General features: G+C 66.3%; 109 protein-coding genes, 3 tRNA genes and 1 pseudogene (1 of these 113 cut by a window edge). 62 read left to right on the top strand and 51 right to left on the bottom strand.

Features of this window, described 5'->3' with window-relative positions:
- Positions 1 to 596, top strand: partial view of a UDP-N-acetylmuramate dehydrogenase gene (murB, locus tag QTI04_RS25390; protein WP_286604441.1) — the 3' portion only. It extends 457 nt beyond the left edge of the window; the window shows 596 of its 1,053 coding nt (coding positions 458–1,053); its start codon lies off the left edge, out of view; its stop codon occupies positions 594 to 596.
- A gap of 113 nt (positions 597 to 709) precedes the next feature.
- On the opposite strand, the gene argG is transcribed toward murB, so the two are convergent.
- The 4 genes from argG to QTI04_RS25370 form a co-directional block, all read right to left on the bottom strand.
- Positions 710 to 2,047, bottom strand: coding sequence for an argininosuccinate synthase (argG, locus tag QTI04_RS25385; RefSeq protein WP_286604444.1), 1,338 nt, complete (start codon positions 2,045 to 2,047; stop codon positions 710 to 712).
- Between the two features lie 15 nt (positions 2,048 to 2,062).
- Complete coding sequence (locus QTI04_RS25380; protein WP_286604447.1) at positions 2,063 to 2,386, bottom strand: pyrimidine/purine nucleoside phosphorylase; 324 nt, start codon at positions 2,384 to 2,386, stop codon at positions 2,063 to 2,065.
- A gap of 133 nt (positions 2,387 to 2,519) precedes the next feature.
- Entirely contained in the window at positions 2,520 to 3,083 is a 564-nt protein-coding gene (locus tag QTI04_RS25375; protein ID WP_286617971.1) for a hypothetical protein, read from the bottom strand.
- A 76-nt stretch (positions 3,084 to 3,159) separates the two neighbouring features.
- Positions 3,160 to 3,522 (bottom strand): ArsC family reductase, encoded by a 363-nt coding sequence (locus QTI04_RS25370; RefSeq protein ID WP_286617970.1) that lies wholly within the window; start codon positions 3,520 to 3,522, stop codon positions 3,160 to 3,162.
- A 46-nt stretch (positions 3,523 to 3,568) separates the two neighbouring features.
- On the opposite strand from QTI04_RS25370, the gene folC reads away from it, so the two are divergent.
- The 9 genes from folC to QTI04_RS25325 all read left to right on the top strand — a co-directional run bounded on the left by folC (position 3,569) and on the right by QTI04_RS25325 (position 10,809).
- Positions 3,569 to 4,864 (top strand): bifunctional tetrahydrofolate synthase/dihydrofolate synthase, encoded by a 1,296-nt coding sequence (folC, locus tag QTI04_RS25365; RefSeq protein ID WP_369292803.1) that lies wholly within the window; start codon positions 3,569 to 3,571, stop codon positions 4,862 to 4,864.
- Positions 4,865 to 4,926: 62 nt separating this feature from the next.
- Positions 4,927 to 5,799: an SPOR domain-containing protein gene (locus tag QTI04_RS25360; RefSeq protein ID WP_286617969.1), complete on the top strand. Its 873-nt coding sequence runs from the start codon at positions 4,927 to 4,929 to the stop codon at positions 5,797 to 5,799.
- Positions 5,800 to 5,814: 15 nt separating this feature from the next.
- The gene (locus QTI04_RS25355; protein ID WP_286617968.1) at positions 5,815 to 6,300 is read left to right on the top strand and encodes a CvpA family protein; all 486 of its coding nucleotides are present in this window, start codon (positions 5,815 to 5,817) and stop codon (positions 6,298 to 6,300) included.
- Positions 6,301 to 6,312: 12 nt separating this feature from the next.
- A complete protein-coding gene (purF, locus tag QTI04_RS25350) occupies positions 6,313 to 7,812 on the top strand; it encodes an amidophosphoribosyltransferase (protein WP_286617967.1) in 1,500 nt (499 codons plus the stop codon).
- A gap of 8 nt (positions 7,813 to 7,820) precedes the next feature.
- Positions 7,821 to 9,035 carry an O-succinylhomoserine sulfhydrylase gene (locus tag QTI04_RS25345; protein ID WP_286617966.1) on the top strand — a complete coding sequence of 405 codons (1,215 nt, stop codon included), beginning with the start codon at positions 7,821 to 7,823 and terminating at the stop codon, positions 9,033 to 9,035.
- Positions 9,032 to 10,420 carry a glutamate--tRNA ligase gene (gene gltX, locus QTI04_RS25340; RefSeq protein WP_286617965.1) on the top strand — a complete coding sequence of 463 codons (1,389 nt, stop codon included), beginning with the start codon at positions 9,032 to 9,034 and terminating at the stop codon, positions 10,418 to 10,420. Before QTI04_RS25345 ends, gltX begins: the two co-directional genes overlap by 4 nt.
- Positions 10,421 to 10,455: 35 nt before the next feature.
- Positions 10,456 to 10,531, top strand: a tRNA-Ala gene (locus QTI04_RS25335).
- Between the two features lie 54 nt (positions 10,532 to 10,585).
- A tRNA-Glu gene (locus tag QTI04_RS25330) sits at positions 10,586 to 10,661 on the top strand.
- A gap of 71 nt (positions 10,662 to 10,732) precedes the next feature.
- Positions 10,733 to 10,809 (top strand) — tRNA-Asp (locus tag QTI04_RS25325).
- Positions 10,810 to 10,936: 127 nt separating this feature from the next.
- On the opposite strand, the gene QTI04_RS25320 is transcribed toward QTI04_RS25325, so the two are convergent.
- The gene (locus tag QTI04_RS25320) at positions 10,937 to 11,191 is read right to left on the bottom strand and encodes an Hpt domain-containing protein (protein ID WP_286617964.1); all 255 of its coding nucleotides are present in this window, start codon (positions 11,189 to 11,191) and stop codon (positions 10,937 to 10,939) included.
- On the opposite strand from QTI04_RS25320, the gene QTI04_RS34210 reads away from it, so the two are divergent.
- The 3 genes from QTI04_RS34210 (at position 11,100) to QTI04_RS25310 (ending at position 13,706) form a co-directional block, all read left to right on the top strand.
- A complete protein-coding gene (locus QTI04_RS34210; RefSeq protein ID WP_336621903.1) occupies positions 11,100 to 11,438 on the top strand; it encodes an ATP-binding protein in 339 nt (112 codons plus the stop codon). The two genes, QTI04_RS25320 and QTI04_RS34210, sit on opposite strands and share 92 nt — an antisense overlap.
- Positions 11,386 to 11,883 (top strand): flavodoxin family protein, encoded by a 498-nt coding sequence (locus QTI04_RS25315; RefSeq protein ID WP_286604188.1) that lies wholly within the window; start codon positions 11,386 to 11,388, stop codon positions 11,881 to 11,883. Before QTI04_RS34210 ends, QTI04_RS25315 begins: the two co-directional genes overlap by 53 nt.
- A gap of 218 nt (positions 11,884 to 12,101) precedes the next feature.
- Positions 12,102 to 13,706, top strand: coding sequence for a mechanosensitive ion channel family protein (locus QTI04_RS25310; protein ID WP_286617963.1), 1,605 nt, complete (start codon positions 12,102 to 12,104; stop codon positions 13,704 to 13,706).
- A 26-nt stretch (positions 13,707 to 13,732) separates the two neighbouring features.
- On the opposite strand, the gene QTI04_RS25305 is transcribed toward QTI04_RS25310, so the two are convergent.
- Positions 13,733 to 15,346: a GMC family oxidoreductase gene (locus QTI04_RS25305; RefSeq protein ID WP_286617962.1), complete on the bottom strand. Its 1,614-nt coding sequence runs from the start codon at positions 15,344 to 15,346 to the stop codon at positions 13,733 to 13,735.
- Positions 15,343 to 16,845 (bottom strand): coniferyl aldehyde dehydrogenase, encoded by a 1,503-nt coding sequence (locus tag QTI04_RS25300; RefSeq protein ID WP_286617961.1) that lies wholly within the window; start codon positions 16,843 to 16,845, stop codon positions 15,343 to 15,345. Before QTI04_RS25300 ends, QTI04_RS25305 begins: the two co-directional genes overlap by 4 nt.
- Before the next feature lie 152 nt (positions 16,846 to 16,997).
- Between QTI04_RS25300 and QTI04_RS25295 the strand changes: the two genes are divergently transcribed.
- Complete coding sequence (locus QTI04_RS25295; protein ID WP_286604193.1) at positions 16,998 to 18,068, top strand: AraC family transcriptional regulator; 1,071 nt, start codon at positions 16,998 to 17,000, stop codon at positions 18,066 to 18,068.
- Positions 18,069 to 18,092: 24 nt separating this feature from the next.
- Here the strand turns inward: QTI04_RS25295 and QTI04_RS25290 are convergent, their stop codons facing one another.
- Positions 18,093 to 18,905, bottom strand: coding sequence for a class I SAM-dependent methyltransferase (locus QTI04_RS25290; protein ID WP_286617960.1), 813 nt, complete (start codon positions 18,903 to 18,905; stop codon positions 18,093 to 18,095).
- Between the two features lie 207 nt (positions 18,906 to 19,112).
- Between QTI04_RS25290 and QTI04_RS25285 the strand changes: the two genes are divergently transcribed.
- A complete protein-coding gene (locus QTI04_RS25285; protein ID WP_286604195.1) occupies positions 19,113 to 19,646 on the top strand; it encodes an OsmC family protein in 534 nt (177 codons plus the stop codon).
- Positions 19,647 to 19,656: 10 nt separating this feature from the next.
- A complete protein-coding gene (locus tag QTI04_RS25280; protein ID WP_286604196.1) occupies positions 19,657 to 20,625 on the top strand; it encodes an AraC family transcriptional regulator in 969 nt (322 codons plus the stop codon).
- Between the two features lie 8 nt (positions 20,626 to 20,633).
- On the opposite strand, the gene QTI04_RS25275 is transcribed toward QTI04_RS25280, so the two are convergent.
- A complete protein-coding gene (locus tag QTI04_RS25275) occupies positions 20,634 to 21,065 on the bottom strand; it encodes a hypothetical protein (protein WP_286604197.1) in 432 nt (143 codons plus the stop codon).
- Between the two features lie 111 nt (positions 21,066 to 21,176).
- Here QTI04_RS25275 and QTI04_RS25270 point away from each other — a divergent pair, with 111 nt between their 5' ends.
- Both QTI04_RS25270 and QTI04_RS25265 read left to right on the top strand, forming a co-directional pair.
- The gene (locus tag QTI04_RS25270; RefSeq protein WP_286617959.1) at positions 21,177 to 21,755 is read left to right on the top strand and encodes a cysteine hydrolase family protein; all 579 of its coding nucleotides are present in this window, start codon (positions 21,177 to 21,179) and stop codon (positions 21,753 to 21,755) included.
- Positions 21,742 to 22,269, top strand: a complete 528-nt coding sequence (locus tag QTI04_RS25265) for a GNAT family N-acetyltransferase (RefSeq protein ID WP_286617958.1) — start codon at positions 21,742 to 21,744, stop codon at positions 22,267 to 22,269. Before QTI04_RS25270 ends, QTI04_RS25265 begins: the two co-directional genes overlap by 14 nt.
- A 21-nt stretch (positions 22,270 to 22,290) precedes the next feature.
- On the opposite strand, the gene trxC is transcribed toward QTI04_RS25265, so the two are convergent.
- The 12 genes from trxC to QTI04_RS25205 form a co-directional block, all read right to left on the bottom strand.
- Positions 22,291 to 22,734, bottom strand: a complete 444-nt coding sequence (gene trxC, locus QTI04_RS25260; RefSeq protein ID WP_286604199.1) for a thioredoxin TrxC — start codon at positions 22,732 to 22,734, stop codon at positions 22,291 to 22,293.
- Between the two features lie 74 nt (positions 22,735 to 22,808).
- Positions 22,809 to 23,645, bottom strand: a complete 837-nt coding sequence (locus QTI04_RS25255; protein ID WP_286617957.1) for an alpha/beta hydrolase — start codon at positions 23,643 to 23,645, stop codon at positions 22,809 to 22,811.
- 86 nt (positions 23,646 to 23,731) lie between these two features.
- The gene (locus tag QTI04_RS25250; RefSeq protein ID WP_286604325.1) at positions 23,732 to 24,667 is read right to left on the bottom strand and encodes a tripartite tricarboxylate transporter substrate binding protein; all 936 of its coding nucleotides are present in this window, start codon (positions 24,665 to 24,667) and stop codon (positions 23,732 to 23,734) included.
- Positions 24,668 to 24,769: 102 nt separating this feature from the next.
- The gene (locus tag QTI04_RS25245; RefSeq protein ID WP_286617956.1) at positions 24,770 to 25,759 is read right to left on the bottom strand and encodes a hydroxymethylglutaryl-CoA lyase; all 990 of its coding nucleotides are present in this window, start codon (positions 25,757 to 25,759) and stop codon (positions 24,770 to 24,772) included.
- Positions 25,756 to 26,976 (bottom strand): CaiB/BaiF CoA-transferase family protein, encoded by a 1,221-nt coding sequence (locus QTI04_RS25240; protein WP_286617955.1) that lies wholly within the window; start codon positions 26,974 to 26,976, stop codon positions 25,756 to 25,758. The genes QTI04_RS25245 and QTI04_RS25240 overlap by 4 nt, the downstream gene beginning before the upstream one ends.
- 130 nt (positions 26,977 to 27,106) lie before the next feature.
- The gene (locus tag QTI04_RS25235) at positions 27,107 to 28,009 is read right to left on the bottom strand and encodes a LysR family transcriptional regulator (RefSeq protein ID WP_286604203.1); all 903 of its coding nucleotides are present in this window, start codon (positions 28,007 to 28,009) and stop codon (positions 27,107 to 27,109) included.
- Positions 28,006 to 28,413 carry an SRPBCC family protein gene (locus QTI04_RS25230; protein ID WP_286617954.1) on the bottom strand — a complete coding sequence of 136 codons (408 nt, stop codon included), beginning with the start codon at positions 28,411 to 28,413 and terminating at the stop codon, positions 28,006 to 28,008. The genes QTI04_RS25235 and QTI04_RS25230 overlap by 4 nt, the downstream gene beginning before the upstream one ends.
- A gap of 393 nt (positions 28,414 to 28,806) precedes the next feature.
- On the bottom strand, positions 28,807 to 29,184 hold the full coding sequence (locus QTI04_RS25225) for a hypothetical protein (RefSeq protein WP_286617953.1): 378 nt from the start codon (positions 29,182 to 29,184) through the stop codon (positions 28,807 to 28,809).
- Between the two features lie 332 nt (positions 29,185 to 29,516).
- Positions 29,517 to 29,879, bottom strand: a complete 363-nt coding sequence (locus QTI04_RS25220) for a YciI family protein (protein ID WP_286604206.1) — start codon at positions 29,877 to 29,879, stop codon at positions 29,517 to 29,519.
- Between the two features lie 11 nt (positions 29,880 to 29,890).
- Positions 29,891 to 31,012, bottom strand: coding sequence for an adenylate/guanylate cyclase domain-containing response regulator (locus QTI04_RS25215; RefSeq protein WP_286617952.1), 1,122 nt, complete (start codon positions 31,010 to 31,012; stop codon positions 29,891 to 29,893).
- Positions 31,009 to 31,386 (bottom strand): response regulator, encoded by a 378-nt coding sequence (locus tag QTI04_RS25210; protein WP_286617951.1) that lies wholly within the window; start codon positions 31,384 to 31,386, stop codon positions 31,009 to 31,011. The genes QTI04_RS25215 and QTI04_RS25210 overlap by 4 nt, the downstream gene beginning before the upstream one ends.
- A 61-nt stretch (positions 31,387 to 31,447) precedes the next feature.
- The gene (locus tag QTI04_RS25205) at positions 31,448 to 33,910 is read right to left on the bottom strand and encodes an ATP-binding protein (RefSeq protein WP_286617950.1); all 2,463 of its coding nucleotides are present in this window, start codon (positions 33,908 to 33,910) and stop codon (positions 31,448 to 31,450) included.
- Between the two features lie 150 nt (positions 33,911 to 34,060).
- Between QTI04_RS25205 and QTI04_RS25200 the strand changes: the two genes are divergently transcribed.
- The 7 genes from QTI04_RS25200 (at position 34,061) to QTI04_RS25170 (ending at position 41,460) form a co-directional block, all read left to right on the top strand.
- A complete protein-coding gene (locus QTI04_RS25200; RefSeq protein WP_286617949.1) occupies positions 34,061 to 35,041 on the top strand; it encodes an ABC transporter substrate-binding protein in 981 nt (326 codons plus the stop codon).
- 31 nt (positions 35,042 to 35,072) lie between these two features.
- Positions 35,073 to 35,447: a hypothetical protein gene (locus tag QTI04_RS25195; RefSeq protein ID WP_286617948.1), complete on the top strand. Its 375-nt coding sequence runs from the start codon at positions 35,073 to 35,075 to the stop codon at positions 35,445 to 35,447.
- A 121-nt stretch (positions 35,448 to 35,568) separates the two neighbouring features.
- Positions 35,569 to 35,904, top strand: a complete 336-nt coding sequence (locus QTI04_RS25190) for a hypothetical protein (protein ID WP_286617947.1) — start codon at positions 35,569 to 35,571, stop codon at positions 35,902 to 35,904.
- The gene (locus tag QTI04_RS25185) at positions 35,901 to 37,265 is read left to right on the top strand and encodes a TolC family protein (RefSeq protein ID WP_286617946.1); all 1,365 of its coding nucleotides are present in this window, start codon (positions 35,901 to 35,903) and stop codon (positions 37,263 to 37,265) included. The genes QTI04_RS25190 and QTI04_RS25185 overlap by 4 nt, the downstream gene beginning before the upstream one ends.
- 4 nt (positions 37,266 to 37,269) lie before the next feature.
- Positions 37,270 to 38,682 (top strand): multicopper oxidase family protein, encoded by a 1,413-nt coding sequence (locus QTI04_RS25180; protein WP_286617945.1) that lies wholly within the window; start codon positions 37,270 to 37,272, stop codon positions 38,680 to 38,682.
- A gap of 23 nt (positions 38,683 to 38,705) precedes the next feature.
- The gene (locus tag QTI04_RS25175) at positions 38,706 to 39,005 is read left to right on the top strand and encodes a copper-binding protein (protein ID WP_286617944.1); all 300 of its coding nucleotides are present in this window, start codon (positions 38,706 to 38,708) and stop codon (positions 39,003 to 39,005) included.
- Positions 39,006 to 39,111: 106 nt separating this feature from the next.
- Positions 39,112 to 41,460 carry a fatty acid cis/trans isomerase gene (locus QTI04_RS25170; protein WP_286617943.1) on the top strand — a complete coding sequence of 783 codons (2,349 nt, stop codon included), beginning with the start codon at positions 39,112 to 39,114 and terminating at the stop codon, positions 41,458 to 41,460.
- Between the two features lie 110 nt (positions 41,461 to 41,570).
- Here the strand turns inward: QTI04_RS25170 and cueR are convergent, their stop codons facing one another.
- A complete protein-coding gene (gene cueR, locus QTI04_RS25165) occupies positions 41,571 to 41,966 on the bottom strand; it encodes a Cu(I)-responsive transcriptional regulator (protein WP_286604219.1) in 396 nt (131 codons plus the stop codon).
- Between the two features lie 17 nt (positions 41,967 to 41,983).
- Positions 41,984 to 44,221 carry a cation-translocating P-type ATPase gene (locus QTI04_RS25160; protein WP_286617942.1) on the bottom strand — a complete coding sequence of 746 codons (2,238 nt, stop codon included), beginning with the start codon at positions 44,219 to 44,221 and terminating at the stop codon, positions 41,984 to 41,986.
- 184 nt (positions 44,222 to 44,405) lie between these two features.
- On the opposite strand from QTI04_RS25160, the gene QTI04_RS25155 reads away from it, so the two are divergent.
- Entirely contained in the window at positions 44,406 to 45,377 is a 972-nt protein-coding gene (locus tag QTI04_RS25155) for a cupin domain-containing protein (protein ID WP_286617941.1), read from the top strand.
- 8 nt (positions 45,378 to 45,385) lie between these two features.
- On the opposite strand, the gene QTI04_RS25150 is transcribed toward QTI04_RS25155, so the two are convergent.
- Complete coding sequence (locus QTI04_RS25150) at positions 45,386 to 46,660, bottom strand: cytochrome c (protein ID WP_286617940.1); 1,275 nt, start codon at positions 46,658 to 46,660, stop codon at positions 45,386 to 45,388.
- A 7-nt stretch (positions 46,661 to 46,667) separates the two neighbouring features.
- Positions 46,668 to 47,405 carry a c-type cytochrome gene (locus QTI04_RS25145; RefSeq protein WP_286617939.1) on the bottom strand — a complete coding sequence of 246 codons (738 nt, stop codon included), beginning with the start codon at positions 47,403 to 47,405 and terminating at the stop codon, positions 46,668 to 46,670.
- A gap of 110 nt (positions 47,406 to 47,515) precedes the next feature.
- On the opposite strand from QTI04_RS25145, the gene QTI04_RS25140 reads away from it, so the two are divergent.
- Positions 47,516 to 48,247: a DUF1345 domain-containing protein gene (locus QTI04_RS25140; RefSeq protein ID WP_286604225.1), complete on the top strand. Its 732-nt coding sequence runs from the start codon at positions 47,516 to 47,518 to the stop codon at positions 48,245 to 48,247.
- Here QTI04_RS25140 and QTI04_RS25135 read toward each other — a convergent pair.
- The 3 genes from QTI04_RS25135 to QTI04_RS25125 are packed head-to-tail and all read right to left on the bottom strand — an operon-like array spanning position 48,206 to position 51,245.
- Positions 48,206 to 49,123, bottom strand: coding sequence for a DMT family transporter (locus QTI04_RS25135; protein ID WP_286604326.1), 918 nt, complete (start codon positions 49,121 to 49,123; stop codon positions 48,206 to 48,208). The genes QTI04_RS25140 and QTI04_RS25135 overlap by 42 nt on opposite strands.
- A gap of 50 nt (positions 49,124 to 49,173) precedes the next feature.
- Positions 49,174 to 49,671 carry a methylated-DNA--[protein]-cysteine S-methyltransferase gene (locus QTI04_RS25130; RefSeq protein WP_286617938.1) on the bottom strand — a complete coding sequence of 166 codons (498 nt, stop codon included), beginning with the start codon at positions 49,669 to 49,671 and terminating at the stop codon, positions 49,174 to 49,176.
- 5 nt (positions 49,672 to 49,676) lie between these two features.
- Positions 49,677 to 51,245, bottom strand: coding sequence for a DNA-3-methyladenine glycosylase 2 family protein (locus QTI04_RS25125; RefSeq protein WP_286617937.1), 1,569 nt, complete (start codon positions 51,243 to 51,245; stop codon positions 49,677 to 49,679).
- Positions 51,246 to 51,357: 112 nt separating this feature from the next.
- Between QTI04_RS25125 and QTI04_RS25120 the strand changes: the two genes are divergently transcribed.
- A complete protein-coding gene (locus QTI04_RS25120) occupies positions 51,358 to 52,740 on the top strand; it encodes a phosphomannomutase/phosphoglucomutase (protein ID WP_286617936.1) in 1,383 nt (460 codons plus the stop codon).
- A 10-nt stretch (positions 52,741 to 52,750) separates the two neighbouring features.
- A complete protein-coding gene (locus QTI04_RS25115; RefSeq protein WP_286617935.1) occupies positions 52,751 to 54,106 on the top strand; it encodes a 3-deoxy-D-manno-octulosonic acid transferase in 1,356 nt (451 codons plus the stop codon).
- Between the two features lie 138 nt (positions 54,107 to 54,244).
- Here QTI04_RS25115 and QTI04_RS25110 read toward each other — a convergent pair whose 3' ends face one another.
- From QTI04_RS25110 to QTI04_RS25100, 3 genes are all read right to left on the bottom strand, one after another.
- Positions 54,245 to 55,261, bottom strand: coding sequence for an autotransporter outer membrane beta-barrel domain-containing protein (locus tag QTI04_RS25110; RefSeq protein WP_286617934.1), 1,017 nt, complete (start codon positions 55,259 to 55,261; stop codon positions 54,245 to 54,247).
- A 219-nt stretch (positions 55,262 to 55,480) separates the two neighbouring features.
- The gene (locus QTI04_RS25105) at positions 55,481 to 57,349 is read right to left on the bottom strand and encodes an alkyl/aryl-sulfatase (RefSeq protein WP_286617933.1); all 1,869 of its coding nucleotides are present in this window, start codon (positions 57,347 to 57,349) and stop codon (positions 55,481 to 55,483) included.
- Between the two features lie 3 nt (positions 57,350 to 57,352).
- Positions 57,353 to 58,336 (bottom strand): tripartite tricarboxylate transporter substrate binding protein, encoded by a 984-nt coding sequence (locus QTI04_RS25100; RefSeq protein WP_286617932.1) that lies wholly within the window; start codon positions 58,334 to 58,336, stop codon positions 57,353 to 57,355.
- A 99-nt stretch (positions 58,337 to 58,435) separates the two neighbouring features.
- On the opposite strand from QTI04_RS25100, the pseudogene QTI04_RS25095 reads away from it, so the two are divergent.
- A pseudogene (locus QTI04_RS25095) lies at positions 58,436 to 58,561 on the top strand (LysR family transcriptional regulator); the annotation flags it as partial.
- 105 nt (positions 58,562 to 58,666) lie between these two features.
- Positions 58,667 to 59,395 (top strand): substrate-binding domain-containing protein, encoded by a 729-nt coding sequence (locus tag QTI04_RS25090; RefSeq protein ID WP_286604234.1) that lies wholly within the window; start codon positions 58,667 to 58,669, stop codon positions 59,393 to 59,395.
- Here the strand turns inward: QTI04_RS25090 and QTI04_RS25085 are convergent.
- From QTI04_RS25085 to QTI04_RS25060, 6 genes are all read right to left on the bottom strand, one after another.
- On the bottom strand, positions 59,325 to 60,857 hold the full coding sequence (locus tag QTI04_RS25085) for a TolC family outer membrane protein (protein WP_286617931.1): 1,533 nt from the start codon (positions 60,855 to 60,857) through the stop codon (positions 59,325 to 59,327). The two genes, QTI04_RS25090 and QTI04_RS25085, sit on opposite strands and share 71 nt — an antisense overlap.
- Positions 60,858 to 61,014: 157 nt before the next feature.
- Complete coding sequence (locus QTI04_RS25080; RefSeq protein WP_286604236.1) at positions 61,015 to 61,353, bottom strand: rhodanese-like domain-containing protein; 339 nt, start codon at positions 61,351 to 61,353, stop codon at positions 61,015 to 61,017.
- A gap of 13 nt (positions 61,354 to 61,366) precedes the next feature.
- Positions 61,367 to 62,053 (bottom strand): protein-L-isoaspartate O-methyltransferase, encoded by a 687-nt coding sequence (locus QTI04_RS25075; RefSeq protein WP_286604237.1) that lies wholly within the window; start codon positions 62,051 to 62,053, stop codon positions 61,367 to 61,369.
- Positions 62,054 to 62,073: 20 nt separating this feature from the next.
- On the bottom strand, positions 62,074 to 65,304 hold the full coding sequence (locus QTI04_RS25070) for an efflux RND transporter permease subunit (protein WP_286617930.1): 3,231 nt from the start codon (positions 65,302 to 65,304) through the stop codon (positions 62,074 to 62,076).
- Positions 65,305 to 65,317: 13 nt separating this feature from the next.
- Positions 65,318 to 66,490, bottom strand: coding sequence for an efflux RND transporter periplasmic adaptor subunit (locus tag QTI04_RS25065; protein ID WP_286604239.1), 1,173 nt, complete (start codon positions 66,488 to 66,490; stop codon positions 65,318 to 65,320).
- Positions 66,487 to 67,164, bottom strand: a complete 678-nt coding sequence (locus tag QTI04_RS25060) for a TetR/AcrR family transcriptional regulator (protein WP_286604240.1) — start codon at positions 67,162 to 67,164, stop codon at positions 66,487 to 66,489. Before QTI04_RS25060 ends, QTI04_RS25065 begins: the two co-directional genes overlap by 4 nt.
- A gap of 98 nt (positions 67,165 to 67,262) precedes the next feature.
- Here QTI04_RS25060 and msrA point away from each other — a divergent pair, with 98 nt between their 5' ends.
- The 5 genes from msrA (at position 67,263) to QTI04_RS25035 (ending at position 71,850) form a co-directional block, all read left to right on the top strand.
- Positions 67,263 to 67,814: a peptide-methionine (S)-S-oxide reductase MsrA gene (gene msrA / locus QTI04_RS25055; protein WP_286604241.1), complete on the top strand. Its 552-nt coding sequence runs from the start codon at positions 67,263 to 67,265 to the stop codon at positions 67,812 to 67,814.
- A 30-nt stretch (positions 67,815 to 67,844) separates the two neighbouring features.
- A complete protein-coding gene (locus tag QTI04_RS25050) occupies positions 67,845 to 68,237 on the top strand; it encodes a hypothetical protein (RefSeq protein ID WP_286617929.1) in 393 nt (130 codons plus the stop codon).
- Between the two features lie 78 nt (positions 68,238 to 68,315).
- On the top strand, positions 68,316 to 70,418 hold the full coding sequence (locus QTI04_RS25045) for a TonB-dependent receptor (RefSeq protein WP_286617928.1): 2,103 nt from the start codon (positions 68,316 to 68,318) through the stop codon (positions 70,416 to 70,418).
- 125 nt (positions 70,419 to 70,543) lie between these two features.
- Complete coding sequence (locus tag QTI04_RS25040) at positions 70,544 to 70,852, top strand: acylphosphatase (protein ID WP_286604245.1); 309 nt, start codon at positions 70,544 to 70,546, stop codon at positions 70,850 to 70,852.
- A 47-nt stretch (positions 70,853 to 70,899) separates the two neighbouring features.
- Positions 70,900 to 71,850 carry an AEC family transporter gene (locus QTI04_RS25035; RefSeq protein ID WP_286617927.1) on the top strand — a complete coding sequence of 317 codons (951 nt, stop codon included), beginning with the start codon at positions 70,900 to 70,902 and terminating at the stop codon, positions 71,848 to 71,850.
- Between the two features lie 10 nt (positions 71,851 to 71,860).
- Here QTI04_RS25035 and pdxH read toward each other — a convergent pair whose 3' ends face one another.
- Positions 71,861 to 72,529: a pyridoxamine 5'-phosphate oxidase gene (gene pdxH, locus QTI04_RS25030; RefSeq protein WP_286617926.1), complete on the bottom strand. Its 669-nt coding sequence runs from the start codon at positions 72,527 to 72,529 to the stop codon at positions 71,861 to 71,863.
- A 23-nt stretch (positions 72,530 to 72,552) separates the two neighbouring features.
- On the opposite strand from pdxH, the gene QTI04_RS25025 reads away from it, so the two are divergent.
- A complete protein-coding gene (locus QTI04_RS25025; RefSeq protein ID WP_286617925.1) occupies positions 72,553 to 73,128 on the top strand; it encodes an NTP transferase domain-containing protein in 576 nt (191 codons plus the stop codon).
- Here the strand turns inward: QTI04_RS25025 and QTI04_RS25020 are convergent.
- A complete protein-coding gene (locus QTI04_RS25020) occupies positions 73,115 to 73,651 on the bottom strand; it encodes a superoxide dismutase family protein (RefSeq protein ID WP_286617924.1) in 537 nt (178 codons plus the stop codon). The two genes, QTI04_RS25025 and QTI04_RS25020, sit on opposite strands and share 14 nt — an antisense overlap.
- Before the next feature lie 2 nt (positions 73,652 to 73,653).
- Positions 73,654 to 74,292, bottom strand: a complete 639-nt coding sequence (locus QTI04_RS25015; protein WP_286617923.1) for a gamma-glutamylcyclotransferase — start codon at positions 74,290 to 74,292, stop codon at positions 73,654 to 73,656.
- A gap of 147 nt (positions 74,293 to 74,439) precedes the next feature.
- Here QTI04_RS25015 and QTI04_RS25010 point away from each other — a divergent pair, with 147 nt between their 5' ends.
- From QTI04_RS25010 to QTI04_RS24995, 4 genes are all read left to right on the top strand, one after another.
- On the top strand, positions 74,440 to 74,982 hold the full coding sequence (locus QTI04_RS25010) for an OmpA family protein (RefSeq protein WP_286617922.1): 543 nt from the start codon (positions 74,440 to 74,442) through the stop codon (positions 74,980 to 74,982).
- Between the two features lie 219 nt (positions 74,983 to 75,201).
- Positions 75,202 to 77,040, top strand: coding sequence for a phosphogluconate dehydratase (edd, locus tag QTI04_RS25005; RefSeq protein ID WP_286617921.1), 1,839 nt, complete (start codon positions 75,202 to 75,204; stop codon positions 77,038 to 77,040).
- Entirely contained in the window at positions 77,031 to 77,672 is a 642-nt protein-coding gene (eda, locus tag QTI04_RS25000) for a bifunctional 4-hydroxy-2-oxoglutarate aldolase/2-dehydro-3-deoxy-phosphogluconate aldolase (RefSeq protein ID WP_286566891.1), read from the top strand. Before edd ends, eda begins: the two co-directional genes overlap by 10 nt.
- Complete coding sequence (locus QTI04_RS24995; protein WP_286617920.1) at positions 77,669 to 78,394, top strand: haloacid dehalogenase type II; 726 nt, start codon at positions 77,669 to 77,671, stop codon at positions 78,392 to 78,394. The genes eda and QTI04_RS24995 overlap by 4 nt, the downstream gene beginning before the upstream one ends.
- Before the next feature lie 12 nt (positions 78,395 to 78,406).
- On the opposite strand, the gene gloA is transcribed toward QTI04_RS24995, so the two are convergent.
- The 5 genes from gloA to QTI04_RS24970 all read right to left on the bottom strand — a co-directional run bounded on the left by gloA (position 78,407) and on the right by QTI04_RS24970 (position 82,916).
- Positions 78,407 to 78,817 carry a lactoylglutathione lyase gene (gene gloA, locus QTI04_RS24990; RefSeq protein WP_286617919.1) on the bottom strand — a complete coding sequence of 137 codons (411 nt, stop codon included), beginning with the start codon at positions 78,815 to 78,817 and terminating at the stop codon, positions 78,407 to 78,409.
- A gap of 25 nt (positions 78,818 to 78,842) precedes the next feature.
- Entirely contained in the window at positions 78,843 to 79,544 is a 702-nt protein-coding gene (locus QTI04_RS24985) for an ABC transporter ATP-binding protein (RefSeq protein ID WP_286617918.1), read from the bottom strand.
- Positions 79,541 to 81,151: an iron ABC transporter permease gene (locus QTI04_RS24980; RefSeq protein ID WP_286604328.1), complete on the bottom strand. Its 1,611-nt coding sequence runs from the start codon at positions 81,149 to 81,151 to the stop codon at positions 79,541 to 79,543. Before QTI04_RS24980 ends, QTI04_RS24985 begins: the two co-directional genes overlap by 4 nt.
- 32 nt (positions 81,152 to 81,183) lie before the next feature.
- Entirely contained in the window at positions 81,184 to 82,239 is a 1,056-nt protein-coding gene (locus QTI04_RS24975) for a Fe(3+) ABC transporter substrate-binding protein (RefSeq protein WP_286604259.1), read from the bottom strand.
- 134 nt (positions 82,240 to 82,373) lie between these two features.
- Entirely contained in the window at positions 82,374 to 82,916 is a 543-nt protein-coding gene (locus tag QTI04_RS24970; protein WP_286617917.1) for a PaaI family thioesterase, read from the bottom strand.
- A gap of 52 nt (positions 82,917 to 82,968) precedes the next feature.
- Here QTI04_RS24970 and QTI04_RS24965 point away from each other — a divergent pair, with 52 nt between their 5' ends.
- The 5 genes from QTI04_RS24965 (at position 82,969) to QTI04_RS24945 (ending at position 88,039) form a co-directional block, all read left to right on the top strand.
- Positions 82,969 to 83,436, top strand: coding sequence for a MarR family winged helix-turn-helix transcriptional regulator (locus QTI04_RS24965; protein WP_286617916.1), 468 nt, complete (start codon positions 82,969 to 82,971; stop codon positions 83,434 to 83,436).
- Complete coding sequence (locus QTI04_RS24960) at positions 83,429 to 84,682, top strand: MFS transporter (protein ID WP_286604263.1); 1,254 nt, start codon at positions 83,429 to 83,431, stop codon at positions 84,680 to 84,682. The genes QTI04_RS24965 and QTI04_RS24960 overlap by 8 nt, the downstream gene beginning before the upstream one ends.
- Positions 84,679 to 86,085, top strand: coding sequence for an MATE family efflux transporter (locus tag QTI04_RS24955; protein WP_286604264.1), 1,407 nt, complete (start codon positions 84,679 to 84,681; stop codon positions 86,083 to 86,085). Before QTI04_RS24960 ends, QTI04_RS24955 begins: the two co-directional genes overlap by 4 nt.
- A gap of 25 nt (positions 86,086 to 86,110) precedes the next feature.
- Positions 86,111 to 86,812, top strand: a complete 702-nt coding sequence (locus tag QTI04_RS24950; protein ID WP_286604265.1) for an SDR family oxidoreductase — start codon at positions 86,111 to 86,113, stop codon at positions 86,810 to 86,812.
- 117 nt (positions 86,813 to 86,929) lie between these two features.
- A complete protein-coding gene (locus QTI04_RS24945; RefSeq protein WP_286617915.1) occupies positions 86,930 to 88,039 on the top strand; it encodes an ABC transporter substrate-binding protein in 1,110 nt (369 codons plus the stop codon).
- 29 nt (positions 88,040 to 88,068) lie between these two features.
- Here the strand turns inward: QTI04_RS24945 and QTI04_RS24940 are convergent, their stop codons facing one another.
- Genes QTI04_RS24940 through QTI04_RS24925 form a run of 4 tightly spaced genes read right to left on the bottom strand, consistent with a single transcriptional unit; the run spans position 88,069 to position 90,781 of the window.
- Positions 88,069 to 88,809 carry an aldolase gene (locus QTI04_RS24940; protein ID WP_286617914.1) on the bottom strand — a complete coding sequence of 247 codons (741 nt, stop codon included), beginning with the start codon at positions 88,807 to 88,809 and terminating at the stop codon, positions 88,069 to 88,071.
- A 40-nt stretch (positions 88,810 to 88,849) separates the two neighbouring features.
- Positions 88,850 to 89,491 (bottom strand): 2-dehydro-3-deoxy-6-phosphogalactonate aldolase, encoded by a 642-nt coding sequence (locus QTI04_RS24935; protein WP_286617913.1) that lies wholly within the window; start codon positions 89,489 to 89,491, stop codon positions 88,850 to 88,852.
- Complete coding sequence (locus tag QTI04_RS24930; RefSeq protein WP_286617912.1) at positions 89,488 to 90,384, bottom strand: 2-dehydro-3-deoxygalactonokinase; 897 nt, start codon at positions 90,382 to 90,384, stop codon at positions 89,488 to 89,490. Before QTI04_RS24930 ends, QTI04_RS24935 begins: the two co-directional genes overlap by 4 nt.
- Position 90,385: 1 nt before the next feature.
- Positions 90,386 to 90,781 (bottom strand): RidA family protein, encoded by a 396-nt coding sequence (locus tag QTI04_RS24925; RefSeq protein ID WP_028253252.1) that lies wholly within the window; start codon positions 90,779 to 90,781, stop codon positions 90,386 to 90,388.
- A 112-nt stretch (positions 90,782 to 90,893) separates the two neighbouring features.
- Between QTI04_RS24925 and QTI04_RS24920 the strand changes: the two genes are divergently transcribed.
- The 15 genes from QTI04_RS24920 (at position 90,894) to QTI04_RS24850 (ending at position 107,220) form a co-directional block, all read left to right on the top strand.
- The gene (locus tag QTI04_RS24920; RefSeq protein ID WP_286617911.1) at positions 90,894 to 92,498 is read left to right on the top strand and encodes an ABC transporter substrate-binding protein; all 1,605 of its coding nucleotides are present in this window, start codon (positions 90,894 to 90,896) and stop codon (positions 92,496 to 92,498) included.
- 18 nt (positions 92,499 to 92,516) lie between these two features.
- Entirely contained in the window at positions 92,517 to 93,467 is a 951-nt protein-coding gene (locus QTI04_RS24915) for an ABC transporter permease (protein WP_286566874.1), read from the top strand.
- Entirely contained in the window at positions 93,464 to 94,330 is an 867-nt protein-coding gene (locus tag QTI04_RS24910) for an ABC transporter permease (RefSeq protein WP_286604274.1), read from the top strand. Before QTI04_RS24915 ends, QTI04_RS24910 begins: the two co-directional genes overlap by 4 nt.
- Positions 94,327 to 95,370, top strand: a complete 1,044-nt coding sequence (locus QTI04_RS24905) for an ABC transporter ATP-binding protein (protein ID WP_286617910.1) — start codon at positions 94,327 to 94,329, stop codon at positions 95,368 to 95,370. The genes QTI04_RS24910 and QTI04_RS24905 overlap by 4 nt, the downstream gene beginning before the upstream one ends.
- Positions 95,367 to 96,356 (top strand): ABC transporter ATP-binding protein, encoded by a 990-nt coding sequence (locus QTI04_RS24900; protein ID WP_286617909.1) that lies wholly within the window; start codon positions 95,367 to 95,369, stop codon positions 96,354 to 96,356. Before QTI04_RS24905 ends, QTI04_RS24900 begins: the two co-directional genes overlap by 4 nt.
- Positions 96,357 to 96,407: 51 nt before the next feature.
- Positions 96,408 to 97,679: an amino acid deaminase gene (locus QTI04_RS24895; protein WP_286604277.1), complete on the top strand. Its 1,272-nt coding sequence runs from the start codon at positions 96,408 to 96,410 to the stop codon at positions 97,677 to 97,679.
- A gap of 8 nt (positions 97,680 to 97,687) precedes the next feature.
- Positions 97,688 to 98,590 (top strand): MurR/RpiR family transcriptional regulator, encoded by a 903-nt coding sequence (locus tag QTI04_RS24890; RefSeq protein WP_286617908.1) that lies wholly within the window; start codon positions 97,688 to 97,690, stop codon positions 98,588 to 98,590.
- A 2-nt stretch (positions 98,591 to 98,592) separates the two neighbouring features.
- Entirely contained in the window at positions 98,593 to 100,083 is a 1,491-nt protein-coding gene (locus QTI04_RS24885; RefSeq protein WP_286618032.1) for an amidohydrolase family protein, read from the top strand.
- Between the two features lie 224 nt (positions 100,084 to 100,307).
- The gene (locus QTI04_RS24880; RefSeq protein ID WP_286618031.1) at positions 100,308 to 101,225 is read left to right on the top strand and encodes a tripartite tricarboxylate transporter substrate binding protein; all 918 of its coding nucleotides are present in this window, start codon (positions 100,308 to 100,310) and stop codon (positions 101,223 to 101,225) included.
- Positions 101,222 to 102,181 carry a 2-hydroxyacid dehydrogenase gene (locus tag QTI04_RS24875; protein ID WP_286617907.1) on the top strand — a complete coding sequence of 320 codons (960 nt, stop codon included), beginning with the start codon at positions 101,222 to 101,224 and terminating at the stop codon, positions 102,179 to 102,181. The genes QTI04_RS24880 and QTI04_RS24875 overlap by 4 nt, the downstream gene beginning before the upstream one ends.
- Before the next feature lie 9 nt (positions 102,182 to 102,190).
- Positions 102,191 to 102,937 (top strand): FadR/GntR family transcriptional regulator, encoded by a 747-nt coding sequence (locus QTI04_RS24870; RefSeq protein WP_286604280.1) that lies wholly within the window; start codon positions 102,191 to 102,193, stop codon positions 102,935 to 102,937.
- Between the two features lie 77 nt (positions 102,938 to 103,014).
- Positions 103,015 to 104,391 carry an ABC transporter substrate-binding protein gene (locus QTI04_RS24865; protein WP_286617906.1) on the top strand — a complete coding sequence of 459 codons (1,377 nt, stop codon included), beginning with the start codon at positions 103,015 to 103,017 and terminating at the stop codon, positions 104,389 to 104,391.
- A gap of 19 nt (positions 104,392 to 104,410) precedes the next feature.
- Entirely contained in the window at positions 104,411 to 105,286 is an 876-nt protein-coding gene (locus tag QTI04_RS24860; RefSeq protein WP_286604282.1) for a carbohydrate ABC transporter permease, read from the top strand.
- Positions 105,283 to 106,134 carry a carbohydrate ABC transporter permease gene (locus QTI04_RS24855; RefSeq protein ID WP_286604283.1) on the top strand — a complete coding sequence of 284 codons (852 nt, stop codon included), beginning with the start codon at positions 105,283 to 105,285 and terminating at the stop codon, positions 106,132 to 106,134. The genes QTI04_RS24860 and QTI04_RS24855 overlap by 4 nt, the downstream gene beginning before the upstream one ends.
- Positions 106,135 to 106,149: 15 nt before the next feature.
- Positions 106,150 to 107,220, top strand: a complete 1,071-nt coding sequence (locus tag QTI04_RS24850) for an ABC transporter ATP-binding protein (protein WP_286604284.1) — start codon at positions 106,150 to 106,152, stop codon at positions 107,218 to 107,220.
- A gap of 55 nt (positions 107,221 to 107,275) precedes the next feature.
- On the opposite strand, the gene QTI04_RS24845 is transcribed toward QTI04_RS24850, so the two are convergent.
- Positions 107,276 to 109,096 carry a DEAD/DEAH box helicase gene (locus QTI04_RS24845; RefSeq protein WP_286617905.1) on the bottom strand — a complete coding sequence of 607 codons (1,821 nt, stop codon included), beginning with the start codon at positions 109,094 to 109,096 and terminating at the stop codon, positions 107,276 to 107,278.
- Positions 109,097 to 109,378: 282 nt separating this feature from the next.
- Between QTI04_RS24845 and ettA the strand changes: the two genes are divergently transcribed.
- Complete coding sequence (gene ettA, locus QTI04_RS24840) at positions 109,379 to 111,040, top strand: energy-dependent translational throttle protein EttA (protein WP_286604286.1); 1,662 nt, start codon at positions 109,379 to 109,381, stop codon at positions 111,038 to 111,040.
- Between the two features lie 7 nt (positions 111,041 to 111,047).
- Here the strand turns inward: ettA and QTI04_RS24835 are convergent.
- Positions 111,048 to 111,301 (bottom strand): integrase core domain-containing protein (locus QTI04_RS24835; RefSeq protein WP_286617904.1); only part of this gene is annotated, 254 nt, incomplete at its 5' end.

Below are 111,301 nucleotides of genomic sequence, written 5' to 3'. Positions count from 1 at the left end.
CGCTGGACGCGGCCCAATGCGCCTTCGGCTACCGGGATTCGGTCTTCAAGCACGTGGCCAGCGGTGGCAACGATTTCGGACTGGCGGGGCGTGCGCTGATTACGCGCGTGCGTTTTCGCCTGCCCAAGCCATGGAAGCCGGTGCTCGGCTATCTCGACCTGGAACGCAAGATGGCCGAAACCGGCAACTTCACCCCGAGCGCCATGGACATCTTCGACTGGGTCTGCGCGATCCGGCGGGCCAAGCTGCCCGACTGGCGCGTGCTCGGCAACGCCGGCAGCTTCTTCAAGAACCCAACCGTGACGCCGGAACAGTGCGCCGACATCATCGCCCGCGACCCGAAGATCGTTCATTACCCGATGGCCGACGGCAGCATCAAGCTGGCGGCCGGCTGGCTGATCGATGCCTGCGGCTGGAAGGGCAAGTCCGTGGGCAATGCGGGCGTGTACGAGCGGCAGGCGCTGGTGCTGGTCAACCGGGGCGGCAAAGCCAACCCCGTGACCGGCGGCGAGGTGATGACGCTGGCCAAGGCGATCCAGACCAGCGTGTACGAGCGCTTCGGCATCCGGCTCGAGCCGGAACCGGTGGTAGTTTGACTCGCCCCCCAGTCTTCGCGCACTTCGTGTCGCTTCGCCCACCCCCTGCCGAGGGCAATACCGGCGGCCCGGCCAAGCCGGTTCCGCGGTATTCCTGGACTTGGGCGTCGGCGCTACTTGGGCTCGTCGTTCTTTAGTTGGGGCAGGGACGCGCCCTGCGTCGCCGACAACAAGCCCGCCTGCGTATAGATCGCCAGCTTGTCACGCGTATCGACGATGTCGAGGTTGCGCATCGTGAGCTGGCCGATGCGGTCGGCCGGCGAGAAGCTGGATTCGCCCTTTTCCATCGTCAGGCGCTCCGGCTTGTACGTGAGGTTGGGCGACACGGTGTTCAGGATCGAGTAGTCGTTGCCGCGGCGCAGCTCCACGGTGACTTCGCCGGTGATGGCGCGCGCGACCCAGCGTTGCGCCGTCTCGCGCAGCATGATCGCCTGCGGGTCGAACCAGCGGCCCTGGTACAGCAGACGGCCGAGGCGGCGGCCGTGGTCGCGGTATTGCTCGATCGTGTCCTCGTTGTGGATGCCCGTCACCAGGCGTTCGTAGGCGATGAACAGCAGCGCAAGGCCGGGTGCCTCGTAGATGCCGCGGCTCTTGGCCTCGATGATGCGGTTCTCGATCTGGTCGCTCATGCCCAGGCCGTGACGGCCGCCGATGCGGTTGGCTTCGAGGATCAGGTCGACGAGGCTCGCGTATTCGACGCCATTGATCGCGACCGGACGGCCTTCGACGAAGCGCACGGTGACTTCCTCACGCTTGACTTCGACTTCGTCCTTCCAGAAGGCGACGCCCATGATCGGCTGCACGATCTTCATGCCGCTGTCCAGGTGCTCGAGATCCTTGGCCTCGTGCGTCGCGCCCAGCATGTTGGAGTCGGTCGAGTAGGCCTTCTCGGCCGACATCTTGTAGGCAAAGCCGGCCTTCTGCATGAACTCCGACATCTCGGCGCGGCCGCCCAGCTCGTCGATGAAGGTCTGGTCCAGCCAGGGCTTGTAGATCTTCAGCGCCGGATTGGTGAGCAGGCCGTAGCGGTAGAAGCGCTCGATGTCGTTGCCCTTGTAGGTGCTCCCGTCGCCCCAGATGTGGACGTCGTCTTCCTTCATCGCCGAGACCAGCATGGTGCCGGTGACGGCGCGCCCCAGGGGGGTGGTGTTGAAATAGGTGACGCCGGCCGTGGTGACGTGGAAGGCGCCGGCCTGCAGTGCGGCGATGCCCTCTGCGGCGAGTTGCGTGCGGCAGTCGATCAGGCGCGCCTTTTCTGCACCGTAGAGCATCGCCTTGCGCGGGATCTCGTCGTAGTCGGGCTCGTCGGGCTGGCCGAGGTTGGCGGTGTAGGCGTAGGGGATCGCGCCCTTGTTGCGCATCCAGTGCAGCGCGGCGCTGGTGTCGAGGCCGCCCGAAAAGGCGATGCCGACCTTCTGGCCGGCGGGAACGTTCTGGAGGATGGTAGACATGCTCGGATTTCCGGTTCAGCCGAAGTGGCAGATGTAGCTGTAGGGCTCGCCGCTCACGCGGATCTGAAACGTGGAGTTGCCCGGCACGCTGAACTTTTCGCCCGCGCCCGAGACCACCCAGTCGTCGCTGCCGGACAGCTTGTATTCGCAACTGCCGGCCGTGCCTTCCATGATTTCCGGCGCGCCGGTATTGAAGGTGAGGGTGGACGGCAGGATCACGCCGACCGATTTCTTGGTGCCGTCAGCGAGCGTGAGGCCGTGGCTCACGCACTTGCCGTCGAAATACACGTTGGCCTTGGTCGATACCGCGGCGCTCTGGAGGAATTCGGTTGTGCTCATTGGATAGGAGGGCCTGGCGCTGGTTGCGGTCGGCAATCAGCCGCGCGTCGTTGCAGGACGCGCCCGTGCAGCAATGGTTGGAAAAGCCCGTGATTTTAGGCTTGCCGGCCGGGCCCCCGGCCCCCGTGGGCGATCAGCGCCAGCGGCCGCCCCAGCCGCGCGAATACCCGAAGCCCAGCGAAATGCCGATCGGCGGGTAGACATAGAACTGCGGATAGGCATAGACCGGTGCAGGGTAGTACGCAGGCGCCGGGTAGTACACCGGAGCGGCCGGATGCACGTAGACGGGAGCGGGTTGGGCATAAACGGGCGCGGGGGCGCCGCGGCCGGATACGACGATGCCCTGTTCGGGAACCACGTTGTCCCAGTTTTGCGGGCCGTTGCTGGAGTTGGGGCCCTGTACGAACTGCGACTGTGCGAATTGCGATTGCGGCGCCACCGGGGAGGTGGTCGCGACGCCGTAGTCTCCGACCTCGATCGAAATGCTCGAACCGGGCGGCGTGGGACTGCGGGTCGTGTACTGGCGACCGGCGTACTCGTAGGTGACGTCGTAGCTGGTGCTGCCGTTGGATTCGGTCACCGGCGAGGCCGAAATGACCCGGGCCAATACCTGTTCCGCCTGTGCGAGCGTGGCTCCTCCCGCCAACGTTGCCAGCACCGAAAGGGCGGCGATTCTGCGAACTATCTTTGTATTCATCTGAAACTCCTGGATCGGGGCGCCGAGCCCCACGCAACCGTGGTTGGATGCGCCCGGGCGAAATGGGTTCAACCGTTTACACAACATGGCTTTTCCGGCTTTTCCATTGGGCGGCATCGAACCCTGTTGTAACGCCGGCCTCGGAGCCCCAGTTGACCACGGGGCGCTTGATCAGGCTCGGGTTGGCGAGCAGCACCGAGCGCGCCGATGCGGCGTCGACGACGGCCGCGCGGGTCTCGTCGTCGAGCCGGCGCCAGGTGGTTCCGCGGCGGTTCACCAGCGCCTCCCAGCCCGGGGCCTTGAGCCACTGATCGAGTTCTTTTTCGGGCACGCCTTCCTTCTTGAAGTCGTGGAATCGGTAGGCGACGCCGTGTTCGTCGAGCCAGGCGCGGGCGCGTTTGACGGTGTCGCAGTTCGGAATGCCATAGAGCGTTTTCATCCGCCGATGATGCCCGCGGCGCGGGTCGGCGACAATTCCGGGCTCCATGAAAACCCTCGCAGACTGGCTCTCGCACGCCGAGCGCTTGCACCCCAAGAACATCGAACTCGGCCTCGACCGGGTCCGCGCGGTCGCCCAGCGGCTGGGCCTTTCCTTCGACTGTCCCGTGATCACGGTGGCGGGCACCAATGGCAAGGGCTCGACCTGCGCCATGCTCGAGTCGATCCTCACGCATGCGGGCTACCGCGCCGCCGTGTTCACCTCGCCTCACCTGGTGCGCTTCGAGGAGCGCCTGCGCCTGTCCGGCGAAGCTGTCGACGGGACGGAACTGGCCCGGCATTTCGAAACGGTGGAGCAAGGCCGCGGCGAGGTCGCGCTGACCTACTTCGAGTTCACCACGCTCGCCATCCTGCTTTGCATCGCGGCGAACAAGCCGGATGTCGCCATTCTCGAAGTCGGCCTCGGCGGTCGGCTGGATGCGGTCAACATCGTCGACGCCGACTGCGCCGTGATCACCAGCATCGACCTCGATCACATGGATTACCTCGGCCCGGATCGCGAGAGCATCGGATTCGAAAAGGCAGGCATCATGCGCGCCGGCCGGCCGGCAGTCGTCAGCGACCCAGTCCCGCCGCAGCGCGTGATCGACCACGCCAACGCGATCGGCGCCGATCTCTGGCTGGTGGGGCGCGACTTCAATGTGTCGGGTGACAAGCAGCAATGGGGCTGGAGCGGCCGCGGCCGGCGCTACAGCGGGCTGGCTTACCCGGCATTGCGCGGCGCGAATCAACTGGTCAACGCGGCGGGCGTGCTGGCGGCGCTGGAATCGCTGCGGCAGCGCTTGCCCATCACCGCGCAGGCGGTGCGCAACGGATTGGCGATGGTCGAGCTGCCGGGGCGCTTCCAGATCGTTCCGGGCGAGCCGACCCTGGTGCTCGACGTGGCGCACAACCCGCACGCGGTCGCGGCGCTGGCCGAGAACCTCGACGCGATGGGCTTCTACCCGACCACCCACGCCGTCTTCGGTGTGATGTCGGACAAGGACGTGGCGCCCATGTTCGCGCGCATCGGGCCGATGATCGACCGCTGGTACTTCACCGATCTGCCGACCGAACGCGCCGCGAAGGCCGACGATCTGCTCGCCCGCTGGCAGGCGCAGAACACGCGTTCAGACGTGGCTGGCAGCGTGCACCGCGCGCCCATGGAGGCGCTGCAGGCGGCCATCGATCGCGCCGACCCCACTGATAGAATCGTGGTCTTCGGATCGTTCTTCACCGTGGGTGGTGTGCTCGAGCACGGAACACCCCGTCTGCGAGCCAGGCACTTGTCTCCAGGCTCCTGAAAAAGCCCTGATTTCCGGCGCCCCTCCACCTCACGCTGCACTCCATCAGGAAAACGAATTTCATGGCGTTCTTCAAGTTCCGCGCACGCGGTCCTCAGGGCAACGAAGGGCGAAACAGCACGCTCGCCGCACCACCGGCGGAGAGCGTCGAAGCGATGCGCCGGCGCGCCCGTCATCGCCTCGTCGGCGCCGCCGTGCTCGTGCTGGTCGGCGTGATCGGCTTCCCACTGCTGTTTGACACCCAGCCGCGTCCCGTCTCGGTCGATATCCCGATCGAGATCCCGGACCGCACGAAGGCCAAGCCCCTTGCATTGCCTTCGACGCCCGCTCCGGCGGCTGCGAGCTCCGCCAACACCGGTGCAAGCAGCGCGCCTGCCTCAGGCGGCGGCATGATCACCGAGTCCGCGGACGGCACCGAGATCCCGTCGGGCAAGCTGCCGCCGTCCGCACCCAGCGTCGAAGCCAAATCCGAACCGGCGCCCGAAGTGAAGCCTCCGCCGAAGGCGGAGGTCAAGCCGGAACCCAAACCCAAGCCCGAAGCCAAGGCTGAAGCCAAGCCCGAGCCCAAGCCGAAGCCGGAGCCCAAGCCCGCAGCGCCCAAGCCGACGCCCGCCGACGACGGCGACGGCGACCGCGCCCGCGCGCTGCTCGAAGGCAAGGGCGCATCCGCCACCTCTGCCAAGCCGGCCGCCGCAGCTGACGAAAACGGCCGCTTCGTGGTGCAAGTCGGCGCTTTCGCCGATGCCGACAAGGCCAAGGAAGTGCGCCAGAAACTCGAAAAGGCCGGACTCAAGACCTACATGCACGTCGCCAAGACGACCGACGGCGAACGCACGCGTGTGCGTGTCGGACCCTTTGGCACGCGTGCCGAGGCTGACCGTGCTGCCAGCAAGGTCAAGGGCTTGTCCTTGCCGGCGGCCGTCCTCAGCTTGTAGCCAGCGCTGACCGACGTGGCCCTGCTCGACTGGATTGCTGTCGCGCTGCTGGTGGTTTCGATGCTGCTGGGGCTGGTGCGGGGCCTGGTGTTCGAAGTGATGCTGCTGGCGGGCTGGGTGGCCGCCTTCCTTTGCGCGCAATGGTTGGCGGAGGACGTGGGCCGGTGGCTGCCCGTCGGCGATCCGGCGGCGACGTGGCGCTATGCGGCCGGCTTCGTTTTGGTGTTCGTGGCCGTGGCGTTCTGCGTGGGGATCGTGGCGTCGCTGACGCGCAAGCTCGTCACCGCGATCGGATTGCGGCCGGTGGATCGTGTTCTCGGCGGCGCCTTCGGCGTGATTCGCGGCGCGGTCGCGCTGCTCGCCGCGGCGGTTGTTGTTCATTTGCTGGCGTTGAGCGACAGTGCCTGGTGGCACGAATCGCGAAGCGCCATTGTTCTCGATGCGGCATTGCAGGGCTTGAAACCCGCTTTGCCTGATAAGTTGGCAAGCTACCTGCCCTGAGAGGATCGCTTCATGTGTGGAATCGTCGGCGTTGTCAGTAACGCTCCCGTCAATCAACTTCTTTACGACGCCTTGCTGCTCCTGCAACATCGCGGGCAGGATGCGGCGGGCATCGTCACGCTGCTGGAGCGCAAGTTCTTCATGCACAAGGCCAAAGGCATGGTGCGCGACGTGTTCCGCACGCGCAACATGCGGGGCCTGCCCGGTGACGTCGGACTGGGCCAGGTGCGCTATCCCACCGCCGGCAATGCCTACAGCGAGGAAGAGGCGCAGCCTTTCTATGTGAACGCGCCCTTCGGCATCGTGCTGGTGCACAACGGCAATCTCACCAACGCGCATGCGCTGCGGGCGGAACTGTTCTCCACGGATCACCGCCACACGAACACCGAGAGTGACTCCGAAGTGCTGCTCAACGTGCTCGCGCATGAAATCGACCGCGCGACGCGCGGCGGTGCACTCAATTCCGCCAACCTGTTCGAAGCGGTGCGCAATGTGCACCGGCGCCTGCGCGGCTCCTACGCAGTCGTGGCGCTAATCGCCGGACACGGCCTGCTGGCGTTCCGCGACCCCTACGGCATCCGCCCACTCGCGATGGGACGCGGCGCCGACGGCACCGTGATGGTGGCGAGCGAATCCGTCGCGCTCGAAGGATCGGGCCATGTGTTCGAACGCAACATCGCGCCAGGCGAAGCAGTGTTCATCGACCTCCAGGGCCAGGTGCACGCCGAGCAGTGCGCCGATTCGCCCACGCTCAACCCCTGCATCTTCGAATTCGTCTATCTGGCGCGTCCCGATTCCGTGCTCGACGGCATCTCGGTCTACCAGGCGCGCCTGAATCTGGGCGAGACGCTGGCCAAGCGCGTGGTCTCGACCGTGCCGCCGAGCGAGATCGACGTCATCATCCCGATCCCCGAATCCAGCCGGCCGAGCGCGACCCAACTCGCGCATCTGGTGGGCGTTCCGTACCGCGAAGGTTTCGTGAAGAACCGCTACGTGGGTCGCACTTTCATCATGCCGGGGCAGGGCGTGCGCAAGAAGTCGGTGCGCCAGAAGCTCAATGTGATCGCCAGCGAATTCAAAGGCCGCAACGTGCTTCTGGTCGACGACTCGATCGTGCGCGGCACCACCAGCCGCGAGATCGTGCAGATGGCGCGCGACGCGGGTGCGCGCAAGGTCTACCTCGCCAGTGCAGCACCACCCGTGCGCTACCCCAACGTTTATGGCATCGACATGCCGACCAAGGATGAACTCGTGGCGCATGACCGCACGGTCGAAGAGATTCGCGAACTGATCGGCTGCGACGCGCTGATCTACCAGGACGTCGACGCCATGAAGCGCGCCATCGGCTCGCTCAATCCGAGGCTCGACGGGTTCGATGCTTCTTGCTTCGACGGCGTCTATGTCACCGGCGACATCGACACCGAAGCCATCACGCGCATGAACGGCAACCGTCCGCGCGTCGAGGAAACCGAGGAAGACTCGTCGCGCCTCGCGCTGCCCAATCTGAGTTGAAAGACAACGTGACCGAACGATCCCTCCCGCCGGGGCTGCACCGCGACACGCTCGCGGTGCGCACGGCGCTCGACCGCAGCCAGTACGGCGAAAACTCCGAGGCCCTGTTTCTGACGAGCAGCTTCGTGCAGCCCGACGCCGAGACTTCGGCTCGCCGTTTCGCCGGCACGGAAGAAGGCTTCACCTACACACGCACCTCGAACCCGACCGTGGCCAGCTTCGAGCGTCGTCTGGCCGCGCTCGAGGGCACCGAGGCCGCCATCGGCGCGTCGAGCGGCATGGGCGCGATCCTCATGATGTGCATGGGGCTGCTGAAGGCAGGCGACCACGTGGTGTGCTCGCGTTCAGTGTTCGGCTCGACGCTCAACCTGATCGGCCGCGAATTCGGCAAGTTCGGCGTCGAGACCACCTTCGTCTCGCAGACCGACGTCGCCGAATGGACTGCGGCGATTCGTCCGACCACCAAACTGCTCTTCGCCGAGACGCCGACCAATCCGCTGACCGACGTCTGCGACATCCGTGCGCTGGCCGATCTTGCGCACAACGCGGGCGCGCTGCTGGTGGTCGACAACTGCTTCTGCTCGCCGGCGCTTCAGCGGCCGACCGAATGGGGTGCCGACCTGGTCATCCACTCGGGCACCAAGTACCTCGAAGGACAAGGCCGCGTGCTTGCCGGCGCGATCTGCGGATCGTCGAAGCTGATCAACGAAGTCTTCGGCCCCGTGGTGCGCACCGCCGGCATGGCGCTGTCGCCGTTCAATGCCTGGGTCGTTCTCAAGGGGCTCGAAACACTCGGCATCCGCATGCAGGCGCATTGCGCCGGCGCCCTCGCGCTGGCGCAGTGGCTCGAAACGCAGCCGGGCATTGCGCGTGTCTACTACCCCGGGCTGGCTTCGCATCCGCAGCACGAGCTGGCGATGCGGCAGCAGGCGGGGCAGGGCGGCGCCGTCGTGTCCTTCGACGTGAAGGGCGATGGTCCGGAATTGGCCCGCGCCAATGCCTTCCAGGTGATTGACAGCACGCGTGTGCTCAGCATCACCGCCAACCTCGGCGACACCAAGACCACCATCACCCATCCAGCCACCACCTCGCACGGGCGTCTCACTGAAGCGCAGCGCCAGGCGGCCGGCATCGGCCAGGGCCTGATCCGCGTCGCGGTGGGCCTGGACCATATCGACGACATCAAGGCCGACCTCCTACGCGGCTTGAGCACCCTGGCATGACACAGAAGACCCGCACCCGTTTCGCTCCTTCGCCGACTGGCTTCATTCACCTCGGCAACATCCGCTCGGCACTCTATCCGTGGGCCTTTGCCCGCTCGACTGGCGGCGACTTCATCCTGCGCATCGAAGACACCGACCTCGAGCGCTCGACGCAAGCCTCGGTCGACGTCATCCTCGAAGGCATGCAGTGGCTGGGCCTCGACCATGACGAAGGCCCGTACTACCAGATGCAGCGCATGGACCGTTACAAGGCGGTGCTTGCCGAACTGCAGGCCGCTGGCCAGGTCTACCCTTGCTACATGAGCGTGGCCGAGCTCGATGCGCTGCGCGAGAAACAGATGGCGGCCAAGGAAAAGCCGCGCTACGACGGCACCTGGCGTCCCGAGCCCGGCAAGACATTGCCGCTGGTACCTGAAGGCGTCCAGCCCGTGTTGCGCTTTCGCAATCCGCAAGGCGGCGTGGTCGCGTGGGACGACAAGGTCAAGGGCCGCATCGAGATCGGCAACGACGAACTCGACGACCTCGTGATTGCGCGTCCAGATGGAACGCCGACGTACAACTTCTGCGTCGTGGTCGATGACATCGACATGGCGATCACGCACGTGATTCGTGGCGACGATCACGTGAACAACACGCCGCGCCAGATCAACATCTTCCGTGCACTCAGCAAGGAGCCGCCCGTGTATGCGCATCTGCCGACCGTGCTCAACGAGCAAGGCGAGAAGATGAGCAAGCGCAATGGCGCGAAGCCCGTCACGCAGTTCCGCGACGAAGGTTTCTTGCCCGATGCGATGGTCAACTATCTTGCACGCCTCGGCTGGAGCCATGGCGATGACGAAATCTTCTCGCGTGCGCAGTTCATCGAGTGGTTCAACCTCGATCATCTCGGTCGCAGTGCTGCGCAGTTCGACGAGGCCAAGCTGCGGTGGGTCAATGCGCAACACCTGAAGGCGATGGCTGACGATGCGTTGGCGCCGCTCGTCGCTGAGCAGTTGCAAAAGCGTGGCATCGTCGCCGATGAACGCCTTTCCGCCATCTGTGGCCTTTTCAAGGATCGCTGCGACACCACCGTCGCTCTCGCGAACTGGGCTGCAGCCTTCTATGCGGACGTGTCCGCGAGCGAAGCGGATCGTGCGCAACATATCACCGATGCGGTGCGGCCCGCCATCGCAACTCTGGCCGACAAGCTCTCGACAGTTGCATGGGAAAAAGTCGCGATTGCATCCGCCATCAAGGAAGTGCTGGCCGCACATGCGCTTAAAATGCCGGCTCTCGCGATGCCTGTACGCGTGCTGGTGATGGGAACATCACAGACACCGTCGCTCGATGCAGTGCTCGCGCTCTTTTCTCGCGAAACTATTTTGAAGAGATTGAAGGAGGCCTGATTTTCAGGCTATAATTTGAGGCTCGACACCCACACGGGGGTATAGCTCAGCTGGGAGAGCGCTTGCATGGCATGCAAGAGGTCAGCGGTTCGATCCCGCTTACCTCCACCAAGGTTGTCGAGTAGAAGAAACAAGCGCTGATCGCAGCGCGGTTCCTAAGTTTTTGACCCTATCGTCTAGAGGCCTAGGACACCACCCTTTCACGGTGGCTACCGGGGTTCGAATCCCCGTAGGGTCGCCAGTTTTCACCGCTTGGTGAAGCGGGCACAAGTCGCAGCACTTGGCTCCATATGGAGCGAACGTTGTCTACCAGGAGTGGTAGTTCAGTTGGTTAGAATACCGGCCTGTCACGCCGGGGGTCGCGGGTTCGAGTCCCGTCCACTCCGCCAAAACGCAGAAAAGCCGTTGCAAATCATTGATTTGCAACGGCTTTTTTCATTGTTGGCCCAATCTCCAGGCCCTGTCCCTCTCGCGCCTCATGCGGCCCACGTTGATCAGCGTCATGGCGAAAGGACCTTAGCTCTTCCGCAGGCTTCGCAGCTTGATGGAGATGGCCTCGTTCAGTTTTTCCAGATTCGTGCTCAGGACCTCGACGGACAAGACCATTCCGGCCTTGTCATCGGCCCTGAATGCCGCTTCGATGGCCTCGCATGCGTGCACGACTTCGGTGGCCTTCACGATGCGCGCCGCGCCTTTGATCTTGTGTGCACACGCCGCGGCCTCTTGCAATGCGTCGGATTGCTGCTTCGCAGAGGGCGCCTCGGTGAGCAAGACAGGCCCTCGCACGCAAGGCGGCACGGGGCTCGGGTTGCCCGTTGTTCAACGTATCTGCGCACGGATGAACGGCAAGATTTCCGTCGACAGCAAGCCGGGGCATGGCACTCGAGCGCTGAGTCGAACTGCGACCGGGCTCCTGCGGAGCCTGAACTCGCCGCAGACCCGGCAAGGCCGCTATGCTGGGCGGCATGACTCCCAAGACGCTGCTCGTGGTCTATCACACGATGACCGGCGGCACTGAGCAGATGGCACAGGCCGCCGTCGAAGGCGCGCGCGACGAACCCGGCGTGCGCGTGCGTCTGCTGCGCGCGCCGGAGACACAGCCCGACGATGTGTTGGGTGCCGACGGCTACATGTTCGCCACGCCCGAAAACCTCGCCGCGATGTCCGGACTGATGAAGGACTTCTTCGACCGCTGCTACTACGCTGCACTCGACCGCGTGAACGGCCGGCCCTACGCCACGCTGGTCTGCGCCGGCAGTGACGGCCAGAACGCCGTGCGGCAGATCGACCGCATCGCCACCGGCTGGCGACTGCGCAGCATCGCGCCGGCATTGATCGTGTGTACCCATGCGCAGACGCCCGAGGCCATCGCCCAGCCCAAGAAGATTGGAGCCGAAGACCTCGCGCAGTGCCGGGAGCTGGGCGCTGCGCTGGCGGCGGGGCTGGCGCTTGGCGTGTACTGACGCCTCCTGACGGGCGAGCGAAGGATGCTCGTGGCCGGCCGCTGCGGCTAGACGGTTCGCATGCCGCCTTGGCACGGCACTCTCGGTCGTCATCAACTAGCGGCTGCGGATCCGGCCGGAAGCCGCGTCCTCTTCAGGAGGGGCTTCACCATCACCAAAGTGCACTTGCGCGGCCGTGGCGGATGTGCATCATCGGGCGTTTCACGAAAGCAACACACGTGAGCGTTCCTCGACTGGCCGAAAGCCTGGGGCGGTTCCTCGTTCTGTGGACCGTTGCAGTCGTGCTGATGCTGATCGGCGATGCCGCGCATTCCGAGGAAGACCATGCGCCCGGCGCACCGCTGGCCGTGGCGAATCGGCCCGTGTTCGTGTTCCGCGCGCCGGCGTTCGGGTTGACGCCGCAGCAGCGGGCGGCCCGCGCGGCGGAACGAATCGGCGATCTGCCGGCAGCCCGGCTCAGGTCACCGGTGGACGTCTCGAGCTTCACCCACGAAGGCGCGCAGGGCTATGCAGTGATGCTCGAAGGCGAAGCCCTGTTCTCTTTGTTCCCCGGTGACCTGGAGCCCGGCGACCCGCCCCTCCAACAGGTCACGGCGAACGCGGCTCGGCGGCTGCACGAGGCGCTCCTGGCACGTTGGGAGCAGGGGAGCGCACGGCAGTTCGGCGTCTCCGTCGCGTGGACGGCCCTCGCGACCTTCATCCTCGTCCTGGTGATCGTCGCGCTACAGCGCCTTGCGCACGCGGTCGCCGCGCGTACGCTGGAGTTCCGCGAGCGTGTGGCGCATCGCCCCTTGCTCGACTGGCGGCGGATTCTCGTGTCGATGCTCGTCCACGTGATCCACTGGATCAAGGTCGCGTTCGCGCTGGTGGCGGTCTACATCTGGCTTGCCTTTGCGCTGGCCCGCTTCCCCTACACCCAGCCCTGGGGCGAGACGCTGGGCAGTTCCATGGTCCGGCTGGTGGGCCGGATGCTGGTCAACGTGCTGCATGCGCTTCCCGATCTCGCGACGGTCGGCCTCATTTTCCTGCTCGCTCACTGGAGCGTGCGAGGCCTGCATGCGATGTTCGAGGCGGCGAGGGTGCGGGGTGTCACGTCGGCTGCACTGCAGGCCGACACCATCGGCGCTACGCGCCGGGTGAGCGCGGTGTTCGTATGGGTCTTCGCGTTGGTGGTCGCGTACCCGTTCGTTCCCGGGTCTCATTCGGACGCGTTCAAGGGCATCAGCGTCTTCTTCGGCGTGCTGGTGACCTTGGGTTCCTCGGGCCTGGTTTCCCAGATCATGGCGGGCTTCGTGCTGATTTACTCGCGTGCCCTGCGCGCGGGCGACTGGGTGCAGATCGGCGATGCGGAGGGCTACGTCGTGGATCTGGGCGCGCTCTCGACCAAGCTCCGGACTCGTCTGGACCAGGAAATCACCCTGCCCAATTCGGTGGTCATCGCCACGCGCATCGTCAACCAGAGCGACACGCGGAAGGCGCCCGGCGTGTCGCTGTCGAGTTCGGTGACGATCGGCTACGACGCGCCATGGCGCCAGGTCCACGCCATGCTCGAGATGGCCGCGAAGCGCACGCCGGACCTGCTCGAAACGCCCGAGCCGACCGTGCGGCAGATACGGCTGCTCGACTTCTACGTGGAGTACGAGCTCAACGTCTTCATGCGCGTCGGGGCGTTCAAGTTCGACGTGCTCTCGGCCCTGCACACCAACATCCAGGACGTCTTCAATGAATACGGCGTGCAGATCATGTCGCCCAACTTCGTGACGCAGCCCGACGAGCCGGTCCTGGTGCCGAAAGACCGGTGGTACACGCCCCCCGCCGACTGATGGCCCGAAGGTCTCGGGGGGTGCAATCAGGCCCGCATGTCGGCGCGAATCATGTCCGCCGCCTTCTCGCCGATCATGATGGTCGGCGCGTTGGTGTTGCCGCCGCACAAGGTCGGCATGATGGATGCGTCGACCACGCGCAGACCCTCGACGCCGTGCACGCGAAGCCGCTCATCGACCACCGCGGCCGGATCGCTGGCCACGCCCATCTTGCAGGTGCCGACAGGGTGGTATTGCGTGTCGGCGCGATTGCGGATGTCCTCGGCAATGGCGGCGGAGTCGTTGCGATTGACCGGGTAGAGCATCTTGCCCCGGTAGGGATCGAAGGGGCTCGCCTCCAGGATGTCCATCTGAAGCTGCACGCCCTTCACCAGCAGGTCGAGATCGCGCTGGTCGTCGAGGAACTTCGGGTCGATGAGCGGCGCCGCGCGCGGATCGCGGCTGGCCAGTCTCACGTTGCCGCGGCTGTGGGGGCGCAGCACCTCGATGTGGCAGGAGTAGCCGTGGCCGAGATGCACCTTGCGGCTGTGGTCGTCGACCAACGCCACCACGAAGACCAATTGCAGGTCCGGCACGCTCACGCTCGGTGACGAGCGCACGAACGCACCCGATTCGGCGTAGTTGGTCGTGACGAGGCCCGTTCGATGCTTCTTCCACTCCGGGATGGCGCGCGCCACCTTCAGGCCGCCGCGCAGGGACAGCCCGACGGTCGGTGAATCGCTGCGCGCGCGATAGCTCTGCACGTGGTCGATGTGATCCTGCAGGTTCTCGCCGACGCCTTGCAGGTCGCCGATCACCGGAATGCCCATCCGCTGAAGCGCCGCGCCGGGGCCGATACCCGACAGCATCAGGAGCTGGGGCGAGCCGAAGGCGCCGGAGGAGAGGATCACTTCGCGACGCGCGCGAACCTGCTTCTCGGCCCCGGCAGCCGTGTAGGTGACGCCGCACGCGCGGCGTCCTTCGAAATCGATGCGCGAGCTCAGCGCATTGGTTTTCACGCACAGGTTCGGGCGCGCGAGATGGGGCGTGATGTAACCCTTGGCAGCGCTGCAGCGCTCGCCGTTTTTCTGCGTCACCTGGTACATGAAGGAGCCGAACTGCTCGGCGCCGTTGTAGTCGGCCACGTTGGGCACGCCCTTCATCGCCGCTGCTCCCAGAAAGGCCTTGTTCAGCGCGCTGGGGCTGCGAAGCTCCGCGACGTTGAGCGGACCGCTGCTGCCGTGGTAGCTGCAGTTTCCGTGGGTCTCGTTGGCCTCTGCGCGCTTGAAGTAGGGCAGGACGTCCTCATACGACCAGCCCCGATTGCCGAGCGAGGCCCAGTGGTCGTAGTCCCAGCGGTTTCCACGGACGTACAGCATCGCGTTGGTCGAACTCGATCCGCCCAGCACCTTGCCGCGCGGCTGGTAGCCCCGGCGGCCGTTGAGCCCTTTCTGCGGCACGGTCTTGAACGCCCAGTTCTTGTACGGAATCGGCAGCATGGCCACGACGCCGGCCGGTGCGTGGATGAAGACGCTGCTGTCCGCGCTGCCGGCTTCCAGCAGGCAGACCGTCACCCGGGGGTCCTCGCTCAGGCGTGACGCAACGACGCAGCCGGCCGAGCCGCCACCCACGACGACGTAGTCGAATTCCTCGATGCTCATGCTGTCTCTTTGGAGTTGGATGGGGTGGCGTGTGGTGCCGCAAGCTGGGGGTCGCCATGGCGGAGGAAGAACTTCAGTGCAAGTCGCTGGACGAACGTTCCGTAGGGCGGGTAGAAGAGGTCGATGGGGAAGAAGCGCTGGCGCTGGAACACGGTCTTCGCATGCGAGAGTTCACGGAAGCCTTCCTCGCCGTGATAGGTGCCCATGCCCGAGTTGCCGATGCCGCCGAAGGGCGCATCGTGGTTCACCACCTGCCAGCCCCAGTCGTTGACTGCGACGCCGCCCGAGTGCGTGCGGCGCAGCAAGTGGTCGCGCTCGCCGCCATCGTGGCTGAAACAGTACAGGGCCAGCGGGCGAGGGCGCTCGTTGATGAAGGCAATGGCTTCGTCCATGGTGTCGTACGGCACGATGGGCAGGATGGGGCCGAAGAGTTCCTCCTGCATCACGCGCATGTCGGGCGTCATGCCCGTCACGATGTGCAGGGGCATCTGACGACCTTCCCCGGCGGGCAGGGGGGCGCAGGGCTCGACCCTGGCGCCCTTGGCGCGTGCGTCGTCCAGCAGCGACTTCACGCGCTGGAATTGCCGGTCGTTGACGACGGCGGTGTAGTTCGCATTGCCGTCCGTGCGGTTGCCGTAGAAGCGATCAAAGGTGCGCCGCACGCCCGCGATGAAATCGTCGACGCGTTCGCGCGGCACCAGCGCGTAGTCGGGCGACACGCAGATCTGCCCGCAGTTGGCGGACTTGCCGTGCGTGATGCGCGTGGCCGCATCGCCGACGGGGTAGTTGCGCGTGACCACCGCCGGGGACTTGCCGCCGAGTTCGAGCGTGACCGGCGTCAGGTTGTCCGCAGCGGTGCGCATCACGATGCGCCCCACGGCCGGCGAACCGGTGAACACGATGTGATTGAAGGGCAGCGAGGTGAAGGCGTTGGGGTCTGCGAGTTCTTCGCCCACGACGGCCACCAGGTCCTCGGGGAAGACCTCCGCCAGCAGGGTCTTGAGCGCTGCGTTCGTCGCCGGCGTGACCTCGGGCATCTTGATCATCACGCGGTTGCCTGCGGTGAGCGCCGCCGTGAGCGGCCCCAGGGCCAGGTAGATCGGGAAGTTCCACGGCACGATGATGCCGACCACGCCCTTGGGTTGGTAGCGCACCTCGACGCGGTTGCTGAGGAACAGCAGTTCGGTCGAGCGGCGGCTTCGCTTCATCCAGCGACGCACGTGCGAGATGGCGTGGTTGAGTTCCAGCATCGAACCCAGCATGTCGAGCATCTTCGACTCGGCTTCCGAGCGGTATCCGAAGTCGCTGCTCATGGCCTCGGCCAGCACGTCCTGGTGGCGCTGGACCTGGCGCTTCAACGCCTTGAGGCGCGCTTGCCGCTCATCGACGCTGGGGTAGGGCTGCTCGCTGAAAGCCGCTTGCTGCACGGCAAAGATGCGCAGCACGCGTTCGTTCGCGGCGGCCGCGGCTGCATGCCGCATGTCTGTGGTGTCGTTCAAAACGTGTCTCCTTGTTTTTCGCGGAACGCCGAGGGGAGTGCCGCGCCTAGCCTTCGAATTTAGGGCTTCCCCTGAGCAACGCCTAGGTTCAAGTTCGACACATTGGGGTGAAAATCTGCCAAAACATCCGTCACTGACGGTTCCTTATCACCGTGTCCAAAGAAGCTCTCGCCAGCAAACCGGCTGCGCCGCGCATCGTGAGTCGCTACGGAAGCGACCTGGATGCGCCGACGCACAGCATGCTGGGGCTGGCGGCGCTGGTCGATGCGCTGGCGGCCCTCGGCGTTGGTGTGGACGCGATCTTCGAGGGAACTGGCATCGCCTCGGGCGCCATCGCCGATCCGGAGGCGCGCATCTCCCATCGGCAGAAGATCGCGCTGTTCGACAACGTGATGCGCCTGAGCCCGGAACCGGCGATCGGCCTGATCGCCGGGCGGCGCCAGCGCATCTCGGATTTCGGCGTCTTCGGCTATGCGGTCCTGACCAGCGCGACGCTGGCCGATGCCGTCACCTTCGGAATCCAGCACGTGCGGCTGGTCGGCCCCGTGCTCGAAAAGAGCTTTCGGGTCGAGGGCGAGGTGGCCATCTTCGAAGGGCACGACGTCATGGCGCTGGGCCCGCTGCTGCCCCTCGCATCGGAGTTCTGGTTCAGTTCGATCCACGCCTTGTTCTGCCGCGTTCTCGAGCGCCCCTACGAGAGTCGACGGCTCTTGCTGCCCTATCCGGCGCCGTCATACGCACGGCTTTACGAAGAGGTGTTGCTCTGCCCCGTGGAGTTCGACGCGGGCGTCATGCAATGGGAGTTCGACGCTGAGCTGCTGAACCTGCCGCTGCCCAATGCCAATCCCATCACGGCCGACGTGTGCGCGAGTTTCTGCGCCCGCATGCTGGAAGACATCGGCCAGGAGCATGCGCTGGTCAAGACCATCAAGGAGGCCTGCCTCAACCGGATGGACGACCTGCCGCGCGCAGAGCAGATGGCCGGGCAACTGCATCTGTCGACGCGCACGCTGCACCGCCGCCTCGTCGACGCCGGCACCAGCTACCAGGCCATCATCGATGGCATCCGCGAGCGGCTTGCCATCGAATTCCTCGAACGAACGGACCTGTCGGTCGACGAGATCGCCGAGCGCAGCGGGTTTTCCGACGTGTCGAATTTCCGCAAGGCGTTCAAGAAGTGGACCGGCCAGACGCCGGCCTACTTCCGCGATCGCGGACGTTGACGATTCCGACTCGCACCGGCTGGCTCAGCGCCGCGTGACCACCACTTCGAGATAGTCGCTGGGCACCACCAGCGATTCGGCGCCAGCGCGGTTCATGCGGTTCAGCAGGTCGGTCAGATCCTTCTCCAGCGCAGCTGCGCCGTCGGCGGGCAGCGCGGCGAAGGCCTTGTGGACCGGCCCGTACCAGTCGCGGAACACTTCGATGAAATGCGCCGCCGAGCGGTAGCGGAAGTTGAACTGGCGCGGTGTCACCGCGATGGCGGACGCATCGTCGCCGAAGAGTGAACGCAGGTGCGATTCCACGCCCCACAGCGAAGGCGGCTGAACCCCCGCCGGCGGCGGCAGGTGGCGCCCCAGGGTCTTGAACATCTGACCGACAAAGCCCTCGGGCGTCCAGTTCGCCAGGCCGATCCGGCCGCCGGAGCGGCACACCCGCGCCATTTCGGCGGCGGCCTTGGCCTGATCCGGCGAAAACATCACGCCGAATGTCGACAGCACGATGTCGAAGCTCGCCTCCTCGAAGGGCAGGGCTTCCGCATCGGCTTCCAGGAATGTCACCAGCAGGTGTTCCGCCTTCGCGCGCTCGGCGCCGCGTTCGAGCAGGCTGCCGACGTAGTCCGTCGAGGTCACGCGGGCGCCCCGGCGTGCCGCTGCCAGTGTGGCATTGCCGTTCCCGGCGGCGACATCGAGCACGCGCTCATCCCAGCGGATGTCGCAGGCTTCCGCCAACTGCTCGCCGACGAGTTGCAGCGTGGTGCCGATCACGGCGTAGTCTCCGCTGGCCCAGGCCGCCATCTGGCGGGTCTTCACGGCGCTGAAATCAATGGGTGCGTTCATCTCTCAAGGCTCCTTGTGGAATGAGGTTGCACTGTCGCGCGCAAGACGGCTCGGTGTCCTGACTGTGCGTCGGCTTTGCCTGTCCCATCGTCCGCGGGTGCTGCGCGAGCGTCTGCCCAGCCAACCGGCATAGGTCGTATCGCACGTTGGCGCGGAGGCCCGACGAGCCCAGAATGGCAGGCATCCACCCGGTATGGAGAGCAACCCATGGCAGCAGCAGACATCGCGGCGGCATGGCAGCGCGTGGAATCGGTGCTGCAGCGGCGTCCCGAAACCGGCCTTCACGACGACGCGCCGGCCACGGCGCGCTGGAGTGACGGCCTGCGGGTCGTCTCCAGCCATGCGAACGGCACGCAGGTCGAGACCGACATGCCCGCGGAACTCGGCGGCAGCGGCGACCGCGTCTCGCCGGGCTGGATGCTGCGCGCGGGCTGGGCGTCCTGCACGGCCACGTGCATCGCGATGGCCGCCGCTGCCCAAGAGATCGAGCTCACGTCGCTCGAGGTTCGCGCCAGCAGCCGCTCGGACCTGCGCGGCCTGCTCGGCATGGCCGGCCCCGATGACGCGCCGGTGTACGCCGGACCCTGCGACATGCAGATGCACGTACGGATCTCGGCCCGCGGCGTTTCGGCCGACCGGCTGCGAGCGCTGGTCGAGGAAAGCTACCGCAGCTCGCCGATGGCCTGCGCCGTGCAGGATGCCCTGCCGGTGGCCCTGCACATCGACGTCGACGCCGACTGAGGGCCGTGCCATGGATGCCTTGTCGGAAACCCTGCGCGTCGTGCGCCTGGTGGGCGCCATCTTCATCAACGCCCGGTTCACCGCGCCATGGTGTTACCAGTCCCCGCGTGCCGATACGGTCGCGCCCGTGCTGGAACCCGGCGCCGAAAGGGTGGTGATCTTTCACCTGATCACCGAGGGAGAGTGCTACGTCGAGATGGCCAACGAGCCGCCTGTGCGCCTCGTGGCGGGCGATGCCATCGTCTTTCCGCAGGGCGACGCGCATCGCATGACTTCGCAGCCGGGCCTTCCGCCCGCGACGGGCGGACGGCTGGACCGGGTGCTCGCTCGCCGCCCGCGCCAGTTGGACTACGGTGGCGGCGGCCCCGCCACGCGGCTGGTGTGCGGCTACCTGGCTTGCGATGCCCGGCTGGCGGGGATGCTGCTGACTGGGCTTCCTTCACTCGTCAGGGTCAACGTGCGCGGATCTAATGCGGGTGCCTGGCTCGAAGCCTCGGTTCGCTACGCGTTGGCCGAAGCGCGCTCACCCCGGCCGGGCGGCGCTGGCGTGCTGTCCAAGCTGGCCGAAGTGCTCTTCATCGAAGTCCTGCGCCTCTACATGAACGAGCAGAGCGAAGGCCGAACCGGCTGGCTCGCAGGCGTGGGCGATCGCGTCGTCGGCGCCGCCTTGAAAGCGATGCACAAGGATCCCGCGCACGCCTGGACGCTGGACGAACTCGCGCGCACGGCGAGCAGCTCGCGGTCGGTGCTTGCCGAACGGTTCCAGCAGCTGGTTGGCAGCTCGCCGATGCAGTACCTGACGCAATGGCGCATGCTGCTGGCCGCCAATCTCCTGAGCCGCAGCAACGCGCCGCTGGCGAGCATCGCAGAAGACGTCGGCTACCAGACCGACACGGCTTTCAGCCGGGCCTTCCGCCGTGAGTACGGGGCGCCGCCGGCCGCGTGGCGCAGGAGCCAGTCGATGCGCGTGCAGGCCTGAGGCGGAGGCTAGCGCAGGAGGATCAAGCGCTTGCCCTCGGCGGCCGTCGTCTTCAATTTGCCGGTGGAAACCATCGCGCAGGTGTTTCCGGGCTCCACGGACGCGAACCGGTCGACGATCATGTGCTCCCGGGCCGGACCTTCCATCGGCTCCCGGACTTCGAGCCGGCCATCGAAGTTCACGAGCAGGGGTGCGGTCGGTGCGCTGTGCCAGTGCAGGTAGGCCCGTTCGAGTGCGAGGTAGTCGCCTGTCATCGCCACGGGCCACCGCTTGCCGCTGGCGCAATCGGTGAAGTGCGCGGAATCGGCGAAGTAGACGAACTCGCCGCGCCAGTGCACGGGTTGCGCGTGAAGGATCGCCGTCAGAGCCGCCAGGAACACGCCGGCCATCCATTTCGCGGTCGGGGTGGGTCTACGGCTGCGGTGCGCGGTGATGTGCATTCATCGATCCTTCCGTGCGACGATGTTCATCGCCTGAGCGCGTCATCATGGCAGATGGTCTTGGGTTCAGCCAACGAATCGCGCTGGAGCATCTCGGTCAGAATCCGGGCCATGAAGAAGACAGCATTGCTCGTGATCGATGTCCAACAGGGCCTGTGCGAAGGCGAGCATGACGCCTTCGAGTCACAGCAGGTCATCGGCCGGATCAATCGCGTGTCCGACAAGGCGCGTGCGGCAGGTGCGCTGGTGGTGTTCATCCAGCACGAGTCGAAGTCGGGCTACCTAGAGTTCGAAACGGACGCGTGGCAGCTTGCCCGTGGTCTCCATGTCGAGCCGACGGACCTGCGCATCCGCAAGACGACGCCGGACTCGTTTCATCGCACGGAGCTGGAGCGCTTGCTCAACCACCACGCGATCACGGATCTCGTCATTTGCGGGATGCACACGGAATTCTGTGTGGACACCACCACGCGCAGGGCGCTAGCGCTGGGCTTCCCGGTCGTCCTCGTCGAGGACGCGCACACCACCGAAGGCAACCGGCACCTGTCTCCCATCCAGGTGATCCGGCATCACAACGAGACGCTCACGAACATCAGCAGCTTCGGCCCGAGGGTGCGCGCAATCCCGACCGATGATCTGCGATTCGGGGCCTGGCAACACTCATCCGGAGGCGACCATGCAGGTACGTGACGCGGAAGCGGGCGACATCGATGGCATCGTCGCCATCTACAACGACGCGGTGCTCCACACCACCGCGATCTGGAACGAAAAGACCGTCGACGCGGCCAACCGCGCGGCCTGGCTGGCGGACCGGCAGCGGGCGGGCTACCCGGTGCTCGTGGCGATCGACGACCGTGGCGCCGTCGCCGGCTATGCGTCATTCGGAGACTGGCGCGCTTTCGATGGCTACCGCCACACGGTGGAGCATTCCGTGTATGTCCGCCAGGACGCCCGCGGGGCGGGCATCGGCAAGACGCTGATGGTCGCCCTGATCGATCGCGCGCGCCGCATCGGCAAGCATGTGCTGGTCGCGGGCATCGACGCGAAGAATGCCGGCTCCATCGAGATGCACAAGAAGCTCGGCTTCGAAGAGGTCGGTCTTCTGAAGGAGGTCGGCACCAAGTTCGGCGCCTGGCTCGATCTGGCTTTTCTTCAGCTCAAGATCGACTCGCGCGCCGATCCTGACGCGCTGCCCACCCCGTAGTCGAACGCCCGGGCCGTCGATCTAGCGCGAGTGCGCCTGGACCCATCGGACGATGTCCGCGGCGCCCATCGCGCCGGCCTGACGCGCCACTTCCCGACCGCCCTTGAAAAGCGCCAGTGTCGGGATGCTCCGGATATTGAAGCGCGCGCCGAGGGCCGGGACCGCCTCGGTGTCGACCTTCGCGAGCCGCACATGGGGCTCCAGTTGCGCCGCCGCCTGCTCGAAGCCCGGCGCCATCTGACGGCACGGTCCGCACCAGGGCGCCCAGAAATCGACCAGCACCGGAAGCTCGTTGCGTGTGACGTGACGATCGAAGGAGGCTTCGTCCAGCGCGGTCGAACGACCGGTGAACAGAGGCTGATGACAGTTGCCGCAATCCGGCGCGCTACTGAGCTGCGCCTTGCGCACGCGGTTGGTGGTATGGCAGTGCGGGCACACGATGTGCAGCGATTCGGTCTCGGTCATGGGTACTCCGTCGGTGTTGCTCGCCAAGGACGGAATCTACGGGCGCATGCGGAAAATTCAAGGTGATCGGGCGGTCATGCGGCCTTCGGCTCAGGCAGGACCGATGTCAACGCGAAGTCGACGAGATGAAGCCAGGTCGGCTCGAGCCCCATGATGCTGTGATGGTTGGAGCCCGGGATCGTCTGCACGGCGATGGGCGTGGGCCACGCTGCAATGAGCTTCTCCGATCGCTCCGGCAGCACGACGTCGTCCGACTCGGCCAACAGGACCTGGGTCTTCGCGGCGACTTCCCGGCTATGAGCGAGGGAATTGAATTGGTGCCGCAGCAGGAGGGAGAGCGGAACCAGCGGAAATCGCCTCTTCGCCACTTCCAGCATCGAGTCGTACGGCGTGACCAGTTGGAGGCTCGAGAACTCCTGGCGTGCGACGAGCTGGATGGCCACGCCAGTTCCCAGGCTACGACCGACGACGTGCAGGCGCGCGTTGGGCAAGGCCTGGCGCAGGTGATTGGCAAACTGGCTGGCGTCCTTGACGGAGGCGATCTCGGAAGGGTGACCTTGGGAGTCGGCGACACCCCTGTAGTTGATCGCGGCGAATCCGAAGCCTTCCGGAAGCCAGTGCAGCGCCTGGGCCGTGGCGCGGACGTCCTCGCCCCGGCCCGCGAAATAGATGAACAGGTCCCGTAGCGCCTCCTCGCCGTGCGGGTGATAGACATACCCGCGGACCATTCCGCCCGGCACGGTGTGGGAGTAGGTGGAAAAGTCGTCGGACAGGTGAACGACGGGGTGCCGCTTGCGGGCGTCGAAGAGGATGTGTCCCTGGCGTAGGGCAAGCAGAGCCCAGTAGGTTGCGATGCTGCCAAGCGCGGCTGCTGAGGCCGACAGTGCGATGCGGGCGGCTTTGGATGACAAGGCTCGGCTCCTGGGAACTGGAAAGAAACACGGTGAAGAGTTTCGCCGTTTCCTTCCCATCGCGCCTGCGCTCCCTCAGGCCGCGCTCATTCCGCCTGGATTCGCGCCGCCTTGACCACATCCCCCCAGCGCGCCAATTCGGCCTTGCTGTAGTCGCCGAGCTTCTTCGGGTCCATGTAGTCGGCCGAGGCGCCCTGTTCAGCCGCCTTTTGCTGGAACGCCGGCGTCGCCGTGATCTTGGCGATCTCGCTGCTCAGGCGATCGACCACGGCCTGCGGCGTCTTGGCCGGCGCGAACACGGCGAACCATGAGGTGGCGTCGAGCTTGGGCATGCCGGCCTCGGCGGCGGTCGGCACGTTGGACAGCGAAGTGAGACGCGTCTTGCCGGTGACCGCCAACGCACGGAGCTTGCCTGCCTGGATGTGCTGCATGAAGGGCGGCGGCGTGCCGAAGGTCATGTCGACCTGGCCGCCGAGCAGGTCTTGCAGCGCCGGACCCGTGCCCTTGTACGGCACGTGCGTGAGTTGGATGCCGGCCTGCTGTTCGAGCATGGCACCCGTCACATGCTGGAGCGAGCCATTGCCCGACGACGCATAGGTCAACTTGCCCGGGTTGGCCTTGGCGTAGGCGATCAGCTCGGCGAGGTTCTTCACGGGCACGCCCTCGCGCACCACGATGACTTGCGGCGCGCTCAGCACGTTGGCGACGGGACGAAAGTCTTCCGCTGACCATTGCGGCTTCTGCTGGCTCACGTGCGGCGTGATCACGTGGTAGCCCGAGTACTGCATCAGGAGCGTGTAGCCGCCCGGGTCGGCACGCTTCACCGCGATCGCGGCAATCGCACCGTTGCCGCCGCCCTTGTTGTCGACGATCACCGACTGGCCAAGCGCCTTGCCCAGCGGATCGGCAAGCATGCGCGCCGAGATGTCCGTCGTGCCGCCGGGCGCGGTGGGGACGATCATCGTGATCGGGCGGCTTGGATACGGCCCGTCCTGGGCGATGGCCAGCCCGGCGCCGACCATGCCGGACGCCGCGATCAAGACGGCCAGTGTGCGGCGTGTGAATGGGGTTGCGGATGGGGATTGGTGAAATGTCATGGTTGTCTCTCTCGGTTGTTGGAAATCTCAGATGGCGCGCGCCAGCGCACGTTCACGGATGGCGGCGAAGTCGGCAGGCACCGGATGCAGGTCGAGCCGGCGTCCTGCCTTGACGATCTGGCTCGGAATGTCGTGGCCGATCAGCGCCGGCAGGCGTCGTGAAGCTTCGACCAGCAACGCGAGATCGACGCCGGTGCGATAGCCCATCAATTCGAGCGCATGAACGATCTCCTCGCTGCAGACGTTGCCGGTCGCGCCGGGGGCGTAAGGGCAGCCGCCGATGCCGCCGAGCGATGCGTCGAAGCGGTCGGCACCGGCATCGATGGCCGCCAGGACGTTCGCCAGGCCCATGCCACGCGTGTTGTGGAAGTGCAGCGTGAGCTCCGTGCCCGGCCAGCGATCACGGAAGGCCGCCGTGAGCGCGGCGACCTGCCCCGGATAGGCCATCCCCGTCGTGTCGCAGAGTGTGACGCCGCGCGCGCTCAGGCCTTCGATGAAGCGTGCGCACCAGTCGAGCACGGTGGCCACGGGCACATCTCCCTCCATCGGGCAACCGAACGAGCACGAGAGCGAAACGTTGACCGGCACCTTGACCTGCCGAGCCAGCGCGTTGACTTCCGACAGCGCTGCGAAGGACTGCTGGCGCGTCATGCGCAGGTTGGCGAGGTTGTGGGTTTCGCTGGCCGACATCACGAGGTTCAGCTCATCGGCGTTCGCGTCGATGGCGCGCTCGGCGCCGCGCACGTTGGGCACCAGCGCGCTATAGACCACGTCGGGCCGGCGCTCGATTTCGCGCAGCACGATCTCGGCATCGCGCAAGGCCGGGATGGCCTTGGGCGACACGAAGGCAGTCACCTCGATCTTCGCCATGCCGGCACGCGACAGGGTATTGACCAGTGCGATCTTGTCCTCGGTCGGAACAAAGGCCTCTTCGACCTGCAGGCCGTCGCGCGTGCCGACCTCCTGCATGTGAATGCGCCGCCCGGCGCCGTTCCAGAGCGTGTCATTGCGATTCATGCGACCACCTTCCTGCCGCGCAGGGCGGCGATGTCTTGAGTTGAAAAGCCGATTTCATCGAGCACCGCGTCGGTGTCGTCGCCCAGGCGCGGCGCCGAAGAGCGCACCGTGCCCGGCGTGCCGAGCAGCTTGGGCACCACGCCAGGCACGTCGACCACGTAGCCGTCGCGCGTGGTCTGCTGGAGGATCATGTCGCGCGCCCGGTAGTGCGGGTCTTCGTCGATGTCCTTGGCGGTGTAGACCTTGCCGGCCGGCACCCGGGCCTCGCCGAGGACGGCGAGCACCGCGGCGACCGGGCGTGTCTGCGTCCACGCCTCGATCGCCTCGTCGAGTTCTGCGACGCGGGCCACCCGGCCGGCGTTGTTGGCGAGTTCGGTGTCGGCGCCCAGGTCGTCGCGGCCGATCACCTGCATCAGTCGCTTGAAGATGCTGTCGCCGTTGCCCGCGATGAGCACATAGCCGTCGCTGCACCGGTAGGCGTTGGAGGGCGCGATGCCCGGCAGCGCACTGCCGGCCGCCTCGCGCACAGCACCGAAAGCGCTGTACTCGGGCAGCAGGCTCTCCATGACGTTGAACACTGCCTCGTGCAGCGCCACGTCGATCACCTGACCCTGGCCGCCGTTGACCTTGCGGTGATACAGCGCGGTGAGGATGCCGATGGTGCCGTGCAGCGCGGCCAGCGTGTCGCCGATCGAGATGCCGCAGCGCACCGGCACGCGGGCCGGTTCGCCGGTCAAGTGGCGAAGGCCGCCCATCGCCTCGCCGATGGCGCCGAAGCCCGGCAGGTCGCGGTAGGGGCCGGTCTGGCCGTAGCCCGAGATGCGCAGCATCACCAGGCCGGGGTTCTGCTTGGAGAGCACGTCGTAGCCCATGCCCCAGCCTTCGAGCGTGCCCGGGCGGAAGTTCTCGATCAGCACATCGGCCTCGGCGATCAGCTTGCGGGCGATCTCCTGTCCTTCGGCGCTGCGCAGGTCCAGCGCGATCGAGCGCTTGTTGCGCGACTGCACCTGCCACCACACCGATGTGCCTTCCTTGATGAGGCGCCAGTTGCGCAGCGGATCGCCCGTGCCCGGCGCCTCGATCTTGATCACGTCGGCGCCGAATTCGCCGAGCGTCTTGCCGGCGAAGGGGCCTGCGATCAGTTGGCCCATCTCGATGACGCGCAAGCCCTTCAGGGCGGCGGGCGTCAGGGGGCTGGATGCGGTTTCATCGTTCATGCTTGTCTCCAAGGGGTGCATGAATTCTGGAATCGCAGCCTCGCCAGGGGAACGACAAAGGCACTGAGCCAGCTTTCGTGGATCGCGAAAGCTGGCACGGGTTTCCCCGAAGGCGTGTCCCGTGGCGCGGCTAGTGCCCGGCGGGATCGCAGAGGTGGTCGATCAGCAGGCGCACGTGCCGGGGCACTGCGCTCGCGTCTCGCAGGCCGATCAGGAGTCGGCGCGCCGCCCACGAATCCTGCAACGCGATCTGCTTCAGGTTCATCGAGCGCAGGTGAGGCCGGACTGCATCTCGCGGCAGCACTGCAACGCCCAGGCCGGCTGCCACCATCTGGCACATCGCGTCGAAGCTGCGGACCTGCAGGCGCATCTTCAGGCTGCGGCCGAGCGCCTTGGTCTCGGCCTGCAGGCGCTTGGCCAGCGAGGTGCTCTTGGGCAGGCTGACGAAGTCGTAGTCGATGGCCTCCTCGAAGCGCACGGTACGGCGGCGCGCCAGTGGATGGCCCTGCGGCACCACGAGGACCAGGCGGTCTTCGCGGTAGTTCATCTGGTGCAGGCCCAGCGCGGGCGTGCGGTCGGCGAAGATGCCGATATCGGCGCGGCCGTCGAGCACTGCCAGCACCACTTCGCCGCTGTCCTCTTCCTCGAGTTCGATGCGTATGCCAGCGTTCGCACGGACGAAAGACGAAATGTCCGCCGGCAGGAACTGCGTCACCGCCGACGTATTGGCCCACAGCCGCACGACGCCCACCAGGCCGGTCGCATGGTCCGACAGGTCCGCGGCCAGTTGATCGACGTCACTGAGGATGCGTTGCGCATGCACCTGCAGCGCTTGGCCGGCCACGGTCAGGGTGATCCCGCGCGAATGGCGTTCCAGCAATGTGGCGCCCACGGCCGCCTCGAGATCGGTGATGCGCTTGCTGGCGGCGCCGACGGCCAGGTGCGCCAGTTCGGCGCCCTTGCTGATGCTGCCGCTGCGCGCGACCTGGCTGAACAGCGACAGCGAAAACAGATCGAGCCGATGAAGGTTCACGGCAATTCGAGCAGGCGCTTCAACGCCGCGAGGTCGCGGCGCACATGCGCCACGTCAGCGTCGAAGCTCTCCTGGCTGACGCCCGCCAATCGAAGGACGACGAAGGTCAGCAGGCTTCCATCGCCGCAGGGCGTGACCCGGAGCGCGTTGTGGACGCGGACTCCGTCCGGGAGCGTGACGTCGTGATCGAGCACACCGAACGGATTGACAGGCGCCATCTCCACCTTGACCTGCCCCATCGGCGAGTCCGCGAACCATGCCCCGTCCCGCTGCTGGATGCCCGCGGCCAGACCGGACGCCCACAGCGGCAGGTTCTCCATTTGCCGGCTGAAGTCATAGACGACCTTCGCCGGTACGCCGACTGTCTCGCTGACGACCAATGCCTCTTGAATTGCTGCGGTCACGCCTTGCCTTTCGCGTCTTGAATGGGCCGCATGCTGCCACAGCCCAGGGGCGGGAGTGCCCCTTGGTGCAATAGCCCCGCTCGAAGGCTGCGCAGCGATCGGATTCCGTTGGTGCGGGACGCGCCTGGGGCAAGAGCACGAGCTTCAGCGAGGCGGAGAACGTCATCAGCCGCGGAGTGGGCTTTCGCTACCAGATCGCGCGGCGCCTCGGCATGTGGGTCGGGCTCGACTATGCGAAGGGCCGGAGGGCGGAACCTGATACATCCAGGTGGGCAACGCCTGGCGCTAGCTGAAATCGTCGATCTCGAACAACGGCCGAATCTCGATCTCGGAGTGTCGGCCATTTCATCTGTCTCAAACTGACCACTGGGGGACCTTCCGGTGCCCGCCCCTCTACCGGCAGACGAACTGTTCCGAACTGACCTCACCGGACGTCATCGAGCCTGTAGCAAACGCCCGAAGAGAAGCGCCGTCGCGGCGCACAAACAGTTCCCCGCCCAGCACGGCGTCAAGCCCACTGGGCGGGCCAGCAGACTTGACCATGCGAACCGCACGAAACGCCCCGAGTGTCTTGCTCTCAGCAAGAACTCGATACGCCCACTCATCGTTCGACGCATTGGAGGCGCGAACCGTGATGCCGTCGCCGCTGCGCACAATTTCAATCTGCCGGGAGCCGAACAGCTTGCCGACCTCGCTGTTGCAAACGAGCGTTTGCGCAGAAGCCGAAGCGACCAGAGTGACGGCCAGAGAGGCGATGATCGGTTTCTTCATGTCGTCATTCTCGCCCGCGCAGCCAGACAACGACCACTGGCAGAATCCGCGCCAGTCGGCCACCTGAGGGCCGACACATCGAGGGTCACATGACGGATGCAGTTTGGAACGCCGGACGGGCCTGATGGCCGGGGCGCTAAAAAATGCATACCTCACCACGCCGGTCGTGGTCGATATTGGAAGCAGCCAGAACTCATACAAGGTGATCAATTCCCTCCGTAGGGATCAAGGTGCCGGGCGCACTTCTGACCAAGGGTCGGCCTGAGTTCGATTCAGGGCCGACCGCGAGTTCGACGGATGTTTGGTGGAAGTGTGGAACGGTCCCCACCGCATCAGCCCTCTCTCCCTGTGTAGTCCAGTAGTTGCCGAATCTCGATCTCGGAGTCGCCGTGCATGGGATTGGGACATCGCCTGACCCATTCGACGGCCTCATCCATGGACTTGACTTGCCACAGCCAGAACCCGGCGATGAGTTCCTTGGTCTCCGCGAAGGGGCCGTCGATCACGGCCCGCTCGTTGCCCGAGAAGCGCACCCGTTTGCCTCGCGCGCTCGGGTGCAGGCCTTCGCCAGCCAGCAGCACGCCCGCCCTGACGAGTTCCTCGTTGAACTTGCCCATGGCCGCCAGCAGGTCCGTGCCGGGCATTTCGCCGGCTTCCGATTCCCTGGTCGCCTTGACCATCACCATCACACGCATGGCATTTCTCCTCAGGACACGCAAACCACTCGCCAAGCCGGCACCTTGCGCTGGAACCCCTTGAGTTCCAGTTCACCGGCCTCCTGGATCGACCACGCGGCATCCGGCGTTCCATCCTGCAGTGCACCATGAACGCGCTGGGAGATCAGGATCTCGCCACCCGCCGCCTCCCCGCAAAGCCGGGCAGCCAGGTTGGTGACCGTGCCGATGGCGCCGTAGTCGATGCGCGCGTCGAAGCCGATGCCGCCTAGCGTCGCGAAGCCTTGCGCAATGCCGATGCCCATGTGCAGGTCGTAGCCGCGGCGGCGCCATTGTCCGCTGAGGGCGGCCATCTCCCCCTGCATCTGGACGGCCATGCGCAAGGCACGCGCCGGTGCGTCGGCCACGGGTTGCGGATCGTTGAAGAAGATCATCATGCCGTCGCCAGAGAAGCGCTCCAGCGTGCCCTCGTGGGCCAGCACCAGCCGCCCCATCGCAGCGTGGTATTGCGCCAGCACGGCCATCACTTCTTCAGGCTCCGCGGTCTCGGTGAAGGCGGTGAAGCCGCGCAGGTCGAGAAAGACGACGGTGATCTCGCGCCGATGGCTTCGCAGCGGATCGTCGGCGCCACCCGCAAGAATGGCCTCGGCCAGTTGGGGGGAGAAGAAGCGCTTGAGCTGGCCGATGCGTTCGAGCTGCTGCACGCTCTCCTGCACGCGTCGCTCCAGCGTGGCGTTCCACGCCTGCAGTTCGGCGCGCTGGCGCTGCACTTCGTCGTACAGCGTCTTCACCCGCAGCAATGAACGCACGCGCGCCATCAACTCGGCCTGGTTGATGGGCTTGCTCAGGAAGTCGTCGGCGCCTGCGTTCAGCCCCTTCACGCGCTCCTGCTCGGGGTCGAGCGCGGTCACCAGCACCACCGGAAGCACGGCGCAGGCCGGGTCGGCGCGGATGGCGCGGCACACGTCGTAGCCGTTCATGCCCGGCATCATCACGTCGAGCAGCACCAGGTCGGGCGGGTCGGCGGCGATGCTCGCCAGGGCCTCTTCGCCGGACGCGGCGGTGCTCGTCCGATAGCCGCGCGCACTCAGCAGGTCCGACAGCAGCCGGAGGTTTTGCGCAACGTCGTCGACGACCAGGATGTGCGCGCTCATTTCGAACGTCCCTCGCTCAGCAGGCGATCCACGACTTCGAGAAAGGGCTTGAGCGACACGGGCTTGGTCAGGAAGGCGTCGAAGCCCGAGCTGACGATGTTGTGCTGGGCGTCCGGCATGACCGAAGCCGAGATCGCGATGACCGGCGTGGCGTCCAGCTCGGGCTGCTCGCGAATCTGGCGCAGGGCGGCGATGCCGTCGATGCCTGGCAGCAGGATGTCCATCAGGATCAGGTCCGGCTGATGCAGCACCGCGAGCCGAACGCCCTGTTCCCCGGTCTTGGCCTCCAGCGTGACGTGGCCCTTGTGCTGGAGGATGTCGCGGGCGAGCTTCATGTTCTTCTCGTTGTCCTCGACGATCAGGATGGTGCTCATTGGGTAACCTCCGTGCTTCGCACTGCGGTGCGAGCTTGCTTGGAGCGGTCCGGCGCTGCGCTCATGCAAGGGTCTCCAGAGTCAGCAGCGGCAGAAGAAAAGTGAAGGTCGCGCCTTCGCCGAGGCGGCTTTCGACGCCCAGCGTTCCGCCATGCAACTCGACGAAGCGCTTGGCCAGTGACAGGCCGAGTCCGGTGCCCTCGGCCTTGCGCAGGTAGTCGCCGCCCGCCTGCCGGAATTCGTCGAACACCAGTGCCTGGTCTTCGGGCGCGATGCCCACGCCGGTGTCGGCCACGCTCACCTCGGCCATCGGCTTGCCGGCCTTCTCGACGCGCCGCGCGCTCAGTCGCACGCGGCCGCCGGCCGGCGTGAACTTCACCGCGTTGGACAGCAGGTTCACCACCACCTGCTTGACCTTGCGGGCATCCGCCACCCACTCGTTCAACCCTTCGCCCACCTCCAGCGACATCGACAAGCCGTTGCGCTGCGCCCGCTCGCGCACGAGGGTGAGCGCGTTGTCCAGCAACAGGCCGAGGTCGAAGCAACTCGAGTCCAGCTCCATCCGGCCCGCCTCGATCTTCGACAGGTCCAGCACGTCATTGATGAGCGTCAGCAGATGCTGGCCGGAGGAGTGGATGTCTTGCAGGTATTCCATCTGCTTGTCGTTGACCTCGCCGAACATCCGCTCGGTCAGCACCTCGGAGAAACCGATGATGGCGTTCAGGGGCGTGCGCAACTCGTGCGACATGTTCGCCAGGAACTCCGACTTGTGGTGGTTGGCGACTTCGAGCTGCCGGCTCTTGTCCTCGATCTCCTGGAAGAGCCGCGCGTTCTGGATCGCGATCACGGCCTGGTCCGCAAAGGTCTCGACGAGGCGGACTTCGGCGTTCGAGAAGGGTTGCACCTCCTTGCGAAGCACGGCGATGATGCCGACCGACGCGCCCTCGCGGACCATGGGCACGGCCAGCACGGTCCGGAATCCGAGGCGCGTCTGCGCCTCGCGCGAATCCGGGTACTTCGAATCGATCAGCTTCGCGATGTCCTCGACGTGGACCGTCCGGCGCTCGACGAAGGCGCGGCCGATCACCGTCGCGCTGCTCAGTGGCAGCTCGTCGCGGCCCAGTTCGGCGCCGGTCTCGATCTGGTAGCCGGTCATGGCCCGCAGGTGATCGCCTTCCGGCAGCCAGACACGGCTGCCATGCGCGCGGCACAGCCGCACCGAGCGTTCGGCCACCGCCTGCAGCACCGGTTGCAGATCGGTCGGCGAGCGGCTCAGCACGCGAAGGATCTCCGCCGTCGCGGTCTGGAATTCGAGCGCAGCGGTCAGCTCGGCGGTGCGCAGTTCCACCTTGCGTTCGAGCCCGCCGTACAACTCGCGAAGCTGCGCCGACATGCGGTTGAACTGGTGGGCCAGGCCTTCCAACTCGTCGCCCGTTTTGACGACGATCTCCTGCTTCAGATCGCCTTCGCCGATGCGCCGCGCACCCCGGGCGAGCGTGCGGATCGGCTGCACCATGCTGCGTGCCAACACCGACGCCGCCAGTGCCGAGATCAACAGGCCGGCCAGCAGCAGCACCGCGGCGCGCAGAAAGGATGCGTTGAGCTTTGCGTACACCTCGGCAATCGGCTGTTCGACGAAGACTTTCCAGCCCAGCGACTTGATCGGTGCCATCGAGGTCAGCACGGTGGCGCCATGCAGGTCGCGCGACACCATTGCCTGGTCCTCGACGGTGCCATCGGCTGCCGCGGCCTGCACATGCGGGAGCGATGCCACGCTGGTCTTGCGCAGGACCAGTCCGATGTCCGGGTCCGCCACCAGCAGCCCGTTGCTGTCGACGACGTAGGCCTTGCCCTTCTGGCCGATCTGGATGCGCGACACCACCTCCCAGATGAACTTGAGGTTGAGCTCGGCGATGGTGACGGGGCCCTTCTCGCCGCCCGAGCGGATCGCCACCGTCATATAGGGTTCGGTGTCGCGGTTGAAGTAGACCGGGCCGAACCACGCAGCATCGGGAACGGCGTTGCGGAAGGCTTCTTCAGCCGACCGATTCTTGCCGGACCCCATGACGTCCATGCCCAGCCGGGATACCGCGATCTGCTCTCGGCCCGTGCGGTCGAGCTGGGCGATGTCGGTCACCTCCGGGGCCTGGCGCAGCAGACGCCAGAATTCCGTCCGCCGCGATTCCAGGTCGGAGGCGTCCAACTGGGCGAGGGATGCATAGGTCAATTGCTGGGAGACCTGCTGGACGTACTGCTCGATGCGCAAGGCCGCACTGACCGCCTTCTCATGCTGGAAGCTGGCGAGCGACGTCTTGTTCTCCTGGTAGGAGAAGTAGAGCCCGATCGCGCTGGAGGCCAGCAGCACGCTCGTCACCAGCGAGAGGATGAGCAGCAGGTACTTGCGAAACAGGCGTCCACGGTGAACCTCCCGCGTCGCCTGCGACAGCACCGCGAAGCGTCGCCCACCGGCCGGCGGCGCGAGATCGCCCGAGAGCGAAGCGGGAGACGAATCCGGGGGCGTCATGAACCCTCCATTGGACATCGCCATTCGCATGATGGGAAGACCGGCCGCTTAGGCCTATTGGCCGACCCGATACCGCGCATGCACACCAGCGCTGGGCCGGAAGCAGCGCAAAATCGATCCCTGCGGCTGCCGGCAACAAGGAGGACTTCGATGCGCAGCAAGATCGTGGGGCTTCTCCTGGGCGCCGTGCTGATGGCCGGCTGCCCGGCGCTTGCCCAGCAGCCGAAGAAGATTCCGCACCTGGGCTACCTGGCGGCCGTCTCGGCCTCCGCAGACGCGCCGCGCCTGGAAGCGTTCAAGAAGGGCCTCCGCGATCTCGGCTATGTCGAAGGGCAGACCATCCGCATCGACTACCGTCACGAAAGCCAGGATCTGCAACGGCTCCCCATGCTGGCCGAGGAACTGGTGCGCATGGACATCGACGTGCTCGTCACGGTGACCACCAATGCCGCGCAGGCGGCCAAGAAGACAACTTCGACGGTGCCCATCGTCTTCATGGGAGTCACCGATCCGGTCACCACCGGGCTGGCCGAAAGCCTGGCGCGGCCCGGCGGGAACAGCACGGGCGTCACCAACGTGGCGGCCATCCTCACCGGGAAGCGGCTGGAACTCCTCAAGGAAACGGACCCCAAGGCCGTCCGCGTGGCGGTGCTGTGGGATCCGCATGCGCCTGGCTCCATCCCGCAGTGGGAGGCCAGCCAGGTGCCGGCGGAGAAGCTGGGGCTCCAGCTCTATTCGATGGAAGCCAGCAGCGCAGACAGGTATGCACAGGCGTTCAAGGATGCCGTCAAGGCGCGCGCCACGGCCGTGTGGGTGACGCTGAATCCGGTCGCGAATTCCAACCAGAAGCTGATTGCGGAACTGGCCATCGAAAACGGATTGCCGACCATCTGCGCCCGGGGCGACTACGCGGAAAACGGGTGCCTGATGGCCTATGGGCCCGGCTACGGCAACGAGGGCAAGGACGGCGCCCGCTATGTCGACCGGATCCTGAAAGGCGCCAAGCCCGCCGACCTTCCGATCGAACAGCCGACGAAGTTCGAGTTGCTGATCAACCTCAACACGGCCAAGCGACTCGGCTTCACGATTCCGCGTTCGGTGATGAACCGGGCGGACAAGGTGATTCAGTGATCGGGCTTTGAGCGGCCGATAGAATCACCGGATGTCCCGCGTTCGCGTGTTCCTGCTGTGGCTGGTGATGCTCGCCGTACCCTTCCAGGGGTATGCGGCGGCGTCGATGGCGCTCTGCGGAACACCGGAGCCCGCCATGAAGACGGCGATGGCGTCGCATGACCATGCGGCGCACCATCACGATGCCGCACCGCATGCCGATGACGACAGCCGCGCGAACACCTCCCACGCGCATGCCGACACCTCGCACAAGTGTTCCACCTGCGTCTCGTGCCATGCCGTCGCCTTGACGAGCGACACGCAGGTCGCGCCGGCCCACGTCTTGCCGCAAGCCGATCTGGCCGAGCCGGCCAGCGCGAAGGCGACGTTCGCGTCTCGCGTTCCCGACAAACCACCTCGCGCCTAGTCGCGTCACACCACCGGCCGCCCTGGCTGCCGGCGTGCCTTGACGCGCCATGTATCGCTCGCGCGTCCGCCCCCTGGAGGGTTGCTGACGTCGCTCCGTTCATGAACATCGCGAGGATTCCATGTCTTCTTCATTGCCAGCCCGCTGGCTGGGCGCATTGCCTGCATTGGCGGCGTGCGCCGCCGTGGCGCAGACGCCTTCGACGCCTGCTTCGACAGGAGCAGGCGCCGCGCCGCCTGCCTTGACATACCGCTCGGCGCTGGATGGCTATCGGCCGTTCGCCAACGACAAACCCATCCCCTGGAGAGAGGCGAACGACACCGTCCACGGCAGGGGCGGTTGGCGCGCCTATGCCAAGGAGGCGCAGGGTTCAGGAGACGTGGCAGCGCCGTCGAACGATGCCCATCCACAGGAGGGGCATGGGCATGCCATGCCGGCGCACAAGGAGCATCCGTGATGCGCGCCGTGACGCTGAGCGCAATGGCCGCCGCAGCGCTCCTGCTCACCGGCTGCGCCTCGGTCGGCATCGATGAGGTGCTCGAGGAGACGAACGCCAGCACATCGCAGTTCACCGATGGCAAGCTGGAACTCAGCCGCACCGACGAACAGCGCGAGGCCCGTGCGGCGCTGACAGACGATCTGCTGACGCGTCCGCTTTCCGAAAGCGATGCGGTCCGGGTCGCGCTCGCCAACAGTCCAGCCGTCCAGGCGCTGCTTGCGCAAAGCTGGGCCGACATGGCTGCAGCCAATCAGAGCGGAAGGCTCCCGAATCCGCTCTTCAAGTTCGAGCGTCTCCGGCTCGGCGATGAACTTGAACTGGGACGCCTGCTGTCCTTCGGCCTGGTGGATCTGATCCTGTTGCCTCAGCGCATGGCGCTCTCGAAGAGCCGGTCGGCGCAGGTCAAGGTGCAGCTTGCCTCCACGGTCGTCGACCAGGTGACGCAGGTGCGCCAGGCCTGGGTGCGCGCGGTCGCGGAGCAGCAATCGCTTCAGTACGCCGTGCAGGTGAACGAGGCCGCGCAAGCCAGCGCCGAACTGGCCCGGCGCATGCAGCAGGTCGGGAACTTCAGCAAGCTCCAGCGCGCGCGGCAACAGGTCTTTCACGCGGACGCGACGACGCGGCTGGCGTCCGCGCAGCACGCGACGGCGGCTGCGCGCGAGGATCTCGTTCGCATGCTCGGCCTGGACGACGCGCAGGCCGCGAAGCTGACGCTGCCGGACCGCTTGCCCGACCTGCCCAAGGCGCCGCGCGAAGCCGACGAAGTGGCAGGTGCGGCGAACGATCAGCGGCTCGATGTCCGACTCGCGCGCGCGCAACTCGACGTGGCTGGCAAGACCCAGGGACTGAACCTCCTGCCCACCTTCATCGACATCGAAGCCGGCGCGCGGCATGACACGGTCTTCGCGAGCGGAGGCAGAGTCAATCGCAACGGCTACGAGCTCGACGTCCGACTGCCGCTCTTCGACTGGGGCACTGCGCAGCGCGATGCGATGAATGCGCAGGCGCTCGCCGCCGCCTACCGCTACGACGCGACCGTGCGCGGCGCCAACTCGCAGCTGCGCGAAGGCTACTCCGCGTACCGCACCGCCTACGACATCGCGCGGCACTACCGGGACGAGATCGTGCCGCTGCGCCAGACCATGGCCGAGGAAAACATGCTTCGCTACAACGGCATGCTGATCGGCGTCTTCGAACTGCTCGCAGAGACGCGCGAGCAGATCACGAGCGTGATGGCCGCCATCGACGCTCAGCAACAGTTCTGGCTTGCCGATGCCGCGCTGGCCGCGTCGGTCATCGGAAAGCCCACTTCCCCTTGAAACCATGACGCACAGACGCAATTTCCTGAGCGCTGCCGGCGCCATCACCGGCGCGATCGCAGCCGCTTCGGTGTCCAGGGTGGCGATGGCCGCCTTGCCTGAGCCGGTGCTGCAGACCCGGCCCGATACCATGCCGCCGCTTTCGCCATCCAGCGGACGGCCCTACAACCCCGTCGTCACGCTCAACGGCTGGACGCTGCCCTGGCGAATGAACAGTGGCGTCAAGGAGTTCCATCTCGTCGCCGAGCCGGTGGTGCGCGAGATGGCGCCGGGGTTCAAGGCGCACTTGTGGGGCTACAACGGCCAGTCGCCCGGGCCGACCATCGAAGTGGTCGAAGGTGACCGCGTGCGCATCTTCGTCAGCAACAAGCTGCCCGAGCGCACCAGCATCCACTGGCACGGCCAACGCTTGCCCAACGGCATGGATGGTGTCTCGGGCTTCACGCAGCCGGCCATCGCGCCGGGGAAGACCTTCGTCTATGAATTCACGGCGCGCCGGCCGGGCACCTTCATGTACCACCCGCACGCGGATGAGATGGCGCAGATGGCCATGGGGATGATGGGTTTCTGGGTCACGCACCCGAAGGCGGCGCATCCGCTGATCGACGAGGTCGATCGCGATTTCGTCTTTCTGCTCAACGCCTACGACATCGAGCCCGGCAGCGCGACGCCGAAGATCATGACCATGCTGGACTTCAACCTGTGGTCCTGGAACAGCCGCATCTTCCCGGGCATCGAGTCGCTGAACGTGCGGCACAACGACAAGGTCCGCATCCGCTTCGGCAATCTCACGATGACGAACCATCCGATGCATCTGCACGGCCACGAGTTCGTTGTGACAGGCACCGACGGCGGCCCGAAGCCGAAGGGCGCGCGTTGGCCCGAGGTGACGACCGACGTCGGTGTCGGCCAGATGCGGCAGATCGAGTTCGTCGCGGACGAGGAGGGCGACTGGGCCTTCCATTGCCACAAGAGCCACCACACGATGAACGCGATGGGCCACGACGTGCCCACCATGATCGGCGTGGACCACAGCGATGTGGTCGGCAAGATCACCAAGCTCATCCCCGACTACATGGTGATGGGTGAACGCGGCATGGGCGACATGAGCGAGATGGCAATGCCCTTGCCCGACAACACGGCGCCGATGATGAGCGGCGAAGGCCCGTTCGGCTCGGTCGAGATGGGCGGCATGTTCAGCGTCGTCAAGGTCCGAAAGGGACAGAAGGCAGGCGACTATTCGAACCCCGGCTGGTTCAGGCAGCCGCCGGGCACGGTCGCTCGTGAGTTGACCGAACCGGTTGCCAAGGCGCCGCGTGCGCGCGGTGCGGGGCCATCGGTCATGCCGTCGCAGAACATGCCGGCCGCCAACGTCGAAGTGCAGGTCCGCAAGCCGCGCGGGCATGCAGGTCATTGACTCACCATACAAAGGAATCTCAGATGCTCGGTTTCAGAAATTCACTGCTGGCGGGCGTTGTCGTACTCGCCGGCCTGGCGCATGCGCAATCCGCCACCGACGAACTCAGCAACGGCGAGGTGCGCAAGGTCGACAAGGAGAACGCCAGGATCACGTTGAAGCACGGGCCCTTGAACAACCTCGAGATGCCCGGCATGACGATGGTGTTCAAGGTCAGCGACAACGCGCTGCTCGACACGGTGCAGACGGGCGACAAGGTCCGTTTCAGGGCCGAGATGGTGGACGGGAAGATCGTGGTGACCAAGCTGGAGGCAGCGCGGTGAGCGTGGGTTGTACGCCAATGAATTGAGCGTTCACGGCGGCAGGGTGGCCGATTTCTTTGGAGTCGGTACAGTGCGTGATCCACCCCCGCAATCGAAGGCCGTTTGCATGCGTCGTGTCGCGTCATTGATCACCATCGTCATCCTGATCGCTGCCTGTACCACGATCGCGACCCGCCGCTTCGACGACTTGTTCGGGCCAGCGGATCCCCAGCGCTTCGACCATCCCCTTGCGCCGCCGCCGGGGCAGTCGTATGCGCAGACCATCCAGCCCATCCTCGACCGTCGCTGCGTCGTATGCCACGCCTGTTACGACGGGCCTTGCCAACTCAAGACCACCAGTTGGGAAGGGCTGGCGCGAGGCGCGAACAAGACGCCCGTGTACGACGCGAGCCGGCTGCTGGCGGCGACGCCGTCGCGTCTGTTCGTCGACGCCGACAAGCCATCGGAGTGGCGCGAGCGCGACTTCTTTCCGGTGCTCAACGAGCATGCGCCCACGCCGGAGGCCAACCGGACCGCTGGCCTGATGCACCGCTTGCTCGTGCTTAAGCAGCAGCATCCGCATCCGACGGAAGGCGTCGTCGAGGGCGAACTGGATTTCTCCATCGACCGATCGGCGATGTGCCCTGCCGGCGCGGAGATCGACCGCTACGAACGCGCAACGCCCCAGGGCGGCATGCCCTTCGGCCTGCCGGGACTGAGTGCTGCGGAGCATGGCGTCCTCGCGCGATGGCTGGAGCAGGGTGCGCCTTACGAAGGCCCGGCCGCGCCGACGCCGCTGGCAACGCAGCGCATGGCCCAGTGGGAGCGCTTCTTCAATGGCGATTCCCTGAAGGAAAGGCTCTTCAGCCGCTACGCCTACGAGCACCTGTTCCTCGCGCACCTGTACTTCGACGACGATCCGCAGCGCCAGTACTTCAAGCTGGTGCGCTCGGCCACGCCGCCCGGCCAGCCGCTGCAGTTGATCGCGAGCCGCCGTCCGGTCGACGATCCCGGCGTGGAGCGCGTGTACTACCGGCTCGTGCCCGAGCGCGAGTCCATCGTCGCCAAGACACACATGCCCTATGCCCTGGGCGCACAACGGATGGCGCGCTGGCGGGCACTGTTCATCGATGCGCCCTATGCGGTGGAGCGTCTGCCCGGCTACAGCGCGGACACGGCCGCCAATCCTTTTTCGACCTTTGAAGCCTTGCCGGTCAGCGCGCGCTATCGCTTCATGCTCGACGAGGCCGAGTTCACGATCATGGGTTTCATCAAGGGGCCGGTGTGTCGCGGCCAGATGGCGCTCGATGTCATCGAGGACCACTTCTGGGTCGTGTTTCTCGCCCCGACCAACGATTTCGACGCGGCGCAATCGAAGCTGCTGGCGCGTGATGCCAACCTGCTGCGCCTGCCGACGGGCAGCAGTGACACCGAAGTCCTGATCCCCTGGCTCTACTACGCAAGGCTCGAGAACGAGTACCTGAAGGCCAAGTCGGATTTTCTCGCGCAGTCGCTGCAGAGTCGCGGCAGCCTGGACTTGCGCCTGATCTGGGATGGCGATGGGAGCAACCGCAATGCCGCCCTGACGGTCTTCCGGCACTTCGACAGCGCCAGCGTCGTGAAGGGCATGGTGGGCGAGTCGCCCAAGTCGGCGTGGGTCATCGGCTATCCGCTGCTGGAGCGCATTCACTACCTGCTGGTCGCGAACTACGACGTCTACGGCAACGTCGGACACCAGCTCAACTCGCGGCTCTACATGGACTTCCTGCGCATGGAGGGCGAGTTCAATTTCATTACGCTGCTTCCCAAGGCGCAGCGCGTGGCGACGCGGGACCAGTGGTATCGCGGCGATAGTCTTGCCACGCGCGAGCAGGTCTATGGCGGTCCGGCGACGACGCTGCCCGTGGAAAGCGGCATACGCTTCACGACGGCCGACCCGAAGCGGGAGCTGCTGGGCATGATGAAAACGAAGCTCGCGCCGGTGCTGGACACACGGTTCGACATCGATCGTCACGTGGCGCCGCCACTGAGAGCGCCACTGCATGACCTGGAAAGCGTGCGAGGCTCGGCCTTGCAATGGCTGCCTGAAAGCGCACTGCTGGTGGTCGACGCACCCAACGGCGACAAGCTCACCTTCAGCCTGCTGCGCAATACGGCGCACGCCAGTGTGTCGCACCTGCTTGGCGAACGTCGCGAACTGAGGCCTGATGAAGATTCGCTGACGGTTGTCCCTGGCGTGATCGGCAGCTATCCCAATGCCTTCTACCGAGCGACGGCAGCCGAGCTGCCCACGATGACCGCAGCCATCCGCCAGCTTTGCTCCGAAGCCGACTACGCGGCCTTCTCGAGGCGCTGGGCCGTGCGGCGCACCAATCCCGATTTCTGGGCCTTCAGCGACGCTCTGATCGACCGCTACCAAAAGGATCAATCCCTCGAAGCCGGCATCCTCGACTACAACCGCTTCGAAAACAAATAGAGGATCAGGCCCTGCGTGAGTTGCCGCGGAACCGGCTCCGCCGGGCCGCAGGCAGCGCCCCCTGCAAGGGGGTGGGCGGCTACGCGAAGCGAGCAAGCCTGGGGCTGAGCTTATTCCGCGAGTTCGTCCAGGATGGGGCAATCGGGGCGGTGGTCGCCGTGGCAGCACTGCGCCAGCCGCTCCAGTGTGCGCTTCATCGCGGTCATCTCTTCAATGCGTCGATGCAGGTCGTCGGCATGTGCGAGGGCGATGCGCTTCACGTCTGCGCTCGCTCGCCGCTTGTTCTGCCAGAGCTTCAGCAGTTCCGCGATCTCCGCCATGCTGAAGCCCAGGTCGCGCGCACGGCGGATGAAGCGCAGCGTGTGCACGTTGCTGTCGGTGTATTGGCGGTAGCCCGCATCGGTGCGGGCCACGTCCGGCAACAGGCCGAGGGATTCGTAGTGCCGCACCATCTTGGCGGAGACGCCCGACCGCGCCGCGGCCTCCCCGATGTTGAAAGGTTCCATGCCTGCTCCTGCCTCGCTCATTGCGCGTTTCCCTTCCAGCGCCGCAGCAGCAGCGCATTGCCGACCACGCTCACGCTGCTGAACGCCATCGCCGCACCGGCGATCACCGGGCTCAGCATGCCGAAGGCCGCAAGCGGGATGCCGACCACGTTGTAGGCAAAGGCCCAGAACAGGTTCTGACGGATCTTCGCGTAGGTGCGGCGCGAGATGTCGATGGCGTCGCTCACCAGCGCGGGGTCGCCGCGCATGAGCGTGATGCCGGCCGCGTGCATCGCGACGTCCGTGCCGGTGGACATCGCGATGCCGACGTCGGCCGCGGCCAATGCCGGTGCGTCGTTGATGCCGTCTCCCACCATCGCGACGCGTTCTCCGTCGGACTTCAGCTGCGCGATGATCGTCGCCTTGTCCTCGGGCAGCACCTCGGAGCGGACCGTATCGATCTTCAGGGCGCGTGCCACCGCCTCTGCGCTGCCGCGGTTGTCGCCGGACACGAGCGCCGTCCGGATGCCTTGCGCATGCAGCTGGCGGATGGCCGCCGCGGCGCTGGCCTTGGGCGTGTCGCCGAACGCCAGCAGGCCGATGAGGGTGGGGCGATCGGTCACGTCCGCCAGCCACGAGACGGTGCGGCCCTCCGACTGCAACTGCGTGGCGCGCGCATCGAGCTTGCCGAGCGGCACCGCGAGTTCGCGCATGAAGCGCGTGCTGCCCAGGCGCAGTTCGCGCCCATCGACGCTGGCCGACATGCCGCGCCCGGCCACGGCTCGCACGCCGCCCGCGCGCGGGATCTCGACGTTCGCCTTCTTCGCCGCCGCGAGGACGGCACGGGCCAGCGGATGCTCGCTGCCCGCCTGGATTGCCGCGCTGGCCCGCAGCAGCGCGGCGGTGTCGTCGTCCATCGCCTCGAACGCCACCAGCTCCGGGCGGCCTTCGGTCAGCGTGCCCGTCTTGTCGAAAGCGACGATCTTCACGCTGTGCGCGACCTCGAGTGCCTCCGCATCCTTGATCAGAACGCCATGGCGCGCGGCGACGCCGGTGCCGGCCATGATTGCGGTCGGCGTGGCGAGGCCCAGCGCGCAGGGGCACGCGATCACGAGCACGGCGACGGCATTCAGGATCGCCGTTTCCCAGTTGCCCGCGACGAGTCCCCAACCCAGGAAAGTCAGCAGTGCAATGCCGATGACCACCGGCACGAACACATTGCTCACGCGATCGACCAGGCGCTGGATCGGTGCCTTCTTTGCCTGCGCGGATTCAACCAGCCTCACGATGCGCGCCAGCGTCGATTCCGCGCCCACGGCAGTCGTGCGAACCACGAGCAGGCCCTGGCCGTTGACCGACCCGCCCGTTACCGCATCGGTTACCTGCTTGGCGACGGGGAGGCTCTCGCCGGTGATGAGCGATTCGTCGACTTCGCTGGCGCCCTCGACCACGGCGCCATCGACGGGCAGGCGTTCGCCGGGCCGGATGACGACGAGGTCGTCGATCCTGACCTGCGCCAGCGCCACGTCCTGGTCGATGCCGTTGCGGCGAACGCGCGCGCGCTCGGGCCGCAATGCATTCAATGCGCGGATGGCTTCGGTGGTCTGCCGCTTGGCCCGGGTTTCGAGCCACTTGCCCAGCAGCACCAGCGTGATGACCACCGCCGAGGCCTCGAAGTACAGGTGCGGCATGCCGCCGTGGCCGGCGTGCGTGAGGAGCAGGTAGACGCTGAGGCCGTAGGCGGCCGTCGTGCCGAGGGCCACGAGCAGGTCCATGTTGCCGGCACGGGCCTTCAGGGCCTTCCAGCCCGAGCGATAGAAGCGCGCGCCCAGCCAGAACTGCACGGGCGTGGCCAGTGCCAGTTGAAGCCAGCCGTCGATCATCCATTCCTTGCCGAAGAGAAGCCCGAGCATGGGCAGCACCAGCGGTGCCGAGAGAATCGCGGCCGCGATGACAGGCCATGCATCGTTCCGGCGGCGCGGTCGTGCGACCGGCGCTCCGGCCGATGACGCGGTCTGTTCTTCCGGAGCGTCTTCGCCCACGCTGTAGCCGGCCTTCTCGATGGCGGCGCGCAACGTGCCGAGCGAGACCGAGCCATCGGTCTGCACGCTGGCCGCCTCGGTGGCGAGGTTGACGCTGGCCTCCGTGACGCCGGGAATGCCGGCCAACGACCGTTCGACCCGCGCCACGCACGACGCGCAGGTCATGCCTTCGATCGGAAGCGACCATTCCTTCAGGTCGCGCGAACCGGGCGAGAGCGCCAGGCTGCTGTTCATTCGGTATCTCCTGTCCTTCAAGCCATATTTGCGGCGGATGCAGGAAGTATCAACCTTGACATCATGGGAGGGTCAAGCCGCTGCTTGATCTCTGCCTTTCGATCTATCTCGACGGAAACTAGTAATTTGGTGTTACCTCCGTTATGCTTTTCGCACAACTTCTCAAAGAACCATAGGAGGAACTATGGGCGCAAGCGAGATCGAGAGAATGGCGACCTTGACGCCGGACTGCCGCCTGTGGGTGGACGATCCGGCGGGCTTCACCACGCACAAGGTGGGCCGGCTTCACCACAACTATCACGAGCATCCGCTGTTCCAGCTGCCCGAACTCGAGGCCCTGGCCAAGGAACTCGCTCCGATGAAGCAGTGCCGCTTCGTCCGCCCCGGCATCACGCAGGCCTCGGGATTCGCGCACGATAGCCAGCACCCGGACGGGCGCAGCATTGAGGAGGTCTTCCGGCGCATCGAAGAACCCGGCTCCTGGCTTGCGCTCTACAACGTCGAGGCCATTCCGCGCTACCGGGAACTGCTCGAAAACATCCTGGACAACGTGCGCGGGACCATCGAGCGCGAGCAGCCGGACATCTTCATGGTGACGGGGTTCATCTTCATTTCCGCGCCGCCCTCGGTGACGCCGTTTCACATCGACCGCGAGAACAATTTCTGGCTGCAGTTGCGCGGACGCAAGGTGATGAATGTCTGGGACCACACCGACCGGGTGGTGGTGCCCGCCGACGCGGTAGAGGACTTCATCGTCACGCACTCGCTGCGCAAGGTGCGCCTGAAGGAAGCGTTCAAGGCGCGCAGCCATGAGTTCGAGACGCGTCCGGGCGACGGTGTGTACTTCCCGAGCACCTCGCCGCACATGACGCGGTCCGACCCCGACTGGACGGTGCCTGGGGATCGCGTGGCGATCTCGATCGGCGTGAACTTCTACACCTCCGTCACGCGCAGGGTGGCGCGCGTGTACCAACTCAACCGGGTGCTGCGCCGCTGCGGCCTGTCGCCGGCGGCTCCCGGTGAATCGCTCTCGGCGGACGCCTTCAAGGCGCCGGTCGGCGAGTTCATCGGCGCGGCGCGCTCTTCGCTGGCCCGGCTGATCGGGCCCTTGCGACGCATGCAGCGCGCAGGGACCGCACCTCCGGGTTCTTACTGAGTAAGGGGCTAGCGGCGCAGCATGTCGCGCGGCGTGACCGGCGGCGCATCGTTGCCCCAGGAGCCGCGGACATAGGTCAGCACGGCGGCGACATCGGTGTCGTCCAGCACGTAGCGGAAGGGCGGCATGCCATAGGGGCGGGGGTTGCCTCCGGTGGAAGGGAGGAAGCCGCCGTGCCGCACGATCTGGATCAGATTGACCGCCGAGTCCATGAGCACGGCGCGATTGCCCGCGAGCGGCGGGTAGGCACCCTCGGCCCCCTGGCCCTGGTCGCCGTGGCAATAGGCGCACCGCTGGTCGAAGATCTTCGCGCCGCGCTCCATCACGCGCACGTCACGGCGTGACGTCGTCGACGTGGCAGCCGGGGCTGCGGATGCAGTGTTGGGCAAGCTCTTCAGATAGACGCCCATCGCACGCAGGTCGGCCTCGTCCAGATGCTGCGTGCTGCCGAACACCACATCTGCCATCGGGCCCATGACCGCGCCGCGCGCCGAGCGGCCGTTCTTGAGCAGTTCCGCCACGTCCTTTGGATCCCAGTCGGCGACGCCGGCCTCGCGCTTGGAGGTCAACGAAGGCGCATACCAGTTCTCGACCGCAATGAGCCCGCCCGAAAGCCCCAGCTTTTCCTGCGTGGCACCGAGCACGTTGCGCGTACCGTGGCAGGCAATGCAGTGCCCGAGGCCGTCGATGAGGTAGGCGCCGCGGTTCCATTCGGCGGGCTTGGCCGGATCGGCGACGTAGGTGCCCGGCTTGAAAGAGAGCGCTCGCCAGACGGCCAGCGCCGGCTGGGTGTCGTAGGGGAAGCGCAGCTTGTGCGCGAGATTCGGCGTGGGCGCGGGCGGGATGCTCTGGAGGTAGGCAAAGATCGCGTCCGAATCCTCGCGCGTCACGCGCGTGAAGTTCGGGTACGGAAAGGCGGGGTAGAGCAGCCGCCCGTCCTTCGATCGCCCGTTGTGCATGGCGCGCCAGAAGTGCGCCGACGTCCAGCCGCCGATGCCGGCGTTCGGGTCGGGCGTGAGGTTGCTGGCGAAGATCGTGCCGAAGGGGGTCTCGATGCCCACACCGCCCGCATAGGGCGCACCACCGCGCGCCGTGTGGCAGCCCGCGCAATTGCCGGCGAGCGCGAGGTAGCGGCCGCGTTCGATCTGGGCCGGCGTGGGGTTGAACGCAACGGGCGGGTCCGGCAGTTTGTCTTCGCCGCGCATATTGAGCGCGACGATCGCCAGGCCCGCCAGCACCGCCAGGGAGGCAAGAAAAGTCAGCAGATAGAGCAGGCGTCGCATGGCGGGATCAGGGGGTGTTCAGCGCGCTGCACGCCATCGGCACCGGGCTGGGGGCGTGGGCCGCGGGCTTGGGATTCGCGGGCACGGGCTGCAGCACCAGCCAGCTCGTCACGGCATTGATGTCGGCCGTCGTGAGCTTGCGGCCCACCTGCGCCATGCAGTCGGGTTCGAGCGCATGGCGGTCATTGGTGACCCAGGCGCCGAGTTGCGACGACAGATAGAGGCGCGGCAGGCCGAGCAGCCCCGGAATGCCGGGCAACACGCCGGTCAGCGCCTGTCCGTGGCATTGTGCGCAGGACGGAATGCCGCGCGCCGGGTCGCCGTCGAACACCAGTGCCTTGCCACGCGCGAGCATCTGAGGCGTTGCATCGGTGGTGGTGGGCGGGCGCGGATAGGGCAGGTCGATGCCGCCGAAGTAGTCCGCGATTTCGCGCAGGTACGCGTCTGACAGGTGCTGCACCATGTGGGTCATGTCGGAGTTGAAGCGGCGGCCATCGCGATAGCTCAGCAACTGGTTGAAGAGATAGGCCGCAGGCTTGCCCGACAACCGCGGAAAGTAGGCCGCCTCCGTGCTCGAGCCTTCGCGGCCGTGACACGCGATGCAGGCGGCCACGCGCTGCTCGATGGTGTCTGGAACTCGCCCTGGTGGTGGCGCGGCATGGCTGGGCTGCCACATGCAGGCGGCGAGCGCGGTGGCGCCCAGGACGCTATGCAGAAGGGACTGCAACTGGCGTGGGATGTTCATGCGAGGCTCATTGGTTTTCGTGACTGTCTACCATTGCTCTGCAAAAGAACAGTCTCAGTGTCGCGCCAATCGACAGGATCAGTTGTAGGCGGCAGACGCTACAGTGCCGCATGCACAAGCAATTCGTCATGATGTCCGGATGGCAGCGGCTCCTTTGCGCTGCCATCGTCGGCATCCTGGCGGGCCTCGGCCTGAGTCTGACGGGCCTCGCTCCGGCGCCTTGCGGGCTTCTCGGTTGGTGCACCGGGGCAGCGGTGTACCTGGTACCCGCATGGTGGCTGGCCGAGACCTCGGACGCCGACCGCACTCGATCGCGAGCCCAGTCGATGGATCCGCCCAGGGCGTGGCTACTCGTCGTCATGCTGGTCGCGGTCTCCGTGAGCATGGCGGTGATCCTGACATTGCTGAGGAAGGTGCCGACCTTGCACGGAATGGAGCGCATCGGCCTCATCACGCTCGGACTGGCCGCGCTGGCGAGCTCGTGGCTGATGATTCACACGATCTACGCCTTTCACTATGCGCACCGCTACTACCAAGCGGAAATCGATCCGGGGGAGCACGGCCCCGGCCTGGACTTTCCGGGCAAGCTGGACCCGGACTACTTCGACTTCCTGTACTACTCCTTCGTGGTCGGCATGACCTCGCAGGTGTCGGACGTACAGGTCACCTCGCGCGACATGCGGCGCATCACGCTCGTGCACGGCGTGGTGTCTTTCGCCTTCAACATGCTGGTGTTGGCGCTGTCGATCAACGTGGTCGCCACGCTGATCCAGAATTCGGCGAACGAGGACTCCGTTTCCTCAACTGCCGCGGCGACCCAGCTTGACAAGCCCGGTCGATAGCGCGACACCGCAGACGATCACCACCGCGCAGATCAGCATCCATTGCGTGATCTCCTCGCCGAGAAACACGGCGCCGTAGAACAGCGCGAACACCGGCACCAGGAAGGTGACCGTCAGCGCGCGCGCCGGCCCCGCGGCCTCGATCAGCCGGAAGAACAGGATGTAGGCCAGCCCCGTGCAGGCCGTGCCCACGGCGATGAGCGCGAGCCACGCGTGCAGGCTCGGCATCTGCGCCGGCCAGAGCCAGAAGGCCGGCACGGCGAGGGCGAGGGTGGCGCCGATCTGGCTGCCCGTCGCGGTTGCCAATGCGGGAACGCCGACAAGATGCTTGCGCGTCAGGCTGGCCGAAAACGCATAGCAGATGCACGCGGCGAGACAGGAGGCGATGGCCCAGCGCGCCGCGCCTTCGTCCGCGCCCGAATGAAAGCCCGCGCTGCGCCCCGCGAGCATCGCCACGCCGGCAAAGCCGATCACCAGACCGAGGATGCGCGAGCGATCAGGACGGTCGCCGAACCACGCCCATGCGACCAGTGCGCCGAACATCGGCACCGTGGCATTGATCACCGCCGCAAGACCGCTGTTGATGGTCAGCAGTGCGAACGCGAAGAAAGCAAAGGGCAGGCCGGAGTTGAGCACGCCGATGCCGAGCGCAGGTTTCCAGTGCTGCTTGAAGCTGGACCATTGTCCGCGCACGAGAAGCAGGGGAAACAGGAACAGCATCGCGATCCCCACGCGCACGGCCGCTGTCGGGAGTGCGCCGAACTCCGCGGCGCCGATCCGCATGAACAGGAAGGACGCGCCCCATAGCGCGCCAAGCAGCACGAGGTCTACCAGCCATCGGCGGCTCGCGGGCTGGGCGGTCTTTGCCTTCGGCATCGGCCCCGCCGGCTTGGGCGCGCTGACGCTCACCGTGCATTCGCCTTCGCTCACAGTGCGCCTTCCAGTTCGAGCAGTGCGGTCTTGCGATCGAGCCCGCCCGCATAGCCGGTGAGCGAACCGTCGGAGCCCAGCACGCGGTGGCAAGGCACGATCACGCTGATCGGGTTGCGGCCCACGGCCGCACCCACGGCGCGCACGGCTGCCGGGTTGCCGACACCCGCGCTGAGTGCGCCATAGCTGGTCGTCCGGCCCGCCGGGATGGCGAGCAGCGCCTGCCATACCGATTGCTGGAAGGCCGTGCCGTGGGAGAGGTCCAGGGTCAGGTCGAAGTGCTTGCGGCGACCGGCGAAGTAGTCAACGAGCTGCGAGGCCGCTTCCAGAAGCACCGGATGGCTGGCATCCGCCTGCCAGCCGGTCATGTCGGGCCAGTGGCGTTGCTGGTCGAACCACGCGCCGGCCAAGCCCTTGTCGGTCGCGGCCAGAGTAATGCCGCCGAGCGAGGTCTCGATGTGGGTGCTGTAGATGATGGCGTTCTTGAATTTCATGGCAGTCAGGCTGTGACGCTGGAAGATGTCGTCGGTGAAGCGGTCGCTGCGTCGACCGTGTGGGTGTTCAGTGGTGCGGGGCTGTGCCAGGCGCGCAGCACGGCATAGCCGCGCCATGGCCGCCAGGCGAGCGAGGCCTCCGCCGCCGCCCGGGCCGTCGTGACGCCGAGTGCCTTTTGCAGCGCCACGTCGCCGGCCGGAAAGGCATCGGGCCATCGGAGGGCGCGCATTGCGATGTATTGCGCCGTCCAATCGCCGATCCCGGGCAGCGCCTGCAGCGCGGCGAGGGTGGCGGGCACATCCGCGCCGGCGTGCAGCGCCAGGCGGCCGTCGATCACTTCGCGTGCCACCGCGAGCAGGGCCGCCTGCCGCTGGCGCACGATGCCGAGCTGGCCGAGCGCATCGCCGCTCGCGCCGGCGATGGCGGCGGGCGTCGGGAACAAGCGGTCGAGTCCCTCGATTGGCGTGGCAATCGGCTCGCCGAAAGCCTGCACCAACCGGGTGCCCAGCGTGCGGGCTGCCGCGACGGTGATCTGCTGGCCGAGCACGGCACGCACCGCGAGTTCGAAGCCGTCGACCGTGCCCGGCACGCGCAAGCCATCGCCGAACGGAAAGCTCGCATGCAGTGCGCTGTTGATGGCCATCGGCTCGGCGTCGAGATCGAGCATGGCGCGCACCCGGCTGATCACGGTCGGCAGCACGGCGGCGAGCGAATCGCCGACGCGCAGCAGGACCTGCTCGCGCTGCGGATCGAAGCGCAGCTGCAGCCAGCCTTCGAGCGTGCGCCCGCCTTGCGTCACGCGAAGCGTGCGGGCGAACTGCCGTGCGCCGCCCGGACGGTCGCTGTCGCTCAGCGCCTCGACGCCGCGAAGCCCCCGCCGCGCAAAGAAGTCCAGCATGGCATCGCTGTCGTAGGGCGGGCGGAAACCCAGCCGCACGGTGACCGACGCATCTTCGCGCTCACCGGCCGTCGCGCCTGCACGGCGCAGTGCACTGGGGTTGAGGCCGTAGTGCGAGAGGAAGGCGGCGTTGAAACGCCGGACGCTCGCAAACCCGCTGGCCAGCGCCACCTGAGTCATCGGCAGCCGCGTGTCGGCGATCAGTTGCTTGGCCGCCAGCAGGCGGCGCGTCTGCAGGTATTGCAGGGGCGACACGCCGAACTGAGTCTCGAAGATGCGGCGCAGATGTCGGTCACTGACGCCCAGCCGGGCGGCGATGCGGGCCGCACCGGGACCGTCTTCCGCCCAGGCATCGGGTTCGTCGATCAGGCGCGCGGCTTGCAAGGCAAGAATGCGTGATGCGTCTTCGGTCGACCAACTGGCGGCGCGGGGCGCCAGTTCGGGGCGGCAGCGCAGGCAAGGGCGGAATCCGGCCGCCTCGGCCTGTGCAGCGTGGCGGAAAAAGCAGCAGTTCTCGCGCCGCGGCAGCTTGACGCGGCAGACCGGACGGCAGTAGACGCCCGTCGAGGTCACGCCGGTGAAGAACGAGCCGTCGAAACGTGCGTCATGGGCTTTCATGGCCAGGTAGCAGGCGTCGCTCTCGAGTCCGGCGGTAGAGGCTGGGGTGGGGGACATGAAAGGATGATACGGCTGGCTACGGGCAGGAGTAGCCATTTCCGGACATCTGGCCCAGGAGGGCCATGCCTACAATGGTCCTCATTTTCTTGAACTTTCAGGGGTAGATTTCATGCAACTCAGCGCATCGATCTTCAAGGCCTACGATATCCGCGGCGTGGTGCCCACCACGCTGGACGCGGAAGTCGCCGAGGCACTCGGCAAGGCCTTCGGCAGCGCCGCGCGCGCGGCCGGGGAGAAGTCGGTGGCAGTGGGGCGCGATGGGCGGCTTTCGGGCCCGGCGCTGGTCGAGGCGCTGATCAAGGGACTGGTCGCCACCGGGATCGACGTGATCGACGTCGGTGCGGTCACGACGCCGATGCTCTATTTCGCGGCCCACACGCTGGCCACGAGCGGCATCCAGGTCACCGGCAGCCACAACCCGAAGGACTACAACGGCTTCAAGATGGTGCTGGCCGGCCGCGCGATCTACGGCGAAGAGATCCAGGGCCTGCGCAAGGTGATTGAAGCCGACAGCGCCAAGCTGGCCCCCGGTGGCAGCGTTCGCAAGGTCGACGTGACTGAGGCCTACACGCAGCGCATCGTCGGCGACATCAAGCTCGCGCGCCCGCTCAGGATCGTGGTCGATTCGGGCAACGGCATTGCCGGCGCATCGGCTCCGGCCATCCTGCGCGCGATCGGCTGCGAAGTCACTGAACTCTTCAGCGAGGTGGATGGCAACTTTCCCAATCACCACCCCGATCCGAGCAAGCCCGAGAACCTCAAGGATCTGATCGCCGCATTGCAGGCGGGTGACGCCGAACTCGGTCTCGCCTTCGACGGCGACGGCGACCGGCTGGGCATCGTCACCAAGAATGGCAACAACATCTACCCGGACCGCCAGATGATGCTGTTCGCGCAGGACGTGCTGTCGCGCGTGCCGGGCGGCACCATCGTCTACGACGTGAAGTGCTCGCAACGTCTGGGCCCGGCCATCGAGGCGGCCGGCGGCAAGCCGCTGATCTTCAAGACGGGTCACTCGCTGATCAAGGCCAAGATGAAGGAGATCGATTCACCCCTCGGCGGCGAGATGAGCGGCCACATCTTCTTCAAGGAACGCTGGTTCGGGTTCGACGACGGCACTTATGCCGGGTGCCGCCTGCTCGAGATCCTGAGCAAGAGCCCGAATGCCAGCGATGTGCTCAATGCGTTGCCGACCAGCTTCTCGACCCCCGAACTCAACGTCAAGTGCGCCGAGGGCGAGCCGCACACGGTCGTCGACCAGCTCGTCAGCACCGCGAAGTTCGATGCGCCGGCCAAGGTGTCGACCATCGACGGCGTGCGGGTCGACTGGCCCGATGGCTTCGGGCTGATCCGTGCATCGAACACCACGCCGGTGCTGGTGCTGCGCTTCGAAGGCCAGACCGAGGCCGCGCTTCATCGCATCGAAGGCGAGATGCTTGCGCTGCTCAGGAGCGCCAAGCCGGACGCCACCCTCGCCGAAGCCGCCCACTGATTCCCTGAGCGTGCGTTCGTTGCTGCTGCGCCTCTACGGCGCTTTCACCACCCTGGCCCAGCCGCTGGTCCGCCGCAAGCTCAGGCGGCGCGCAGTGGCCGAACCCGGCTATGCGCATGCGGTCGAGGAGCGCTTCGGCCACTACGACGATGCGGTCAACGGTACCGGCTGGTGCTGGATCCACGCCGTTTCGCTCGGCGAGGCGCGTGCTGCCGGCATCCTGATCGAAGAGTTGCGCCGCCAGTACCCCGATATCCCGATCCTGCTCACCAACGGCACGGCCACGGGTCGCGAAGAGGGCGCCAAACTGCTCCAGCCCGGCGATCTGCAGGTGTGGCAGCCGTGGGACGCGCCCGAACCCGTGGCGCGCTTTCTCGATCGCTTTCGTCCCCGCATCGGCGTGTTGATGGAAACCGAGGTCTGGCCCGAGATGACGGCCGCCTGCGCCGAACGCGGCATTCCGCTGGTGCTGGCCAATGCTCGGCTGAACGAGAACTCGTTGGCCGGCGCCGAGCGCCTCGGCTGGCTCGCGCGACCTGCGTACTCGTCGCTCGCGGCCGTGTGGGCGCAGACCGAGGCCGATTCGCACCGGCTGGTCTCGCTCGGCGCCAAGGTCGCCGGTGTCTTCGGCAATCTCAAATTCGATGCCACGCCGGATGCGCGCCAGCTGGCGACAGCGGCCAGGCTCCGCGGCCAGCTGCCGCGCCCGGTCGTCGTCTTCGCAAGCTCGCGCGACGGCGAGGAGCAGCAATTGCTCGACGTGCTGAAGCGTTTCGGCGCGCTGGCTCCGGTGCCGCCCACGCAGGAGGCGATCCAGTCGATTGCGAAGCGCGTGCACGACGTGCAATGGATGATCGTCCCTCGCCATCCCCAGCGCTTCGACGAGGTCGCCGCGCTGGTCGAGGCCAACGGCTTCGCCGTCGCGCGCCGCAGCGCCGCCGGCGCACCGACCGAAGCCGAGATCTGGCTCGGCGATTCGCTCGGCGAGATGGCCCTCTACTACGGCCTGGCCGATGCCGCGCTTCTGGGCGGCAGCTTCGAACCCCTCGGTGGCCAGAACCTGATCGAGGCGGCTGCCTGCGGCTGCCCGGTGATCATGGGCCCTTCCACCTTCAACTTCGCCGAAGCCGCAGAACTCTCGCTGGCCGCCGGTGCCTCGCTGCGCGTCCCCGACATGGAGCACGCGGTTACCGCAGCCCTCAAGCTCGTCGAGAAAACCGAGCGCCGCGAAGCCATGGCCCAGGCCGCACTCGCTTTCGCATCCATGAACCGCGGCGCCGCCGAGCGCACTGCTGCGGCCCTGCTGGCGATCGCGGAACACGCCTCCCCAGCGGCCGAGGAACGCCCCGAACCCCACCTCGAATAGGGCGAAGTTCCAAGGCCGGCGCAGCCAGGCCCATGCCAGAAACACCGCGGATCCGGCTTTGCCGGTCCGCCGGTGTTGCCCCCGGCAGGGGGTAGGCGTAGCGACACGAAGTGCGCGAAGCCTGGGGGCGAGCACCGCTCACCAAGCGTATTTCATGCCCCCCCGAACTGTCCACGCCTGGTAGGACTGATTGCCCCATTGCCACCCCAGGTCGCCCCAGCCCGCCCAGCCCGGTCTGATGTCGACGCTGACGCCGGCCTTCAACTCATAGCGATTGCCCGGGTACAGGTCGCGCACCGAATACGGGTTGACCACGATTTCCGCGCCAGCGTTGTCGTACCACCAGTTGAATGCGGCATACGGGCGAACGCGCCAGCCCGAATCCTGGGTCCAGACACTGCGCAGCCTCACACCCAGCCTCGACGCGAACGCGCCGTGGGCACCTTCGACGCTGGTTCCGGCGGGATCGACGGCCGTGTACGGACTGGACGAACGGTTGCGGAAATAGATGATCTGGCCCTGCGGCTCGACCACCCAGTTGCTGGTCTCGCCCAGTCGCATGGCATAGCCGGTTTCGGCCGACAGCATGCCGACCTGCGAGTCGTAACTCGCGCCGTTCGGCAAGCCTGGCTGGATCTGGTTGTTGAACTTGGAGTACTGCCCCCACACGTCCGCATACCAGCCGAGCCGGGTGCGATCGTTCTGGTACCAGGTGCCGTACATGCCGACCCCGCTGCCCGACGTGTCGCCGCGAGCCAGGAACGGCGTGCCGAGGGCTTGGGCATCCGTGCGCGCGCCGGCATAGCCGGCCATGGCGCCCAGATGAAGACGGTCGGTGCCACCGAACAGCGAAAACTTCGCGACGTCCCCGCCGCCCTGCATCATCCATGCGTTGCTGCTCGTATCGAGGCCGCCGCCACGAAACCAGACAGTGCGCGGGTTGTCCGGCGAGGAATCTCCCAAACGATCCTGAAGGCTGTGCACGAACAGAAGGCTGGACAGGCGTTGATCGCCCAGGTACGCGCCGGCTTGCGGCCCGGAGATGGCGCCGAAGCTGGCGCCGGCGGGGCAGAGGCCCGTTGCGCCGACCGCCGCCGGCGTGCATTGCGCGTAAACGCCGAAATGGACCACGAAGAGGGCGGCAACGGCCGCCAATTGCGCGCCCGTTCGGACAAGACACCCGTGCGGCCTGTCGGCACGCCGGTGAAGCGAAGTGCCCGTGCCGGGCACTTGAGGAGACGCACATCGCATGGCCGAACCCTCCTTCGGACAAGCCCGGCGCTCAGGGAAGCCGGGCAACCCGAGGCCATTGTGCGCGGGTCTGCGGCAGTCGTCACTTACCGAAAGGCGGATTGCAGCGATTCGTGAATTGGTTCATGGTTCCACGATGTTGAACATGGGATCGAACTCGTCCAGCATCGAAAGCAAGGCGTGCACTTGTGACACGTCGCCGCCCACGGCCACGTCGCGCGCCTCGATGCCGCTCGCAATGGCCGCGGCAATGCCGTCCTCGTGCGCCAGCAGGCTCGCCAAGCGGTCGCGGCTCACTGCGATCGTCGCGTCGGCTGTGGCGTTCAGGCTCGATGGGCGATAGGTCAGGGCTGCATTGCCGAGCGTCAGGGTCCAGTGCTCGCCGGCGTCGACGATGTGCCAGGCGATGCTCAGGGCGTGCCCGCTGGCGCGCCCGGCCACCAGTCGGATCGCCAGGCAGTCGAGGAACATCTCCATCGGCACTGCCTTCAGCAGGTCGTAGCTCATGCTGCGGCGCTTGGCCGCGGGGACGCCCTGGCGCAACTCCCGCGCCGCCAACAGATACGCGTTGCGCCAGGTGGCTGATTCGGCGGCGAAGCCGAGTTGTTCCAGCGCCGCGGCGCACAGCACGCGCGCCGCCTGGTTGCGGGGCTGCGCGAACACGAGGTGGCTCGTGACTTCAGCCACCCAGCGATGCTCGCCGCGTTCGAAATCGGCCTGTGCCTTCTCAAGCATGGCCTCGGCACCGCCCATGTAGGCCACGTAGCGCGTGCCGGCCTCGACCGGTGGCAGCGTATGCAGCCGCGACGGGTTGCCGTCGTACCAGCCGAGGTAGTGCTGCACCACGGCCTTGACGTTGTGCACGAGCGTCCCGTAGTAGCCCTGGGCATGCGTGATGTCGACCAGCTCGGGCGGCAGGCGCAGTTCCTCCGCGATCTCCACGGCCGTCTGGCCCTTGTTCATGAGGCGCACGGTCTGGTCGTGCACGTACTTGTAGAGGTCGCGTTGCTGTGCGATGAAGCGCGTGAGCGTCTCCTGGCCCCAGGTGGGCCAGTTGTGCTGGGCGAACACGACGTCCGAATGTGGCGCGAATTCGTGCAGGGCCTCGTCGAGGTAGCGCGACCAGAGCCGCGCATCGCGCACTTGGGCGCCGCGCAGCGGACACAGGTTGTGCATGGTGTGCTGGCCCAGCTCCGCGAGATTCAGCGCGCGCAACTGCGGGAAGAAGAAGAACATCTCCGACGGCGCTTCGCTTTCCGGCGCCAGCGCGAAGACGATCTCGACACCGTCGATCACGTGGTTCTCGCGCTCCTTCTCGATGGTGCGCGTCGGCGGAATCAGGGTCACGGTGCCGTGCGGAAGGTTCTTGCCCAGGCCGCAATCGACCTGCGCACACACCCCGCGCTTGAGCGTCTGGCCGAACTGGAACTGCGAGCGGCGCGACATGGCATTGCCCGCGATCATGTTCTCGGCCACCGTGTGCCAGAGAAAACCCGCCGGCGCGATGATCGGCACGCCCTGGCGGATCGCCTCCTGCTCGTCGATCACGCCGCGCACGCCGCCGAAGTGGTCGACGTGGCTGTGGCTGTAGATCACGGCGGTGACCGGTCGGTCGCCGCGCTGCTCGCGATACAGCTTGAGCGCCGCCGCGGCGGTTTCCGCGCAGGTCAGCGGGTCGATGATGATCACGCCGCGCTCGCCCTCTACCAGCGTCATGTTCGCGAGGTCGAAGCCACGCACCTGGTAGATGCGCTCCGTTACCTCGAACAGGCCATGCGTCATGTTGCGCCGTGCCTGCGCCCACAGGCCGGGGTGGACGGTCGGCGCGGGTCGCTCGTCTTCCAGGAATTCGTAGCCCGCCATGGTCCAGACCACGCGGCCGGTCTCGTCACGGATCTCGGCGTTCGGCCACGTGGCGATGAAGCCGCGGGTCGTGGGATCGTCGTTCTCGACTTCGAAGTCGGATGTCATCAGTGTGTTGCGCATCGTCATGGGTCAGTCCAGCTTGGCTCCGGAAACTTTCACCAGCTTTTCCCAGACGGGCCAGTCGGCGTTGTAGTTCTGGCGGAATTGATCGGCGGTGGTCCCCATCGGCACCATGCCCAGCACCTCGAATCGCTTGACGAGTTCTGGCGATGCGACGGCTTGCTGCGTCGCTTGCTGAAGCCGTGCGACGACGGCCTTCGGCGTGCCCTGCGGCACCGCCAGCGCAAGCCAGCCGGACATCCTGTATTCGGGATCGGCAAAGCCGGCTTCGGCGAAGGTCGGCACGTTGGGCAGGAGCGGCATGCGCTGCTCGCCCGTGATGGCGATGGCGCGCAGCTTGCCGCCATCGAGGTAGGCCTTGGCGGACACGACGCTGCCGAAGGTGAAGCTCAGCTGCCCGCCGACGAGATCCTGCAGCATCGGTGCCTCTCCCTTGTACGCAACGTGCGTGATGCTGGCCTTCCACGACTGCGCCATGTGCGCGCAGGCAAGGTGCGGATACGAGCCCGCACCCCACGAGCCGCAGTTGCCGCCGGCGCCCGAGGCACGCATCTCGCGCTGCAGGTCGGCCACGTTCTGGACGCGCGACGTGGCGGGCACGAGCAGCATCAGCGGCGCGGTCGCGATCTGCGTGACCAGGCCCAGCTCCTTGCGCGGGTCGTAGGGGAGCTTTTCGTAGAGGAACTGGTTGGTCAGCAGCGACTGCGTGAGCCCGACCATCACCGTGTAGCCGTCCGGCGCGGCCTTGGCGACCGCGTTCGTGCCGAGGATGCCGCCGGCGCCGGGTCTGTTGTCGACGATCACAGGCTGGCCGAGCTGGCGCGTCATCTGCTCCGCCAGGGAGCGCGCGACCACGTCGGTGCCGCCGCCGGCCGCGTAGGGCACCACGAGCGTCACGGCCTTGCGCGGAAAGTCGTCCGCTTGTGCAGGTCCTTGCAAAGCCAGGCCCGCCAGCAGAGCGCCGGCCAGCTGCCACGTGATTGCCGTCTTCATCGGCTGTCTCCTTCGTTGGTTGAATGCCTTTGATTCTGGGTAACACTCAAACTAATAGCCAATGCAAAATACAGCGTTAATTTTTAACTCGGGTGCAAAATTCAACTCCGCCAGCTTCGCCATCTGATCGCGCTGTCCGAGCAGGGCAGCTTCGGCCGGGCCGCCGAAGCGGTACACCTCTCGCAACCAGCCCTGTCGCGCAGCATCGAGAACCTGGAAGGGGACCTGAAGGCGCGTCTCGTCGACCGGGCCTATGGCCAGGTTCGCTTCACCGCCGCGGGCGAACTGGTGCTGGCGCGGGCACGCGAACTCATCGCCGATGCGGAGCAGGTGCAACGCGATGTGTTGCTGCTCCAGGGTCTTTCCACCGGCAGCCTTCAGGTCGGGCTCGGACCTTTCGCTGCGGGCATGCTGGGTCGGCCGGCTCTGTCGTTGATGACGCAGCGCTACCCGCAACTGGCGGTTCGCATCGAGGTGGCGGACCCGAACACCTTGAGCGAAAAGCTGCATCGACGGCAGCTCGATCTGTTTGTTGCCGACACGCGAGACCTGAAGAAGCAGCCGGGGCTGCAATTCAAGCGCCTGCCCAACGTGTCGGTGTCCTTCTTCGTGTGCGCCGATCACCCTCTGCTGAACTTGGGGGAGGTGACGCTGGACCAGGCCATGGATTACCCGGTCGCCAGCCCGAACCTGCCGCTCGGCGTGGCCGCGCATTTCGAGAAGCAGGTGAAGCGGACGGACCGCCCCGTCTTCAACGTCGTGTGCGACGACCTGGGAACGCTGCGGCATCTGGCGCTGACCGCCAATGCGGTGATCCTCGCGCCCGATTCGGTGGGCCTGAACCACGGGACCGAATCGCTGCTGCGCCTGCCGATCAAGCGGCTGATGCGCATGCAGACGCACTACAGCATCGTGATGCTCGCGAACCGGACCATGTCGCCGGCCGCATTGGCCTTTTCAGGCCTGGTCCACGAGATGATGGATCCGGCTAGCGCGAAGGCGGCACGACGATCACCGGCGGCGGCGGCGGCACGGGCATCGTCGGCGGCTGCGGATTGAAGGGCGGTGTCGTCACGGGCGGAACCACGAAGACCGGATTGGCGGGCACCGGCACCGGGCTTTGCGTGGCCGCCGAAGGCTGAGTGGGCGAAGCCGCGCTGTCGACGCTCGCACGGCCGTTGGTGGCCAGCGTGTTGTTGATGTTGGTGAGGTCGTCCGCAGTCAGCGTGCCGTTGGCCTGGCGCAGCTTGAGGTTGCCCACCAGCACGTTGTAGCGTGCCACCGCGAGGTCGCGCTTGGTCTGGAAGAGCTGGCTCTGCGAGTTGAGCACGTCGATGTTGATGCGCACGCCGACCTGGTAGCCCAGCCGGTTGGCGTCCAATGCGCTCTGACTGGAGGCCTCGGCGGCTTCGAGCGCCTTGACCTGTCCTGCGCCCGAGATGAGCCCCAGGTAGGCCGTGCGCGTGGCCTGGGAGACGCTGCGGCGCGTCGATTCGAGGATCTGGCGCTGCTGCTCCTCGAGTGCCAGCGTTTCCTTGACGCGGTTCTCGGTCGCGAAGCCCGCGAACAGCGGCAGGTTGAACACCACGCCGATGCTTGCGGCCCGCACGTTCACACGGCCGGTGCTGGTGCTGGTGCTGGTGCCCTGGGGGTTGTTCGTGGCGTTGTAGCCGAGCTGCGCGTCGAGCGTGGGCTTGTGGCCGGCCTGGGCCTTGTCCACTTCGAGCTTGGCCACCTCGAGGCCGAGCTTCGCCTGCGTGAGGGCGGGGTGTACGTCTTCGGCCTGTTGCACCCAGGCGTTCATGTCGGCCGGCACCGTGGGCAGCACCACGGGCGCGGCCAAGGGCGTCGGATTCGCGCCGGGGCGGCCGACCAATTGGTCGAGCGCGATCTTCCGGACCTGCAGGTCGTTCTCGGCCGTGATCTCCTGGGCGATCACGAGGTCGTAGCGCGCCTGCGCTTCGCGCGAATCGGTGATGGTCGTCGTGCCGACCTCGAAATTGCGCTTGGCCGAGGCGAGCTGTTCGGCCACCGCGATCTTCTGCGCACGCACCAGCGCGAGGCTGTCCTGCGCCGAGAGCACGTCGAAGTAGGCCTGGCTCACGCGCACGACCAGGTCCTGCTCGGCGATGGTGAGCGTGGCCTGGGCAATATCGACCTGGCGCTTGCTCTGCTCGTAGACCGCCCAGTTCGCAGGCCTGTACAGGGGCTGCGTCGCATTGATGCCGGCGGACTGGTTCGGAAAGCCACGATTGACGGTCAGGTTGTCGGTCGACAGTTCCTGCTGGGTGGCTGCAGCGTTGGCCGACAGCCCCACCGACGGCAGGATGCCCGCCTTGGCCTGCGCCGCGCGAGCCAGGCTCGCGTCGTACTGCGCGCGTGCGCCCTGGTAGGTGGCGTCGTAGCCGCGCGCCGAGTCATACAGTTCGATCAGGCTCTGGCCGTGAGCCGGCAGTGCAATCGCCGCTGCGAACACGGTCGCGAGCGCTGCCGAAAGGGGAAGAGGCCTGGGAACGGGCATGAAACGTCCTTGAAGAAAGCAGTAGCTAGGTCAGAAGGCTTCGCCTACAAGACAGCGAAATCCAGAAACACCGCGGATCTGGCTCCGCCAGGCCGCCGGTGTTGCCCCCGGCAGGGGGTGGGCGGCCACGCGAAGTGGGCAAGCCTGGGGGCGAGCATCAGTATCTGGGGACGGAAGGGTCGTGCTGGGCGGACCAGGCATCGATGCCGCCCGCGATGTTCGCCACCTCGTCGAACCCGTTCTGGGCAAGGAAGGCGGCCACGCGCTGGCTGCGTGCACCGTGATGGCAGAGGCAGGCGATGCGCTGATGGGTGTCGAGTTCGGCGACACGGGCCGGAATCTCGTTCATCGGGATGGTCGCCAGCGTGAAGCCCTGGGGCACCACGCACGCGGTCTGCAGTTCCCAGGGCTCGCGCACATCGAGGACCACCGGCGTTGCGCCCGGGTTCCGGGAGAACCAGTCGGCCAACTCGGCCGGGCGGATTTGATCGATCATGAAATGGTACGGATCAGAAGTTGAAGCGCGAAGGCGCTGGGAAGTTGAGCAAGCGCGGTGCCACGATGTCCCAGGGCTGCACCGTGTCCCACTTGCCTTCGCTGCTGCGGGTGACGAAGTGGGCGCGCATCATCGGTTCGTCGCCGACGATGGCCGCCAGACGGCCGCCCAGCTTGAGCGAGCCCAGCAGACCCTGGGGAATGCGTGCGACCGAGCCGCTCAGAACGATGACGTCGAAGGTCGGCCCGCTGGGCAGCGGCTGGGATCCATCGGCGTTGCGCACTTCGACGTTCATCACGCCATTGCGGCGAAGGGTCTCGGCGGCGCTCGCGGCCAACGCCGGGTCGATTTCGAGCGTCAGCACCTGCGCTGCGCGGTGCGCGAGCAGTGCGGCCATGAAGCCGGAGCCGGTGCCGATCTCGAGCACCGATTCGTGCTTCTGGACGTGCAGGTCCTGCAGCATCCGCGCTTCCACCTTGGGCGAAAGCATGCATTGGCCGGGTTCCTTCGGGGTGGCCGCGCCTTCCAGCGGAATCTCCATGTCGAAGAAGGCCAGCGCGCGGTGGGCCGGGGGCACGTAGTCCTCACGGCGAATGTTGTTGAGGAGGTCGAGGATCTCGAGGTCGAGCACATCCCAGGGGCGGATCTGCTGTTCGATCATGTTGAAGCGCAGGCGCTCCAGGGTGGGAGTGGGGTTCATGTGATTCTTCCTAGTGGGACTCAGGACAAACCTTCAATTTTAGGCGCCGGTTCCGTGGGCTCTGCGGTGGCGGCCGATGCCGGCGCGCGGTTCCAGCGGCGTCGGGCCCAGTTCGCCAGGTCGTCCATGTAGCAATAAACGACCGGCACCACCACCAGCGTCAGCAGCGACGAGGTGATCACGCCGCCGATCACGGCTTGGCCCATGGGCGCGCGCTGCTCAGACCCTTCGGTGATCGCGAAGGCCAGCGGCACCATGCCGAAGATCATCGCCAGCGTCGTCATGAGGATGGGCCGCAGCCGCACGCGCGCTGCGAGCAGGAGCGCCTCGGCGCGCGGCAGGCCCGGCACCACGCTGCCGTCGGCCGCCACGCCCGGCTCGCGCGAACGGATCGCGAAATCCACCAGCAGGATGGCGTTCTTGGTGACAAGCCCCATCAGCATGACCACGCCGATGATCGAGAACATCGACAGCGTCGAGCCGAACACCAGCAGCGCCAGCACCACGCCGATCAACGTCAACGGCAGCGCCGTCATGAGCGCCAGCGGCTGCAGAAAGCTCTTGAACTGGCTGGCCAGAATCATGTAGATGAAGATGATCGCCAGCGCCAATGCGGACACCGCATAGCCGAAGGATTCCTGCATGTTCTTGGTCGAGCCGCTGAACTGCCAGCCATAGCCCGGCGGGAACGCGATGCCCGCCAGCGCCTTGCGGATGTCGGCCGAGACTTCGCCCGCCGAGCGGCCATCGACGTTGGCGTTGATGCTGACCTCGCGTGCAAGTGCACGGCGGTTGATCTGGTTGGGCCCGGTGGATTCGCGCACTTCGGCCACCTGCGACAGCCGCACGATGCGGCTCGATCCGTCCGCATTGGCACCTACCGCCGTGCTGACGAAGGGCAGGCGAGCCAGGTCGGCCGGCGAGTTGCGCACTTCGGGCGAGAGCCGCACGTTGACGTCGTAGGTCTGATCGTCGGGCGCGCGCCAGTTGCCGACCGTGGTGCCGGCCACCAGCGTGCGCAGGGCCGTCGCGATGGGCGTCACGCCCAGGCCGAGATCCGATGCCGCATCACGCCGAACGACGATGCTCACCGTGGGTTTGTTCGGCTTCTGGCTCGAATCGAGATCGACGAGACCGGGGATCGGGCGGATCGCCTCCATCACCTTCGCCGTGAGCCGCTCGAGCTCCTTCAGGTCGGGGCCTTGCAGAGAGAACTCGATGGGCTTGTTGCCGCCCACGGAGTCGCGCAGGCCGACGTGCGTGACGGTAATGCCCGGCACTGAACGCAGCCGCTCGCGCAGCACCGTCGACATCTGGTCGACGCTGCGGCTGCGCGCCTTGCGGTCGACCAGCCGCACGTAGATGCTCGCGTAGATCTTGCCCTGCGCATCGCCGGTGTTGATGGTGGTGAGCGTGTAGCGCACCTCCGGCATCTCGCGCAGCACGGTCTCGACCTGCCGGGCCTTGGCTTCGGTGACCTCGAGCGAGGAGCCCACCGGCGTGTAGAAGCTGATGGCCGTTTCGGAATAATCCGCCTTGGGCACGAACTCCGTACCGAGCAGCGGCACCATGAAGACGCTCGCGATGAAGATGCCCAGTGCCGCCGCCAGGGTTGCCAGCTTGTGCACCAGCGCCCAGCGCAGGATGGACTGGTAACCCTCGGCCAGACGCTCGGTCGCATCGTCGAACCAGCCGGTCACGCGCCCGATGGTCTTGTCGTAGAAGGTAACGGGCGCCTCGCGCTTGCCGTGCTTGTCGATGGCTGGGTCGTGCCAGATGCTGGAGAGCATCGGGTCGAGCGTGAAACTCACGAACATCGAGATCAGCACGGCGGCCACGATCGTGATGCCGAACTCGTGGAAGAACTTGCCGATGATGCCTTCCATGAAACCGATCGGCAGGAACACCGCGACGATCGACAGCGTGGTCGCGAGCACCGCGAGCCCGATCTCCTGCGTGCCGTCGAGCGACGCCTGGTAGGGGCCCTTGCCCATCTGCACGTGGCGGACGATGTTCTCGCGCACCACGATCGCGTCGTCGATCAACAGGCCCACGCACAGCGACAGCGCCATCAGCGTGATCATGTTGATCGTGAAGCCGAACATCGCCATGAACCAGAAGGTGCCGATCAGCGCGATCGGCAACGTGAGGCCGGTGATGACGGTGGAGCGCCACGAGTTCAGGAACAGGAAGACGATCAGCACCGTGAGCAGCGCGCCTTCGATCAGCGTGCGGCGCACGTTCTCGACCGCCACGCGGATCGGCCGCGAGGCGTCGGCGATGGGTTCGAGGCGCACGCCGGGCGGCAGTTGCGGCTTGATCTCGGCGATCGCCTTCGTGAGGCCGTCGACCACCTGGATGGTGTTCTCGTCCTGCGCCTTCTGCACCGACAGCAGCAGCGTGCGCTGGCCGTTGTAGAGGGCGAGGCTGTCGAGTTCCTGGGCACCGTCGCTCACCGTCGCGACCTGGTCGACGCGAATCGGCGCTCCGCCCTTGCGCGTGACGATGATCCGGCCGAAGTCCTCGGGCCGTTCCATGCGCGCGTCGATCTGCACCACGCGGTCCTGTTCGAGCGAGCGCACCGAGCCGACCGGCAGCGCCTGGTTTTCGCTGCGCACCGCCTCGACCACCTGGCTCGCGCTCACGCCGAAGGCCTCCATGGCCTGCGGGTTCAGGTAGATGTTGATCTCGCGCTTTGTGCCACCCACCAGCGTGACGGAGCCGACGCCGCGCACGTTTTCGAGCCGCTTCTTCAGCACTTGGTCGGCCCAGTTGGTGAGTTCGACGGCACTCGGCTGCCTGTCCTTGTCGCCCTCCGGCAGCACGGCAACCGACCAGACCGCACGCGAAGCCGGGTCGAAGCGCAGCACGCGCGGCTCCTTGACTTCGTCGCGAAACAGCGGCCGCACGGCAGCGACCTTCTCGCGCACGTCGTCGGCGGCCTTGCGGCCGTCCACGTAGAGCTGGAATTCGATGATGACGACCGACTGGCCCTCGTAGCTGCGCGAGGTGAGGGCGTTGATGCCGGCGATCGAGTTGACGCCTTCCTCGATCTTCTTGGTCACCTCGCTCTCGACGATCTCGGGCGAGGCGCCGGGGTATTCGGTGATGACCACCACGACCGGGAAGTCGATGTTCGGAAACTGGTCGACCTGCAGCCGCTGGTACGAGAACATGCCGAGCACGACCAGCGCGAGCATCAGCATCGTCGCGAAGACGGGATTCTTGAGACTGACGCGGGTGAACCACATGGCGATGCGTCGCTCAGGGCGCGGTGCGAGCGGCAGGCGCTGCGACCGGCGCCAGGCGCACGACCGTGCCGTCGCGCAGCGGACCGACGGTGCCGGTCACGGCGACCGCGCCTTCATCGAGGCCGCGGACCGCGATCATCGTCTGGCCGTCGACCTGGCCGCGCAGGCCGGTCTCGACCTGGCGGTGGGCGATGCGTCCCTCGATCACCAACTGGACGTAGGGCACGGGCTTGTCGGTGCGCACTGCCGACAAGGGCAGGGCGAGCGTCTCGGTACGGCCCACGTCGATGCTGCCCTGCGCGAACAGGCCTTGGCGGAAGCCCGTGCTGCGGTCCAGCTTCAGATAGACCAGCACGCTGCGGCTGCCCGCCTGGGCGCTCGGATTGACGCGAACCACGGTGGCGCCGACGCTGCGTTCGCCACTCTTCGGGTCGACCGCGTTGCTGCCTTCGATCTGCAAGGTCGCCCGCTGGCCCACGCGCACCGCCACCGAGTCGGCGGCGGCAACGGTGGCCTCGACCTCTATGCGGCTCAGATCCACGACTTCGATCACCTTGGTATCGATGCCGACGCGCTCGCCCGATTGCGCGAACCGCTGCGACACCTGCCCGGTGATGGGGCTCCTGAGCACCGTGTCGTCGAGCGACTTGCGCGCCATCTCGACCGCGGCCAGTGCGGCGCGGTGGGTCGACAGGGCCGAGTTGAGATTCGACTGCGAGGTCTCCAGCGCGGTCCTGGAGATGAAGCCCTGGTCGACCAGCGCTTTGTTGTTGTCGAATGTGCGTTGGGCCACCTCGGCCTGCGCGCGGGCGGAATCGGCCTGCTCCTGCGCCTGGCGCACGCGCGACTGGTATTCGATTGGATCGATGCGCGCGATGACCTGTCCGGCGGTGACGTTGTCGCCCTCGCGCACCGTGAGGCCGATCAGTTCGCCCGCGACACGGGCCTTGACCTGCGCCGAGTCCACCGCCTTGAGCGTGCCGGACACCGACAGCGTCTCGGCCAACTCGCGCCGCTTGACTCGCACCACGTCGGCGGATGAAAGCTCCACCACTGTCTCCGCGACCGTGCCGCCGGCCGCGACGGCGGCCTGATGCGCCTTGCGCGCACCCACGGCGCGGAGCACCCCGCCGATGACGAGGATCAGGACCAGGGCCGCGATGACCCACTTCAATGTTCTTTTCATTCAGACGCTCTCGGCGGCACGCAGAGTCCGTGAAGCACGGTCTCCGTCTGGATCGCCAGGTATTTCTCGGGGTCGATTTCCGTTTCGCCATCGACGCAGATGGCTGCCGCATGCTTGATGAGCATTAGGAAGATCATCGGCGCGATGACGGTGTAGATCGCGTGGTCGACGTCGATCGGCGCGAACTCGCCGCGATCGACACCGCGTTGCAGGATGCGCCGCAGCAGTTCATGCCCCGGCCGCACCACCTCGCGCCGATAGAACTCGGCCAGCTCGGGGAAGTTCCGCCCCTCGCTCATCATCAGCTTGGTCAAGCCGGATGCCTTGGTGGAACCGACTCTCTCCCACCACACGCGCATGCAATAGCGCAGCATGTCGGAGGTGCTGCCTTCGTACTCGTCGAATTCCTTGTTCCACTCGGTGAAGCGACCGGCGAGGTTCTCGTTGACCACGGCCTTGAACAGTTCTTCCTTGCTCGGGAAATAGAGGAAGAGGGTGCCCTTGGAGACACCGGCCCGGGCGGCCACTTCTTCGGAGCGGGTCGCGGCGAAGCCCTTTTCGACGAAGAGATCCAGCGCCGCTTCCAGCAACTCGCCCGGACGGGCTTCCTTGCGACGCTCCCGCTTGGTTCGCACGGAGCAAAGCTTGTCGCTGAGGAATCGGGGGGCGGGCATGGCGGTTAATGACTGGCGGGTTAGTAATGTAGTGAGCGGCCGGGATCGCGTCAAGCCGTGACAATGCAAGGTTCGCCCATTTCAATGACGGAGTTCACATGTCGACGCCATCACCGCAAACCGAAACCATCGTGCTGGGCGGCGGCTGCTTCTGGTGCACCGAGGCGGTGTTCGACCGGGTGCAGGGTGTGGTGGATGTCGAATCCGGCTACAGCAACGGACAGGTGATGAATCCGAGCTACGAGCAGGTCTGCACCGGGCGCACGGGGCATGCGGAAGTCGTCAAGGTGGAATTCGACCCGACACAGATCACGCTGCGCGAGATCCTGGAGATCTTCTTCGTCGTGCACGACCCGACCACGCTCAACCGCCAGGGCAACGACGTCGGCACGCAGTACCGCAGCGGCATCTACTACGGCAACGACGAGCAGAAGCGCGTGGTGGAAGAGGTCATCCGCGAGATCGGCGACAGCAAGACCTACCGGTCGCCGATCGTCACGGAGGTCAAGCCGCTCGACAACTACTCGACGGCAGAGGCCTACCACCAGGACTACTTCCTGAACAACCCCAACCAGGGCTATTGCGCCTTCGTGGTCGGGCCCAAGGTCGAGAAGTTCCAGAAGACTTTTGCGGCACGCGTCAAATCCTGAGGGGCCCGAGGCCCGGTATCCTTCCCGCCCATGCGTTTCGCCACAAGCCGTCACAGAACCCGCGCCATCGTGTGCGTGCTGGCGTTCGCCTTGTGGCTCGCGACGACACTCGGCTTCATGCACCGCACGGTGCATGGCCCCCTGACCCCGAGCGCACCTGCTGCGTCCGCGCACGCCGGCGATTCGGTGAAGCCTGCGGGCACGAGCCATTCGCAAAGCGGTCTCCTTGAGTTGTTCGGCGCTCACACCGACGCCGATTGCCGCCTGTACGACCAGCTTTCCCACGGCTCGGCCGCACTCTGCGTGCCGCCGGTCATCCTGCCGGGCATGCTGCCGGCGGTTACCTTCGCCTGGCGCGAGGGCGAGGCACTCGCCCGATGGGTCGCGCTCTTCGACGCGCGCGGCCCGCCTTCCACTCGCTGAATCCCCTTTGCCTGCCGGCTGCTGCATCCGCCTTGCGGATGGCGGCCGGTCGTCCATCGATTCAACGAGTGTTCCCAGATGCCATTCTTTTTCCGTCGCAGCGCCGTGGGCGTTGCCGTGCTTTCCCTTGTCTCCTGCGCCGCCTGGGCTCAATCCGACGCGGATGCTTCCGCTGCGACGCTGCGTGAGGTCACCGTCACCGGCAATCCGCTCGGCGCCACAGACACGATTTCGCCGACCACTTCGCTGTCCAGGGACGCGTTGCTCCTCAAGTCCCAGTCCACCCTCGGCGAAACGCTGAACGGCGTGCCGGGCGTGAGCAGCACCTACTTCGGTCCGAATGCCAGCCGGCCCACCATCCGCGGCCAGGACGGCGACCGCATTCGCATCCTGCAGAACGGCGGCTCCGCACCCGACGCTTCGGCGCTGAGCTACGACCATGCGGTGCCTGTGGACGTGCTCGTCACCGATCGTCTCGAAGTGCTGCGGGGGCCGTCGGCGCTCCAGTACGGCGGCAGCGCGGTCGGCGGCGTGGTCAACGTGATCGACAACCGCATTCCGACTGAGCCGATCGAAGGCTTCGGCGGCCGGGCCGACGTGGGCTTCGCGACCGGCAATCGCGAAAAGGCTGGCGGCGTGGTGCTCGAAGGCGGCAACAACCGCTATGCCCTGCACGTGGACGCATTCAGCCGCAACTCGGACGACGTCAGGGTGCCGCTCGCCATCCCCTGTGCCAATCCGCAGCGGCCCGGCATCGCCTACAAGCTGTGCAATTCGGCCAACCAGGCGGACGGGGGCGCGCTCGGCGGCACGATGTTCTTCGACAAGGGCTGGCTCGGTGCCTCGGTGAGCACCTACCGCAGCGACTACGGCACCGTGGCCGAAGACGACGTCACCATCCGCATGAACTCCGACCGCTATGCGCTGGAGGGCGAATGGCAGCCGGGTGGTTTCTTCACCAATGTCCACGCCAAGCTGAGCCGCACCGAATACCGCCACACCGAGTACGAAGGGCCGCTGCCCGGAACGGTGTTCACCAACGACAGCAACGCCTTCCGCCTCGAAGCGCGTCACCAGCGCATCGGCAATCTCGATGGCCTCATCGGCTTCACGAGCGACAACGGCCGCTTCTCGGCATCGGGAGAGGAGGCGTTCGCGCCGAACAGCCGGACGCGGTCGAACGCGCTGTTCCTCAACGAAGACCTGGGCACCTCATGGGGCCGCCTGAACTTCGGCGCGCGGACCGAGCAGGTCAAGGTTCAGTCGTTCGGCGATCCCGAGAACCCGGAGCTCACACGATTCTTCGTCGGCGAGCGCAACTTCACGCCGAGCAGTGCGGCCTTCGGCGCGCTGGTCGACCTGACGCCGCAATGGCAGCTCACTTCGAACCTGGCCTACACCGAGCGGGCGCCCAAGGACTACGAGCTGTTCGCCAACGGCCCGCACGTCGCGACGGCCGCGTGGGAAATCGGCGACCCGGACCTGAAGAAGGAAAAATCGACCGGCTTCGAACTGGGCGCCCAATGGAAGGACGGACCCAATACCGCCCGGGTCAATGCCTACGTGACGCGCTTCAGCAACTACATCGGCCTCACGGCAACGGGCCGCGAGCGCAGTGCGGATGGCGAAGTCAATCCGCCTCCCGTCGACACACCCGAAGGATTGCTGTTCCCCGAGACCTTCGCCGAATACGTGTATCGGGGCGTGCCCGCACGCTTCACCGGCATCGAGGCCAACGGCAACCTGCGGCTGCTCGGCACCGGCGGCTTCTCGCGTCTGGACGACGCGGCCACGCTGGACCTCGAGTGGCGAGGCGACTTGGTGCGGGCCACCAACACCAACACCAACCTGCCGCTGCCGCGCATCGCGCCGGCACGAGTGGGTGCCACCCTGGCCTACGGCGACGGCCCTTGGACGGCACGCGTGGGCTTCGACCACTACGCGGCGCAGGACCGGGTGCCGCCCTTCGGCGATATCCCGACCGATGCCTACACGATGTGGAACGCAGCGCTCACCTACAAGATGCGCGTGCAGCGTGCCAACCTCACCTGGTATGCGCGCATCGACAACATCACCGACCAGCTCGCCTACAGCGCGACTTCGATCCTGACGACGACCGTGTACCCCAACGCGCCGTTGCCGGGGAGGTCGCTGAAGCTGGGGTTGCGGGCGACCTTTTAGCCGCAAACGTTAAGTATTCCGTCTCCAGAGGGAAAGTACTCTTTTCGCAGGGGATCCAGGGGCGCGACGATGAAGGCAACTTGAATCCGGCGAAACGCAAGGCGTGGAACTGATGGAGATGGCTCATGCGCACTGAGCAGCATATTGATTCGGTGGAGAGCCGGCTCGCGAGGATCCGCGGGATCGTGCAAGGCGTCGGCTTCCGGGAAGCCTGTATTGGTCAGGCGCGTGCACTGGGGGTCACGGGCTGGGTTCGCAACCGCACGGACGGCTCGGTCGAATTGATGGTGCAGGGCTCGCCCGAGCAACTTGCGCAGATGTGCGCCTGGCTGCGCAACGGCGTGCCATCGGCGGTGGTCGACACCCTCGAAGTGAACGCGCTGCGGTCCCCGGTCGATCGCCTCGACCAGTTCGAACGCCTGCCCACGGTGTAGCCAGGGCGCGGCGCGGTCGAGGTGCACGCCCATGTATCCTCGCCGCGGTGAATGCGTCCGTCCTTTCCTCGCTCCTGCCCGTTGTTCTTCTCATCGCCGCGGGCTACCTTGCGGGGCGTCGCGGGTGGGTCGGCGGCAAGGCGGTGAGGGACCTGTCGAACCTGATCTTCCTGCTGCTCGCGCCTGCGCTCCTGTTCCGGGCGATGAGCACGGTGCGCGTCGAGCAACTGAGCCTGCGGCCTGTCGCCGCCTACTTCATCGCGGCGGGCATCATCTTCGCGGGCACGCTGGTTTTGCGGGGCTTCAACCGGACGGCGGCTGTGCTCGCGCTGGCCAACACTTACAGCAACACCGTGATGATCGGCATCGCGCTGATCGGCCTGGCCTACGGGCCCGAAGGCATGGTCGTGCTACTCACGCTGATCTCGCTGCATTCGCTGGTGCTGCTGACCAGTGCGACGGTGGTCCTCGAATTGGCCGTGGCGCACGAGCACGCGTCGACGAGCGGGGAGGAGCGCCGCTCGATGATTCGCACCGTGGGCCGGGCGCTCTACAACGCGATCATTCACCCGGTGCCGCTGCCGATCATCGCGGGCCTTCTGTTTGCACAGACGGGCATCCAGATGCCCGAGGCCATCGACAAGCCGATCGCGCTGCTCGGCGGCGCCTTCAGCCCGGTGGCGCTGGTCATGGTCGGCATCACGCTCGCGTTGACGCGGGTCGGCGGGCACTGGCAAGGCGCACTGGTGCAGGCGCTGATCAAGAACCTCGTGCATCCGCTGCTGACGGTCGGTATCGGCCTGGCGCTGGGTCTGCGTGGCTTGCCGCTCACGGTCATGGTCGTGGCTGCCGCACTGCCCATGGGCGCGAATGTGTTCCTGTTCTCGCAGCGCTACCGCACGGCGGAAGAACTCGTGACTGCAAGCGTGGTGGTGTCCACCGGGATGGCACTCATCACGCTGTCGGGCGTGATGGCGCTCGCGAATCGATTCCTGTAGATCCCTGCAGTCAAGGCGCGAGGCGCTCGCGAACCCATGCGCCATCTTCCTGGCGATAGCGAAGGCGGTCGTGCAACCGGCTCTTGCGCCCCTGCCAGAACTCCCAACGGTCGGGCATCAGGCGGAAGCCGCCCCAATGCGGTGGACGCGGCGGTGAGAGCAGATATCTTGCCGCCTGCACAGCGGCGTTCTTCACCAGCACGTCGCGACCGCTGATCACTTCGCTCTGCGGACTGGCCCAGGCGCCGATGCGCGAGTCGAGCGGGCGGCTCGCGAAGTAGGCATCGCTCTCGGCATCGCTGACTCTTTCGACGCGGCCTTCGATGCGCACCACGCGCTCCAGCTCGACCCAGTGGAACTGGAGCGCGGCCCAGGGATTGCCTGCCAGATCCTGGCCCTTGCGGCTCTGGTAGTTGGTGTACCAGACGATGCCGCGCGCGTCGTAGCCCTTGATCAGCACGATGCGGGTGGAGGGACGCAGGTCGCCGCCGACGGTGGCCAACGTCATTGCGTTGGGTTCGGGCAGTTGCGCGTCGATCGCCTCGGCGAGCCAGCGCTCGAATTGCTGCACCGGGTCGCCCGCGCTGCTGGTTTCGTCAAGCTCGGCGCGCTCGTAGCTCTTGCGGAGGGCGGCCAGCGACTCGTTGGGGGAACTCATCATGGCGCCATTGTTGCGCATGCGAAGCAGGGATACTGCGCGCCATGAGCACTGCGTCCATGTCTTCATCGCCCATCGTCATCGTGCTCGCCTCGGGTCGCGGCGAGCGTTTCACGGCCGCGGGGGGCGTGGGCTACAAGCTGCATGCGCCGCTGGCGGGCTCCACGGTGCTGGAGCACACGCTCGCCGCCGTTCGCGCAAGCGGGCTGCCATGGCATCTGGAGGATGTGGGCCATCCGGGGATGGGTGACTCCATCGCCGCCGCCGTGCGCGCCACGGCCGACGCGGCGGCGTGGCTGATTCTTCCGGCGGACCTGCCCCTGGTGCTGCCGGCCACCTTGCAAGCCGTTGCGCGGGCGCTGTCGGGTCCGGCTCGCGCGGCCCAGCCGCACTACCGCGGCGGACGCGGCCATCCCGTCGGCTTTGCGGCGATCTGCGGGCCGCAGCTGGCAGCGCTGTCCGGCAATCTGGGCGCGGCGCCCATCCTTCGGGCGCTGAGGGATGCGCAGCAAGTGGCCGAGGTCGAAGTCGACGACGTCGGCATCGTGACCGACATCGACACCCCTGAAGAGCTCGCGCGCGCCGAAGCGCTTCTGCTGGATCGCCTCAGCCGCGCGTGATCACCGCGCAAGCGATGCGCGGGCCGGAGTTGCCGGCGGGCTGCGAGGTGAAGTCGTCGCGGTCGCGGTGCACCACCAGCGCGCGGCCGACGACGTTGTTATTGGCGCCTTCGGTCAGCGAGATGGAATGCACGTCGACACTGAAGCGCGCGACGCCGCTCGAATCGGCGACCAGGCTGGGAAGCTCGCCCGCATGGCTGCCCGGCGCGGCGAACTTGCCGTGCGTGCCGCCGCCAGGATTGAAGTGACCGCCCGAGGCATTGCCGTTGTCACCGCAGTCGCCTTTTTCGTGGATGTGGAAGCCGTGTTCGGTACCCGGCGCGAAGCCGCGTACCTCGCCTTCGACGCGCACGCCATGTTCCAGCGGCTTGAAAGTCACCTTGCCCATGGTCGGATTCGGCGACATCGCGCCGGTCGGCGCCAGGTTGGCCATGGCGCCCGCGCCGGTCCCCATGGTGCCGCACGCGGCGAGAACACTGGCCGCGAAAAGGACTGCAACAGGGGCGATGAAGCGACGGGACATGGCTACTCCTCGGAGGTTGATTCGGGTTTGGAAGGGGACGGGGAAGGGTACACCGGAGCATGGAGCGCTGCGCTGTCGGCCTGCGCCGACAACCGCGCTTCCGCGAGCTTCACGAGCCGCGACAGCGCGGCGTCGTGAATGGAGTGACGGCGGAGCTCCAGCAAGGTTTGCTGCGCGTAGTCCAGTGAGGTGCCGTAACGGCCCACCGCGCTCTCGAAAATCCGGCGATAGCGCTCATCGCTCAATTCGCCGGTGAAGTTCGGGCTTCGCCGCGACAGCGTGAAGGCGAGCGCACGCACGGTGGAATGCGGCGTCACGCATTCGAGCCACTTGGGGTCGTAGACGCCGGTGGGCATCTCCCGCAGCCAGAGCCGGCCGAGGGTTTCGAGACCGTCCGCCGCGGGCACGCGGAAGACCATGCCCCGGCAGCTGCCACCCGACAGCAGCCCGAACACGAGCCCCGGATTCTCGACCGTGCCACGATTGACACGGCTCCACATCTTGAGTGCGCGATGCCAGCCATGGACGCGTGCGGGATGCCGCTCGACAAATCCGAAGTCCGGCCGCCAGATCAGGGAGCCGTAGCCGAAAAGCCAGAGATCCTCGTGCCCACCCCATTCCTCGATCACGCGGTCGAGCATCGGCTTGGGGTCGCGCAGGGGTTGGGGCAGAGGGTCCAGGCCAGGCGGGCCGGGGTCGCCGGAGCGCGAAAGGTCGGCGCCTACAATTTGGCGGTCATGGTTCACCGCACCATTATTTACCGACCACTTGACTACGGAGATCGCCCCATGTCCGCCACCGTTGATGACGAGAGCCAGCAGAACTTCATCCTCGCCTTCCTCCTCGGCCTGATCGCTCTCGTGATCTTCTTCGTGATCGGCATCGTGCTGTATCACAAGAACCACGTGGCGGGCGTGCCAGCCCAACCGGTGGCCGCTGTAGCGGCGCCGACCACCACCATCGCCGTCGTGACGGAAACCGTCACGGTCGTGATTCCCGACGGCGCGAGCATTCGTGTCGTGGGCGGCATCGTGAATTTCTACTTCGCTACCGCGAGCGCCGACTTGGCACCCGGTGCCGCCGAGGCGCTGGCCGCGGTGATCAAGGGCGTCGAGAGCGGCCGCAAGGCGGTGGTATCGGGCTACCACGACACAACCGGCGATGCAGCAGTCAACGAAGAACTCGCCAAGAAGCGCGCCGAAACGGTGCGCGACGTGTTGAACGGACTCGGCGTTCCGGCTGACAAGATCGAATTGCAGAAGCCAGCAGTTGCCACCGGTTCGGGCACCAACGCCGAAGCGCGCCGGGTCGAGGTCAAGCTGGTGGATTGAGCTCGCCCCCAGGCTGCGCGCACTTCGTGTCGCTTCGCCCACCCCCTGCCGGGGGCATTACCAGTGCCCGGCAAAGCCGGTTCCACGGTATTCCTGCAGCGAGAGGCTCGACAAGCCCGAGGGTGAACGCAAAGCCCTCGGGCTTTTTCATTCCGGCTTGATACCATGCACTTCCGAGCCGTTGCCACATGGCGGCTTTCCGGCTGAGCGACCCATCCCATGACTACAAATCCCACAGTCCGCGATGTCACCGAACGCATCCGCGAGCGCAGCCGCTCGTTGCGCAGCGCCTACCTTCAGCGCCTGGCCGAAACCCGCAACCGCGACCGCGGCTCCGACCGCATGGGCTGCGCCAACGTGGCGCACGCGGTGGCGGGCATTCCCGCCAACGACAAATTCAGGGTGGTGAGCGAGCGCGCGCCCAATATCGGCGTCGTCACTGCCTACAACGACATGCTCTCGGCCCACGCGCCGTACCAGGGCTATCCGGACATCGTCAAGCACGAGGCGCGCCGCCTCGGCGCCACCGCTCAAGTGGCCGGCGGCGTCCCGGCCATGTGCGACGGTGTCACGCAGGGCACGCCCGGCATGGAACTGAGCCTCTTCAGCCGCGACGTGATCGCGATGAGCACCGCGGTGGCGCTCACGCACGACATGTTCGACGCCGCCTTGCTGCTTGGCGTGTGCGACAAGATCGTGCCGGGGCTGCTCATTGGCGCGTTGCACTTCGGTCACTTGCCGACCGTCTTCGTGCCCGCCGGGCCGATGCCTTCGGGCCTGTCCAACAGCGCCAAGTCCAAGGTGCGCGAGCAGGCAGCCCAGGGCCTAGTGGGCCGGCAGGGCCTGCTCGATGCCGAGATGCAGGCCTATCACGGGCAGGGCACCTGCACCTTCTATGGAACGGCGAACAGCAACCAGATGCTGCTCGAAGCCATGGGCCTGCATGTGCCGGGCACGGCCTTCATCCAGCCCGGCGATTCGATGCGCGAGGCGCTCACGCGCGAGGCGGTGCGCACCGTGCTGGGCCGTGCCGGCGAAGCTTCCTTTGCGGTGCCGCCGATCGGCGAAATGGTCGACGAGCGCGTCATCGTCAACGCCATGGCCGCGCTGCTCGCGACGGGCGGCTCGACCAATCACCTCATCCACTGGGTCGCCGTGGCGCGCGCCGCGGGCATCCTCATCGACTGGAACGATTTCTCGGAGTTGTCAGAGGTCGTGCCTCTGCTGACGCGGGTCTATCCCAACGGCAGCGCCGACGTCAACGAATTCCAGGCCGCGGGCGGACCGGGTTTCGTGATCGGTGAACTGCTCGACGCCGGCCTGATGCACGCTGACGTACTTAGCGTGCGCGCGGGCGGCATTCGCGAATTCGCGAACATCCCGACCCTGCAGGGTGCACCGTCCGATGAACACGTACTCAAGTGGCACGCAGCCGCGCCGTCGAAGAACGATGCCGTGGCGCGCCCCGTGTCGACGCCTTTCAGCGCCACCGGGGGGCTGAAGCTGCTCAACGGCAATCTCGGCCGCAGCGTGATCAAGGTGTCTTCTGTGCCCGACGACCGGCACGTGATCGAGGCTCCGGCCCGGGTGTTCGAATCGCAGGCTGCTCTGCAGCAGGCCTTCAACGCCGGCGAGCTGGAACGCGACGTCGTCTGCGTGGTGCGCTGGCAGGGGCCGCAGGCCAACGGCATGCCCGAACTGCACAAGCTCACGCCGCCGCTGTCGGTGCTGCAGGGCAAGGGCTTTCGAGTGGCGCTGGTCACCGACGGCCGCATGAGCGGTGCCTCGGGCAAGGTTCCGGCCGCGATCCACGTCTCGCCCGAAGCCGCGGCAGGAGGGCCGTTGGCGAAGGTGCGCGACGGCGACCTGATCCGTCTCGATTCGATCGCCGGCACACTCACCGTGCTGCTGCCGGACGACGAGTGGGCTGCGCGCGAGACCGCGACGCTGCCCGAAGAACTGCGCACCGCCAACGGTCACGGCCTCGGCCGCGACCTGTTTGCCGGCATGCGCCGCAATGCATTGACTGCCGAAGAAGGAGCCTGCACATGGCTGTGAAAGATTCAATCTCCGCGCTCGACGTGATGCGCGACGCCCCGGTCATCCCGGTCATCGTGCTGCACGACGTGAAGGACGCGGTGCCGCTCGCACGCGCTTTGGTCGCCGGTGGCATCCGCATGCTCGAGGTCACGCTGCGCACGCGCGAGGCGCTCGAATGCATCGAAGCCATCGCCAAGGAAGTGCCCGAAGCCGTGGCCGGCGCCGGCACGATCCGCAGCGCTGCCGATGCGCAGGCCTCGGCGCTGGCCGGCGCGAAGTTCGGCGTCAGTCCGGGCTACACGCGCGCCGTCGGCAAGGCATGCCATGACCTCGGCTTGCCGCTGCTGCCGGGCGTCGCGACGGGCAGCGAAATCATGATGGCCCAGGAAGACGGCCTGACCGAACTCAAGTTCTTTCCGGCCGTGCAGGCGGGCGGGCTCGCGATGCTCAAGGCCTGGCAAGGGCCGTTCGGCGACGTGAAGTTCTGCCCTACGGGGGGCATCCATGCGGGCAACGCGCACGAGTTCCTGGCGCTGTCCAACGTCGCCTGTGTGGGCGGCTCGTGGATCGTGCCGACCGATGCCATCGCCGCCGGCGACTGGGCACGCATCGAGGCGCTCGCGCGAGAGGCGAGCCAGCTCGCGCGATGAGCGAGGTGCTTGACGGCAGCGACCTCAAGGTCATTGCCTTCGACGTCTTCGGCACGGTGGTCGACTGGTATTCCGGCATCGCCGCCGAGGCCGAACGCATCCTGCCCGGCATCGAGGGCGGCGCCTTCGCGCTGGCCTGGCGTGCGGGCTACCAACCCGCGATGAGGAGCGTGATGGAGCGCCTGGCGGCGGGCGAGGGCGGCTTCACGCTGCTCGATGAACTGCACATGGGCATCCTCGAAGGCGTGCTGCTCGACTTCGGCGTGAGTGACCTGGATTCGGTGCGCAAGCGCGAGCTCAACAAGGCGTGGCACCGTTTGCCGGCCTGGCCCGATGCGGTCGCGGGACTGGCGCGGCTCAAGAGCAGGTACATCATCTGCACGCTGTCGAACGGCAACATCGGCTTGCTGACCGAGATGGCGAAGCGGGCCGGCTTGCCGTGGGATTGCGTGCTCTCGGCAGAAGTGTTCAAGGCCTACAAGCCCGATCCGCGCACCTACCTCGGCGTCGCCGCGGTGTTCGACGTGACGCCGAATCAGGTGATGCTCGCGGCGGCCCATCATGACGACCTTGCGGCGGCGCGCACGTGCGGCCTGCGCACCGGGTACATCGAGCGTCCGAACGAGTTCGGTCCGGCGCGGCCGAAGGATGTTTCGCCGCATTCCGACAACACGCTGCATGCGCGCGACATCCGCGCGCTGGCGGATTTGCTGGGTTGTTGAGCCGGCGCTCGTTCAGCGCAGTCCGCCGCCAGCTGCCCCTTCGGCACGCTGAATCAATTCGATCTTGTACCCATCCGGATCCGTCACGAAGGCGATCACGGTGGTGCCGCCCTTTACCGGCCCGGGCTCGCGCGAGACGTTGCCGCCCGCCGCCTTGATCTTCTCGCAGGCCGCATAGGCATCGGGCACGCCCAGCGCGATGTGGCCGTAGGCCGTGCCCATCTCGTAACTCTCTGTGCCCCAGTTGTAGGTCAGCTCGATCTCTGCCTGCGCCGGGTTGCCTTCGTAGCCGACGAAGGCCAGGCTGTACTTGTATTCGGGGTTTTCGGAGGTGCGCAGCAGTTGCATGCCCAGCACCTGGGTGTAGAAGTCGATCGAGCGCTGGAGATTGCCAACGCGCAGCATGGTGTGAAGAAGTCGCATCTCGTGGGTCGCGAAGAGTGGTCGTTCACCTATTGTCGCGCGTCGGGCGTACGCTCGACGCCCAGCGCATGAGGCGTCCGTTGTGCATGACGCCGATCTGGTCGGCCATGGTGTGCGCTTCGGCTTCATTGTGGGTGACCAGCACCGCGGTCTGCCCGGCGGTCTTGAGGATGTCGCGCACTTCGGCCGTCAGCCGTTCGCGCGTGGCCGCGTCCAGATTCGAAAAGGGTTCGTCGAGCAATAGCAGCGCGGGTTCGGGTGCGAGCGCGCGAGCCAGTGCGACGCGCTGCTGCTGGCCGCCCGAGAGTTCGTGCGGATGGCGCTCGCCGGCGTCGGCCAGTCCGACGAGCGCGAGCATGGCTGCGACGCGCGCCCTTTGTGCCTCGCGTGCCCATCGCTTCAGGCCGAAGGCAACGTTCTGTGCCGCGGTGAGATGCGGGAACAGGGCGTATTCCTGGAACATCATCCCGACCCGGCGCCGCTCGGGCTGCACGTGCGTCGCGACCGAGGACAGCACGCTGTCGCCGAGCCGGATCGTGCCGGCGCGAACCGGCTCGAATCCGGCGATGGCGCGCAGCACGGTGGTCTTGCCGCAGCCGGAAGGGCCGAGCAGGCAGCCGATCGCACCGGCGTCGAGCGACAGCGAGAAGCTGTCGACGACCGTGAGGTCACCTCGCGTGCCTTCGTAGGCCAGGCGCACGTCGTCGAGTTGAAGGGTGGCGCTCATCGGGCGGCCTCCGCCTGCACGCTCAGTCCATTGCGTGCGAGCAGCATGACCGGCAACAGTCCGACAACGACGATTGCGAGCGCGGCCATCGCGCCTTCTTCGTACGTGCCGCGCGCGGCTTCCGCGTAGAGCAAGGTTGCGAGCGTGTCGAAATTCGCGGGTCGCAGGAGCAGAGTCGCGGGCAGTTCCTTCATTGCGTCGACGAAGACGAGCAATGAAGCCGCGGCGATGGCCGGCCGCAGCAGCGGCAGGTGCACGCGCCGCAGGGTGCCGCTTGCGGTCTCGCCCAGCAGGCGCGAGGCTTGTTCGAGGGCTGGCGGAATGCGCGCCAGGCCCGCTTCGATGCCACCGACGGGCATGGCCAGAAAGCGGATCGCGCAGGCCACGACGAGCACGATGCCCGCGCTCATCAACGGCAGGCCCGGGTGGCCGATCAGCGACCCCAGTGCGCCATCGAAGGCGAGTGCCGGCGTCAGAAGACCGATCGCTAGCACGGTGCCCGGCAGGGCGTAACCCAGCACTGCGGCACGCGCCTGCCAGCGAGCGCCGTTGCCCATCGAGCCCTGGTTGCGGACCGCCCAGGCCACCACGAGGCCGGCAGCGACCGTGACCGCTGTCACGCCTGCTGCCAGCCCGATCGTGTTGCCCAGGCTCGCGACCAATCCCGAAGAGATACCGGTGCCCAAGCGCAGCCGCTTGATCGTTTCCCAGACCAGGTAGAGCGCGGGCGCGACGAATCCCAGTAGGACAGGAAGCGCGGCCGCAAAGGTGGCCAGCCACGCTGCCGCGCCGTGCAGGCGACGCGGCCGGATCGCGCGCATGCGCTGCGCCGAACCGAAGCGCTGGTGTCGCCGGCCATTGCGTTCGAGCAGCACCAGCGCCACGACCACGAACAGCATCGCGCAGGCGATCTGTGCCGCGCCGGCCAGATCGGAGCGCGTGATCCACGTCGTGTAGACCGCGACGGTGAGCGTCTGGATGCCGAGGAATTCGGAGGCGCCGATGTCGTTGAGCGTCTCGAGCAACGCGAGGCTTAGACCCACGGCCAGCGCGGGCCGCGCCAATGGCAACGCGACGCGGAAGAAGGCGGCGGCGCGGGTCGCGCCGAGCGTGCGGGCCGCTTCCATCAGGTGGGCCGGTTGGGTCATGAACATGGCGCGCGCCGTCATGTAGACGTACGGATAGAGGACGAAACCGAGCACGAAGATCGCACCAGGCATCGAGCGCAAGTCGGGCAGGCGGAACTGGCGAGGGCTGTCGAAGCCCAGCGCCCAGCGGATTGCGCCCTGGACCGGGCCGATCGGGTGCAGCAGATCGAGGTAGGCGAAGGCGACGATGTACGTCGGCATCGCCAGCGGAAGCAGCAAGGCCCAGTGCAGCACCTTGCGACCCGGAAAGTCACAGGCCGTGACCAGCCAGGCGCAGCCGGTGCCGATGATGAGAACCAGCGCGCCGACGCCGGCCAGCAACAACGCCGTGTTGAGCGCGGCCTGCGGAAGCACGTGACGGGCGAGATGCGACCAATGCGCCAGGCCCGAACCGACGGCAAGCCATGCGAGGCTCAGCACCGGCGCGAGGACGCCCAGCGCAATGGCAACCGACGCGATCCGCCAGGCGGCGCCGACAGATCGCAGATGCGTCACTGGTCGAACGCGACCTTGTCCACCAGCGCGCTGGCCTGCTTGCGGTATTTGGCGATCTCGGCCACCGGCAGCGGATCGACCTTCAGTTCACCGATGCTGGACGAGATGATCGAATCCAGCGCTACACCTTTGCGAACGGGGTATTCGTAGTTGATCTCGGCATACAGCGCCTGGGCCGGCTCCGACACCAGGAACTCGAGCAGCTTGACCGCATTGGCCCGCTGCGGCGCGTTCTTCGCGACCGCGGCGCCACTGATGTTGACGTGCGTACCGCCGCTTTTCGCGTTGGCGAAAGTCGGCTTGATCACCTTGATCGCGTCGCCCCACTTGCGCGCGTCGGAGCCTTCCTTGGAGCCCTTCATCTGGCCCACGTAGTAGGAATTCGCGAGGCCGACGTCGCAGATGCCACCGAGGATGTCGCGCGCCACGTCGCGGTCGCCGCCCGTGGCCTTGCGGGCCAGATTGGCCTTCACGCCACGCAGCCATTGCTCGGTCTTGGCTTCGCCGTCGTGCGCGATCATCGCGGAGACCAGCGCCGTGTTGTAGGGGTGCTGGCCTGCGCGGATGCAGACCTTGCCTTTGTACTTGGGATTCGCGAGGTCTTCGTAGCGGAACGAGGTCAACGGCATGTTCTTGTCGGCATACAGCACGCGTGCGCGCATCGACAGCGCGTACCACTGGCCGTCGGCGCCGCGCAGGTTGGACGGAACGGCCGCGTCCAGCGCCGCCGATTTCACGGGCTGCGTGACGCCGCCGTCGACGAGGTCCATCAGATTGCCGATGTCGACCGTCATCAGCACGTCGGCGGGCGAACGGGCGCCCTCGGCCTTGACTCTTTCGAGCAGGCCGTCCTTTACGAACACGGTGTTGACCTTGATTCCGCTCTGCGCGCTGAACGCCGAGATCAGCGGTTGGATCAGGCCTGGTTCGCGGGTGGTGTACAGGGTGAGTTCATCAGCCGCGTGAGCGGGCGTGGCCGTAGCCAGCAAGGCGGCGGCAATGCAGCTCAGCGCGCTGACCGCAAGGGCAGGCGCGCGAAGGCGTTGGGTCATGAGATGTCTCCCGGGACAGTGAGATGAGAAGCATCGGCGCGGACTGCTGCCGATGCGAATAATTATCACTGTCGCAGGCGTCGGCCCGCCTTATGCACCTACAGGGCAGGGGGGCCATTGGTCGCGTGTCAGCCTCAGCGGCTCGGCATCTCGAACACCAGACACGTCGTCGTGGCGTGGGCGTACAACGTGCCGTCCGCGCCAACCAGCCGTGCCTCGGCGGTGGCCAGTTGCCGTCCGCAATGGATGACCTTGCCTTCGGCGCGCACGCGCTGGACCTTGGGCGTGAGGCCCTTCACCAGATTCACGCCCAGCTCGGCCGTGGTGTAGGCGCGGCCGACCGGCATCATGGTGTGGACGGCGCAGCCGAGCGCGGAATCGAGCAGGGTGGCGAACCAGCCACCGTGGATGCCGCCCATTGGATTCAGGTGCTCGGCGCGCGGCGTGCCCTGGAACACCGCCTTTCCGAGGCCGACTTCGATCAGCTGGAAGTGCAGCGTCTTGGCGATGGCCGCATAAGGAATCTCCGCGCGCAGCATCGCCTGCATCATTTCCAGGCCGGTCTTGCCGGCGATCTGTTCGGGGCGGGCGACGCCAGGGCCGGGCCCTGCGTTGAGGCGCTCGTTGATGGCGTCTTCTTCAGCGATCCAGGAGGCCAGTTGATCCGTCGATGTCATTCAATTCCCATAAGAAGTTGCATATGCAATGATTGTAGCTACAATCATCGGCATGGACGCTATCGCAAGGCCGCAAGGCTGTACCAATTTCCGGCTGCGGCGCCTGATGCGCCAGCTTGCCCGCCACTACGACGCGGAGGTCGCCAAGAGCGGGCTCAAGACCACGCAGTACTCGCTGCTGTCGCACGTCCTTCATCTGGGGCCGCTGCGGCCGGTGGATCTGGCGCAGGCCATGGGGATCGAGGCCTCGACGCTGACACGCAACCTCAAGCCCATGGTTGCCGCGGGCTGGCTCACGCAGAGCGACGGCCCCGATGCGCGAAGCCGCCTGATCGCCATCACGGACGAGGGCCGGAAGAAGCGCACGGAGGCGCAGCGCCACTGGCGCACCGCGCAGGAAAAACTCAATGAAATGCTCGGCGTCGAGCGCGTCATCGCATTGCACACGCTCGTCGACGAGAGCATGGAGTTGCTGCAGGCGACGGGTGATGCCACCGGATATGGAGAGTTCGATGAATGACAAGACATCTGCGGGCACGACGCCCCTTGCGCGTTATGCCGTGTGGCTGGTGCTGCTGGCTGCGGCCGGCACCTTCGCGCTGACCATGGGCGTGCGGCAGACGATGGGGCTGTTCCTTTCGTCGCTCAACACGTCGACCGGGCTCGGCATCGGCAGCATCAGCCTGGCATTCGCGTTCGGCCAGTTGTGGTGGGGGCTGACGCAACCCTTCGCCGGTGCGGTGGCTGATCGCATCGGCACGGGCCGCGTGATCTTCATCGGTGTGCTGCTGGTGGCGCTCGGCACCTTCATCACGCCCTTGATGACGTCGACCGCGGGGCTGATCTTCGCCATTGGCGTGCTGGCAGCGGGCGGCGCAGGCATGGCAGGCCCCTCTGTCCTGATGGCCGCGACCACACGCCTCGTGCCGGCAAACAAGCGCGGCCTGGCCACCGGCGTCGTGAACGCGGGTGGCTCCTTCGGCCAGTTCGCCATGGCGCCGATCGCGATCGGCCTGATGGCGTCCGTCGGCTGGGCGAGCGCGATGCAGTGGCTGGCCGTGCTGATCTTGCTGGCACTGCCGGCGGTGTTCGTGCTGAAGGGCAATTCGAACCAGCTGGCGGCGCAGTCCGCGGCGGCCAGCGGCGCGAAGCCGCTCACGGCGCGCCAGGCGATCAGCCAGGCCATCGGCACTCCGAGCTATCGCTACCTGAGCCTCGGATTCCTCGTGTGCGGCTTTCACGTCGCCTTCCTCGCAACCCACCTTCCCGGCGTGGTTGCGGCCTGCGGACTGCCCCCGGAGATCGGTGGCTGGGCGCTGGGGATGATCGGCCTCTTCAACATCGTCGGCAGCCTGCTCATGGGCTGGGCGGTCGGCCGCTGGCGCATGAAGTCGCTGCTGGCGCTGGTGTATGCGACGCGCGGCATCGCGGTGCTGATCTTCCTGCTCGCACCGAAGACGCCGGCCGTCATGTTGATCTTCGCGGCAGTGATGGGTGTGACCTTCCTTTCGACCGTGCCCCCGACGGCGGGCCTGGTCGCCAAGATGTTCGGCCCCGCCAACATGGCCATGCTGTTCGGCATCGTGATGCTGGCGCACCAGATCGGCGGCTTCCTCGGCGCCTTCCTCGGCGGCTATGTGTTCCAGGCGACGGGCAGCTACGACATCGTCTGGTACATCGATATCGCGCTGGCCGCTGGTGCCGCCTTGATCAATCTGCCGATTCGCGAAGCGCGGCCGGCCCTGATGGCCAAGGTGGCGGCGTGAGCGGCGGCGTGGACCCGCGCACGCGGCGCCTGCTCGAAGCGCCGATCGTTCCAACGCTGCTGCGCCTTGCGGCACCCAACGTGCTGGTGATGGTGGCTCAGGCTTCGGTCGGCCTGATCGAAACCTACTTCGTCGGCAAGCTGGGCACCGATGCGCTGGCAGGCATGGCGCTGGTGTTCCCGATCGTCATGCTGATGCAGATGACGTCAGCGGGCGCAATGGGCGGCGGCATCGCATCGTCGATCGCCCGCGCGCTCGGTGCACGCCGCCGCGACGATGCGGACTCGCTGGTGTTCCATGCGATCGCCATCGCCATCGGGTTCGGGCTGCTCTTCATGTTTGCGCTGCTGGTCGGCGGGCGCTGGCTCTATGCGCTCATGGGCGGAACCGGCGCGTCGCTGAATGCCGCGTTGACTTACTCGCACGTGGTGTTTGCGGGCGCTGTGCTGGTGTGGATCTTCAACTCGCTGGCCGCGGTCATTCGAGGCACCGGCAACATGGCCGTGCCGGCGAACGTGACCGTGGCGGGGGTGGTCGTCCTTATTCCGCTGTCTCCACTGCTGATCTTCGGCTGGGGACCGATTCCGGGCCTCGGGATCGCGGGCGGTGCCGTTGCGCTGTTGGTCTACTACCTGGGCGGATCGATCGCGCTGTGGATCTACCTTCGGTCCGAGCGCAGCCTGCTGAAGCCGTCCTGGGCCAAGGCGCGCTTTCGCTGGCCGCTGTTCAGCGACATCCTGCGCATCGGCCTCGTCGGCTCCGTGTCTACGGTGGCGACCAATCTGTCGATCGGCATTGCGACGGCCTTGTCGGGCCACTTCGGCCCGGGCGCGATCGCGGGCTACGGCACGGCGTCGCGGCTCGAATACCTGCTCGTCCCGCTAGTGTTCGGCTTGGGCGCGCCCCTGGTCGCGATGGTCGGCACCTGCATCGGCGCGGGGCAGCGGGAGCGCGCCTTGCGTGCGACGTGGGCCGGTGCCGCCATCGCCTTCGCGCTCTCGGGGACGATCGGTCTCGTGGCGGCGCTGTTTCCGCGACCCTGGCTGATGTTGTTCGGCAGCGATCCGGCGATGCTCGAAGCGGGTTCGCAGTATCTGCGGGCGGTGGGGCCGTTCTATGGCTTCTTCGGGCTCGGACTGGTGCTGTATTTCGCGTCGCAGGGCGCAGGCCGACTGCTGTGGCCGGTGATGGGCAACATCGCCCGCCTGATCGTCGCCGGGGTCGGCGGCTGGCTCGCCTTGCGTTGGGGTGGCGAGCTCGTGCATGTGTTCTTTGCGCAAGGTGTGGCGCTGGTGGTGTATGGCGTCGTCATCGCTTCGGCCATCGCTGGCGGCGCGTGGTTCGGACGAGTGGGCTGGCCGCGCACGACGGCCAGCTTGCTGCGTCGTTTTCAACCCTCCTGATTCTCCAGACATCCGAAAGGTCACCATGAAAGTCAAAGACTCCGTCGTATTCATCACCGGTGCCAACCGTGGCTTGGGCCTCGCCTTTGCAAAGGCCGCGGTCGCGGCCGGCGCAAGGAAGGTCTACGCGGCAGCGCGCGATCCGAAGAGCATCACGCTGGCCGGGGTGCATCCCATTGCGCTGGACGTGACGCAGCCCGAACAGGCGGAGGCAGCAGCCCGCGAGTGTGGCGACGTGACGCTGTTGATCAACAACGCGGGCATCTCGCGTGGCGTGAATCTGCTCGACACGCCGGATGCCTTCGATCTGGCGCGGGCGGAGTTGGAAACCAACTTCTTCGGGCCGTGGGCCGTCAGCCGGGCCTTTGCGCCTGTGTTGAAGGCGAACGGCGGCGGCGCGATCGTGAATGTGCTGTCGATCCTGAGCTGGCTCAGTCTGCCGGGCGCTGCAAGCTACAGCGCATCGAAATCGGCGGCATGGTCGTTGAGCAACGGCTTGCGCAATGCGTTGCGCGAACAGGGCACGCAGGTCCTCAGCTTGCACGTTGCGTTCATGGACACCGACATGACGAGCAAGGTGCCCGGTCCCAAGGCCTCGCCGGATGACGTGGTGGCCCAGACGCTTGCGGCGCTGGAAGCAGGGCAGTTCGAAGTGTTGGCCGATGCATTGACGCGGCAGGTGAAACAGGGACTTTCGGCTGACACGCCGCCTTACGCGGCCAACTAAAGCGCATGGTTGTGAGCCTTTTCGGGGGTTTCCACGGAGAGGGCCTGCGTCGAGCTTGTTTACAAATCGGAACACTTTTTCCGGGCGTTCTCTGCGTCCTCTCTCGAAAGGTTCCTGATGAAAAACGTGCGCTTGCTCTGCGCTGCTGGTTTGTTGGCGTTCGGCGCGGTCAATGCGGCCGCACAGATCCTGATCGGCCAGACCGCTGGCATGACCGGCTCGGTCGCTGCTAGCGTGAACGAGACCATTGGCGGCGCCAAGCTGGTGATCGATGCCGTCAATGCCCAAGGCGGTGTCCATGGCGAGAAGATCGAGATCCTGCGCATGGATGACGCCTTCGACGTCAAGCGCGCGAGCGAGAACGCACGGGTGCTGATCGAGGAGAAGAAGGTGGTCGCGCTCTTCATGAGCCGCGGCACGCCGCATTCGCAGGCCATCATTCCCTGGCTCGACAAGTACGACGTGGCGCTCATCGGCCCTTCGACGGGCGCGATGGTGCTGCACAAGCCGGTGCAGAAGAACGTGTTCAACGTGCGGTCCACCTACCAGCGCGAGGCAGAGAAGGCGGTGCAGCACCTGCTCACCATCGGCATGACGCGGATCGGCGTGGTGTACGTGACCGACTCCTTCGGCCAGGATGCCCTGGAAGGCGCAATGGCCGGCTTCAAGAAGGCAGGCGCCACGCCGGCAGCGCTGGCACCGGCCGATCGCGAGAAGCCCGACTACGCCTCGATCGTGCCGAAGCTCACCGCCGCCAAGGCGCAGGCGGTGGTGTGGATCGGCTCGGGCCTTGCGGTGGTCGACGGCGTGAAGGCGCTGCGCGCGGCCGGTTCCGCAGCGCAGGTCGTCACCTTGTCGAACAACGCCTCGTCCGGCTTCATCAAGCAACTGGGCGAGGCGAGCAGCAGCGTGATCGTGACGCAGGTGTTCCCGAACGAACGCTCCATCGGTCAGCCGATGGTCAAGGAGGCACTGAGCCTGGCGCGCGCCAAGGGCCAGAACGAACTCTCGCCCGCTGCGCTCGAAGGCTTCGCCTCGGCCAAGGTGCTGGTCGAGGCGCTTCGCCGCGCGGGGCCGAAGCCGACCCGGGCCCGAGTCGTGGCGGCCCTGGACACCATCCGCAACTACGATCTTGGCGGGCTCGAGGTCAGCTATTCGCCCACCGACCATTCGGGCATCGACTTCGCCGATCTCTCGATCATCAGCGACGGCAAGTTCAAGCGCTGAGGCCTCCGCGCCCCGGCGCGGCCTGGCGTCTAGCGTCTCGCCGGCGAAGGCAGCAAGCGGCGCAGCGCTTCGAAGAACAGATCGGACTGCTCCCGCTCTCCCTGTATCTGCGCCGCCACGTGCGCGGCAAGCGCCGCATCGACCGGCACCAGCGGTCGCCCGGTCGATTGCGCGATCACCTGGTGAAGACACGCGCGCTCGAGGTAGTAGAGATCGTCGTACGCGTGCGCGATGCGCCCACCCGCCACGATCACGCCATGGTTCGCCAGGAAGGCCACGTCCTTGCCCGCCATGGCGTTCGCGATGCGCTCGCCCTCCCGGTCATCGAGGGCCAGGCCGTTGTAGCTGGCGTCGATCGCGATGCGGTTCATGTAGCGCATCGCGTTCTGGCTCAGCGTCGGGTCGAGCGCGCGGTCGGCGGTCAGCGTGAGCGCCGTGGCATAGGGCATGTGGCAATGCAGCACGACGGCGTGGCCGGTGATGCGATGCACCGCGCCATGGATGAAGAGGGCGGTGGGTTCGACCCGATGCCGCCCCGCGAGCACTTCGCCGTGCACGTCGATCAGCACGATGTCGTCGGGGCCGATCTCGCTCCAGTGCAGGCCGCGCGGATTGATCAGGTAGCGGTCCTGCGCGCCCGGCAAGGCCACGCTGAAATGGTTGCACACGCCTTCGGACAAGCCGTGATGCGCGGCTGCACGCAGCGCGAGCGCAAGGTCCTGGCGCAAGGTGCGGACGGCGGGGCTGGCGTAGTCGGAGTCAGCAGGCATGGCGTGTCGATGAAAGGGGTTGGGTGGACGAAGGCCGCGATCAGGCGCGCGGCGTGCCGGCGAAGGCCGCGACGAAACGCAGCGCGTCTTCTCGCACGGCGGCTGCGGTCTTTCCGGGCTTGTACAGCGCCGATCCGATGCCGAATCCCGTGGAACCGGCTGCGCGCCATTCGTCCATGTTGTCGGGCGTGATGCCGCCGACCGGCATCAGCTGGGTGCCCTTGGGCAGCACGGCCAGCAGCGCCTTCACGACGGCGGGCGAAGCCAACTCCGCCGGAAAGAGCTTGAGCCCCGTGGCGCCCGCGGCCAATGCGCCGAAGGCCTCGGTCGGCGTCATGACGCCCGGCAAGGTCACGAGGCCGAGGCGGGCTGCTTCCGCGATCACCTCGGCGTTGAAGTTCGGCGCGACGATGAGTTCGCCGCCCGCGGCATGCACCTCGCGGACCTGCTGGGCGCTCAGCACCGTCCCCGCGCCGACGAGCGCATCCGGAAAGCGATGGCGCATCAGCGCGATGCTGTCGAGCGGTTGCGGCGAGTTGAGGGGCACTTCGAGCAGGCGGAAGCCTGCTTCGACGATCGCATCGCCTATCGCGGGTGCCTCGGCCGGCGTCAGTCCGCGCAGGATCGCAACGAGCGGCAACTGGCGCATTGCGCCGGAGAATTTGTCGACAGGCGTGGTCATTGTTTTCTGTGGCCCAGTGAGTGGAGTGCGTGCAGGCCGGCCCAGGTGGCTTCGGCGCCGAGCGATCTGGCCGTGGTGCCCGAGGCCTGCAGGGCCAGCACGTAGCGCTGGGTGAGTGCAGACGTGCCGATCAGCACGACCTCGGCGGCGGCGTGGACCGACTGCGTGCGCAGTTCCTCGCCGATCAGGATGCCGGAGAGATAGCTCGACAACTCGCGTGCCGGCATGCGGTCGAACAACGAGAGCGTTCGCGCACCGAAGGCGTTGTGCAGAAGGCCCTGTCCGTTGTCGGCCTGCGTGACGCCTTGCAAAAAGGCGGCTTCGTCCAGAGGTGCAGAGGTGTCGATGGTGCGCGAGAGGATCGAGTGCTGGCTCAGCACCGCGTAGAACTCGCCGGTCATGAAGGTGCGGAAACCCGTCACCATCCCTTTCTTCACGCGGGCCCATTTGTTGTGCGTGCCGGGCAACACGAACAGTCCATCGTGGATGCCGGTGAGTGCCATCGCGCCGAAGATCTGGACCTCCTCGCCACGCATCACGTCGGGCACGCCGTCGTGCGTGTCGCTCAGGCCCGGCACGATCGAGATTCGGCCCGGCTCGATCTCGAGGATCTTGTTGCGCACTTCGACCAGTCCCGCGGGGCACGCGCAGTAGGGCGCCTCGACCCAGCCCTGCTTGCTGCCGGCCATGCCCGAGATCAGGCAACGCATGCCTTGAGCGTGCATCCATTCGCCGAAGTGCGTTTCGAACACTTCGGTGAAGCCGCCGTGCTTCACGGTGAGGATGCCGCGCGAATGGCTCTGTTCTTCCAGCACCCGCCCATCGGGGTCGAGCAGCGCACCGCGCAGCGAACTCGTGCCCCAATCGACGGCAACCAGGCGGGTGTGGCTCATGTCAGTTGGCTCTCGGCTTGTACGCGGTCACGTCGATCTCAACCTTGGCGTCGATCATCAGCCGCGATTCGACGGTCGAGCGTGCGGGCCGGTGGTCGCCCAGGCACTCCATGTAGACGCGGTTGAAGCTGCCGAAATCGCGTGCGTCATTGAGCCACACGCTGACTTTCGCGATGTCGGCCAGCGTGCAGTCGGCCAGTGCCAGAGCCTGCTCTATGCGCTTGAACACCTGGCGCGTCTGCGCCTCGATGCCGCCGACGATGACCTGGCCCTGATCGTCGGTCGGGACTTGGCCGGAGACGAAAACGAAATCGCCCGCGCGGGTGGCGGGCGAGAGGGGGCGTGCCTGCCGATCGGAGGCAATCGGTGACTGGCCGAGCATTTCAACTTTGGACATGGTGATGAATTTGTAATGAAATTACATTTAATGGAAGGGTAAACCCCTGTTTGACGTGGCAAATCGCTAGAAATACGATCGGCGATGTAATGTTATTACTCATGGAGCCGCGATGCAAACAACCGCCATCACTGTACCGACATCTGGTTTTTCTCAACTGAACCCGGTGCGCGCATCGCGATGGCGAACCGTCGCCGGTGCGCTCGCCGCAACCGTCGCATTCGGCTTGCTGCCTGCCGCTGCATTCGCCGAACCTGCCAAGGGCGGCGCCGCCAACCTGGCGATGGTCGGCGAGCCGCAGGGTCTGGACCCGATGATCAGCACCGCAGACCTCGTGGGCACGATCATGCAGCACGTCTACGAACCGCTCTATACCTTCGATGCCAACTGGAACGTGGCACCGATGCTGGCGGAGGGCATGCCGGTGGTCTCCAAGGACGGCCTGACCTACACCATCGCGATCCGCAAGGGCGTGAAGCTCCACAACGGCCGCGACCTGAATGCCGATGACGTCGTGGCTTCGCTGCAGCGCTGGATGGAACTCTCGCCGCGCGGCAAGTCCGTGGGCAAGGAAGTCGCGTCGCTCACGGCCAAGGGGCCGCTCAGCGTCGAGCTCAAGCTCAAGAGCCCGTATGCGCCGCTGCTCGCCCAACTCGCGCTGCCCAGCGGCATGGCCGCGATCCTGGCCAAGGAAAGCATCGCGCCGCAGCTGAAGGAATTCATCGGCACCGGCCCCTACAAGTTCAAGGAACGCCGCCCCGACCAGTTCACCGTGCTCGTGCGCCATGACGGCTACACGGCACGCAAGGAAGCGCCGAGCGGCTATGCCGGCCGTCGCGAAGCCCTGCTCGACGAGCTGCGCTTCGTGCCCGTGCCCAATGCGAACACGCGCGTCGAAGGCTCGCTCTCGGGCCAGTTCCAGTATGCGGACCTGCTCCCGGTCGAGGCCGTGGGCCGCATCGAGAAGGGCGCGCCGGCCGTGGTGCCGATCGTGACGAAGAACTTCGGCTTCCCCTACATCGTGTTCAACACCAAGGAAGGCGTGCTGGCCTCGCAGCCGTTGCGCCGCGCGGTGCAGACCGCGGTCGGGCAGGGTGAGCTGATGGCCGCCGGCTTCGGCGACAACCGCTTCTTCGTGGTCGAGCCCAACTTCTTCCCGAGGGGCACGCCCTACTACTCGGCCGCGGGCACCAACGCCTACAACACGCGCAACCCGCAAACGGCCAAGGACCTCGCCGCCAAGGCGGGCTACAACGGCCAGCCGGTGCGCATCATGGCGAGCCGGCAGTACGAGTTCCACTACAACATGGCGCTCGTGATGTCCGAGCAGCTCAAGAAGGCCGGCTTCAAGACCGATCTGCAGGTGGTCGACTGGGCCACGCTGGTGCAGCGCCGCAACGATGCCAAGCTGTGGGACGTGTACTTCACGCACTCGGGGCTCTTCCCCGAGCCGATGCTCTCGCCGCCGCAACTGGGCGACGGCGCGCCGGGCTGGTGGGAAACGCCGGCCAAGAAGGCCACGCTGACCGCCTTCAACCAGGAAACCGACAACGCCAAGCGCGGCGCGCTGTGGGGCCAGGTGCAGCAGACGGTGTATGACGAAGTGCCCTTCATCGAAGTCGGCAAGTTCAACAGCCTGTCCGCGCGCTCGGCCAAGCTGGAGGGCTACACACCCGCGATCTGGCCGTTCTTCTGGAACACCGGCCTCGCCAAGTAAGCCCGGCGAACCCTACCCATGTTGCGCTTCTTGCTTACCCGCCTGGCGGGGGCGGTGGTGGTGCTCGCCATCGTCGCGGTGCTGGTCTTTGCGCTGACGCGCCTCGCTTCTGGCGACCCGGTCGCGCTGCTGCTCGGCGACCAGGCGACCACCGAGGACATCGCCCAGGCCCGCATCCAGTACGGTCTTGACAAGCCCTTGCCGACGCAGTTCGTGCTGTGGGTGGGCGAGCTGCTGCAGGGCAACCTGGGGCAATCGCTGTTTCTCCAGCGTCCGGTGGCGCAGGCGCTGATGGAGCGCGCCGAGCCGACGATGTTCCTCGCGCTGTTCGCCGTCAGCATCGCCGCGCTCATCGGCATCCCCGCCGGCATGGCGGCGGCCATCTGGCGCGGCAGCGCGGCGGACCAGGCCGTGAGCGGCGTGGCCATGCTCGGCGCCAGCATTCCGAGCTTCTGGCTCGGGCTGATCCTGATCCAGTTCTTCGCGGTCAAGCTCGGGTGGTTTCCGACCTCGGGCTATGGCGACCCCAGCGCTTCGCTGCATGAGCGGCTGCACCACCTGCTGCTGCCCGCGCTGGTGCTGGGCCTGTTGAACTCGGCGCTGATCATCCGCTTCACGCGCGCCTCCATGCTCGACATCCTTGGCGAGGATTACGTGCGCACCGCACGCGCCAAGGGCCTGCCGGAGCGCGTGATCATGGTCAAGCACGTCTTGCGCAATGCGCTGGTGCCGATCGTGACAGTGCTAGGCCTCACGCTCGCGCTGATGATCGGCGGCACGGTGGTGACGGAAACCGTGTTCAACCTGCCCGGCGTCGGCAATCTGGTGGTGCGCGCGGTGCTGCGGCGCGACTACCCGGTGATTCAGGGCACGCTGCTGGTCATCGCCGCGATCTACGTGTTCATCAATCTCGGCGTCGACTTCATCTACACGCTGGTCGATCCGCGCATCCGGCTGGAGTCGAAATGAAAGCGGCCGTCTTCTCCTTTTTCGGTGGCGCGATGCCGATCGCGCGCCGCCTGTTCTCGCGCAAGGTCGTGCTGGCCGCGGCGCTGGTGCTGCTGCTGGTGGTGGGCGTCGCGGTGATCTACCCGTGGATCTCGGATGCCGACCCGGGCGCCATCGAGATCAGCAACCGCCTGCATGCGCCCTCGTGGACGCACTGGGCCGGCACCGACGAACTCGGCCGTGACGTGATGCTGCGCATCGTGCACGGCGCACGCTACTCGTTGATGATCGGCTTCGTCACCGCGGCGGGCGCCGTGCTCTTCGGCACGCTGATGGGCATGCTGGCCGGCTTCTTCCGCAAGCTGGACGCCCCGCTGATGCGCGTGGTCGACGCGATGATGTCCTTCCCCGACATCCTGCTCGGCATCGCGCTGGTGTCGATCCTCGGCGTGTCGCTGTGGAACGTGATGCTGGCGCTGGTCATCGTCTACACACCGCGCGTGGCACGCGTGGTGCGCGCCACCACGCTCGTCCTGCGCGAGCTGCTCTTCGTCGATGCGGCACGCGCGCTCGGCGTGCGCACGCCGCGCATCCTGCGCAAGCACATCCTGCCGAACCTGATGTCGCCGATCCTCGTGCAGGTGACCTTCATCTTCGCGTACGCGATCCTGGCCGAAGCCGGTCTTTCATTCCTCGGCGTCGGCGTGCCGCCGGACATTCCGACCTGGGGCACCATGATCGCCGGCAGCCTCGAATATGCCGACAAGGCTTTCTGGACGATCTTCTGTCCGGGCCTCGCCATCGTGCTGACCGCGCTCTCGCTGCAGATGCTGGGCGATGGCGTTCGCGACCTGCTCGATCCCAAACTGAGGAAGGCCGCATGAACATCCACTCTGCAACGATCCCGCGTCTGGAGGTGCAAGGGTTGTCCACTTCCTTCGCCACCGAGACTGGCCGAATCCAGAGCGTGGCCGATGTGTCGTTCGCGATCCGGCCCGGAGAAACGCTCGCACTCGTGGGCGAATCGGGTTCGGGCAAGTCCGTCACCAGCCTGACGCTGATGGGCCTGCACGCGAAGACATCGCACGCACAGGTGCAGGGCGAGGCGTGGTTCGTGCGCCGTGACGGTCGCAGGGTGAACCTGCTCGAGATGCCCGAGGCCGAGAAGCGCGCACTGCGTGGAAACGAGCTGGGCATGATCTTCCAGGAGCCCATGACCAGCCTCAACCCGGTGCTGACCATCGGCGAGCAGATCGCGGAGTCGGTGCGGCTGCACCTCAAGATGGATCGCAAAGCTGGCTTCGCCCACGCGCAGCGCATGCTGGAACTGGTGGAGATCCCGGCCGCGGCGCAGCGGGTCCATGAGTATCCGCACCAGTTGTCCGGCGGCATGCGCCAGCGCGTGATGATCGCGCTCGCCATGGCCTGCAATCCGACATTGCTGATCGCCGACGAGCCGACCACCGCGCTCGATGTCACCATCCAGGCGCAGATCCTCGCGCTGATGGGCCGGCTGCAAAAGGAAACCGGCATGAGCATGCTGTTCGTCACGCACAACCTCGGTGTGGTGGCGCAGTACGCGGATGCGGTCGCCGTGATGTATGCGGGCCGCATCGTTGAATCAGCGCCCGTGCACGATCTCTTTGCGCGGCCGGAGCATCCCTATACGCGTGGTCTGCTGGCCTGCCTGCCGGGCGTCGCGCGACGTCGTGGTGCACCCCCCGCGATGGCCGGCAAGCGGCCGCAACTGGTAGCGATTCCAGGCCAGGTTTCGAGCCCGCTCGCGCCGCCTCCGGGCTGCGCCTTCGCGCCACGTTGCACATTCCGCCGCGGGCCCTGCGACGCTCAGATGCCTTTGCTCGAATCGGCAGGAGGCCAGCGCATGGTGCGCTGCATCGGTTTCATCGAGGAGAAGGCCGCATGACGACTTCGACGTTGGCGAGCGACAACCTGCTCGAGATCCGCAACCTGCGCAAGTACTTCGGCAAGGGCAGCCACCCGGTGCGCGCGGTGGACGACGTGAGCTTCACCATCCGCAAGGGCGAGACCCTCGGCCTGGTCGGCGAATCGGGCTCGGGCAAGAGCACCATCGGGCGCCTGCTCACGCGGCTGGTCGATCCGACCGACGGCCAGATGCTGTACCAGCCCGAGGGGTCGGATGCAGCGCCTCAGGATCTGGCGGGGTTGTCGCAGTCGCAGTTCCGGCCGCTGCGTTCCAAGGTGCAGATCATTTTTCAGGATCCCTACGCCAGCCTGAATCCGCGCATGCGGATTCGCGACGTGCTGGCGGAGGCGCTCGACACCCATGGCCTCGCCAAGGGCGCGGCGCGCAAGCCGCGCATCCAGCAGTTGCTGCAGCAGGTCGGCCTGCGTCCCGAACATGCCGATCGCTTTCCGCACGAATTCTCTGGCGGGCAGCGCCAGCGCATCGGCATCGCCCGCGCGCTGGCGGTGGAGCCGCAGTTCATCGTGGCCGACGAGCCCCTGTCGGCACTGGACGTGTCGATTCAGGCGCAGGTGGTCAACCTGCTGGGCGAGCTGAAGGAACAACTGGGCCTGACGCTGCTCTTCATCTCGCACGATCTCGACGTGGTGGAGTACCTGTGCGATCGCGTCGTGGTGCTGTACCTCGGCCGCGTGATGGAGATCGCGCCGACCCACTCGCTCTACACGCAACCGCAGCATCCGTACACTCGCGCGCTGCTGGCCGCGGCACCCATCCCCGATCCCGCACAGAGGCGCGTGGTGCCGCTGCTGCAGGGCGACCTGCCCAGCCCGGCGAACCCGCCTTCTGGCTGCGTCTTTCGCACCCGCTGCCCGCTCGCGGAGGAGCGCTGCGCCAGCGCCGACATGCAACTTCGCGAAGTGCAGCCCGGGCACTGGCATGCCTGCTGGCGAAACGACCTTTGATCTTTGCGCGACCGTGGCCCATCATCAAGAACATCCAACCGAGGGATACACATGACAGAAGAGTTCATCCTGGACCACCGCAGCAAGAGCTATCCGCTCGAGGCCGCACCATGCCGCGCGGCTGACATTGGCCAGAAGGGATGGAACGTGCTGGCGGACGACCTGTCGTATCCGCTGGCCGTCATTCGCCGCTCGGCGCTCGCTCACAACATCGCGTGGATGCAGGACTACGCGCGGCGAAAGGGCGTGACGCTGGCGCCGCACGGCAAGACCACCATGTCGCCCGAACTATTTGCGCAGCAGCTGGCCGGCGGCGCTTGGGGCCTGACCTTCGCGACCATCTACCAGCTCGCGGTGGGCGTGGAGGCAGGCACCCGTCGCGCCATCATCGCCAATCAGGTGATGTGCGATGCCGACCTCGACGGGCTGGACATGCTGCTGGCCGGGCACAACGACCTGCGCGTGTGGTTCCTGGTCGATTCGCTGGCGCAACTGGCGCTGGTCGAAGACTGGGCGCAGCGCCGGCAGTGCAAACGCTGCTTCGACGTGCTGATCGAGATCGGCATACCCGGCCAGCGAACCGGCTGTCGCACGCTGGAAGAAGCGCTCACGCTGGCCGCCGCCGTCTCGCGCTCGAAGGTGGTCCAACTTGGCGGCATCGAATGCTACGAAGGCGGTCTGGCGCGTTGCGACAGTGAGCATGACGCGCGCGAGGTCACTGCGCTGGTCAACCGTGTGCTCGAGGTCGCACGCGCCTGCGATGCCGAGAACCTCTTCTGTGACGACACCGTGATGCTGACGGCCGGCGGGTCGGCGGTGTTCGACCTCGTCGTGCCGCTGCTTCGCGCGCAAGGCCTCTCGCGGCCGGTGCGGGGTGTGCTGCGGTCGGGCTGCTACGTCACGCACGACAACGGCAACTACGCGCGCTTCCTGAAGCAGGTCGAGCAGCGCGAAGGGCTGGACGAGTCCCTGCGCGCAGCGCTGGAAGTCTGGGCGATGGTGCAGTCGGTACCGGAGCCGGGCTTGGCGCTGTTGACGTGCGGCCGCCGGGACATCTCCTACGACCTCGAAATGCCGATCCCGGTGCGCCACGCGCCGCGGGGCGAACGCACGGCCGCCGCTGTGCCTGCGGGCTGGACGATCAGTGCCCTCAACGACCAACATGCCTATCTGCGCTTCGACCCCGCCGGCCCGGTGCCGCAGGTCGGCGACCGCGTCGCGCTGGGCATCTCGCACCCTTGCACCACTTTCGACAAGTGGCGCTGGCTCGCGCTGGTCGAGGACGACGGGGCCGTGACCGGCGCCATCAGCACGCGCTTCTGAGGCTTTCGATGAACGACTCCGCAGCCCATCTCCTGCAGCGCTTGCGCGAGCGCATGGCCGAATTGCCGGCCGCGCAGCGCAGCGTCGTGCAATGCGTGCTCGAAGACCCGCGCGCCGCCGTCGCCGCCACCGTGGAGCAACTTGCGCAGCAAGCCGGTGTCTCGATGCCGACCATCGTTCGGACCTGCCGCAGCTTCGGCTTCGAGTCGGTGCGCGAATTCATGCTGGCGCTGGCACAGGATCTCGCGGTCACTGGCTCGTACCTGCACCGCAGCGTCCTCGCGGAAGACAGCGCGGGCGACGTCGCCAGCAAGATCATCCATGCGGCCGTGTCGTCGCTGACCGAACTGGGCCGTCGCATCGACGTCGCCGTGGTCGACGAAGTCGCGACACGGTTGGCCGCCGCGCGGCGCATCGATTGCTATTCGGTGGGGGCGGCGTCGACCTTCATGGCGAGCGAACTGCAGAGCCGCCTGTTCAGGCTCGGGTGCACGTCCAACGCCATCTTCGATGCGCACCAGCAACTGGTCTCGGCCAGCACGCTGGGACCCGACGGCGTGGCCTTCGTCATCTCGCACGTGGGGCGGATGCCCTACACGCTGGAGGCGGCGCGCTTCGCCCGCTCGCAAGGTGCCACGGTGGTGGCCCTCACGCAACCCGATACGCAGTTGGCCGAAATCGCGGACCTCGTGCTGGCCGTGTCGGTCCCGCAGGATGCGGTGATGCGCGTCGGCACCGAGGCCTACCTCGCGCACCTCGTGGTGATCGAGATCCTGATGGTGCGGCTTGCGCAGAAGCTCGGGCCGGTCGCAACGCGTGGGCTGCAGCAGTTCAAGCAACTGCTGCACAAGCACGGCTTCGACAGCGCCGAGTATTCGGGGGCCACGGAGACCAACGACGAGAGGCCATGACCATGCAAGACACTCAGCCCACGCTGCTCAAGGGCGGCCAGATCGTCGACGGCAGCGACAGCCCGGGCTGGCTCGGTGACGTACTGCTGGTCGGCGAGCGCATTGCGTCCGTTGCGGCGCCCGGCGCAACGCCGCCCGAATTGCTGGCGAGCCTTCGCGAACGCGGCACCGTGCAGGAGATCGATTGCACAGGTTTGGTCATCGCGCCCGGCTTCATCGACGTGCACACGCACGACGACGCCGCTGCCATCGAGAAGGCCGACATGCTGCCCAAGCTGTCCCAGGGCGTGACCACGGTGATCGTCGGCAACTGCGGCATCTCGCTCGCGCCGGTCGTGACGGATGCACCGCCGGCGCCGCTCTCGCTGCTGGGGCGTGGTCAGTTTCGCCACGCCACCATGCGCGCCTATGCCGATGCGGTGAATGCGGCGCGGCCCGGCGTCAACGTCGCGGCACTGCTCGGGCACACAGCGCTGCGCATGCGTCACATGCCCGTGTTGAACCGCGCTGCCAACGAGGCCGAGCGCGCTGCGATGGCCGCCGACATGCAGGAGGCCATGGATGCGGGCGCGCTGGGCTTGTCTTCGGGCGTGTTCTACGAGGAGGCCTATGCGGCTGACGTCGATGAACTCGTCGCAGTGGCCAGCGTGGCCGCGCGAAATGGCGGCGTGTATGCCACGCACATTCGAGACGAACTGGCCGGCATTCTTCCGGCCCTGCAGGAAGCCGCGCTGACTGCTCGCCAGTCCGGCCTCCCGCTCGTCATCTCGCACCACAAGTGCGCTGGCCCGGACAACTGGGGCCGCACGCGCGAGACCCTGCCGCTCATCGAAGAACTGGCGCGCAGCCAGGAGATCGGCATGGACGTGTACCCGTACACCGCCGGCTCCACCGTGCTGCGCGAGGATCTTGTCGACGGCATCATCGACATCCTCATCACCGGCAGCCAGCCCCATCCCGAGGTAGGCGGGCGTTACCTCGCAGACATCGCGGCGGAGTGGGGCATATCGCAAAAGGAAGCCGCGGTGCGCCTGAAGCCCGGCAACGCCTGTTACTTCCAGATGCGTGAAGACGACGTGCAGCGCGTGATGACGCACCCGCTCTCGATGATCGGCTCGGATGGCCTGCCGCACGACGAGAGGCCGCATCCGCGGCTGTGGGGCGCCTTTCCACGTGTGCTTGCGAGCTATTGGCGCGAAAAGGGATTGCTGCGGCTCGAACAGGCGATCCACAAGATGACGGGCATGTCGGCCGCGCGCTTTCGCATTGGCGAACGAGGGCTGATCAAGGCCGGCTACATGGCCGACGTGGTGCTGTTCGATCCGCTGCGCGTCAAGGATGGCGCGACCTTCGAGCAGCCGCGGCAGTTGAGCGAAGGGATCGAACGCGTATGGGTCAACGGTGTGTTGAGCTACACCGCCGAGGGCCGCGAGACAGGGGCACGCGCGGGTCGCTTCGTGGTGCGTGCGAAGGTGCCGGCGCTGCAGGGCTGATTGCGCAGCGCGCGAAAGCCCCCTGTTTTGCTGCGCCCTGACCATCAGGGTTTGTCCTGCCGGGCATCGAATTCAATCATCATATGATTTGAATTGGCAGCGCTGCAGACTGGCGTTGTTGAGTGGAGATTCAACCTCGAAGCCGGTTTAGCAGGAGACATTCCATGCCCCATTCGATGAACGCGAGGCGCCGGCGCATGCTGCAGGGCCTGGGTGCCGCGTCAATGCTGCCAGTGGCTTTCTCGGTGAGAGCCAATGACTTCCCGATCAAGCCCGTGGAGCTCGTGGTGCCTGCATCGGCCGGTGGCGGCACGGATGCACTGGCACGCGCGTTCTCGGAAGCCGCCAAGAAGCACTTTCCGCAGCCCATGGTCGTGAACGACAAGCCGGGCGCCAGCGGCGTGGTCGGCATGAGTGATGTGCTCAACGGCAAGCCAGACGGCTACAAGGTGAGCGTGGTGATCGCGGAACTCGTGATCCTTCCGCACCTCGGTCTTTCGAAGTTCACCTACGCGGACTTCCAGCCGGTTGCGCGCCTCAACGCCGACCCGTCAGCCATCACCGTGCGCACCGAGGCGCCATGGAACACCATCGAGGAATTCCTGGCCGCGGCCAAGGCCAAGCCCGGCGAGATGAAGGTCGGCAACTCCGGCAATGGTTCGATCTGGCACCTTGCTGCCGCGGGCCTGGAAGACAAGACCGGGGTCAAGTTCAACCATGTGCCCTACCAGGGCGCGGCGCCCGGTGTGGTGGCACTGCTCGGCGGCCACATCGATGCGGTCGCGGTGAGCCCCGGTGAGGTGGCGGCGCATGTGCAAGGCGGCAAGTTGAAGATGCTCGCCGTCATGTCCGACCAGCGACTGAAGGCCTTCGACAAGGTGCCGACCTTGAAGGAACGCAACATCGACCTGTCGATCGGCACGTGGCGCGGCCTTGCCGTGCACAAGGCCACGCCGCCCGACATCGTGACGACGCTGCGCACGGCCGCACGCAAGGCGGCCGAAGAGCCCATGCTTCGCGAACAGCTCGAGAAGCTCAACCTCGGCTTCGCGTACCTCGATGCCGAGGCCTTCGGGCAGGCCATGCAGCGCGACCACGAATACTTCAAGCAACTCGTGCAGAAGCTGGGGATCAAGGCATGAGCCAAACCAACACCGCCGAGCGGCCCGAGCTCCTGGTCGTCGCGCCACTGATGCCCTTTCTCATGGAAGCGCTGTGCCGCGAATACACCATTCATGACCGCATCCATGTGAGCGATCCTGCTGCGTTTGGCGGCGTCGCGCCGCGCATCCGCGGCGTGGTCGCCAACGGCGAGGCCAAGGTGCCTCGCGAGTTGATCGCGCAATTGCCGGCGCTCGAAGTGATCTCGGTGTTCGGCGTGGGCTACGACGGCGTCGATGTCGCCGCTGCGCACGAGCGCGGTGTTCCTGTGACGAACACGCCCGAAGTGCTGAACGACGACGTGGCGGACCTCGCCATCGGACTCATGATTGCGGTGGCACGGCGTATTCCGCAGGCCGATCGCTTCGTGCGTGCGAACGAGTGGCCAAACGGCCCGATCGCGCTGAGCCGCAAGGTCACGGGTGGTCGGCTCGGCGTGGTCGGCATGGGCCGTATCGGCCAGGCGATCGCGCATCGCGCTGCGGCCTTCAACATGGAGATTGCCTATACGGCACGCTCCCCGCGCCCGAACCTCAACTACACCTACTACCCCGATGCGGCCTCACTGGCGGCAGTCGTCGACTTCCTGATCGTGATCACGCCTGGCGGCGCGGGTACGCGCGGAATGATCGACGCTCGCGTGCTCAAGGCCCTCGGGCCCGACGGCTACCTCATCAACGTGGCGCGCGGCAGCGTCGTCGATCAACCGGCGCTGATCGATGCGTTGCGCAACGGCGTCATCGCCGGTGCCGGACTCGACGTCTTCGTGAACGAGCCCAACGTCCCCGAGGAACTGCGCGCCATGCTCAACGTGGTGCTGACCCCGCACATCGGAAGCGGAACGAAGCAGACGCGCGAAGCCATGGGCCAATTGACCTTCGATAATTTGCGCGCGCACTTTTCGGGCAAGCCCCTGCTCACGCCTGTGGACGCCTGAAGGCGCTGCATGACGAAGAACATCCACGGCCGAACGCTCGACCTGCTGGGGGAGGCGATCGTGTCGCACCGCTATGCCATCGGCATGCCGATGCCGGCAGAGCCCCTGCTGTGCGAGGAGTTCGGTGTCAGCCGGACGGTCGTGCGCGAGGCGGTGAAGTCGCTGGTCGCCAAGGGGTTGATCATCACGGGTCCCAAGGTCGGCACCCGTGTGCTGCCGGATGACCGGTGGAACTGGTTCGACCCCGACGTCATCACCTGGCAGGCCCGCGCCGGCCTCACGCCCGAGTTCCTTCGAGACCTGCAGGACTTGCGTCGTGCGGTCGAGCCCGCCGCCGTCAGGCTCGCCGCAGAGCGCGCGACCGCGGAGGACATCGAGGAGATCGAGGCGGCCTACGCCGGCATGAAGCACGCCGTGGAGTTTGGCGGCGACTACGTGACCTTCGACCTGCGCTTTCATCATGGCTTGTTGCGCGCCGCGCGCAACCGCATGCTCGCGCAGATGAGCAAGGCGCTGCACGCCTTGCTGCGAACCAGCTTCGAGATTTCCACCGTCAAGAAGGACGGCCCCGCGCAGTCGCTGCCCATGCACCGCGCTGTGCTCGACGCGGTGATCGCGCACAACCCGGCGCGGGCCGAGCGGGCCATCATCAAGCTCATCGATGGTGCGCGAGAGGACATCGAGGAGGTGATCGGTTCGCGCCGTCGCCTGCCGCGACTCAGCCGTCCACCGCCGCGTCTCAAGGCCGCGGCCTGACCGCGCCTGGCTATCCCGTTCCCAACCCTCCGCTCGGTCACCGAGCAATCCCGTCGCAAAAAAAAGGAGACAGAAGCATGAAACTCAAAGCACTCGTGATACCGACGTTGATGGCCCTCGGCCTCGCCGTCGCCGGCCAGGCTTCGGCACAGGAGAAGCTCACCGTCTGGTGGGTCAAGGGCTTCTACAAGGCGGAGGACGAAGCCTTGTTCGCGGCCATCAAGAAGTTCGAGGAGAAGCACAAGGGCGTCAAGGTCGAACTGTCGCAGTATCCAGTGCAGGACATGATCCCCAAGACCGTCTCGGCGCTCGATTCGGGCAGTCCGCCCGACGTGGCCTATGCCGACGTCTACGACTTCCAGGTCACGGGCAAGTGGGCCTTCGACGGCAAGCTGGAGGACATCAGCAGCGTGATCGGGCCGATGGCGTCGCGCTTCGCGCCCAACACGGTCGAGACCACGTTCCTCTACAACGACCAGACGAAATCGAAGGCCTACTACGCCTTCCCGATCAAGCAGCAGACGATGCACATCAACTACTGGATGGACATGCTGGCCGAGGCGGGATTCAAGGAGTCGGACATTCCGACCACGTGGAAGGAATACTGGTCGTTCTGGTGCGAGAAGGTGCAACCGGCCAGCCGTCAGAAGAGCGGCAAGCGCACCTTCGGCATGGGCATGCCGATGGGCGTGGATTCGAGCGACTCGTTCTATTCGTTCCTGACCTTCGCAGATGCGTACAACGTCAAGATGGTCAGCGATAGCGGCAAGCTGCTGGTCGACGACCCCGGCGTTCGTGCAGGCCTGATCGGCGCCATGACCGACTACGTCACGCCCTACCAGAAGGGCTGCACGCCGCCGTCGTCCACGAGCTGGAAGGATCCGGACAACAACGTCGCCTTTCATAACAAGACGACCGTGATGACGCATAACGCGACCATCTCGCTGCCGGCCAAGTGGCTCGACGATTCGAACAACGCCTCGCTCACGCCCGAGCAGCGCGAGGAAGCCAAGAAGAACTACTTCGAACGCATCCGAACGGCGGGCTTCCCGTCCAAGCCTGACGGCAGCAAGATGGTTTACCGCACGGCCGTGAAAACGGGCGTGGTGTTCAAGGACGGCAAGAACAAGCAGCGCGCGAAGGAGTTCGTGACTTTCCTGATGCAGGAGGAAAACCTCACGCCTTACGTCGAGGGTTCGCTGGGCCGCTGGTTCCCGGTGACCAAGGCGGGGCAGGCGAGCCCGTTCTGGCAGGCCGATTCACATCGCAAGTCGGTGTTCAACCAGTACGCGGCCGGCACGGTGACCTTCGAATTCACGAAGAACTACCGCTTCACCATCCTCAACAACGAAAACGTGTGGGCCAAGGCGATGAACCGCGTCGTGAGCGACAAGGTGCCAGTGGACAAGGCGGTCGACGAGATGATCGAGCGCATCAAGACGGTCGCACGTTGACCTGACGCGGCAGCCGACCATGAGTTCCACCGCAAGCGCCGTGACCGCGGCCGGCGCCGCCCCGACACCCGCCATCAAGCTCGGACGCTGGCAGTTCTGGGGACGACTGATGGTCGTTCCCTATCTGCTGGTGTTCGTGATCTTCGTGCTCTACCCGGTGTGCTACGGCCTCTGGCTGGCACGCCATCCGCAAAGCTACGTGCACCTGGTGGCCGATCCGATCTTCTTCAGGTCGGTCATCAACACGATCATCTTTCTCGTCGTCGCCATCAATGTGAAGATGCTGGTGGCGCTGGTGCTCTCGGGCTTCTTCGTGCAGTCGCGCTGGTGGATCAAGATCCTCGCGGGGATCTTCATCTTGCCGTGGGCGGTGCCGTCGATCCCGACCATCCTGTCGGTGCGCTTCATGCTCAACCCCGAGTGGGGCGTGATCAACAGCACCATCTTTCACCTGACCGGGCTCGATGGTCCGAACTGGCTCAACGACCCGACGCTGGCGCTGAGCTTCGCGATGCTGATGCACATCTGGAAGTCGCTGCCGTTCTGGACGCTGATCCTGGTGGCCGGCCGGCTGTCTATCCCGACCGAGCAGTACGAGGCCGCGTCCGTCGATGGGGCGAGCTCGTGGCAGAAGTTCAAGTTCATCAGCTGGCCGGCGCTGCGCACGCTGTACGTCACGTCGCTGATCCTGTCGATGATCTGGACGCTCGGTGACTTCAACAGCGTCTATCTGTTGACCGGTGGTGGCCCGGCCGACCTGACGCACGTGCTCGCGACGCTGGGCATCCGGTACTTGCGGCTCGACCAGGTCGATCTGTCGATGGCGTCGATCGTGGTGGCGTTGCCACTCATCTTGCCCCTCGTGTACTTCATGATGAAGAGGCTCTCGAAATGAAGCGCTGGACCTTGAAGTCCGTCGGCAACGAGGCCAAGCTCCTGCTGATCGGCATCCCCGTGCTGCTGTGGACGATCATCCCCGTCTATCACATGGTGTTGTTCGCGATCTCGCCGCGCGGCGAAGCGACGAGCGGGCGCCTGTGGCCCAAGTCGCCGACGCTGGACAATTTCAGCACCGTCTTCCATCAGAGGCACTTCTATCTCGACCACTTCTGGGTGCAGCTTGGCAACTCGGTGCTGATCGCCGTCGCGGTCGGGGCGATCACTTTGTTCGTCGCGACCACGGCAGCTTTCGCGATCAGCCGCCTGCGCCTGCGGGGAGGCCGCACCGTGATGAACATGGCGCTCTTCACCTACTTCATCCCCGCGGCCTTCCTCGCGGTGCCGATGTACAAGACCATGGGCAACTATGGACTGCTCAACAGCCAGTGGTCGCTGATCCTCGCGATGGTGACCATCGCGTCTCCGTACTGCATCTGGGTGCTCAAGCAGGCTTCGGACAAGCTCCCGTATGAACTCGACGAAGCTGCGCGCATGGATGGCGCGTCGCCGCTGCAACTGTTCCGCCTGGTGTACCTGCCGCTGATGGTGCCCTCGCTGGTCGCGGTCGGCACCTATGCGCTGCTGCTGGCGTGGAACGAATACCTCTATGCCTTCCTGCTGCTGTCGAATGACCGCAGCGTGACGCTCGCGGTGGCGCTCGGCAATTTCCTCGCGGCAGACGATTCGCCATGGGAACTGCTCATGGCCACGGGCCTGATCTATGCGCTGCCGCCCGCGGCGATCTACTACACCTTCAAGCGCTACATGGTCGGTGGCATCACCGCCGGCGCGGTCAAGAGCTAAGGGAGAAAGAACAAAATGGCTTCAGTCACTTTTCAGAACGTCCAGAAGTCCTACGGCAAGACGCAGATCATCGAGCGGCTCGGCTTCGAGATCGAGGACGGCGAATTCGTCGTGCTGGTCGGGCCCTCGGGCTGCGGCAAGTCCACGTTGCTGCGCATGCTCGCGGGCCTGGAGGACATCACCGGCGGCGAGATCATGATCGACGGCCGTGTGGTCAACGAACTCGAATCGAAGGACCGCGACATCGCGATGGTGTTCCAGAGCTACGCGCTCTATCCGCACATGACGGTGGGCGAGAACATGGGCTTCAGCCTCCGCCTGCGCAATGCCGACAAAGGCGTGACGGAGAAGCGAGTGGCGGACGCGGCGAAGATCCTCAATCTCGACAAGCTGCTCGGACGCTATCCGCGCGAACTCTCCGGCGGGCAGCGTCAGCGTGTCGCGATGGGGCGGGCCATCGTGCGTGACCCCAAGGTGTTCCTCTTCGACGAGCCCCTTTCGAATCTGGATGCGAAGTTGCGTGTCGCAATGCGCGCGGAGATCAAGGCGCTGCACCAACGCCTGAAGACCACCACGGTGTACGTCACGCACGACCAGATCGAGGCCATGACCATGGCCGACCGTATCGTGGTCATGCACGACGGCGCGGTCGAGCAGATCGGCACGCCGCTGGAACTCTATGACCGGCCGGACAACCTGTTCGTTGCCCAATTCATCGGCTCACCGTCGATGAACGTGATCGAGGGATCGGTGAAGCGGAGCAACGGAAGCTGCGCCGTCGAGGCCCAGGGCGCACTGTGGCCTGTGCCGGCCGGCACGGCCGTGGCGGAGGGGAAGGCAGTGCACTACGGTGTTCGACCGGGCGACATCACGTTGTCGGATGCCGCCAATGGCGTACCGGCCAAGGTCATCGTGGTCGAGCCGACGGGCGCGGAGACGGAACTGCTGGTCGAGGTCGGGGAAGCCCAGATCACGCTCGCGGTGCACGGGCGGGTGGACGCGCAGCCCGACCAGATGGTCGGGCTCGTGATTGCCAGTGAGAGCGTGCATTTGTTCGACCGACAAAGTGGCCAGCGGTTGAGCTGATCGAAAAAGAAAAAAGGGCGCCGAAGCACCCTTTGTTTGCCGGATGGTCGTGTTCTCAGCGACCGAACGAGCGGCCACCGCCGCCACCGTAGCCGCCACCGCCGCCACCGTAGCCGCCGCCGGAGCGACCGCCACCCGAACGGCCACCACCGCCACCGCCGGAACGGTTACCGCCGTAGCCACCGCCGCCGCCACTGCGACGACCGCGACCGCTGCCGAGGCTGTCGACGCTAGTGCGCAACGGATCGGGCTGGCCCGCACCGCCTGCCACCGCTTCAGCGCGCAGGTGCGCGACTGCATCGGCTTGCGTCGGGCTGTGGCTGTTGCCGTGATGACGCGGCTGGCGCTCTTCGTGCGGCAGGTGGTCGTGATGATGGTGATGCACCGGTGCATGGTGCGGCGCCCGCGCCGGTCCTTGCGATCCGCGTGCCGGACCCTGGCCGCGACCACCCTGGCCACGCTGGCCCTGGCCGCCGCCATTGGCACTGCGACCTGCCGGTGCGCCCTGGCCCTGGCCGTTGCCACCGCGACGCTGGCCGCCGCCGTTGCCGCCATTTCCACCGCCGCCACCAGCGCGTTCGCCTTGGCCGGCCTTGTTCTCGCGGATGCGCTGCATCATTTCCTGGCGCGCGGCCTTGGCTGCGGCCTGCATCACGTCACGGCTCGGCGGACGACCGGCGCCGCCCCAAATGGTCTGGCGGCCCATAGCGATGGGCTCGGCGCGTTCGCCTTCCTCGGGGCCGAAGCCGTCGATGGTCTTGACAGGGATCTGCTGCTTGGTGAAGCGCTCGATCTCCTGCATGAAGCCTTCCTCATCCAGGCAGACCAGGCTCACGGCCTCGCCGCTCGCGCCGGCCCGACCGGTGCGGCCGATGCGGTGCACGTAGTCTTCGCTGACGTTCGGGATCTCGTAGTTCACGACGTGCGGCAACTCGTCGATGTCGATGCCGCGTGCGGCGATGTCGGTCGCGACCAGCGCGCGGATATCACCGCTCTTGAAGCCGGCCAGCGCCTGCGTCCGGGCGCTCTGGCTCTTGTTGCCGTGCAGCGCCATCGCTTCGATGCCGTTCTTGGTCAGGAACTCGGCCACGCTGTTGGCGCCGAACTTGGTGCGGGTGAACACCAGCACCTGGCTCCAGTTGTGCTCGTTGATGATGTGCGCGAGCAGTGCCTTCTTCTTGCCGCGGCCGACCGGGTGGATCACCTGCGAGATGCGCTGCACCGTGGTGTTGCGCGGCGTGACCTGGATGCTTTGCGGATTCTTCAGCAGCGTGGCCGCGAGATCGCGGATCTCGTCGCTGAAGGTGGCCGAGAACAGCAGGCTCTGCTTTTCCTTCGGCACCAGCGCGAGAATCTTCTTCACGTCGTGGATGAAGCCCATGTCAAGCATGCGGTCAGCTTCGTCGAGCACCAGCATCTGCACGGTGGAGAGGTCGAGCATGCCTTGCTGCTGCAGATCGAGCAGGCGGCCGGGCGTGGCCACGAGGATGTCGACGCCGCTCTTGAGTTTGCTGATCTGCGGATTCATGCCGACGCCGCCGAAGATCACGGTCGATGTCAGTTGCAGGTACTTGCCGTAGGTGCGGACCGATTCCTCGACCTGGGCCGCGAGTTCGCGCGTGGGGGTCAGCACCAGGGCGCGAACGCCGGTGCCGCCGAACTTGTTGGTGGCGCTGCGGCTCATGGTGAGCTTGTGCAGCAGCGGGAGGGTGAAGGCAGCGGTCTTGCCGGTGCCGGTCTGGGCGCCGCCCAGAAGGTCGTGGCCGTCGAGCACGGCCGGAATGGCCTGGGCCTGGATCGGCGTGGGAGTTTCGTAGCCCTGCTCATGCACGGCCTTCAAGATGGCCGGGGCCAGCTTCAGTTCATCAAAGTTCATTGAGTTCAATAAGCGCCCTACACGGCGCAGTGGTATCCACCCGCTCGGGCGTCAAGTTGGACGTCGAGCCAGTAAGGGCGGATGAGGTCAGGAGTGGGAGCCGGAAGGCCCGCCCCTGTCGAGGGAATTGGCCTTCTTCGTCCCCGGCGGAGAGCCGGCGTTGCGGGCAACTGGACCCGGCAACAGACGATATTGTCGCATGAGTCGATAATCCACGGTTTGCCGCGTCCGGTTCCGGGCGTTTGCGCAACCCCTCCCACCTCTCTGAACGCAAGCAATCTGATGGCCCAGTACGTCTACACCATGAACAAGGTCAGCAAGACCGTGCCGCCCAAGCGGCAGATCTTGAAGGACATTTCGCTCTCCTTTTTCCCCGGCGCCAAGATCGGCGTGCTGGGCCTGAATGGTTCCGGCAAGTCGTCGCTGCTGAAGATCATGGCCGGCATCGACAAGGAAATCGAAGGCGAGGCGCTGCCAATGCCCGGTCTCACGATCGGCTACCTGGAGCAGGAGCCCAAGCTGAACGCGGCGCACACCGTGCGTGAATCCGTCGAGGAGGCGATGGGTGCGGTCTACGCGGCCAAGGCACGCCTCGAAGAGGTGTACGTGGCCTACGGCGCCGAAGACGCCGACTTCGATGCGCTCGCGGCCGAGCAGGCCGAACTCGAAGCCATCATTGCCACCGCCGGCACCGACTCCGAGCATCAGCTCGAAATCGCCGCCGACGCGCTGCGCCTGCCGCCGTGGGAAGCCAACATCGGCGTGCTGTCGGGCGGCGAAAAGCGCCGTGTCGCGCTGTGCCGCCTGCTGTTGAGCAAGCCCGACATGCTGCTGCTCGACGAACCGACCAACCACCTGGACGCCGAATCGGTCGAATGGCTCGAAGTGTTCCTGCAGCGCTTTCCGGGCACCGTGGTGGCCATCACCCACGATCGCTACTTCCTCGACAACGCCGCCGAGTGGATTCTCGAACTGGACCGCGGCCGCGGCATTCCATGGAAGGGCAACTACAGCACCTGGCTCGAGCAGAAGGGCGAACGCCTGGCGCAGGAGCAGAAGAGCGAGGAAGCCCACGCCAAGGCCCTGAAGAAGGAACTCGAATGGTCGCGCCAGAACCCCAAGGCGCGTCAGGCCAAGAGCAAGTCGCGCCTGGCCCGCTTCGAGGAACTGAGCGATTTCGAATACCAGAGGCGCAACGAAACGCAGGAAATCTTCATCCCCGTGGCGGAGCGCCTGGGCAACCAGGTGTTCGAATTCAAGAACGTCAGCAAGTCCTTCGGCGACCGGTTGCTGATCGACAACCTCAGCTTCGAGGTCCCCGCGGGCGCGATCGTCGGCATCATCGGCCCGAACGGCGCCGGCAAGTCGACGCTGTTCAAGCTCATCGCCGGCAAGGAGAAGCCGGACAGCGGTGACGTGGTGGTCGGCCAGACGGTCAAGATGGCCTTCGTCGACCAGACCCGCGACGCGCTCGCGAATGAGAAGACCGTGTGGGAAGACATCTCGAACGGCCTCGACATCATCAACGTGGGCAAGTTCCAGATGGCGAGCCGGGCCTATGCCGGACGCTTCAACTTCAACGGCGCCGACCAGCAGAAGAAGGTCGGCACGCTGTCCGGCGGTGAACGCGGCCGCCTGCACCTCGCCAAGACCCTCATCGCGGGCGGCAACGTGCTGATGCTCGACGAACCGTCGAACGACCTGGACGTCGAAACGCTGCGTGCGCTGGAAGACGCGCTGCTCGAGTTCGCGGGCTCCGTGCTGGTCATCAGCCATGACCGCTGGTTCCTCGACCGTATCGCGACGCACATCCTGGCGGCCGAAGGTGACAGCCAGTGGACCTTCTTCAACGGCAACTACCAGGAGTACGAAGCCGACAAGAAGAAGCGCCTGGGCGAAGAGGGCGCCAAGCCGCACCGGATGCGTTTCAAGGCGCTGAAGTAACAGAGGGCTAGTTGTGAAGCGTCAAGAGGTTATTTCTTGACTTGTTGAGTCTGGTCATGGGAGCAACGCCTCCTATGCCCTGGTGCGGGCGGTGCCAGTTGTAGTGATGCAGCCAGTGATCCAGCGCTTGAGTTCGCTCGCTGGAGTTCTGGTAGGTAAAGCCATAGGCCCATTCGCGCAGCGCCGACTGGATGAACCGCTCGGCCTTGCCATTGGTCTGCGGCCTATAGGGCCGAGTAAAGCGATGGCGGATGCCCAACT

Source organism: Variovorax sp. J22R115 (assembly GCF_030317005.1).
Classification (GTDB): domain Bacteria; phylum Pseudomonadota; class Gammaproteobacteria; order Burkholderiales; family Burkholderiaceae_C; genus Variovorax.
This window is presented reverse-complemented; position numbering and strand designations above follow the sequence as displayed.

Excerpts from the sequence above, each read along its gene's own strand:
- QTI04_RS25175 (WP_286617944.1), top strand. The coding sequence starts at position 38,706 with ATGCTCGGTTTCAGAAATTCACTGCTGGCGGGCGTTGTCGTACTCGCC.
- QTI04_RS24945 (WP_286617915.1), top strand. The coding sequence starts at position 86,930 with ATGAAAAACGTGCGCTTGCTCTGCGCTGCTGGTTTGTTGGCGTTCGGC.
- QTI04_RS24860 (WP_286604282.1), top strand. The coding sequence starts at position 104,411 with ATGAGTTCCACCGCAAGCGCCGTGACCGCGGCCGGCGCCGCCCCGACA.
- QTI04_RS24960 (WP_286604263.1), top strand. The coding sequence starts at position 83,429 with ATGAATGACAAGACATCTGCGGGCACGACGCCCCTTGCGCGTTATGCC.
- cueR (WP_286604219.1), bottom strand. The coding sequence starts at position 41,966 with ATGGAACCTTTCAACATCGGGGAGGCCGCGGCGCGGTCGGGCGTCTCC.
- gltX (WP_286617965.1), top strand. The coding sequence starts at position 9,032 with ATGACACAGAAGACCCGCACCCGTTTCGCTCCTTCGCCGACTGGCTTC.
- QTI04_RS24935 (WP_286617913.1), bottom strand. The coding sequence starts at position 89,491 with ATGACCACGCCTGTCGACAAATTCTCCGGCGCAATGCGCCAGTTGCCG.
- QTI04_RS25080 (WP_286604236.1), bottom strand. The coding sequence starts at position 61,353 with ATGATCGATCAAATCCGCCCGGCCGAGTTGGCCGACTGGTTCTCCCGG.
- QTI04_RS25025 (WP_286617925.1), top strand. The coding sequence starts at position 72,553 with ATGAGCACTGCGTCCATGTCTTCATCGCCCATCGTCATCGTGCTCGCC.
- QTI04_RS25140 (WP_286604225.1), top strand. The coding sequence starts at position 47,516 with ATGCACAAGCAATTCGTCATGATGTCCGGATGGCAGCGGCTCCTTTGC.
- QTI04_RS24890 (WP_286617908.1), top strand. The coding sequence starts at position 97,688 with ATGAACGACTCCGCAGCCCATCTCCTGCAGCGCTTGCGCGAGCGCATG.
- QTI04_RS25315 (WP_286604188.1), top strand. The coding sequence starts at position 11,386 with ATGACTCCCAAGACGCTGCTCGTGGTCTATCACACGATGACCGGCGGC.
- QTI04_RS24970 (WP_286617917.1), bottom strand. The coding sequence starts at position 82,916 with ATGACATCGACGGATCAACTGGCCTCCTGGATCGCTGAAGAAGACGCC.
- QTI04_RS25135 (WP_286604326.1), bottom strand. The coding sequence starts at position 49,123 with ATGCCGAAGGCAAAGACCGCCCAGCCCGCGAGCCGCCGATGGCTGGTA.
- QTI04_RS24905 (WP_286617910.1), top strand. The coding sequence starts at position 94,327 with ATGAACATCCACTCTGCAACGATCCCGCGTCTGGAGGTGCAAGGGTTG.
- msrA (WP_286604241.1), top strand. The coding sequence starts at position 67,263 with ATGTCGACGCCATCACCGCAAACCGAAACCATCGTGCTGGGCGGCGGC.
- QTI04_RS25100 (WP_286617932.1), bottom strand. The coding sequence starts at position 58,336 with ATGAAGACGGCAATCACGTGGCAGCTGGCCGGCGCTCTGCTGGCGGGC.
- QTI04_RS24995 (WP_286617920.1), top strand. The coding sequence starts at position 77,669 with ATGAGCGAGGTGCTTGACGGCAGCGACCTCAAGGTCATTGCCTTCGAC.
- QTI04_RS25305 (WP_286617962.1), bottom strand. The coding sequence starts at position 15,346 with ATGAGCATCGAGGAATTCGACTACGTCGTCGTGGGTGGCGGCTCGGCC.
- QTI04_RS25370 (WP_286617970.1), bottom strand. The coding sequence starts at position 3,522 with ATGAAAACGCTCTATGGCATTCCGAACTGCGACACCGTCAAACGCGCC.
- QTI04_RS25205 (WP_286617950.1), bottom strand. The coding sequence starts at position 33,910 with ATGACGCCCCCGGATTCGTCTCCCGCTTCGCTCTCGGGCGATCTCGCG.
- QTI04_RS25125 (WP_286617937.1), bottom strand. The coding sequence starts at position 51,245 with ATGTCCCCCACCCCAGCCTCTACCGCCGGACTCGAGAGCGACGCCTGC.
- QTI04_RS25285 (WP_286604195.1), top strand. The coding sequence starts at position 19,113 with ATGGCAGCAGCAGACATCGCGGCGGCATGGCAGCGCGTGGAATCGGTG.
- QTI04_RS25120 (WP_286617936.1), top strand. The coding sequence starts at position 51,358 with ATGCAACTCAGCGCATCGATCTTCAAGGCCTACGATATCCGCGGCGTG.
- QTI04_RS25015 (WP_286617923.1), bottom strand. The coding sequence starts at position 74,292 with ATGCTCGACCGCGTGATCGAGGAATGGGGTGGGCACGAGGATCTCTGG.
- QTI04_RS25190 (WP_286617947.1), top strand. The coding sequence starts at position 35,569 with ATGTCTTCTTCATTGCCAGCCCGCTGGCTGGGCGCATTGCCTGCATTG.
- QTI04_RS25085 (WP_286617931.1), bottom strand. The coding sequence starts at position 60,857 with ATGCCCGTTCCCAGGCCTCTTCCCCTTTCGGCAGCGCTCGCGACCGTG.
- QTI04_RS25240 (WP_286617955.1), bottom strand. The coding sequence starts at position 26,976 with ATGAACGATGAAACCGCATCCAGCCCCCTGACGCCCGCCGCCCTGAAG.
- QTI04_RS25200 (WP_286617949.1), top strand. The coding sequence starts at position 34,061 with ATGCGCAGCAAGATCGTGGGGCTTCTCCTGGGCGCCGTGCTGATGGCC.
- QTI04_RS25290 (WP_286617960.1), bottom strand. The coding sequence starts at position 18,905 with ATGAACGCACCCATTGATTTCAGCGCCGTGAAGACCCGCCAGATGGCG.
- QTI04_RS25275 (WP_286604197.1), bottom strand. The coding sequence starts at position 21,065 with ATGCACATCACCGCGCACCGCAGCCGTAGACCCACCCCGACCGCGAAA.
- QTI04_RS25060 (WP_286604240.1), bottom strand. The coding sequence starts at position 67,164 with ATGCCCGCCCCCCGATTCCTCAGCGACAAGCTTTGCTCCGTGCGAACC.
- QTI04_RS24870 (WP_286604280.1), top strand. The coding sequence starts at position 102,191 with ATGACGAAGAACATCCACGGCCGAACGCTCGACCTGCTGGGGGAGGCG.
- QTI04_RS25040 (WP_286604245.1), top strand. The coding sequence starts at position 70,544 with ATGCGCACTGAGCAGCATATTGATTCGGTGGAGAGCCGGCTCGCGAGG.
- QTI04_RS25010 (WP_286617922.1), top strand. The coding sequence starts at position 74,440 with ATGTCCGCCACCGTTGATGACGAGAGCCAGCAGAACTTCATCCTCGCC.
- QTI04_RS25215 (WP_286617952.1), bottom strand. The coding sequence starts at position 31,012 with ATGAGCGCGCACATCCTGGTCGTCGACGACGTTGCGCAAAACCTCCGG.
- QTI04_RS24850 (WP_286604284.1), top strand. The coding sequence starts at position 106,150 with ATGGCTTCAGTCACTTTTCAGAACGTCCAGAAGTCCTACGGCAAGACG.
- QTI04_RS25020 (WP_286617924.1), bottom strand. The coding sequence starts at position 73,651 with ATGTCCCGTCGCTTCATCGCCCCTGTTGCAGTCCTTTTCGCGGCCAGT.
- QTI04_RS25265 (WP_286617958.1), top strand. The coding sequence starts at position 21,742 with ATGCAGGTACGTGACGCGGAAGCGGGCGACATCGATGGCATCGTCGCC.
- purF (WP_286617967.1), top strand. The coding sequence starts at position 6,313 with ATGTGTGGAATCGTCGGCGTTGTCAGTAACGCTCCCGTCAATCAACTT.
- QTI04_RS25070 (WP_286617930.1), bottom strand. The coding sequence starts at position 65,304 with ATGTGGTTCACCCGCGTCAGTCTCAAGAATCCCGTCTTCGCGACGATG.
- QTI04_RS25195 (WP_286617948.1), top strand. The coding sequence starts at position 35,073 with ATGTCCCGCGTTCGCGTGTTCCTGCTGTGGCTGGTGATGCTCGCCGTA.
- QTI04_RS24965 (WP_286617916.1), top strand. The coding sequence starts at position 82,969 with ATGGACGCTATCGCAAGGCCGCAAGGCTGTACCAATTTCCGGCTGCGG.
- QTI04_RS34210 (WP_336621903.1), top strand. The coding sequence starts at position 11,100 with ATGCGCGCCGCGCCTTTGATCTTGTGTGCACACGCCGCGGCCTCTTGC.
- QTI04_RS25250 (WP_286604325.1), bottom strand. The coding sequence starts at position 24,667 with ATGGTCGGCGCCGGGCTGGCCATCGCCCAGGACGGGCCGTATCCAAGC.
- argG (WP_286604444.1), bottom strand. The coding sequence starts at position 2,047 with ATGTCTACCATCCTCCAGAACGTTCCCGCCGGCCAGAAGGTCGGCATC.
- QTI04_RS25065 (WP_286604239.1), bottom strand. The coding sequence starts at position 66,490 with ATGAAAAGAACATTGAAGTGGGTCATCGCGGCCCTGGTCCTGATCCTC.
- eda (WP_286566891.1), top strand. The coding sequence starts at position 77,031 with ATGGCTGTGAAAGATTCAATCTCCGCGCTCGACGTGATGCGCGACGCC.
- QTI04_RS25150 (WP_286617940.1), bottom strand. The coding sequence starts at position 46,660 with ATGCGACGCCTGCTCTATCTGCTGACTTTTCTTGCCTCCCTGGCGGTG.
- QTI04_RS25270 (WP_286617959.1), top strand. The coding sequence starts at position 21,177 with ATGAAGAAGACAGCATTGCTCGTGATCGATGTCCAACAGGGCCTGTGC.
- QTI04_RS25130 (WP_286617938.1), bottom strand. The coding sequence starts at position 49,671 with ATGAAATTCAAGAACGCCATCATCTACAGCACCCACATCGAGACCTCG.
- QTI04_RS25180 (WP_286617945.1), top strand. The coding sequence starts at position 37,270 with ATGACGCACAGACGCAATTTCCTGAGCGCTGCCGGCGCCATCACCGGC.
- QTI04_RS25210 (WP_286617951.1), bottom strand. The coding sequence starts at position 31,386 with ATGAGCACCATCCTGATCGTCGAGGACAACGAGAAGAACATGAAGCTC.
- QTI04_RS24950 (WP_286604265.1), top strand. The coding sequence starts at position 86,111 with ATGAAAGTCAAAGACTCCGTCGTATTCATCACCGGTGCCAACCGTGGC.
- QTI04_RS24865 (WP_286617906.1), top strand. The coding sequence starts at position 103,015 with ATGAAACTCAAAGCACTCGTGATACCGACGTTGATGGCCCTCGGCCTC.
- QTI04_RS25075 (WP_286604237.1), bottom strand. The coding sequence starts at position 62,053 with ATGAACCCCACTCCCACCCTGGAGCGCCTGCGCTTCAACATGATCGAA.
- QTI04_RS24940 (WP_286617914.1), bottom strand. The coding sequence starts at position 88,809 with ATGCCTGCTGACTCCGACTACGCCAGCCCCGCCGTCCGCACCTTGCGC.
- QTI04_RS25280 (WP_286604196.1), top strand. The coding sequence starts at position 19,657 with ATGGATGCCTTGTCGGAAACCCTGCGCGTCGTGCGCCTGGTGGGCGCC.
- QTI04_RS25220 (WP_286604206.1), bottom strand. The coding sequence starts at position 29,879 with ATGCGTGTGATGGTGATGGTCAAGGCGACCAGGGAATCGGAAGCCGGC.
- QTI04_RS24895 (WP_286604277.1), top strand. The coding sequence starts at position 96,408 with ATGACAGAAGAGTTCATCCTGGACCACCGCAGCAAGAGCTATCCGCTC.
- QTI04_RS25375 (WP_286617971.1), bottom strand. The coding sequence starts at position 3,083 with ATGAATACAAAGATAGTTCGCAGAATCGCCGCCCTTTCGGTGCTGGCA.
- QTI04_RS24885 (WP_286618032.1), top strand. The coding sequence starts at position 98,593 with ATGCAAGACACTCAGCCCACGCTGCTCAAGGGCGGCCAGATCGTCGAC.
- QTI04_RS25225 (WP_286617953.1), bottom strand. The coding sequence starts at position 29,184 with ATGAAGAAACCGATCATCGCCTCTCTGGCCGTCACTCTGGTCGCTTCG.
- QTI04_RS25105 (WP_286617933.1), bottom strand. The coding sequence starts at position 57,349 with ATGACGATGCGCAACACACTGATGACATCCGACTTCGAAGTCGAGAAC.
- QTI04_RS25050 (WP_286617929.1), top strand. The coding sequence starts at position 67,845 with ATGCGTTTCGCCACAAGCCGTCACAGAACCCGCGCCATCGTGTGCGTG.
- QTI04_RS24975 (WP_286604259.1), bottom strand. The coding sequence starts at position 82,239 with ATGACCCAACGCCTTCGCGCGCCTGCCCTTGCGGTCAGCGCGCTGAGC.
- QTI04_RS24845 (WP_286617905.1), bottom strand. The coding sequence starts at position 109,096 with ATGAACTTTGATGAACTGAAGCTGGCCCCGGCCATCTTGAAGGCCGTG.
- QTI04_RS24920 (WP_286617911.1), top strand. The coding sequence starts at position 90,894 with ATGCAAACAACCGCCATCACTGTACCGACATCTGGTTTTTCTCAACTG.
- QTI04_RS24925 (WP_028253252.1), bottom strand. The coding sequence starts at position 90,781 with ATGTCCAAAGTTGAAATGCTCGGCCAGTCACCGATTGCCTCCGATCGG.
- ettA (WP_286604286.1), top strand. The coding sequence starts at position 109,379 with ATGGCCCAGTACGTCTACACCATGAACAAGGTCAGCAAGACCGTGCCG.
- QTI04_RS24910 (WP_286604274.1), top strand. The coding sequence starts at position 93,464 with ATGAAAGCGGCCGTCTTCTCCTTTTTCGGTGGCGCGATGCCGATCGCG.
- QTI04_RS24855 (WP_286604283.1), top strand. The coding sequence starts at position 105,283 with ATGAAGCGCTGGACCTTGAAGTCCGTCGGCAACGAGGCCAAGCTCCTG.
- QTI04_RS25380 (WP_286604447.1), bottom strand. The coding sequence starts at position 2,386 with ATGAGCACAACCGAATTCCTCCAGAGCGCCGCGGTATCGACCAAGGCC.
- QTI04_RS24985 (WP_286617918.1), bottom strand. The coding sequence starts at position 79,544 with ATGAGCGCCACCCTTCAACTCGACGACGTGCGCCTGGCCTACGAAGGC.
- folC (WP_369292803.1), top strand. The coding sequence starts at position 3,569 with ATGAAAACCCTCGCAGACTGGCTCTCGCACGCCGAGCGCTTGCACCCC.
- QTI04_RS25145 (WP_286617939.1), bottom strand. The coding sequence starts at position 47,405 with ATGAACATCCCACGCCAGTTGCAGTCCCTTCTGCATAGCGTCCTGGGC.
- QTI04_RS25160 (WP_286617942.1), bottom strand. The coding sequence starts at position 44,221 with ATGAACAGCAGCCTGGCGCTCTCGCCCGGTTCGCGCGACCTGAAGGAA.
- QTI04_RS24880 (WP_286618031.1), top strand. The coding sequence starts at position 100,308 with ATGCTGCCAGTGGCTTTCTCGGTGAGAGCCAATGACTTCCCGATCAAG.
- gloA (WP_286617919.1), bottom strand. The coding sequence starts at position 78,817 with ATGCGACTTCTTCACACCATGCTGCGCGTTGGCAATCTCCAGCGCTCG.
- pdxH (WP_286617926.1), bottom strand. The coding sequence starts at position 72,529 with ATGCGCAACAATGGCGCCATGATGAGTTCCCCCAACGAGTCGCTGGCC.
- QTI04_RS24915 (WP_286566874.1), top strand. The coding sequence starts at position 92,517 with ATGTTGCGCTTCTTGCTTACCCGCCTGGCGGGGGCGGTGGTGGTGCTC.
- trxC (WP_286604199.1), bottom strand. The coding sequence starts at position 22,734 with ATGACCGAGACCGAATCGCTGCACATCGTGTGCCCGCACTGCCATACC.
- QTI04_RS24875 (WP_286617907.1), top strand. The coding sequence starts at position 101,222 with ATGAGCCAAACCAACACCGCCGAGCGGCCCGAGCTCCTGGTCGTCGCG.
- QTI04_RS25360 (WP_286617969.1), top strand. The coding sequence starts at position 4,927 with ATGGCGTTCTTCAAGTTCCGCGCACGCGGTCCTCAGGGCAACGAAGGG.
- QTI04_RS24900 (WP_286617909.1), top strand. The coding sequence starts at position 95,367 with ATGACGACTTCGACGTTGGCGAGCGACAACCTGCTCGAGATCCGCAAC.
- edd (WP_286617921.1), top strand. The coding sequence starts at position 75,202 with ATGACTACAAATCCCACAGTCCGCGATGTCACCGAACGCATCCGCGAG.
- QTI04_RS25045 (WP_286617928.1), top strand. The coding sequence starts at position 68,316 with ATGCCATTCTTTTTCCGTCGCAGCGCCGTGGGCGTTGCCGTGCTTTCC.
- QTI04_RS25170 (WP_286617943.1), top strand. The coding sequence starts at position 39,112 with ATGCGTCGTGTCGCGTCATTGATCACCATCGTCATCCTGATCGCTGCC.
- QTI04_RS25155 (WP_286617941.1), top strand. The coding sequence starts at position 44,406 with ATGGGCGCAAGCGAGATCGAGAGAATGGCGACCTTGACGCCGGACTGC.
- QTI04_RS24930 (WP_286617912.1), bottom strand. The coding sequence starts at position 90,384 with ATGAGCCACACCCGCCTGGTTGCCGTCGATTGGGGCACGAGTTCGCTG.
- QTI04_RS25245 (WP_286617956.1), bottom strand. The coding sequence starts at position 25,759 with ATGAATCGCAATGACACGCTCTGGAACGGCGCCGGGCGGCGCATTCAC.